We start from the raw sequence: 112,659 nt of genomic DNA, 5'->3' as shown, positions 1-112,659 counted from the left end.
TGCCATAAACTTCCATGTCCGTGGCCGGGATGATGGTGGTGTTGACCTGCAGATTGATTTGCTTGACCGTTGCCCAGTTTGCATCGGTCATCTTGACGGGCATGAGATCCGAATTGGGGCCGCATTCGCTGCGATAGCGCTGGCAGAAATCATAATGGCCGATCGGCTGCGAGGTGGTGCCACCGACTACCATCGAAGGCCCACTCTGGGACGCCGGCATTGCCGATGTCGACATGGCAAATATCGCCACTAAGGCTAGAAAGATGCCCTTGAAATCCACGCCAGCAACCTCGTACCGTCCCTAATTCTTAACAAATTGTTAATGGACGCGAGGCCGCATGGTCAATCGTTACTTAAACGTTAACAGGGTGAACCGTGCAACATGGTTAAAATGCAACAGAAGTCGGCGGCGGCTCAAGGGCGGCCGATGAGCATCTAGAGCGTTGCGAACGCCGCGATCACCTCCAGCATCCTTTCAAGATCCTGCGGGCGGGAGAGGCGATGGTCGCCATCGCGGATGAGCGTCAGCACCACGTCGTCGGCAGGCAGGTGCTCCACCAGTTTCATCGCGTGGGCGTGGGGTACGTCCTGGTCCTGCATACCCTGCAAGATATGGACCGGGCAGCCAGTCTCGATCATGCCTGACAGCACCTGGTTCGCCCGGCCGTCCTCGATCAGCTTCCGCGTATAGATATTGGGGATAGGGCTGTAGGCAGACGGCTCCTCGAAAAACCCTTTCTCCGCCAGAGCCTGGCGCTCGACATCTTTCAGGTTTGGTTCGATCAGGTCGATCGTAAAGTCCGGTGCCGGGGCGATCAGCACCAGGCCCTTTATATCTGGCCCGCTCTTCCGGGCGCGCAACTCCTGGATCAGCCTTAGCGCGATCCAGCCGCCCATAGACGAGCCGACGATCACGAGGCGTTGCGGATTGGCGTGATCGACAACCGCCAGCGTTTCCTCCAGCCAACGCGAGATCGTGCCATCGCGAAATTCGCCGCCCGAGACGCCGTGACCGGAATAGTCGAACCGGATGCATCCAAGACCCAGCCGCTCGGCCAGCGCATCGACCTCGACTGCCTTGGAGCCCGCCATGTCGGAGCGATAGCCGGACAGCCAGAGAACTGTCGCCTGCTTTTCGGGGTTCGAGGTCTCGCGAAGTCGCATGGCAATCGGACGGGCACCATCGCCGCTGCCGACAGTGATGGTCTCGAGCGGAAGGGCATTTGCGGTTTCGGACATAGGCTGAGCTCCTGTTTGGCCGCTTTTAAAACAGATTCGCTTCCGGGCTGACAGGAGGTGATTTCTGCCATACACTGTGCTATTGACATCGCTGCCGCTTTGAGCACATTGCCGCCAACTGCGCCGACGGGAGCTTGGGGCCGCAAACACTTTAAACAATTCGTGGAGAATACGACCATTCGCAGACCTTTTAAAACCGACGCTCCCGTTAAGGACGGGCCGCGTTCAAACCGGGAAATTCGCATCCCGAAAGTCCAGCTCATCGGAGCGGACGGCGCAAACCTGGGCATTGTCCCGACAGACGAAGCAATGAAGATGGCGGAAGACTCAGGTCTCGACCTGGTGGAAATTTCCCCTAACGCAGAGCCGCCCGTCTGCAAGATTCTCGATCTCGGCAAGCTGAAATACGCCAACCAGAAGAAGGCGGCCGAAGCCCGCAAGAAGCAGAAGATCGTCGAAATCAAAGAAATCAAGATGCGTCCGAACATCGACACCCATGACTACGAGGTGAAGATGAAGGCCATGAGCCGCTTTTTCGATGAAGGCGACAAGGTCAAGGTTACCCTGAAGTTCCGCGGCCGCGAAATGGCCCACCAGGAACTCGGCATGAAGCTGCTGCAGCAGGTCAAGGTCGACACGATCGAGTTTGCCAAGGTCGAAGCCGAACCGAAGCTCGAAGGTCGCCAGATGATGATGGTGCTCGCGCCGAAGTAAGGTGCGGACCGTCACACTGGAAGTCGAAGCCGTCCGTCCGGGCGGCTTTTTCTTTTGTCAGGGCTGCGTTTGAAAGATTCAGCTGCGGCCCCGTTGCACTTTGGCGGGACTGCGGTTATAGGACCCCGTCCGAACTGACCGGCAGGGCATGCCGTGGCAGTTCAGAATGCTTGCAGAACGGTTCGTCACCGCACCTGCAGTTCAACAACCAAGCCACCCGCACTTTGTGCAAGCCCGGCATGCCGGACCTGCGAGAGGCGCCTTTTTCAAAAAGAGCGCGACCGGGGGCATAGAAGGAGTAGCAAAATGCCCAAGATGAAGACGAAGTCCTCTGCCAAGAAGCGGTTCAAGATCACCGCAACCGGCAAGGTAAAGGCCGCCGCTGCTGGCAAGCGCCACGGCATGATCAAGCGTAGCAACAAGTTCATTCGCGATGCACGCGGCACCATGGTTCTTTCCGAGCCAGATGGTCGCAAGGTCATCAAGAATTACTTGCCGAACGGTCGCTAAGACCCTTCGCCCGCTATTATTAAGGAGATCATGACATGGCACGTGTCAAAAGAGGCGTCACCTCGCACGCCAAGCATAAGAAGGTTCTGAAGCAGGCCAAGGGTTTCTACGGCCGCCGCAAGAACACAATCCGCGCCGCCAAGGCAGCGGTCGATCGCTCCAAGCAGTACGCTTACCGCGACCGCAAGGTAAACAAGCGCAATTTCCGCGCCCTCTGGATCCAGCGTATCAACGCTGCCGTCCGCGAGCACGGCCTGACCTACGGCCGCTTCATCGATGGCCTCACCAAGGCTGGCATCGAAGTCGACCGCAAGGTTCTGTCTGACATGGCGATCCATGAAGTCGAAGCATTCGGCGCCCTGGTTGCTGCCTCGAAGAAGGCGCTGGACTATCTGAAGGATGCCGGCACGAAGAACGAATTCGAAGCGGTCGTTAAATAACGGCGCGACGAACCCTTTGTGTTCCAGGTTGGAAACCCGCGCCGGCAAGCTGGCGCGGGTTTCGCGTTTTCGTCACCCCGTTTTTTCATCAACCCAGTCTCTGAGCGGCGCGCCAGGCCCGCAAGACAGGATCGCAAAGTGGAAGACCAGCAAGATTACCTGCGTTCTCTACCGGATCTGACCGCCAGCGACATCGAGACGCTGCTTGCGGTGCTGGTTTCTGGCAAGAAGCGCGTTCAGCGGGTCGTCCTGTCGAAGCGGACTGTCTGGATCAAGCGCTACGGCACGGAGAAGCCGACATGGTGGCGTCACCTGCAGGCTTTTGTCTCACGATTGATCCCCGTCGATTACCTCAGGCCCTCACCCTATCTGACACCACGAGAGATGGCAGAGCGCGAACAGCGGCGCATCCGGTTGTTTGCCGCAAGCGGCATCGCCGCTCCCCAGATCCTCTATGCCTCCAGGAGCGCCATCGTGCTGACCCATGTCGGCGAGACGGTGCAAGCGCGCCTGCGCAAGTCGGATGACGATGCGGTCCGCGACGGGCTGCTGGTTGCCTGCGCCGAGGAACTCGGGCGTCTCCATGCCGCCGGTCTCTGCCATGGAAGGCCTTACCCGCGCGACATGTTCTTTGCCGGCGACAGGCTCGGTTTCATGGATTTCGAGGAGGAGCCGCAAAGCGTAATGCCGCTTCCGGTTGCCCAGGCGCGCGACATATGGCTGCTGTTCCTGCAGATCGCTAGCACGGCCCGGCGCGGTACCGACACCTTCGACGCTGCCTACAACGCGTGGTCGGCGCGGGCGCCAGCGGCAGCGATTGCCGAATTGCGACGCATGACCGGCTTCCTCGGGCATTTTTTGTCCTTTGCCCGGTTGATTGGCCGCGTCCGCATGGGTAGTGATCTGCGGCGCTTCATTGTCGCCACGAGCTATCTGGCGACGGTGCCGTCCGATAGTCGCTCCAGCACGACCCACGAAGAACGCCCGCAAGGCAGGACACCATGACCGAACTCGATACATTGCAACAGCAGCTGCTTTCCGACGTCCATGCCGCATCCGACGAGGCGGCGATCGAAGCCGTCCGGCTTTCAGCGCTCGGCAAGAAGGGCTCGGTCTCGGAACTGCTGAAGACGCTGGGCGGAATGTCGCCGGAGGAACGCCAGACGCGCGGTGCCGCCATCAATGCGTTGAAAACCGTCGTGACCGAGGCCATCGTCAGCCGCAAGGCGGAGCTGAAGGACGCCGCGATCACGGAGAAGCTCAAGGCGGAGACCGTCGATGTCAGCCTGCCGGTGCGCTCCTCGCCGGCCGAGCGCGGTCGAATCCATCCGATCAGCCAGATCGTCGACGAGATCACGGCCATCTTCGGCGATATGGGCTTCTCGATTGCCGAAGGTCCCGACGTAGAGACCGATCATTACAATTTCACGGCGCTGAATTTCCCGGAAGGCCACCCGGCCCGCGAAATGCATGACACGTTCTTCTTCCAGCCGGACGAGAACGGCGAGCGGAAGGTGCTGCGCACTCACACCTCGCCGGTGCAGATCCGCACCATGGAAGCCCAGAAGCCGCCGATCCGCATCATCATTCCTGGCAAGACCTACCGCCAGGACTCGGATGCCACCCATTCGCCGATGTTCCATCAGGTCGAAGGCCTGGTGGTCGACAAAAAGGCGAATGTCGGCAACATGCGCTGGGTTCTCGAAGAGTTCTGCAAGGCCTTCTTCGAGGTCGACAGCGTCACCATGCGCTTCCGCCCGTCGTTCTTCCCGTTCACCGAGCCGTCCTTCGAAGTCGACATCCAGTGCGACCGCTCCGGCCCGAGCGTCAAGTTCGGCGAAGGCACCGACTGGATGGAGATTTTGGGCTGCGGCATGGTGCACCCGAACGTGCTGCGCCACGGCGGGCTCGATCCGGACGAATATCAGGGCTTTGCCTGGGGTATGGGCCTCGACCGCATCGCCATGCTGAAATACGGCATGCCGGACCTGCGTGACTTCTTCAACGCCGACGTCCGCTGGATCTCCCACTACGGTTTCCGCCCCCTCGACATGCCGACGCTGTTTGGGGGCTTGAGCGTTTAAGGCGATGCCGACGGTCCTCCGGAAATATGGCTTTCGTTTCCATTTCTACTCGGGCGACAGGCATGAGCCACCTCATATCCACGTGGACGGAAACGGCGGCGAAGCCAAGGTCTGGCTGACCGAGGTCAGATTGGCCGAGGCCGGGGGCTTTAGCCAAAGAGACCTTGCGCGTATATTGGAAGTCGTCGAGGAACACAGGCAGCAGATGCTGGAGGCGTGGCATGACTATTTCGCATGATGCATATCCGGAAGCCGACCGCCCAGTCGAAGCATGGTGCGACCTGCATGACGTTCATGTCCGCCTTGCCGATGGGCGGCATGTTTCGACACCATTGTGGTGGTACCCGCGCCTCCTGAACGCGACGCCGTCACAGCGCAACAATGTTCATCTCATGCTGGCGGGGGTTCATTGGCCGGATGTCGACGAGGACTTGTCGGTTCGGGGCATGCTTGCTGGATGGAAGGCGCCAGGTGCTGCGGCGCCGGAGAAGGCAGCGTAGATTATGGAGATTTGGCCAGCTATCGTAGCTCTAGTTTTTAGCGGAATGGCACTTTTTGTCTCCGCAATAACGGCTTGGCTGACATTCTTTCGTCGTGGGCGTCTAAAAATGACGAGACCTACGACGATTTACCTTGGTCCAGATGGCGAGCCGCATACAAACAGACCCAAGATCTACATGCCAAGCTTGCTGTACTCGACATCAAAAAAGGGGCAGCTAGTTGAAAATCTTTATGCTCGGCTCTCGCGAGGAGAGATGGCTCGCAACTTTTATGTCTGGGTGCATGGAGAAGGCAGGCCACTCAAAAGGGGAAGTGGGCTTTTTGTCGGGCCGGATGGAGTGGTGGCAAACCACCATTTTCTCCTCGCTCCCGATGAGATCGATTTTTCATTTAAAATGGGAACCTATCGGCTCGAAATCTTCGCAAACCTGATCGGCAGCGGCAATGCGACGAGGCTTTTTGAAACAGAGTTGGTTGTTGCCGCCTCAGACGAGTTATCTATGGATCAAGAAAAAATTGGTTTGTATTTCGACTGGGGCCCCGAAACGCGCACGTATTATACTTACATCGACAAAAGGCCTGAACGAACGTCTACAAAAGAATTGCCGCCAATGAATGCCCGCCCGGAAGCGGCAAGTACTGTTGAGGACCATAAATAATGAAATTCACGCTCTCCTGGCTGAAAGATCACCTCGACACCGAGGCGACGCTTGATGAGATCTGTACGCGCCTGACCGAGATCGGGCTTGAGGTCGATGCTGTCGACGACAAGGCGGCGTTCAAGCCCTTCGTCATCGCCAAGGTGCTGTCGGCTGAAAAGCATCCGCAGGCCGACCGGTTGAAGGTGCTGATGGTCGATACCGGCGCGGACAAGCCCGTGCAGGTCGTCTGTGGCGCGCCGAATGCTCGGGCCGGGATGATCGGCGCCTTCGCCCCCGCAGGCACCTATGTGCCCGGCATCGATGTGACGCTGACGGTCGGCAACATCCGCGGCGTCGAAAGCCATGGTATGATGTGCTCCGAGAAGGAGCTGCAGATTTCCGACAGCCATGACGGCATCATCGACTTGGCAGAAGATGCACCGGTCGGTTCGAGCTATGCCACTTACGCCGGCCTCGACGATGCCATGATCGACGTCAACCTGACGCCGAACCGGCCGGATTGCACCTCGATCTACGGCATTGCACGCGATCTCGCCGCTTCCGGTCTCGGTACGCTGAGGACCCGCCCGGCGCCTGTGTTCCCCATTGAGGGCGAAACGCCGGTGAAGGTGACGCTCGATCTCGATGACCCCAGGCTCTGCCCCGGCTTCGCGCTCCGCCTGGTGCGTGGCGTGAAGAACGGCCCGAGCCCGGCCTGGATGCAGCAGCGGCTGATGGCGATCGGCCTCAGGCCGATCAGCGCGCTGGTCGACATCACCAATTACATGACCTTCGACCAAGGCCGTCCGATGCACGTTTTCGACGCTGCCAAGGTCAAGGGCGACCTGACCGTGCGCCGTGCCCGCGACGGAGAATCCGTCCTCGCGCTGGATACCCGAGAATACAAGCTTTCCGGCAACAACGTCGTCATCGCTGACGACACCGGTATCGAGTCCATCGGTGGCATCATGGGCGGCGAGCACTCGGGCTGCGACGAGAACACCACCGACGTGCTGATCGAATCCGCACTGTGGGATGCCATGAACATCGCCAAGTCCGGCCGCAGCCTCGGCATCATCACCGATGCCCGCTATCGTTTCGAGCGCGGCGTCGATCCCGAATACATGCTGCCCGGTCTCGAGCGCACCACGGAACTGGTGCTGGATATCTGCGGCGGCACTGCTGCCAAGGCCAATGTCGTCGGCTACACGCCCTACGAGCCCAAGATCGTCGATTTCCCCTTCGCCGAAATCAAGCGGCTGACCGGCCTCGAGGTCTCCACCACCGAGAGCACCGAAATCCTGAAGCGCCTCGGCTTCAATGTCTCGGGCTCCGGCGAGCGCGTCTCGGTTGCCGTCCCCTCCTGGCGCCCGGATGTCGATGGCAAGGCTGATCTCGTCGAGGAGGTCATGCGTATCCACGGCGTCGATAATATCAAGCCAGCGCCTCTCGAAAGCCATGCCGCCGTCAACGGCAAGATCCTGACGACGCTGCAGATCCGCACCCGCACCGCCAAGCGTGCGCTAGCCTCGCGCGGCATGCTGGAAGCGGTCATGTGGTCGTTCATCTCGACGGACCAGGCGAAGCTTTTCGGTGGCGGTTCCGATACCCTGAGGCTCGCTAATCCTATTGCCGCCGATATGTCCGACATGCGCCCGTCGCTGTTGCCGGGCCTGCTGAGTGCTGCTCAGAGAAATGCCGACAAGGGCTACGGCGACGTTGCGCTGTTCGAAGTCTCCGGCACCTACGAGAACGACCGGCCGGAAGGCCAGCGGCGGGTCGCCGGCGGCATCCGTCGCGGCACGGCGACGCTTTCTGGCGCCGGTCGCCTTTGGTCCAACGCTACCAAGGGCGGTGGCAAGGCGGTCGATGTGTTCGATGCCAAGGCCGATGCCCTGGCAGTCATCGAGGCTTGCGGGCTGCCGATGGGCAATATCCAGATCGAGCATGGCGGGCCGGAGTGGTATCACCCTGGTCGCTCCGGTACGATCAAGATGGGCCCTAAGGTCGTGCTCGGTTATTTCGGCGAGTTCCATCCGAAGACGCTGGAGGCACTCGATGTCTCGGGAGCGCTCTGTGGCTTCGAGGTGTTCCTCAACGTCATGCCCGAGCCGAAGCGCAAGCCGACGCGGACCAAGCCGGCACTTGAGCTTTCGCCCTTGCAGGTGGTCAAGCGTGACTTCGCCTTTGTCGTTGACAAGACGGTGGAAGCTGGAGCGATCATCCGGGCGGCATCCGGCGCAGATCGCAAGCTGGTAACGTCGGTCAACGTCTTCGACGTGTTCGAAGGGGCTTCGCTCGGCGATGGCAAGAAATCCGTTGCCATCGAAGTGCAGATTCAGCCGGCTGAGCGCACGTTGACCGATCAGGATTTCGACGCGCTGACCCAGAAGATCGTCGCCAACGTCACCAAGACGACCGGTGGCGTCTTGCGCGGCTGATACAGTCAACCCGCAAGCGCCTCACCCGCCAGCACGTTCTGACGGCGGGTGAGGGCGCGTTTGGTGCATTGCATCATATTTTTGCGATGCACCAAACCTCGACCCCTTGTCCATGAGCGCATTTGCGCATAGCGAGGAATGGTGCTGGCCATCACGGCCGCTCGAGGGCAGCGAAGTGTCGAAGCGCAGTTTTTCCTTCCCCAGTGCCGAGATTCGCGCAAAGGCGATCGGTGAGATCCATTCGAGGCCCTATACGCTGCTCGCACTTCCGCGCGTTGTCTTCCAGATTGCCTTCCTGACGGAAGCAAATTTTACCGCAGACCATGCCATTCTCACGGACCTGTCGCTGGGGCAGGGTGTTCCGGCTCCGGCTGCCGATTCCAGCCATCATACGATGACCTGGGGTGGCGGCACGTTGCGCTGGGAGCGTCATACGGAATTCTCGACCTATTTCTGGGACACCCCGGCTCCCGCGAAATTCGGCGGCGATATCCCGATCAATCCCTTTGGATCCCGCTTTGTCGCGCCGGGTCCGTTCATCTCCGGTGTCCGCATCGAGATCCGGCCTGCCACAGAAGTATCGGTTGATGTGATCGAGAATTTCGACCTGACCAGTCTCTGCCAGAGCACCGTGGCGGACGGCAAGGCGACGATAGTGACCGACTTCCGCCAGGATGGTGATGGCCTCACCAAGTTCCTGATCCTCGACCGCGGCATGACGGATGCCGCCCGTGGCATGCTCACCCAGCGTATCCTCGATATCGAGACCTATCGCACGCTGGCGATGATGGGTTTGCCGCTTGCGCAGACGCTTTCCCCCGAGATCCGCCAGATCGAGAACAGCTTCACCGCCATCACCCAGGGCATGAAGCAGCACGCGCGTGACGAAGCCGATGCGATGCTCGCCGAGATCACCCGCCTTGCTGCCGAACTGGAGGCAAATGCGGCGCTGAGCCTCTATCGATTCGGCGCCAGCCGCGCCTATTACGACATCGTCCTTGATCGTGTCGCCATGCTGGCGGAAAAGGGATTGCCCGGCAACGAGACGCTCGGCGCTTTCCTGCAGCGGCGCCTGGCGCCGGCCATGCGAACATGCCAGTCCGTTGAAGTGCGGCAGGCCAACCTCTCGAGCAAACTGGCGCGCGCTAGCGGCCTGCTGCGCAGCTGGATCGACGTCGACCTGCAGAAGTTCAACACCGAAATTCTGGCATCGATGGACAAGCGGGCGCATCTGCAGCTGCGCTTGCAGCAAACTGTGGAGGGACTGTCGGTAGCTGCCATTTCCTATTATGTCATCGGCCTGGTCGGCTATCTCGCCAAGGTCATCCACGCCATCGGTCTCGACATTTCGTCCGATACGCTGACGGGTGCCTCGGTGCCGTTCGTGATTGTCGGTGTCTGGCTTACGGTCCGGCGCATCCGGAGCCGGCATAGCGATGACCCGGTGCGTGCATCAAACAAACCCCGCTCCATCAACTGAAGACACTCATTCTGGCGTTACTGCAGGAGCTGAATTTTCGATGCCGATGACCGGATCCGCAATGGAAAAGGCGGCGTCTGCTCTCGCTGACGTCGCCTCGTTGTATCGCGCTTTTCCATTGTATGCAGCGAACTGCTTCAGTGTTGTTTTTGCATCCGGCTCTTGATCTCGTCGATACGCTTGGACGCCTCCGCCTTGGAAAGGTTCTCGGAAAAAGCATCCGGCTCGTGCGCCTGCTCCGTCAACGTTTTCAAATAGGATTTCTGCGCTCCGGTCATCGGTTCGTCACCGGTCACCCAGTCGTCCGGATCCTTCTCCGTGTTGGAGGAAGGGTCCGGATCGGTCTTTGGATTGTGCTCGTCTATCATTGCTAGCCTCCTTGTTTGTTCTCTTAACGTTCTTGTAGAGGCCAGGTTCCGTCAGCGCTTTGCATTCCAGGCCGCAGGTTTGCCATAGCGCGCCCCGGCGATCTTGTCGGGCGAGAGCATGTCGTCCAGTCTCGTCACGTCGTCCGCCGTCAGAACGAGATCGGCGGCAGCCGCGTTCTGCTCGAGATGGGTGATCTTGCGGGCGCCGGGAATGGGCACGATGAAATCGCCCTTGGCCAGAACCCAGGCGAGCGCCAGCTGCGCGGCAGTGGCTCCCTTTTCAGCCGCCATCTCCTCCACGAGCTTCACGAGCGCCAGGTTGGCAGCCATGTTCTCGGCTTCGAAGCGCGGCAGGTTCTTGCGGAAGTCGCCTTCCCCGAACTCGGAGGTGTTTTGGATCTTGCCTGTCAGGAAGCCGCGTCCAAGCGGGCTGAACGGTACGAAACCGATGTTGAGTTCGCGGCACGTATCGAGGATCTCCCCTTCCGGATCGCGGGTCCAGAGCGAATACTCGCTCTGCAGCGCTGCGACCGGCTGCACGGCATGGGCGCGGCGAATATGCTCGGCGCTCGCTTCCGAAAGGCCGAAGGCGCGCACCTTGCCGGCCTTGATGAGATCGGCCACGGCACCGGCGGTGTCCTCGATCGGCACTTCCGGGTCGGGGCGGTGCTGGTAGAACAGATCGATCACTTCGACGCCGAGGCGCTTCAACGAAGCCTCCGCCACCTCGCGCACATGCTCCGGCCGGCTGTCGAGTCCGGACATGGCCTGCGAATCTGTCTTCGCCGGATCGATCCTGAAGCCGAATTTGGTGGCGATGGTCACCTTGTCGCGGAAGCTCTTCAGGCCTTTGCCAACGAGGATTTCGTTGGCAAAGGGGCCATAGACCTCGGCCGTGTCGAAAAAGGTGACGCCGATGTCGACGGCGCGATGCAGGGTGCGGATGGCATCTTGCTCGTCCTGACCACCATAGGCGTGGCTCATGCCCATGCAGCCGAGGCCGATGGCCGAGACGGTGAGTTCGGTTCCGAGTTTGCGGGTCTTCATGAAATCTCTCCTTGGGAACGGTCAGCCCTGCAGGCGACACGATGCAACCTGCAAAATAGGGCAACCCAGCGCTTTTGAATATGGGTGCAAAAGGTAATGTGCTGTTCTATCATTTAGACCAATGAACAGGACTCAGCTTTCGCAATTGGCAGTTCTTGCTGCCGTCGCCGCGCACCGCAGCTTCCGGGCTGCGGCCAAGGAGCTGGCGATCGCGCCATCGGCTGTCAGCCATGCCATATCGAGCCTGGAGGCGAGCCTCGGCGTCCGCCTGCTGGCCCGCACCACCCGCAGCGTCGCGCCGACGGAGGAGGGGCAACGCCTGCTGGAACGTCTGCGGCCGGCGCTCGACGAGATCGGCATTGCGCTGGAGGCGGCCATCGACGCGCGCGACCGGCCCGCCGGCAACCTGCGCATCACCGCGCCCCGGTTCGCCTCGGACATCCTGCTTGGACCCCGCATCGGCGATTTCCTCAATGCCTATCCCGATATCACGCTGGAAATCGCCAACGAGGACGGCTTCATCGACATCGTCGACCAGGGCTATGACGCGGGCATCCGGATGGAGGAAAGCCTCGATGCCGACATGATCGCTGTGCGCATCTCGCCTGAGATGCGCACAGTCATCGCCGCCTCGCCCGGTTATTTCGCAAAGCATCCGATCCCCGTCCATCCCCGCGACCTCGTCGCACACCGCTGCATCAAGCGCCGCTTTTCGAACGGCTCGATCTATCGCTGGGAGTTCGACAAGGACGGCGAGTCTCTCGTGGTCTCGGTCGACGGGCCGCTCATCGTCGGCGAGGACAGGCTGGCGCTGCTGGCAGCTCTGAACGGTGCCGGTCTGGCCTATCTCTTCAATATCCGCGTCGAGGACGAGGTGGCCGGCGGGCGGCTGGTCAGAGTGCTGGAGGACTGGTGCCAGCCCTATCCCGGTCCCTTCCTTTATTACCCGAGCCGCCGGCAGCTGCGTCCGGCGTTGCGCGCCTTCATCGATTTCTTCAAGGTCGGCGGCTGAGATGCAGCATTTCGGGTGGCCGGCATGAAAATGCTGCTTACCCTGGCGGGGAGGAGAGCGGCATGAAGAAACCGGCATCGATGCGCGGATTGGAAGATCTCGGCCGGGTGCGGCTGTCCGAAAACTTCTTCCTTCGCGACTTCCTGTATTCCGAAATAGGCAGCCTTTACGGCATCCCCAATATCCCTGATGACCCCGCCCTTGCCATCGCGGCCGGCAGTCGGCTTTGCGCCGACCTGCTGGAGCCCCTGCAGGCGACCTTCGGAAGGCTACATCTTCGCTCCGGCTACCGCTCGCAGGCGCTTAACCGGTTCGGAAACGACAACAATCTGAATTGCGCTCGCAATGACGCCGCCGGCCATGTCTGGGACCTCAGGGATGCCGATGGCTATATGGGCGCGACGGCCTGCGTCGTCGTCCCCTGGGTGTGGGATCGCTATCAGGCACCGGGCGACTGGCAAAAGCTGGCATGGTGGATCCACGACCATCTGCCATACGCCTCCTTGCAATTTTTCCCGAAGCTCTGGGCCGTCAACATTTCCTGGCATGAGCGCCCGAAGCGATCGATCAGCAGCTATGCCGAGCCGCGCGGCATCCTGACCCGAGAGGGTATGGCCAACTGGGCGGACGATCATTCGCGGTCGTATGAAGGCTTTCCGCGGCTCAGAGTGTGATGCGATAGCGTATGTGGCCGTCGCTCTGGACGAAGCGGTCGTATAGCTTGCGCGCAGTGCTGTTGGTCTCGTCCGTGTGCCAATAGAGCCTCGTCCAGCCGCTGGCTTTGGAAAGTGCCACGAGGTCGTCGAGCAGTGCCTGACCTAAGCCCCTGCCACGCACTTCCGCGTCGACGAACAGGTCTTCGAGGTAGCAATCGAGACCTGAGGTCCACGTACCTTCGTGGGTCAGGCAAAGGGCGAAGCCCATCACCACGTCATCGACAACGGCCACTCGCATGAAGATCGCCGACGCCGGGTCGAAAACCCGGCGCCAAGTGAGATCGGTGATGTCGTCCGAGATGCCAACGCCATAGAAAGCGAGGTAGTCGGCCCAGAGTGCGCGCCAGCGGGCCTCGTCGTCACGTCTGGCTTCTCGGATCGTCACCGTCATTTCGTCGTCCTCGTTATGCGCCTGCCTTGTCGAGGAGGGCCATCGCCTCAGGCGACAATGTCAGCTGCGCAGACTTCACCAAAGCCTCCAGCTGCGCAAGGCTGGTCGCTGAAGCAATCGGCGCCGTCACGGCCTTTTTCTGCTGCAGCCAGGCGAGCGAAATCTCGGCGGGAGCTGCCCCTGTCTCCTTGGCGACGGTATCGAGTGCCGACAGGATTCGAAGTCCCTTGTCGTCCAGATACTTCGCCACCCTGTCCTGGCGTGCCTTGCCCTCGGTGTCGGCCTTGCTGCGGTATTTGCCGGAGAGGAAGCCCGACGCCAGGCTGAAATAGGTGATGACGCCAATGTCTTCACGCATGCAGAGGTCGGCAAGCGGGCCTTCGAAACTCCCGCGATCATAGAGATTGTATTCCGGCTGCAGCACGTCGTAGCGCTGGACGCCGGCCTTTTCTGCGGCATCCAGCGAGGCCTGCAATTGCGCCGCGTCGAGATTGGAGCAGCCGACCGCGCCGATCTTGCCCTGCTGGCGCAGCTTGGCATAGGCACCCAGAGTTTCCTCGTACGGCGTCTCCGGGTCGGCCCAATGGGATAGATAGAGATCGATGTAGTCGGTCTGCAGCCGCCTCAGCGAATCTTCCACCGCCTTCAGGATGTAGCTTTCCTTCAGGCCCTTTTTGCCGGGGCCCATTTCTGAGCCCACCTTGGTGATGATGATCGCCTTGTCGCGCGCCACATGCCCCTGTTTGAGCCACTTGCCGATGATCTCTTCAGAATCGCCACCTTTGTTGGTGGGCACCCAGCGCGAATAGACGTCGGCCGTATCGATGGTGTTGAAGCCGGCGCCGAAGAAGGCGTCGAGAATATCGAAGGACGTCTTCTCATCGGCAGTCCAGCCGAAGACATTGCCGCCGAAGACGATTGGCGAAATTGAAAGTCCTGTTTTACCGAGTGGGCGCATCTGCATGCCGCTCTCCTGAATGAAGTGGGACGCTGAAAAATTGGCGCAGCGCTAAGCCGCCCTGTCTATGTAGGGCCCGGACCTCGTTAAGGAAACCGGACGTCGGTGAATTGCCCCGCCGGCGTTGCGCGCTACCTCAACGCTGCCTATGATCAGGCAAAAGAGGATGAGGAGATATCGATGTTGCGTTTTGGAATTCTGTCGACGGCCAAGATCGGTCGCGAACTCGTGGTGCCGGCCATTCAGGATGCGGAGAACTGCGTGGTCACCGCTGTTGCCAGCCGCGAACTCGCCCGCGCGCGCGAAATGGCGGACCGCTTCTCCATTCCGCACGCCTTCGGCTCCTACGAGGAGATGCTCGCCTCCGACAAGATTGACGCCGTCTACATTCCGCTTCCGACATCGCAGCATGTCGAGTGGTCGATCAAGGCCGCCGATGCCGGCAAGCACGTGCTCTGCGAAAAGCCGATCGCCCTGAAGGCCGCCGAGATCGACAGCCTGATAGCCGCCCGCGATCGCAACAAGGTGCTGGTCAGCGAAGCTTACATGGTCGTCTACACGCCGGTCTGGAAGAAGGTGCGGGAACTGCTTGCCGAGGGCGCTATCGGCCGCCTGCGGCATGTGCAGGGCGCTTTCACCTATTTCAACCGCGATGCCGGCAACATGCGCAACATTCCAGCACTCGGCGGCGGCGGCCTCCCTGATATCGGCGTCTACCCGTCTATCACCACCCGCTTTGCCACGGGCAAGGAGCCACAGCGCATCCAGGCGGTCACCGAGCGCGATCCCGAGTTCGGCACTGACATGTACTCCAGCGTCAAGGCCGATTTCGGCGACTTCGAGATGAGCTTCTACATCTCGACGCAGATGGCCAGCCGGCAGATCATGGTCTTCCACGGCACGGACGGGTTCATCGAGGTGAAATCGCCGTTCAATGCTGACCGCTACGGCGCTGAAGAGGTCGAGCTTGCCAATCGCAGCCACGGTCAGTCGCAGATCTTCCGCTTTCCCGACAGCCGCCAGTACAAGCTGGAGGCAGAGGCCTTTGCCGACGCTGCTACCGGTGGGGCTTCAGAGGTGGTGACGCTGGAAAGCTCGAAGAAGAACCAGGCGATGATCGACGCGATCTACCGCGCCAGCGAAAGAGACGGGTGGGAAACAGTCTGATCCATCGGTAGCTCAGCGGCGGAAGACGAAGCGGGAATAGCCGAAAAAGCTGAACGCCGTCGCCGCCGCCGAGGCCATTACCAGGGCAAATGTCGGACGCAGTATCGGGATCGTGATCAGCAGCCCGGAATAGATGCCGTAATTGATCAGCGCCGAAACAACTCCTACCGAGCCGTACCTAAACCCCTCGACGGCCAGCGACTGGCTGGATTTTTCGAAGGTAAAGCTGTGGTTGAAGAACCAGGTCGCCAGCATCGCCGACGGAATGCTGATGGCACGGGCGCCAAAAGGCCCAATCGGGGTGAAATGCAGGAGCAGCATCAGCAGGCCACCATCGACGACGAAGCCGATACTGCCGGCGATGGCAAACCAAAACAGTTTTTTCATGCTGCACCGCTGCAGCTGAAATCGGGTGCCGGGCGAGGGTTGGTGATATCGGTGGTCAACGGCTGGAGCATCGGCTTGGTCGCTCATTCATAACGTCGTTGGTGCGGTGGCCGATACAAAGCGTCTCGGCAACCAGTGTCTCCCCTGACCATCCCACCAATTTGTCAATATTTCCTGACGGATGATGGCCGGCAACTTTACGCTTTCTTGAGGCTGGAACGGTAGTTTCGTCTCTGCAGCAAGTAAGGGTACGGGATCACGACATGACTGGTGTGACGGATATGCGGCCGATCGAAGGCATCGACGGAAAAACAGCAACCGCGTCGCTCTGGTCGAGCGCCTGGTTCGTGACGCTGGCCTACAGTCTGGTGGTTATTCTCGTCCTGCTGTTCCTCAACCGCAATGCCGTCGATTATATCGGTGCCGACAACGACGATGCCATGCGCCTCGTCGAAGTCCGCGACCTGCTTGGCGGCCAGGGCTGGTTCGACATGATGCAATACCGGCTAGGCCTCGACGGTGGGACGCTGATGCACTGGTCCCGCTTCATAGACTTGCCGATTGCGAGCCTGATCGTTTTATTCCGTCTGTTTGTATCCCCGGAGCGGGCAGAGGTGCTCGCCGTCACTGTCTGGCCGTTGTTCCTTGTGTTGCCGTTCATGGGCAGCATGGCGCTTCTCGGGCGTCGGCTGGGCGGACTGCCAGGCCTGCACGTCACGCTCGTCCAGACCGCATTTTTGATCATCACCTCCGTTCGCTACCTGCCGGGGTCGATCGATCACGACAACGTCCAACTTGGCCTTGTCGCACTGATCGTCGCCATGCTGGTCGACGAGCGGTTTCGAGCCTCGAGCTTCGCCATTGCTGCCCTGGCCTCAGCCCTCGCCATCGGCATAGGCGCCGAAACGACGCCTTTCGTTGCCGTCGCCTGCATCGTGGTCGCAACGCTCTGGGCCTGGGAGGGAAAGGTTTTCGCACCGGCCGCCGCAGCCTTTGCGCTGACCCTGACCGTCGCCATCAGCGCTGCGTTCTTTGCAACGGTGCCACCGCATTTCTATTCCATGGTCACCTGCGACAATCTTTCGCTCGGCTTTTACGGCATTACTGCTGTCGGCGGGGTGGGTCTGCTGCTCTCAGCGCTCTTTGCCAGCCACCTGCCACGCCGGGCACGGTTTGCAGTTTTGGTTGCGAACGGTGTTGCCGTCGCGGTCGCCGCAGTGCTGCTTGCCCCGCAGTGCCTGGGCAACCCGCTGGGTGGCCTCGATCCGATGCTGGTTGAACTCTGGCTCAACAGCGTCAGCGAGGCACAGTCCATCGTGTCGCTCAGCGTCACGGAACCGACAGCGCTTGGCGCGTTCTATGCCGTTGGACTGCTCGCAATCGCGGTCTGCGTCCTGCGAATTGTCCGCCATGAGAGGCCGCAACTGCACGCTGTTTTGCTGGCGCTGCTCGCGGTCAACTGGATCATTGCGCTGGTGCAGGTGCGCGGCGCAGTCTTTGCCAATCTGCTCGCCATTCCGCCGCTGACGCTTTTCGTCCTCGACCTCAGGCGCGTCTCCAATGCCGATTCCGAGGACATTCGCGCAGCATTCTTTTACGTAGTCGGAGTGTTGATCTCCGTACCTGCGGTCTGGGCGGTCGGCGGTGGCCTTGCCGATAGCAATGTCGGCAACATCTTCTCGAAGACGCCGGCCATTGCCGATGTCGAAGCCGACCAGAGCAAGTGCTCCTCGAAGGACGCCCTCGCTCCGCTCGCAGCGCTCGATCCGGGCGTGGTCGTCGCGGCCTCCAACCTGGGCTCACCGATCCTGCGCTTTACGCGGCATCGTACCCTGTCGGGTCCCTACCATCGGGACGCCGATGGGATGCTGGCGGAAATGAAGATCGGCCTTGCCACGCCGAAGGATGCGCAGGCCCTGTTGCAGCAGGCCGGTGTGACGCTGCTTGCCTATTGCGCAATTGATCCGCAAGTCGAAAAGCTGTCGCAGCGGAGCCCGGACGGCCTCTATGCGCAACTCGCAAAGGGTAACGTGCCCGCCTATCTGGAGCCAATCTCGGTAAAACAGGGTCCGGACATAAAGTTCTTTCGCGTCAGGCAGCCCTGAAGTCCGGTTTTCCGATGGCGTCTTCCCGGCCTAGGCGACGCGGGGCTTCTGCAGCAGAAGAAGCAGGGCAACCTGCCCTGCAAAGGCTGAATTGAAGCCTGCAATCGCCAGCAACAGTGAAACAACGGAAGCTCCCGCCGGAGACAGCAATGCCGCGGCAGCGAAGGCGAAGCCGATGAGGGCGGCCGAAAGCACTATGCTTGCAACGGACCGCGTCAGGGACACGGCAACGCCGATTGCCAAGGCAACCACGAAGATCATCTGGGAAACTCCTGTAGAAGATAGTCCCGGATATACCCGGATCTCACTAAGAAACGCTGAAACAGCTCGTTCAAAGTGTTTGCAACGGCTGAAAACTGCGTCGTTCTATAACAGGACAAACTCAATCTTCTGATCTTGTTAATGGCTTGCCGGATGGCTGAAAACTGCGGGTGAAGGCGGTCGGATGGCTGATCTTGGCGCACAGTTGCGCTAAAAGAATGCATGAGCAGCTTATTCGAAAATGATTCGCCATCGAACCTCGCGGAATATTCGGTCTCCGAATTGTCCGGCTCGATCAAGCGCACGGTCGAAAATGCCTTCGACCAGGTGCGGGTTCGCGGCGAGATCTCCGGCTATCGCGGTCCACATTCTTCCGGACACGCCTATTTTTCGCTGAAGGACGACCGTTCACGCATAGACGCGGTCATCTGGAAGGGAAGCTTCTCCAAACTCAAGTTCCGCCCGGAAGAGGGTATGGAAGTCATTGCCACCGGCAAGGTCACCACCTTCCCAGGATCCTCGAAATACCAGATCGTCATCGAGACCCTGGAGCCGGCCGGCGCCGGCGCCCTGATGGCGCTGATCGAGGAACGCAAGCGCAAGCTCGGCGCCGAAGGCCTCTTCGACGCCGATCGCAAGAAGCCGGTACCTTTCATGCCGAAGGTGATCGGCGTTGTCACCTCGCCGACCGGCGCTGTCATCCGCGATATTCTGCACCGCATCGCCGATCGCTTTCCGGTGCGTGTGCTCGTCTGGCCTGTAAAGGTCCAGGGCGAGGGATCCGGGTCTGAAGTCGCCAACGCCATCCGTGGGTTCAATGCGTTTGAGCGCGGCGGCGACATGCCGCGTCCGGATGTGTTGATCGTTGCGCGGGGCGGAGGCAGCCTCGAGGATCTCTGGAGTTTCAACGACGAGATGGTCGTGCGCGCCGCAGCTGAAAGCATCATCCCGCTAATCTCCGCTGTCGGCCACGAGACCGACTGGACGTTGATCGACTATGCGGCCGATGTGCGGGCGCCGACCCCGACAGGCGCTGCCGAGATGGCTGTTCCGGTGAAAGCCGACCTCGAGGCGCAGGCAGCAGGCCTTTCCGCCCGCCTGCAGACCGGCATCCGTCGCCATATGGATCATCACGGCCAGGCGGTGCGGGCGCTGGTGCGCGCGTTGCCGTCGCTCGATCAGCTGCTGGCATTGCCGCGCCGCCGCTTCGACGAGACGGCCGCAGGCCTTGGACGCGGTCTCGAACTGAATACCCTCAACAAACGCCGTAGTTTCGAGCGCGCCGCCGCGCACCTGCGCCCCGAGGTTTTGTCGACCCGGATTGCCGAGAAGCGCCAGAAGCTCAACGAGCGGATGGTGCGCGCCGAGCGTCGCGTCGAGCGCCTTCTCCTCGACGGCCACAAGCGTATTTCCAACGCCGACGTTGCGATGCGCGGCGTGCCGGCGCGGTTGACCGCCCAGAGCCGCAGCTTTCGCGACCGTCTGTCCAATCTCGGCCGGCACTCCGATACAGCGATCTTGCACAGGCTCAGCATGGCCAAGGGTGCCATCGCCGCTCAGGACCGCATGCTGCAGTCGCTGTCCTACAAGAATGTCCTGAAGCGCGGCTATGCTGTCGTGCGCGATGAGGAGGATCGCCCGCTCTCGTCGGCAGCGCTTATCTCGGCCGGCCAGGCGATCTCACTGGAGTTTGCAGACGGCCGTGTGGCTGCCACCGCAGGGGAGGGGATGGATACGATGCCGCCGCACGCCGCGCCTGTTCCTCCGACGAAGAAGCGCGCCGCAAAACCGGCGGCGATACCTGCCGATGGTGAGAAACAGGGTACCTTGTTCTGAGATTTGCGTCGCTACTCCACAGCGGCCCTTTCGAAATGCGCGAGATAGCGAGCAAGAAGTCCGTCCAGCGCTGCAAACTCCTCCGCGCTAAGGCATGCGGTGATCCTCTGCTGGTTCGCCACATGCGCCGTCACGGCATCCTCGATTACCGACAGTCCCTTGTCCGTCAGGCCTATCAGCACGCTTCGGCCGTCCTGCGGGTTGGAAAGGCGAGCGACAAGCCCCTGTTTCTCCAGCTGGTCGATGCGGTTGGTCATGGTTCCTGAGGTCACCATGGTGGCGGCGATCAGGTCTCCCGGAGAAAGACGATAGGGCGCACCGGTTCTCCTGAGCGTTGCCATCACGTCGAAGCTCGCAGGTGTCAGCCCATGTTCGGCAAGGGTCGTCTCGACCTCGCGCATGAGATGGGTGTGAAGGCGACCGAGCCTGCCGAGCAGGCCCATGGGCGCGGTGTCCAGATCCGGCCGCTCTCGGCTCCACTGCTCCAGAATTCTATCGACATGATCCATGCAGCCACTATGGCAAAATTTATCTTGACGTCAAGATTTAGGGATCTATCTTGAAGTCAAGATAAATGGAGATATGCAGTGTCCCGCCTCCGCGATATTGGCCTGACGGCGCTTGCTCCCGCCATCTGGGGCTCGACCTACATCGTCACGACTCAACTGCTGCCGGCAGGCGTGCCGCTAACGGTGGCGACGCTGCGTGCCTTGCCGGCAGGGCTTCTGCTGCTGGTAATGGTGAGGGAATTGCCGCAGGGCGCATGGTGGTGGAAAAACCTCGTGCTCGGTCTGCTCAATTTCTCGCTGTTCTGGGCTTTTCTCTTCGTCTCCGCCTACCGCTTGCCCGGCGGCGTGGCCGCGACCGTGGGAGCGGTGCAGCCATTGATCGTCATTGCCCTCTCGCGCGTCGTCATGGGCACCTCGGTGCGCCCTTTTGCTGTCGTGGCCGGCATGGCGGGACTTTGCGGCGTCGCACTGCTGGTGCTACGCCCGGGTGCGTCGCTCGATCCTATCGGCATTGCTGCGGGACTTGCCGGCGCTCTCTCAATGGCTTTCGGCACGGTCCTCAGTCGCCACTGGAAGCCGCCTGTATCACCGCTGACCTTCACGGCCTGGCAACTCACGGCTGGCGGTCTGATGCTGGCACCTGCAGCACTTCTGCTGGAGCCGGGTTTGCCGCCGCTGACGATCGCAAATCTTGCCGGGTTTCTCTATCTCGGGCTGGTCGGCGCGGCCTTCACTTATATCCTGTGGTTTCGCGGCCTCCGCCTGATCGGCGCGCCGGCGGCATCAGCGCTAGGCTTCCTGAGCCCTCTCGTTGCAGTCCTTCTCGGCTGGAGCCTGCTGGGACAAGCACTCGATGCGGTGCAACTGGCCGGCGTTGCCGTCGTGCTGGCCAGCGTCTGGGCAAGCCAGCGCGCGTCTCTTGCCCAAAGGCCGAATTGACGCGCGCAACGCTCTTAAATCAGGCCCATTCGCCCTTGCGCATCACTGGTACGCGCGTGCCGTCCGGCTTCACCCCGTCGATATCGACCTTGTCCGAGCCGATCATCCAGTCGATGTGGATCAGGCTGGAATTTCCGCCCTGCGCCTTGATCTGTTCCTGCGTCAGCGACGCGCCGTCGAGGAAGCATTTCGAGTAGCACTGGCCAAGCGCGATATGGCAGGACGCGTTCTCGTCGAACAGCGTGTTGTAGAATAGGATGCCGCTGGCAGAAATCGGCGACGAATGCGGCACAAGCGCCACTTCACCCAGCCGTCGCGCGCCGTCGTCGGTGTCGAGCACTTTATTGAGCACTTCCTCGCCGCGACTGGCCTTGGCCTCGATGATCCGGCCCGCTTCGAATTTCACCTGGATATTGTCGATCAGCGTGCCGCCATGCGACAGCGGCTTGGTGCTCGAGACGTAGCCGTCCACTCGCAGGGCATGCGGCGTGGTGAAAACCTCTTCCGTCGGGATGTTCGGGTTGCACGTTACGCCGTTCTTCGCCGTCGAGGCGCCGCCATGCCATTCATGGCCGTCGGCAAGGCCGATGGTGACATCGGTGCCCGGGCCAACGAAATGCAGGCTTGCAAAGCGCTGGTCGTTCAGCCAGCTGGAGCGGACGCGCAAATTGGCGTTGTGCTCCGCCCACGCGGCAATCGGATCCTCGACATCGACGCGCGAGGCGGCAAAGATCGCCCGCGCGAGCTTGGCAACCGCGATCGGCTCGGGATCATTCGGGAACACCAGTCGTGCCCAGGATGGGTTCGGGTAGGACACGATGTTCCAGTTGATGTCAAAATTGGAGATCTTCTCCAGCGCCGGCTTGTACGCCGTCGAATTGGCGCGGTTCGCACGGGCCACCTTGGCCGGGTCTTGGCCGGAAAGCAGCATCGGGTTGTCGCCGGAGACGGCGAGCCGGGCTGCACCGTTGGCGAAGGCATTGGCCATGCCGTCGTAGAGCCAGCCGGCGGCGCGGTCGAAGCTTTCGTCGCTGCCGTTTTCATAGCGGGCAAGTGTTGCTTCCTCGTCGGCATAGAAGGATGTCACCAGACCGGCGCCTTCGATATAGGCGTGCCGCGTGATGCGGCGGACCAGCGGCATAGCGGCGACCGGCGCGGTGATGACCAGATCCTGGCCCTTCTGCAGCTGCAACCCGACCTTGATGGCCACTTCGGCAAGCTTGTCGAGCTTGACGGGATCGATGGTGTGAGTGCTCTGGGAAACGGATGTCATGGGAACCTGCCTGCTGGGTAATGCGAAGGAAGAAGACTTAAACCCCATTGCGGCGAAAATGAAGCTTGCTAGCAGCCAAATCGCCAGCGGTATCGGCGGAACGAAATCAGGCGACTAGCGGCACCGCGACTGCTTTCAAAACCGCGAGAGCGTCTTTCGGATCGAGCCGAACTTGCAGTCCGCGTTGTCCGCCGTTCATGAAAACATAGGCCTCGTCCATGGCACTGACTTCGATGGCCGTCGGCACGACCTTCTTCTGGCCGAAAGGGCTTATCCCGCCGACATGGTAGCCAGTCAGCCGCTCCGCATCGACAGGCTTCATCATATGGGCCGACTTGCCGCCAAAAGCGGCGGCCAGCTTCTTCATGCTGACTTCGTGATCCGAGGGCACGACAACGCAAACCGGCTTGCCATCGACTTCCGCCATCAGCGTCTTCAGAACCCGATGCGGCTCCTCACCCAAGGCCTCTGCCGCCTGCAGTCCGATACGCTCGGCGTTCGGATCGTAGTCGTAAACATGGGTGGTAAAAACGATCTTTGCCTGGCTAAGGATCTGCGTCGCGCGGGTGGTTTTCGACATGCATCAAACTTTGAAAAGGGCTTCGTATTCGGCAGGCTTGAATCCCACCAGCAATTTGCCCTCAGCTTCCAGCACCGGCCGCTTGATCATCGAGGGCTTGGCCAGCATCAGCGCAGTGGCTCTTTCGGCGTCGAGATTAGTCCTGTCGGCCTCGTCGAGCTTGCGAAAGGTGGTACCGGCGCGGTTGAGCACCGTCTCCCAGCCCGCTTGCCCGATCCACCCTTGCAGGTGCTCGCGGTCGATGCCTTCCGCCTTATAGTCGTGAAAACGGTACGGGATGCTGTGGGCGTCCAGCCAACTGCGCGCCTTCTTCATCGTGTCGCAGTTCTTGATGCCGTAGATCGTGACGCTCACGCTCAGTCCTCCAGTGTGCCGGGCTTGCGAACGACGCTGCTCGGAGCGTCGCAGCCGATCTTCATCAGGTCCGCGCCGCGCCGCACCAGGCGGTCGGAGGCGCGGGTGACGATCAGCCCGGCCTGCGGCGCGACGATATCCAGCGTGCTGTCGGGCATGCCGGGTGCAGTGATGATCGTCGCGATAATGTCTCCCTTTTCGACGCGTTCGCCGATATTGCGGTGGAAAAGCACGGTGCCAGCGACAGGGGTTCGGATCATCTCGATATTGTCGAGCGGAACGGCCGGCCCTGTAAACGCGGAAAGACGGAGATCGTCGTCGCGGACTATGCCGCGGGCGGCAAGGAAATTCCACAGGCCATCGGCGTCTTTTCTCGCCATCCCGGGATAGACGTCTCGGGTACCGCGCAGCTCCACGGTCACCGACAGTTTGCCTGGCAGCCGCTGCTTCTTTTCGCCTGGAACCTCGTACTTCCAGGCATAGCTGACAGCCTCCTCGAAGGCGGAGCTCTCCCCGTCGGACAAAAGCACCGCCTCCATCTCGAGCGCTGCGGCAAGGTCTGAAGCCTCCGGCCAGAAGGCGCTGTCGATGTAGGCGTATTGCAGCGATTCATCGTCGCAATGAAGATCGATGACCAGGTGCGCGCCGAGCGCCATGTGGATAAGCTGGCGCTTCAGACGCACCACAGCCGGCAGGCGATCGAGGTTTTCCAGCAACTTGTGCCGGTCCCCAAGTGCGATAAGCGGGAAGTCACGGTTGAAATTGGTGCGCGAGCCGAGCTCGAAGCGCCCTTCCATGCCGCCGAAGAGCGATTGTGCCGCACCGATGGGATTGGCATGCGGGACGACGACGATGTCGCTCTGGATACCGCCACTGGCCTCCGCCGCCCGCAGTTTCTCGCAGAGAAAATGCAACAGCGCGGTTCCTGGCAATTCGCCAGCATGCAGCGCCGCCTGGATGTAGACCTTTGGCGCCGAAGCATCGGAGCCTGCAAAAAGCAGCACAGGCAGCTTCCAGGCGATGCCCGGCGTATCGCCGTCGATGACGATCTCGGTAACGTCCATAGATGCGGCTCCCTCATTGATGACGAGAGGTTCCATAGCAATCAGGCTCCCCCGCCGACAAGCGCTTTCGCTATGAATCGGGCAGGTGGGGTGAGGTAGCGCTGCCGAACTGGAATAAATATGAGCGCGTAACTCTTGTTTTTATCCCGGCGGAATGGTTATACCGCGCAGACAATCTCACATTGCCGCAGGGCCAAGAGCAGGATGTTTTCCGTGACCGTATTCAGATCTTTTCTGACCGCCATTGGCGTTTGCCTCGTGCAGGTTTTCGTGAGCCAAGCTGCACTCGCCGCGGCAACGAAATATCCGCTTACGATCGACAATTGCGGTGCAAAGATCACAATCAGCAAAGCCCCGCAGCGTGCTATCGGGCTCGGGCAGAACAGCGCCGAGATCATGCTGTTGCTCGGCCTGCAGGACAGGATGGCAGCTACCGCGTTCTGGCCGAGCAAGGTCCTTCCCCAGCTTGCCGAGGCCAACGCCAAGGTGAAACTCCTGACGGTGGAGTTCCCGACCTTTGAAACAATCCTCGCCGAAAATCCCGATTTTGTCGCTGCCGCCCTGCCGAGCCTCGTCGGACCGAGCAGCAAGGTTGCCAAGCGCGAGGATTTCGACAAGGTTGGCGTCCCCACATACCTCTCGCCGAGCACCTGCCTCAGCACCGAGAAGATCAAGAACGAATATGGCAGCCGCGACCAACTGTGGAACATGGATCAGCTCTACAAGGAGATCGACGAGCTCTCCCAGATCTTCGATGTCGCAGATCGTGGCCAGGCGCTGATTGCCGATCTAAAGACGCGTGAAGCAGCCCTGCGCGCCAGCGTTTCAAAGGACGGAAAAAAGCTGTCCTATGTCTTCTGGTTCTCCAGCCCCAGCCCGTCGGCAGATGCCTATGTCGGCGGCAAGAACAGCGCATCCGGCTTCATTGCCGATGCGCTGGGCGGCCGAAACGCAATCGAGGCGGAAGCCGAATGGCCAACGCTTGGCTGGGAGAGCATCATCGCTGCCAACCCGGACGTCATCGTCGTTGCCAATCTCGACCGTAATCGCTGGGAACTCGACAAGCCGGAAGCGAAGATCAAGTTCCTCACCACCGACCCTGCCGTCAGCCAGATCGCAGCCGTCAGGAACAAGGCCATCGTTGTCATGGACGGTCAGGCGATGAACCCGACAATCCGCACCATCTATGGTGCCGAACAGGTGGCGACCCAGCTGAAAGCCGTCGGCCTGCTGAAGTGACCGTGACGCGCCGGTCTCTAAGACAACTGGCGACGGTCAGCATGGTGGTGATTGCGTCGCTTGCTGCAATCGGTCTGGTGGTCGGCATCAGCGTCGGCATTGGCGACCTGCCGATCCCGCTCGCGACGACGTTTGCCGCTGTCACCAACCGCCTCGGCCTGACGGCGATCGAACTGAACCGCATCCATGAAACCGTGATCTGGGATTACCGCCTCAGCCGGGCGCTGGTGGCGGCATTCTGCGGTGCGGGGCTGGCTCTGTCAGGGGCCATCATGCAGTCGCTGCTGCGCAATCCGCTGGCAGAACCTTATGTGCTCGGGATTTCGGCCGGCGCCTCCACAGGCGCGGTTGCCATCGTCATTCTCGGCATCGGATCGGGCGCGGTGTCGCTTTCTTCGGGTGCCTTTGCCGGCGCTTTCGCGGCATTCCTGTTCGTGGCGCTTCTATCGAACGGCGCGCGCGGCGGCGCCGACCGGACTATCCTTGCAGGCGTCGCTGCATCGCAGCTTTTCAATGCCACCACCTCCTACATCGTCACCACCTCGGGCAATGCGCAGCAGGCGCGCGACGTGATGTTCTGGTTGCTGGGCAGTTTCGGCGGAGTGCGCTGGCCGGAACTGACGCTGGTCTCGATCGTCATCGGCATCTCGCTAGTTGCCTGCCTTGCCTATGCGCGCGTGCTGGATGCCTTCGCCTTCGGCGACGAGACAGCCTCATCGTTGGGAGTGAACGTCGGTCGCGCCCGGATCGTCCTGTTTGCCCTGACGGCGGTCATGACGGCAACGATCGTCAGCATGGTCGGCTCGATCGGTTTCGTCGGCCTCGTGGTGCCCCACGCTGCGCGCTTCATAGTCGGGCCGCTGCATATCCGGCTGCTGCCAGCCTGCGCCATCTTCGGTGCGATTTTCATGGTGCTGGCGGATATCGCTTCGCGTGTGCTGATCCCCCATCAGGTGCTACCGATCGGCGTCGTCACCGCGCTCGTCGGCGTGCCCGTATTTTCCTTCATTCTCTACCGGTTCCAGCGGGCATCATGAGCATTGCAGCTGAAAATCTCATCTGGAGCATTGGCAGGAAGACGATCCTGGACGGGATCTCTTTCAGTGCCCGATCAGGCAAGATGCTCGGCCTGCTCGGCCCCAACGGCTCCGGCAAGACATCCCTCCTGCGCCTGCTGGCGGGCCTCAAGAAACCGGATACGGGGCAAGTCACACTCGGCGGGCAGGACATCGGCACGGTCAGCCGTCGCAACATCGCCCAGCGCGTCGCCTTCGTGGAGCAGCATGCCACCACCAATGCCGGTCTTCGGGTCATCGATGTGGTCAAGCTCGGCCGCTTTCCCCACCGGTCGATGTTTTCGGGCTGGTCGATCGCAGACGAGGAGGCGGTCGAAGCGGCCCTAGCGCGCACAGGCATGGGGGAGAAGCGCCAGGACCGTTGGCATAGCCTCTCCGGCGGTGAACGGCAGCGCACCCAGATCGCCAGGGCGCTGGCACAATCGCCGAAAGAACTCATCCTCGACGAGCCGACGAACCACCTGGATATCCAGCACCAGATCGGCCTGCTCAGGCTCGTCTCCAGCCTGCCGATGACCAGCATCATCGCACTCCACGACTTGAACCACGCCGCCATGTTCTGCGACGAACTGATCGTCTTGGAGCGCGGAAAGGTCGTGGCCTCAGGCACTCCCGAGGAGGTGCTGACGGAGACGCTGCTGCGCGACGTATTCTCCGTCGATGCCAGGGTGGAACTGTCGTCGCACACCCAGAGGCCGCACATCCACTATCTCGGGTAGAGATCTCTCGATGGTGGCCATCCAACGACTTTTGCAAATTCGCCCGAAGGATCTTGTTGGTAATGTATATTTGCATTACAATAAGGCTGATACGATAATAGAGAATGTAGTGATGGCATCGGTGTCGCAGGCGGTCACGATAAAAGGTCAGGTCACCCTGAAACGGGACTTGCTGAACCATCTCGGCATTAAGCCGGGTGAGCGGGTCGATTTCGAAAAATTGCCAGGCGGCGAACTGCGGGTGCGGGCTGCGCGCCCGTCTGGCACGATCGACGACTTCCTTCATTCGCTCGACGGCAAACTAAAGCTGAAGAAGCCGATTTCGATTGAGGAAATGAATGAGATTGCGGCGGCGGGTTGGGCCGGCCAACTAGACAAAAAATGAAGATCACGGCCGATACCAACGTCCTTGCGCGTGCGATCCTGCGCGACGATCCAGCCCAAGCCGATACGGCCCGCAAGCTGCTCAGAGAGGCGACGTTGATCGCGGTTTCGGTGCCGTCGCTGTGCGAACTGGTTTGGATACTGCGGCAGGGAGCCAAATTGCCGAAAGAGGATGTTGCGGCCGCGATCCGGGCGCTAATGGACGCCGATAATGTTGTGCTGAACCGCCCCGCCGTTGAAGCAGGCCTTGCGCTGCTTCAGGCCGGCGGCGACTTCGCCGATGGAATCATGGCGCACGAAGGCAAATGGCTTGGCGGTGAAACCTTCGTGTCGTTCGACAAGCAAGCGGTTGCCCTGCTTTCCAAGCAAGGCGACGCCGTACAACTTCTCACTTGAGGGCAGGGCGACTATTTTATGCGCGATCAAGCCGGCATCCGCGTCCAGTCACTGCTCGAGGCATGAACAGGGGTCGAACGAGTTGTAGAAGCGACCGGCGGCGAACAAAATTAGCCAGATAGGCTTGCGCGTATTTGCACCGCTCTGCTTGCCCGATCCCATGATGGGACCGGCATTTTTTCAATTGTACGCCATCCAACTACCATAAAAAGTCCAATTGATGACGCGGGTAAAATAGTTCAAGATTCTTATTTAAATCAATAAAATCAATGGGTATTTGTTGATTTTATTCCCACTCGATGGTCCCGGGTGGCTTGCTGGTCACGTCATAGACGACGCGGTTGATGCCGCGGACTTCGTTGATGATGCGGGTGGCGGCGCGGGCGAGGAATTCCATGTCGTAGTGGTAAAAATCGGCAGTCATGCCGTCGACAGAGGTGACGGCGCGTAGCGCGCAGACAAATTCGTAGGTGCGGCCATCGCCCATGACGCCGACGGTCTGTACCGGCAGCAGCACGGCAAAGGCCTGCCAGATGGCGTCGTAGAGGCCGGCCTTGCGGATCTCGTCGAGGTAGATTGCGTCGGCTTCCCGCAGGATTTCGAGCTTTTCGCGTGTGATGCCACCGGGGCAGCGGATCGCGAGACCGGGGCCGGGGAAGGGGTGACGGCCAATGAAACTGTCGGGAAGGCCGAGCTCCTTGCCGAGCACCCGGACTTCGTCCTTGAACAGTTCGCGCAGCGGTTCGACCAACTGCATGTTCATCCGGGCGGGCAATCCGCCGACATTGTGGTGAGACTTGATGGTGACCGATGGGCCGCCAGAGAAGGAGACGCTCTCGATGACATCAGGATAAAGCGTGCCTTGGGCGAGGAAATCGGCGCCACCGAGCTTCTTTGCCTCGGCCTCGAAGACGTCGATGAACAGCCGGCCAATCGTCTTGCGCTTGGTCTCCGGGTCGCTTTCGCCCTCCAGCGCGTCGATAAACATGTCGGACGCATCCACATGCACCAGGTGCAGGTTATAGTGCTCCTTGAACATGGCGACGACATCGGCCGCCTCGTTCTTGCGCATCAGGCCGTGGTCGACGAGGATGCAGGTCAGCTGGTCGCCGACGGCCTCGTGGATCAGCAGCGCCGCAACCGATGAGTCGACGCCGCCGGAGAGACCGCAGATTACCTTGCTGCTGCCGACCTGGGCGCGGATCGCCTCGACCGCCTTGGCGCGGTAGGCCGACATCGTCCAGTCGCCCTTGAGGCCGGCAATGTTGTGGATGAAGTTGGCGATGAGCTTGGCGCCATCTGGCGTGTGGACCACTTCCGGATGGAACTGCACACCGTAATATTTGCGCTTCTCGTCGGCGATGAAAGCATAAGGCGCGTTCGACGATGTGGCGATGACCTCGAAGCCTTCCGGCAGCGCCGTTACGCGGTCGCCGTGGCTCATCCAGACCTGGTGGCGCGAGCCGGAAGACCAGAGGCCTTCGAACAGCTTGCAATCCTGGTTTACCTCAAGGAAGGCGCGGCCGAATTCGCGGTGATGGCCGCTCTCTACCATGCCGCCGAGCTGCATGCACATCACCTGCTGGCCGTAGCAGATACCGAAGACCGGAAGGCCGCTGTCGAAAATAATCTGCGGTGCCCGAGGCGAGCCTTCGTCGACCGTCGATGCCGGGCTGCCGGACAGGATGACCGCCTTCGGGTTCAGCCGGTGAAAGGCTGCTTCGGCGGACTGGAAAGGGGCGATCTCGCAATAGACGCCGGTTTCGCGGACGCGCCGAGCGATTAGCTGGGTTACCTGGCTGCCGAAATCGACGATGAGAACGGTATCTGGATGAACTGTCTGGGTCATGGCGAGCCTTTAGAGAAAAGCCTTGCTTCATGCAATCGGGCAATGCCGGCAAGCGTTAAAAATATTGTCCCGATTGTCCTTGGCAGCAGGGCTTTCAGAACCAGAAGACACCGTCCTCAAGCGCCGCAAACAGGCTGTCGACGGCATAGGAAAGTTTGCGGTCGACGATGTGCAGGTATTCCGTCCAGCCGCTGATATGCTGCAGCTCGACTATGCCGTCCGATATGCCGCGCAGCCCGATGAGCGGCAGGCTGTAGGTCTGGCAGGCGCGCAGCACCGCGAAGGTCTCCATGTCGACCATATCGGTGCCGATGGCGGCATAGGCTTCCGCCCCGGAAATGACGTTGCCGCCGGTCGAAAGGCTGGCCGTCGGCACTGCCGGGATACGCAGCGGCAGTTCGACTGAGGCAGGCAGATCGAGGAATGGCGTGCGTCCGCGCTCGAAGCCGAGTGGCGAGGCATCCATGTCGCGGTAGGAAACGGAGCTGACCTGGTAGACCTCGGTCTGTTCCAGCGTTGCAGAGCCGGCTGAGCCAAGCGAGACGACGAGATCTGGCAGTTCGTCGCGGGCGTCGAGCTGCGTAAGCGTCCGGGTGAGCGCAATCGCTGCCTCGACCGGACCGACGCCGGTCATCAGCGGCTCGATGCGGGAGCGCAGGAACGGCCCGTATTCCGCTTCTGCCGCCATCACGAACAGGATCGTCTTGCCGGAAACGGATTTCAGTTCGAAGCTCATCCCGAAATTCCTTCCCTGCCACGGATCACCATCATCGTGCCGGTCATCGAGGCGATCAGCTTGGCCGGTCCGTCGCCGATGGCGTAGCCCCGACCGTCAGCGACGATAATCGTCGTGCCCGGCTTGGTGACTTCGCCGCGAAAAAGGAAGCGCTCGCCGCGGCCCGGCGACATCAGGTTGACCTTAAATTCGATGGTCAGGATGGAAGCCTCCGGATCGATGACGCTGTAGGCGGCAAACCCACAGGCCGAATCCAAGGCCGCAGAGATGATGCCGGCGTGCAGTATGCCGTGCTGCTGCGTCAACTTGATGTCGAAGGGTAGCTCGATCTCGACCATGCCGTGCTGGACACGCGTGAGCTCGGCACCGATGGTTTCCATCGCTGCCTGCTTTTCGAAGCTGTCGCGGATTCGCTGCCTGAAATCGCCGCTGCTGCCATCGTTCATGCCATGCCCTCGTTGGTCACGGGAAAGTGGCATGGCTGCCGGTGCCAGACAAGCGGCGACAGGGCAATTTCAGTTGAGATAGGCGATGGAAGCGTTCAGCACCATCGCAAAGGCAACCCAGGCGGCATAGGGGATGAACAGCAGCGCCGCAATCCTGTCGCGCTGCCAGCGGTTGGCGATGAAGGCGAGGATGACGATCAGCATCCCGAGGATGATGATGAGCGCGATCAGCGGCTTCTCCAGACCGAAGAAAAATGGCGACCAGAGAAAGTTGAGCGCCATCTGGACGAACCAGAGCTTCATGCCTTCCGTCTTTGGCCCCATGAGCCATGTGCGTGCACCGGCAATGCCGATGAGGACGTAAAGCGTGGTCCAGGCAGGGCCGAACAACCAGTTCGGCGGATTGAACGGCGGCTTGACCAATGACTGGTACCAGACGCCGGGCAGATTGAATAAACCGATCGCCAGTCCTATCCCAAGGACGGCGACGATGAAGACGATATAGGTCGATGCTTTGTTCATGGTGACCAACATAAGGTAGCGCCGCTTGTCCGCCAAGCGTCATCCCTTGCCAGTATGCATTCCCGGCTGCACGGTTGCGTGTGGCTCCGAAAATTGACCGACGTTAGAATGGAAAGTGTGATGGCTAGCATCTTGCAGTCGACTGAATCCTACGAGACGTGGCTGCGGACGGCGCTGCCGGGAGAAATTGTGGAGGCCGATCTCGCCCTGAAGCACCAGAAGATGAAGAGCGGCAGCTTCGCGTTCCTTCGCGCCACCTACTGGCGCTGGGCTGAAACCATCCTCGACCTCTGCCCCGAACTGGCGTCGGCGCCCGAGGTGCTGGCGATCGGCGATACCCATCTTGAAAACTTCGGAACGTGGCGCGATTGCGAGGGCCGGTTGGTATGGGGAGCCAACGATTTCGATGATGCAGCGACCATGCCCTATGTGCTCGATCTCGTTCGCTTGACGACGAGTGCCATTCTTGCCCGCAAAGCAAGCTCGCCCTCTACCACGGCCATTGCCGCCGCTATCCTTGCCGGCTACCGACGCGGACTGGGTAGGCCGATGCCCGTTATCCTCGAGCGGGACTACAAGTGGCTGCGAAAGGCCGTCATGTTGTCCAATGGCGAGCGTAAGGATTTCTGGGAGAAATTCACAGAATTGCCGGCCTGCACCGCACCGCCGCGGCAAAAGTACCTTGAAGTGCTCCGTGGTTCGCTGCCGGAGCATACGCGTGACTTTGTTATCAAGCCCCGCACTGCCGGCACGGGAAGCCTTGGCCGTCCACGCTTCGTGGCGATGGTGGATTACTGGCGCGGTGGCCCGGTCCTCAGGGAAGTCAAGGCGCTCGCCATGTCCGCCTGGTCGCTGCGCCACGACCCCGCCAACACCGCCATTCATGCCGGAATTATCGCTGACGGCCGGGCCCGTTCTCCCGATCCGCAATACAGGATCACCGGAGACCTCCTTGTTCGCCGCCTTTCGCCGAACAGCCGCAAGATCGAGGTCGATGGCGATCTCGACACGCTGCTTTCGCCGGACATGCTCGACCTCATGGGTTTCGAGATCGCCAATTGCCATTCGAACGACGCGTCCGTTATCCCGGCCATCCTCGCCGATCTCGATGCGCGTGGCGACGCGTGGCTGCGTGCGGCGGCGAAGACGGCGGCAGCCGCAGTTGCTGCAGAGCAGGCCGAGTATGCGGCAGCTGGCTGAGTTTGGGGCAACTCGTTTGCCCGGGGCAACGGCTACACCGGCTGGCCGATCCTCACGATATGCTGGTCCCAGGCAACATCGCTACGGGCAACACCGAAAGTGCCGTCGTAGGAGGAGACTGCAAAGCCATCCGCCCCGGGCGCAATACCGGCGGCGTTGTCGATGCTTTCGACTTTCAATACGGCACCCGTGCGGCCATCGAGTGTGACAGCCGTGCCTTTGACCGGCGAGGTGACGCCGACCAGATGTTCGTGCCGGTTGACGGCAATGGCGCCGACATAGTTGCCGAGTGCCCGCGTCGTGTCGTCGGGCAGCGTCACGAATGTCAGATCCTCGCCCTTTGCGAAGTGACCGACGAGAGGCGGCAGCGAATTGCGCGGGCCCTCGTACTGGCAGGCAAACCAGATCCTGCCACTGGCATCTATATCCACGTGACGCGTCGATACCTGGGCATATTCCGCCGGCAGGCCGTGTTTTTCGACCAATGCTCCGGTGGCCGCGTCAATCAGCGTCAGCGACGGTTCCATGTGGTCGAGATTGAGCTTCGTGCGGCCAAATTCCGGATGGGTCTCGATTCCGCCGTTGGCGACGACGATGAGACGGCCGTCGTCCGACACCGTCATGTCGTGCGGCCCGGTGCCGAAGGTCTGGTATTCGCTAATGCGGGAGAACCGATTGTGGGCGTCGTAGAGGCCGATGACGCCGCGATTGTTGTCGAAGTCGTTCTCGCTGGCATAGAGCAACCGGCCGTCCGGAGAAAATGTCCCATGGCCGTAGAAATGGCGCCCCTGAGCTGCGGCGATGACGATCGGCTCGGTCTTGCCGAAAGGATCGAAAATCATCGCATAGGTGCCGGGGCGGCGGGCGAAGGCAACGGTATGGCCGGTCGCATTCGAAAAGGCCATGCCGTGGGCGCGGGCGGGAAGCGCCACGCGATCGACGATCTCGCCGCGCTCGGTCACGGTCGCCACGGCAAAGGAGCCGTCGGCCGCGCGGATGCCCGATGCATAGACCGCATCGGCCCGCTCCAGTGCCATCAGCGCGCCCGGTCGCAGGCAGGCGAGGAAACCGATTCCGGCAGCCTTGACGAAGTTTCGGCGATCGATGAGCGCGCTGCGCAAGGCCTCAGTCTCCGTCAGCAAACGAAAAGCCGGCCGACAGACCGATGTCCACGCCATAGCCGTCGGAGAGATCGGTCGCCAGCAAGCGGGCTTCGGCAAGCAGAGTATCGATCTTGCCGCGCTCGGAGGGGTCGGCGATGGCGGCTTCGATATCCGGATTGATCGAGCCTGCGGTGGCGATCAACTGGCTCAGTCTCGTGTCTATCTTCGCTGCGATATCGTGTTTGCCCGGCGGCAGGAGATCGGTCATGCCAGCTTTCTGCCACAGAGCCTGCAAGCCTTCGAGGTTGGCCTTCACCGAGGGCCAGGTGTTTCGGGAGCGCCAGTAGATGGCCATGTGCGGTCGGGCCGCCGCAGGGTCGCCCTTGTAGAATGTCTCCAGCCGCTGGTCGCGGACGTTCTCAGCCCCGTGGACAAGGATGCCGAGCAGCGCGGTGATGGCTTCCTTGTTGTCCATGAAATCGTCGCTGGTCTTGCCGGGTGTCTTCCAGGAGGCCTGTACGCCCTTCGGGTCGTCCCATTCGGCTGAAATATCGCCGGAGACCTCCGCGATATTGCCGGCGATGGCCGCGCCATAGCGGCATCGGAAGCCGTTTTTATCGGTGGCAAGCGTCTCGGAGCCATTGCCATACAACACGTATTCCAGCGCCGTCAGGCTCTGCAGCGCAACGCTCTTGGCGGCAACATCGGCAACTGTGGTGTCCTTCTCGTCGGCCTTGGCGATGAGCGCTTGCACCTGCTTCATGCCGATGCCCTTGCGGTCGGGGTAAAACAGGATGTGCTCGAAGCGGTTCTTGTCGAGAACCGGGCCAACCTGGACAATCTCGATCATGGACCAGGCTGTGATGGTGTCGGTGAAGGCAGCTTTGGCGCTCGTCTCCGCCTGCGCCGAGGGATTTTTGCAAAGACCTGTCATCGCGATCGAAAGCGCCTCTGCGGACGCGTGCATCCTGGCATAGCCGGGGCGGATGACATCATCCACCGCCTTCTGCATGACGCCGGGGACAGCCGCGTCGTTCATGGGACCAGGCGCCGGCGTCTCCGCAAGGGCCGGCATAGCAGCGCTTGTCAACAGCAGGGCAGCAGCTAGAAATTTCCAGGGGTGCATCACAGGGACTCCACAAAGGTGATCAGGGCTTGCCTATCGTCTTTCGACAGGGATGCAAATGCGTCGCGCGCTTTTGTCGCCTCGCCGCCATGCCAGAGTATGGCTTCGGTCAGGCTGCGCGCACGGCCGTCGTGCAGGAAGAAGGTATGGCCGCTGACGGTTTTCGTCAGGCCGATGCCCCACAGCGGAGGGGTGCGCCAGTCCTTGCCGCTCGCCACGCCGACCGGTTGGCCGTCGGCGAGACCGTCGCCCATGTCGTGGAGGAGGAAATCGGAATAGGGCCAGATAAGTTGAAAGGACTGCGCCTCGGTGCCGGCATCGCTGCGGGTGACGAATTTCGGCGTGTGGCAGGCAATGCAGCCGGACTCGTAGAACATCTCCTTGCCGTGCAGCACGGTCGGATCGCTGGGCTTGCGGCGCGCCGGCACGGCGAGGTTCTCGGAATAGAACGTCATGAGATCGAGCACTGCCTCCGGGGCTTCCGTCGGGCCGAGGCGCTTCTGCACGCCATCAGGCATGGCCAGACATTGCGGCTCCCGGGCGGTACAATCGCCATAGGCGTTCGGCCTGTCGGGGTTGGAGATGCCGATATCGCCTTCGAGGGCAGCCGAGGACTGGTCGCGCACCGTGGCATTCTGCGCCTTCCAGCCGAAGCGTCCGAGCGCAAGCTTGCCGGTCCTGTTGTCGCGCACGATCGCAGCCTTGCCAGCAATGCCATCATGGTCGCGGTCGTCGGGGTCGGCATGCTCTAGGATATCGGCATCCGGAATGGCCTCGATCAGCCCAAGCCCGAGCATGGCCGGGGCGACGCGCGCCGAAAGCGTTGTGTCCGGCCCGAGCGGGCCATAGGCGAGATCGGTGGCGGAATAGCGCGGCTGGCGGAGCGATACCGTCTCGCCACCTGCAAGGGTGACGGCATGTTCGGTGTAGTCGACAGCGACCTGACCCTCGCCTGCAAGCCCCGGCACTGCCGTGTCCTGAAGCTGGGTGCCATAGGTTGCGTCCGGAAAATTGACGACACGGGCGTCCGCCAAGGCCTGGCGCTCCTCGGCTGTTCTTGCCGGCCGCGCCAGCCGGAGGAACATGGTGGCAGCTCTGCCCGAAGTCTCCGGCGGGTGGCCGCGGCCGTCATTGATGTGACAGCTTTGGCAGGAGCGGGCATTGAACAGCGGCCCGAGGCCATCGGTCGCCTGCGTCGATGACGGCGAGGAGACCCAGAGCTGGCGGAACAGCGCGTTGCCGAGATGAAAGTCGAGCGCGCGTGCCGGATCGAGATTGGTCGGAGGCTGGGAGAAGGCCTGATCGTTGACGGCAGCAGTCGACGTCCCGGCGCCGCTTTCCATCGTCTCATAGGTCTCCGCCCGGGAGAAGTCCGTCGTCGGGCGGGTCACGGCCTGCACGCGCTTCAATTGCGCCGGCGTCAGGTCGGTGCGGACCGCAGGTGCATCGATCCCGTCGGCAGCCACCGGCAATCCGCTGCAGCCAAGCGCAGCAGCCAGCAGTGCGAGGGTGAAAATGCGACGGCCAGGATGGTCTGTCATATTGGACGAAAGGGCGGCGGCATCGTGCCACCGCCCTTCTTCATCACTTCTTGAAGACGGAGCCGGGGTTGTCGAGGCTGTCAGAACCTTCAAGCTTGACCGTTCCGACGTCGAGCGCAGCGATAACCCGCTGGATGCTTTTGGTCTGGTCCAGCAACCCGTCGATGACGCTCTGGACAACGGCGTTGCCCTTGGAGTTGCCTTCGCCGATCATCTGGTCGTACTTCTCGACGGTCTCGCCACGCTTGACCATGGCATCGGCCGCCTTCTGGGTGAGGGCGAACTTGGCCATCATTTCCTTATCGACGGCCTTGTCCTTCTCGGCCACCAGCTCGTGTAGCGAGGGACCCTTCATCTTGGTGCCGTCGATGCGCGTGTAGTTGCCGGTGTAGGCCGACTGGATGCCGACGATGTCGTTGTTATAGGTGTTGTAGGTATTGTCCGAGAAGCAATCATGCTCCTGCTCCGGATCGTGTAGCAGCAGGCCGAGCTTCATGCGTTCGCCAGCCAGCTCGCCATAGGAGAGCGAGCCCATGCCGGTCAGGATGGCAACGATACCGGCTTTCGGGTCCTTCTCGTCTTCCTTGGTGGCAGCACCATCGGGCGCCCAGTCGTCGGTCATGGTCTGGAGATCGGCAACCAGCTTGGTCGATGCCGACTTCAGATACTCGGCGCGGCGATCGCAATTGCCGCCGGTGCAGTTCTTCACGTCGTAGTCCGTGGCTGGACGTTCGCCGGCACCCGGGCCGGTGCCGTGCAGGTCCTGGCCCCACAGCAGAAATTCGATGGCGTGGTAGCCGGTGCCGACATTCGCGTCGACCTTGCCTGCGCTGTTCAGCGAGGTGATGAACTCAGGCGTCAGATGCGACGCGTCGACGTCCTTGCCATCGATCTTGATCGTCTTGTTGGCGATGACGTTGGCGACATAAAGGGCATTTTCGTCGCTTTCCGTGCCGTAGGACTTGTCGACATAGTCGATCAGACCTTCGTCCAGCGGCCAGGAGTTCACGTCGCCTTCCCAGTCGTCAACGATCTTGTTGCCGAAGCGGTAGACTTCCGACTGCGAATACGGAACGCGGGCCTTGATCCATGCGGCGCGGGCAGCGTCGAGCGTCTTCTTGCTCGGCGTCGCGATCAGCGCATCGATGGCCTTGTCGAGCGCCTTTGCGAGCGTCAGCGAATCCTCGTACTTCGCATGGGCGACGTCTGCATAATGCTTGACGATGGCAGCCTCATCGACGGCAGCGCGGGCCGGAAGAGCGTAGGCGGTCATGGAGGTAGCGGCGAGCGCCAAGGCGGCGTAAAATCTGATTTTCAATATCGTAATCCTCTACAGCGACTGTCTGCGCCATCGGAAACTGGGGCGATGGCTTCATGGCCGAAAAATAAAGTGGTGTCAAACACTCTAGTTTGGAATGAATTTAAGCGCGGCCTGTCCCTGGGATGCCCAAAATGCGAAACGCCTTTGCTTGCAAAGCAGGGCGTTGCGGCGCAAAACGCTGTTCAAACCGAAACTTTAGAAGTTCGCCATGATCCATCGCCATTTAAGACACTTCATTCACCGCCACGAGCCCAGGGGCCACTGGCACGGGCAGTTAAAGGCCGGTATCGGCGCCTGCGTCGGCATGCTTGCCGTCGGGGCGTTGGCGATCATGACGGGAATTCCGCTGCTGATCGCACCGTTCGGCGCCACGGCCGTGCTGATATTCGGACAGCCGAAGAGCCCGCTGGCACAGCCTGCCAATGTGTTCGGCGGCTATCTCATTGCCGCCGCCATCGGCAGCCTCGCCATGGCCGTTGCGCCCGGCCTCTGGTGGACGGCGGCCATCGCTGTGGGCGTAGCGATCGGAGCCATGCAATTGCTGCGCGTTACCCATCCGCCGGCCGGCGCGGTGCCGTTGGTGACCTTCGCCTCCCACCTTTCGGCGGGTCTGTTATTCACCGTCGTCGTGGTCGGCGCGCTGGCATTGATCGCCATTGCCGTTCTGCATCATGCCATCCCGCCGAAACATCAATATCCGCTGCGGGTGGATTGAATTACGGATTGCGACGCATCCGGCAGAAGAAGAAGCCGTCTGTATCGGTGGAGGCGGGCGTCAGCGTGATCGTCTTGCCATCCGACGAGCGCGGCTGCTGTGCGTCCGCACCGAACAGCGCTGTCCACGAACTCAGCGACTCGATGATCTCAAATTGCGGGTTGTCGGTGGTAAAACGCTGAACTTGAGCCTCGTTTTCTTCCGGAAGTACGGAGCAGGTCACATAAATAAGAATACCGCCCGGCCTGACATATTCGGATGCCTGCAGTAGGGCGTCGTGCTGCTGGCCGATCCGCTCATCGAGGTTCTTTTGCGTCAACCGCCATTTGGTGTCCGGCCGCCGCCGCCAGGTGCCGGTTCCGGTGCAGGGAGCATCGACCAATACCTTGTCGAAGCGACCGACGAGCGCGGCTAGGCTGGTCTTGTCGTCGTGGACCTGAACGTTGCGGGTGCCTGCGCGCTTGAGACGCTCGATGATGGGCGCCAGTCGCTTCCGATCGGAATCGTAGGCATGCACCTGGCCCTTGTTGTTCATCGCCGCAGCCATTGCGAGCGTCTTGCCGCCTCCGCCGGCGCAATAGTCGAGAACTTGATCGCCTTCCGCCGGCATGACCAGATCTGCAACGATTTGCGAGCCTTCGTCCTGGACTTCGAACCAACCTTTTTGGAACGAAAGCTCAGCCGTGACGTTAGGGAGACGGGAAGCACCTTCGCCTGCGGCAATTCGGATGCCGTATCGGGCGATCTTCGCGGGGTGAGCGCCCACCCGTTCAAGCGCCTTGGCAGCCTTTTCCCGGGAAGACTTGAGTGCATTGGCGCGAAGATCGAGCGTGGGACGCTCGGCCAGCGATTTTGCCTCGGCCAGCCAGTCGGAACCAAATGCCGTTTCGAAAGACGCCTGCGTCCATTCCGGGATGTCGCCCTGGATATAGCCTTCGGCATCGGCGAGTGAGCGGCTTGCAAATGCGGCAACCGAGGCATCGCTCAGCGGTTCGGGCGCAAAGCGGTCGCCCTCCGTATCTGACGCCAGGCTTTCGGGCGTAACGCCCCATTGGCGAAACAAAACGGCATGGGCAAGAGCGGCAGGGCCGTCATCGTCCATGAGGTAGGCATGGGATAGACGCATGCGAAGTGCGTCGTAGACGATATTTCCGATTGCAGCCCGATCGCCCGATCCGGCGAAACGGTGACCCAATCCCCAGTCCTTTAGCGCGTCGGCGACAGGTCGCTTGCGGGCCTCGATATCGGCAAGGATCTCAATGGCCCCTTGAAGCCTGCCGCCCAGACGCATGTACTCTTCTCCCGGATATCTTTAGGTCCCCGTGACGTACTCGACCAACGTCGGGTTGCCAGCAAGGGGCTGTCTCAAGCGGCTAGGTAGCCGCGATTGACGCGGAGAGCAAGCTTTGGAGCAGACATGTGGCTCAGGTGACGACCGAATAGCAGATGCTGGCGGTGCCTGAAGCAACCATGCCGATGTCCTGTGCGGCAGCGCGGGAGAGGTCGAGAACGCGTCCGCGGATGAATGGACCGCGATCGTTGACGCGGACGACAACCGTCTTGCCGTTGTTCTTGTTGGTAACGCGGATACGGGTCCCGAAGGCCAGCGAGCGATGGGCAGCGGTCAGCGTCGAAGCATTCATGCGTTCGCCGGAAGCGGTCTTGGAATGTGCTGCATACCAGGATGCGCCTCCACAGCCCGTTGCTGCCGATGCTGTAATAGGATTGATAACAACGCAAGCTGATATAGTTGCGGTGATCGCTAGAATGCGGGAGATAATATTCAAAACAGATTTACCCTCGACGTTGTTGAGCGCCGTGCTTGAACGACGAGGGGCTTAAATCCGGCGAAAAATGGCGAAAAAGTGCTGCACTCGATCACGGAATATTACAGTCAGTAATATTCGTTGTGAAGCCGACAAAAGAAGATGTGAATCAAATTGTCTGTTTTTTGGAAAAAAATGAATGGAATCAGCGAGAAATCAGATGATTATTCTGCCGGCTCAGGCGCGGGCCGGGAGTTCACGATATTTCTGAAATTTCTTTTGCGCGAGCGTCATATTCATTGCCTTAGTTGCGCAAATTTAGAGGCCGTTAACCTTTGCTGTCAGCACTTTTCATCCAGAAAAGCTTCTAAGTAGGAAAATTCAACCCTTTGATCGCATGCGATCCATGGCTTTTCCAGCGATGTCGAGTGCGGTGCGCTTGGGAGAAAATGCGGGTCTCGTCAATCATGACGCGAAAAAATGCATTCGCTCACCCATGGACGAACACGATTTCAGCCGCGCCAGCGACCGGATGACCAGAGTTCGGCAAGCGATGCGCGGTACTCGGGATGGCTGAAATGGAAGCCCAGCGCCTTCAGCCGGCTATTCGATACACGCTTGTTCTCCCCATAGAAGGATCTCGCCATCGGGGATAGTTCGGCCGTCTCGAACGGTGTTTCCGGCGGCGGGGCAATGCCCATGAGCTTTGCCGCTTCCGCCACGATGTCCTGCGGTGGGGCGGGTTCGTCGTCGGTGACATTGAAGATGCCGCCAATGGCGCGATCTGCGAGGAAACGGCTGGCGGCGCCGATGTCTTCAACGCGAATGCGATTGAATACCTGGCCCGGTTTCACGAGCCTGCGTGCCGTACCCTTTTCGAGATTACAGAAGGCGTTGCGGCGCGGACCATAGATACCGGAGAGCCGCAGCACGGCTGTCGGCACCCCGAGTTTGTCGCCGATGGACATCCATCCGTCCTCTGCGGCCACCCGCTCGACGGATCGGTCGGAAACGGGCCTTATCGATGTATCCTCGTCGATCCATGCACCCTTGTGGTCACCATAGACGCCGACGGTCGAAAGGTAGCCGATCCATTGCAACTCGGGCATCAGCGTCGCGATGCGCTCGCCCGCCAGCCGGATCAGTGGATCCCCCGCCTGCCCGGGAGCAATCGACTGCACGAGGTGGGTTGTCTTCCGCATTTCGTCGAGAAGGCGCGGATCCAGCGTTTCGCCGTCGAACAACAGTCCCAAAACTCCTTGCCGTTCAAGCGCCAAACGCTTTTCCTCGGCGCGGGTCGTACCCACGACGGTGTTTTGCGGGCCCGAAAAACTTTTGGCGATGGCTGTGCCGGAATAGCCGCAGCCGAAAATCATTGTGTGCATGACATCATCCTTGCAGCGCGCCACTCCTCGCGCACCTCTTCGTCGAGATCGTCCGGCCTTTCTGCAGCAAATAGCGCAAACTCGCCAGCCGTCATCAGTCGACCCAGGGCCCAGGCCGCCATGCCGCGCACGATGGGCGCGCTGTCGTCGGCAAGCCGCCGGCATGGCTCGATCAATGTCCCGTCGCGCGAATTGCCGGCAGCGATCAGGACGTTACGCGTAAACCTGTCGCGGCCGATACGCTTGATGGGCGAGCCGCTGAAAAAGCTGCGGAAGCTTGCGTCGTCAAGGCCGAGCAGGAGGGCGATCGACGGCTCCCGCAGATCCTCCCGTGCCACCAGCTTCATCTCGGAGGCGCTTGCTGCAAACTTGTTCCAGGGGCAGGCGGCGAGGCAATCGTCGCAGCCGTAGATGCGGTTGCCGATGAGTGGCCGCAGTTGTCGGTCGATCGGCCCCTTGTGCTCGATCGTCAGGTAGGAAATGCAGCGGCGCGCATCGAGTTGGTAGGGAGCTGGAAAGGCATCGGTGGGGCAAGCCGTAAGACAGGCGGTACAGGAACCGCAATGGTCGCTCTCCGGCTCGTCGCTGCCAAGGTCTGCCGTGGTGAACATTGACCCTAGAAACAGCCAGGAGCCATGCGTGCGACTGACGAGGTTGGTGTGTTTTCCCTGCCAGCCCAGCCCGGCTGCGGCCGCCAGCGGCTTTTCCATGACCGGTGCGGTGTCGACGAAGACCTTGACGTCTTCCTTCGAGCGCGCCGCGAAACGGGTGGCAATCTCCTTCAGCCGCCCCTTGATGACATCGTGATAATCGCGGTTGCGGGCATAGACCGAAATCGCAGCCTTGTCCGGCTTGCCAAGGATGCCGCGTGGATCTTCGTCCGGCCCGTAGTTCAGCCCGAATACGACGACCGAGCGCACGTCTGACCAGAGGGCAACCGGACTGGCGCGACGCTCCCGTGTCTCCGCCATCCAGTCCATCGTTCCGTGGAAACCCTCGTCGAGGTAAATACCGAGCCGCGGGCCGGCCTCCTGAATGGAGTCCGGACCGGTAATCCGACAGAGATCGAAGCCCAGTCGCAGGGCTTCCTGCTGGAGGAATGTCTTCAGGCTCCGGCTTCGGGCCGCCGCCTTGTCGGGCCTTGTCGTTGGATCTTCGGTCGCCTCAGGCATGGCGCGCCCCGTTAGAAATCCAGGTCGGTATAATGGGAGACCGGCGACAGGCCACGGACGCGCTCGGTGAGCAGAGGCCGGAAGGAAGGCCGCGATTTCAGGCGTTGATACCAGTCCTTGACGATCGGCACCTCGGCCCAGGCGATCTCGCCCATGTAATCGAGCACGGAGATCGAAGACGCCGCCGCAAGGTCGGCGTAGCTCATCCGCTCGCCGGCCAGCCACTGGCGCGAACCGGCAAGCCAGGTCACGTATTTCAGATGCTGGCGAATATTGGCGCGGGCTGTGCGCATCATCTTCGAATCGGGAGCGCCGCCGCCCTGGGCAGCCGTCATCTGCAGTTTGTAGACCCGTTCGCGCGCGAGAGGCCGTGTTACGTCCTGCTCCATCTTCAGGAGGAACCATTCAGTCAGCCGGCGGATCTCGGCGCGCTGGAAAGGATCTTCGGCAAGCAGGCGCCGATCGCGTTTCAGCACACCATGCGTCTCGTCGAGATATTCCGAAATGACAGTAGCGCCGCACAATGCCCGCATGCTGTCGTCGACATAGACCGGCAGTGTCCCGGCCGGGTTGAGCGCCAGGAAATCATGACGCTTTTCCCAGGTCTGTTCTTCGATCAGATCGGCGTGGAACCCGTATTCCGACAGGATCAGTCGTACGAAGCGAGACGCGGATGACATGGAATGATGATAGAGAGTCGGCATGTAAACTCTGAACTATGGGATTGATGAAGGGCTTGGGCGTGGCTTGTCGTGTGGCTGCCCTAGTCATGACCTGTTTGTTGCAGCTATAGAAGTTTGGTCCCGGCAACACAAGCCAATCGGACCACCCGCCCTTTGACATAGGACACAAGATGGCTGAAGAAACTATCAAGGGCCGATAGGCGGCCCTATCGACAGCGCATCATATCGATAAAAACGGATCCCGTTTTTGCCCCCGCCCACCCCTCCAATCGAGCGAATCCCAACTGGAGACTATTCATGGACTACATCAATGCTGCGCTTCTTGGCATTATAGAGGGTATCACCGAGTTTCTGCCGATCTCGAGCACCGGCCACCTGATCATCGCCGAGCAATGGCTCGGCGCCCGGTCGGAACTTTTCAATATCGTCATCCAGGCTGGCGCCATTCTCGCCGTGACCTTCATCTACTGGCGCCGGTTGATGGATCTGGTGCTCGGTTGGCGGGATCCACGCAACCGATCCTATGCCGCCAAGCTGATCGTCGCCTTCCTGATCACTGCGGTGCTCGGGCTGATCGTCAAGAAGCTGGGCTTCGAATTGCCTGAAACAGTTACGCCAATCGCCTGGGCGCTGATCGTCGGCGGCATCTGGATGATCTTTGCCGAGTGGGCTGCAGCCCGTCGGCCACAATACAAGAGCATCACCTGGTATGTGGCGATCCTCGTCGGCATCGCCCAGATCGTCGCTGGCATCTTTCCCGGCACGTCGCGCTCGGGTGCAACGATCTTCGTTGCCATGCTGGCCGGTACCGGCAATCGTGCCGCCGCGACCGAATTCGCCTTCCTGGTCGGTATTCCGACGATGTATGCGGCCAGTGGCTATGAGTTGCTGAAGACATTCAAGGACGGCGGAGCGGCAGGCGAGGACTGGGGCGCTCTGGCGATTGCCTTCATCGTCTCGACGGTCGTTGCCTTTGTCGCCGTCAAGTGGTTGCTCTCCTATATCCAGAGCAACCGGTTCACGGTGTTTGCCGTGTATCGCATCATTCTCGGCGCGATCCTGCTCGGTCTGGTGGCAGGTGGCATCGTTCGCTGATCAAAGACTTCCAGCATTCGCGCCTGATGGCGCGGATGCGATAGGGCGATTGCTTTGATTTAGCTATTTCCGGGGGGTAGAAGTCAGGAAGCCGGTGGTCATGCGCCGGCTTCTTTTCGTTATCAGTGGGCGATCGATGCGGAATCGATGGAGCCGGTGCTGCATGGATCGACGCCATAAGCAGGCGAGCACTCCCCCTTGAGTGCGGCAACACTGTTCGGTGCCATGAATGAACCGGCAACGATAACCAGAGCCGCACAGACGAAGAGAAGTGCGATTGACTTGCCCATCTAAAAATACCTTTCCGCAATGAATAGCGCGCGTTGAGACCCTTGGGGACGTCGTCCGTCGCGCGGTTTTGTTAATCAGTGGAATGGAAATTAGCAATAAAGGTTCCTGCTGAATTTCCCGTTAATTCGAGTATTCCGGCGCTGCGTCTTTTGGGCAACGCTGCGCGGTGGACAACCGCTCGAAAAGCCCGAAAGAGGCCGTTTTCCGGCCACAAACTAAAGGCGCCGTCTGCGAAATCGCAAACGGCGTCGAGGGCATTTAAAATTTATTTTATGAACCTCAGGCGGCTTTGCCTGTTCCGGAGAACTGCCCGTGAGGACGAAAGCGCACCAGATAGGAGGGGAGCACCGAGGTCAGCATGGTCGGGCGGATGCCCATTGCAGCCAATGTCCGGCCTTCAGCCTCTGCCTCCGGCGACACGATATTGTCGACCTTCAGCAGCGTCACCTGGTCCGGTGTGATCGGTGGCGTGATCAACGGTATCATCGAGGCGACGCTGCCGATCATCGAGGCGACGCCGAACGGGATCGACACCAGCGGCCGCTTGCGGTTTACGACCTTGAGGATGGTCTCGAGACATTCGCGGAAGCTCAGCACTTCGGGACCGCCCAGTTCGTAGATCGTACCCGGTGTCAGCTTGCCATCGACCGCGCGGCCGACGGCCTCGGCAACATCCTCGACATAGACCGGCTGGAACTTCGTCTTGCCGCCGCCAATAAGGGGCAGGGCAGGAGCCAGGCGCGACATATCGGCAAACTTGTTGAAGAAGCCGTCTTCCGGTCCGAAGACGATCGACGGCCGAAGGATGATCGCATCCGGCACGATCGACAGCACTGCGGCTTCCGCCTTGCCCTTGGTACGACCATAGGAGGAGGCCGAGCCACCGTTGGCTCCGATCGCCGAGATATGGGTGAGCTTGGCACCGACTGCGCGGGTGGCCTCGGCAATCGCCCGGCCGCCGAATTCCTGCACGGCGTCGAAGGTGTTGCGACCGCTCTCCGACAGGATGCCAACGCAGTTGACGACGAACTGCGCGCCTTCGACGGCGCGGTCGACAGAGTCGCGATAGCGCAGGTTGGCCTGTACGGCAGAAATCTGTCCGACATTGCCGGCAGTCAGCAGGAAGCCTGCAAGATCCGGCCGCCTGACGGCGACGCGGATGCGATAACCGCGTTTCGCCAACACCCGCACGACATGCCGTCCGACGAAACCGGACCCTCCGAACACGGTGACAAGCGGCGGCAGGTTGGACAGTGTCATGGCAAATTCCTCGAAAGGCTATGGTGCTGATCGCAAAGGTCTTAGCCGAATCGCCACGCGAGGTGAAGGGCCTGCCGTGCCATCAGCGCTGCTGTTTTCTACCCGATGTCGACGGCAAGGCCCTCAACAAGGCTTGGTGACTCACGGGTGAGGCACGAGAGGCTTCAGGTCGCCGTGAGCGCCAGCCATTCAGCGCCCGCATGTGGCCTCCACCGATACCGATCTTTGCCTAACCCGGCGACCCGACCGCGCTTATGCCAAAAGGCGGCAACTCTACGTTTCCGGTACCCGCTTCGACCGTCTGGACGTACGGCGTGAGGTTTGCAATCCATAACAGCCTCTTGCCATCTGGGGCACTGACGTCAAGCCCTAGGACCTTGTCCGGTGCGCTTGAAATGCATTGGATCCAGCGGCTGCCAAAGAGCGCCGCCAGGCCCTGTACGACCCTGTGCAGCGGTCGCATGCCGCCCTCGGCAACAGGTTCGCCCCGGCCGGCGATCAGCCCGAATGGACCTGTCAGCGCCGAAAGGGTCAGGCACTCGAGCCCGGCTTCCACCACCCGCGCCGCATATCCAAGCGCAAAAGCCGCAGCGAAATCGGCATTGTGGCGCGGGTCGCTGTTGGCCATCGCCATCCGGGCGCCAGATGGATTATCCATCGTCCGGCTTCCATAGGGGTTCTGGCGCATGGGAATGGTCGACGGGCCGATACGGTATGGTTTGTCCCCATAGATCGCCCGAACCGATTGGGTGATGAAGGGCAGCGCTTCGAGCGTCTGCATGACGCTGAGATCGTCTGCGGCATGAACGATCGGATTGGTGCAATGCGTGATGAAGTCGAGTTGTTCGGCCGGTACACGCTTGCGGTTGAGTTCTGTGAAATAGCTGAGCATGCCTCCGCCAAGACGGACTCCGGGAAACTCGGCGCGGGCGGCGCTGTAAACCGCCTCCAGCGGCGGGCAAGCCGGCCAAGGGCTTCCCGGAGGCGTCGACTGCCGGTCGATGGAGGGCGAGACGACGACGGCGTCCGGCGAAAAGCCGGCATCGCGCATCCATCCCGCAATCTCTGACAGCTCGTCTGACACGGCCGCACGGCAAGGAGCCGCGATCTCCAGCGTAGTCCGGCCGTGGTGCAGGTTTGTAATGTCGGCAAAATCTGCAAACGCGCCTCTGCCGTGACCTGCGAGCGGATCGAAGTGGAACAGCAACTCCTGCGCTCCGACAGCATTGAGTTGTACGCCCGCCCCGAGCGTCGCAGCCGCTTCCTCGGGCGTCACGACCAGTCCGACGGCAGGCATTTTGCCGAACGCAGGACCGGAAATCAGTCGGATGACGGCAGCCGGTGATACGCTTTTGACCGGAGCCGCTTTTCTGAGATCCGTGACCGTCAGCACGACGCGCTGATGCACCGGGTCGCCGGCCTCGATCCGGTACGGCCATGGCAGCGCAAGCGGCCGCACATAGGTCTTATACGAGGCGTCCGACCAGTTGCGCTGGTCTTCCATCTCGAATGTGTCGCCTTCCATCCGGCATTCAGCGGTCACATCTGGCATAACCTCATGAGTGATGGCGCGCATTTCCAGGAAGGGTTGCCAGGGCTCGATGAGGTCGGGAAAGGTCGACGTCTCCATGCTGCCGTCGACATGGGTGACAGTCACCGGTCGACCGGCAAGGCCGACAATGGGATGGAGGATGCAGAAGCCGCAGCGGCAGGTCTCGAAGCCGCTCTTCGAGACAGCCTCGGCATCAAATCGTAGCTGTCCGCCGGCATTGGCTGAGATGGTCACGAGAATGCGGAGGTCGGTATCATCAGGACCGTCGCATGTGGCTAAATAGCTGACTGAAAAACCGTCGGTTTGCTGATCGATGACGAGGTTGTCGATACGGGGATCGTAGGTCCCCCAGTCGCGGTCGCGCACCAGGAAGGCGACACCCCTGAGCACTTCTACGCCGTCGTAGCGGACTGCGCGAAGATTGCCGCTGGCCAGATCCACCGTCAGACGCCCGGCCAATAGGCGAACGGGCGGAGCCTCACTCCGGTCGGTGCCGTAGAGGGCAAAGGCATCGTCCTGCCTCCTGTCGCCGGTCATTTCAGCATCGCTCCGACATCGACGGTCCTGCCGCTGGCGGCGCTTTCATAGGCAGCTTCGACGAGCGCGAAAGTCTTCAGATTGTCGGCTCCCGAGGTAGATGTCTCCTCGCCTGTCGCCAGTTGCGCGACCCAGTGCTGTTGGAGAGCCAGCACGCTTTCCTGGATATTGTGCCAGGGCCGCGATGCCCAGGAGAGCAGGTTCGGCGAGACATCGCTGACCTCTGTGCCATCGGCGCCGGTGACTTCGAGCCGGTAGCCCTGCAAAAGCCTCAGAGAACCCGCGCTGCCGTCTATCTCGACCAGCGTTTCCGGGAACGGCTCGACTGACTGCTTCGTCGCATAGCTGACGTCGACGATCGAGGTGACGCCGCTTTCGTGGTCGAGCAGCATGGTGGCGACATCCTCCCCCCTGATCGCGGGATTGACGCGCTGCGTGCGCGCCGTCATCGCCTTGACGTCGCCCAGCAGGAAGCGGGCAATATCGAGCGTGTGGATGCCGAGATCCTCGATAATGAAACGCTCGCCTTCTGCCAGGTAGGGCTGCCCGGAAAAGACGTCATAGCCGGATCGAAACGAAAGTCGTCCCCAGAACGGCGTGCCGATCACGCCCGTATCGAGCACCTTGCGCACCGCCTGGATAGGTGTCTGCCAGCGAAAGTTCTCGTGCACCATTAGCGGGACGCCGGCCCGTCCGCAGGCTGCGACCATAGCCTTGGCATCGTCGAGTGTTTTAGCAAACGGCTTCTGGCAGATCACCGGCACCCTGTGGCTTGCCGCCATTTCCACCAGCGCCCGGTGGCTGGACACGGTAGTGGCGATATCGACGAAATCGAAACCGCCATCGGCAAACAATGCAGCCGCATCGCTATAGCGCCGCGAAATGCCAAACTGGTCACCGACAACTCGGAGCCGCTCCGGATCGCGGTCGCAGATGGTTACGATACGGGCACCGGCCACATCACCCCAGGCATGCATCTGGTTCACCGCGAAGAAGCCGCAACCGATCAGGGCACCGCGCAATTCCGTCATCTCTCAGCCCGCCTTTGCCATCTGCATCAGGGTCACCCGCTGCTGCAATTTCCGCTGCGCCTGGTCGACGACCACGGCGATGATGATGACCAGCCCCTTGATGACCATCTGCCAGAAGGACGAAACGCCCATCATCACCAGGCCGTCAGAAAGGATACCGATGACAAAGGCACCAACAATGGTGCCGCCGATCGTGCCCCGTCCGCCCGACATCGACGTCCCGCCCAGAACCGCCGCTGCAATGGCATTCAACTCGAAGCTCTCGCCGGTCGCCGGATGCGCCGCCATCAGCTCCGACGATATGACGATACCGACGATAGCGGCGCAGAGGCCGGAAAACATGTAAACGAAGATCTTGACGAGATCGACCCGCACACCGGACATCCGAGCGGCGCGCTCGTTGCCGCCGACTGCGAAGATGTGGCGTCCGATGGGCGTCGAGCGCGAGACGTAGGCAGCTGCCAGTGCCAGCACGATCAGGATCCAGATCGAGACAGGCAGGCCGAGAATACGACCGGCGCCGAAAAAGTCGAAGCCGGTGGTGGCGTATTCAGGTCGACCAGTGAGGTTCGGAAATGTCTGGCCATCAGACGAGAGCAGCGCCAGTCCGCGGGCAACATAGAGTGTGCCAAGCGTGGCGATGAACGGCGCGACATTCAGCTTGGTGATCAGCAATCCGTTAATCAGGCCGATGCCGATGCCGACGGCAAGCGTGATCAGCACGATCTCGAACAGGTTGAAATAGACGGTGTAGCCCATCGGCAGGTCGACGCCATTGAGGATCAGCGCACCTGCCACCATCCCGCAGAGCCCGACGATGGAACCAACCGACAGGTCGATGCCGCCCGTGATGATGACGAAGGTCATCCCCATCGCCAGGAAGGCGTTGAGGGCCACATGCTTCGACATCAGGATCATGTTGGCGGTGGATGTGAAATTCGGGGCCGCGAAGGCGAAGAAGATCAACACTGCAAACAGCGCGATGAAGGTGCGCAGTTTCATGATTGTCAGCAGAGCCGAGCCGCTCGAGCGCTTGACAGCCGGTGTAGAAGAGGAGGTGTCCGCTGTCATGATGCGAGTTCCCTTGTATGTCCGTGTCCCTTGGCCGAAGCGGCGATGATGGCCTCTTCCGTTGCGTCGTCACGATTGAAGATTGCAACCAGCTTGCCGTTGCTGAGCACTGCAATGCGGTCGGAAAGCGCCATGACCTCTTCGAGGTCGGAGGTCGAAAACAGGATGGCCAGCCCTTCGCCAGCCAGCCGCCGCATGGTGCGGAAGACGTCCGCCTTGGCGCCGACATCGATGCCGCGGCTCGGCTCGTCCATCAGCAGCACTTTCGGGTTGGTCATCAGCGCCTTGCCGATCACCACCTTCTGCTGGTTCCCGCCTGACATCGAGGTCACCTCGAAATCCGGATTGGGTGCCTTTATCGAAAGCTCCCGGATGCTTTCGCGGATCGCCCGCTTCTCTGCACTGGCATTGATATGGAAGAATTTTGAGAAACGCCCGAGGCTTGCCAGTGTCAGGTTGCTGGCTATCGACAGTATCTGGACCAGGCCCTCGCGCTGCCGGTCCTCCGGGATCAGCGCCAGTCCGCGCCGGATACGTCGCGTGGTGTCGCGCTCGCGCACTTCGTTGCCATCAATATGGATCCTGCCGGTCGATTGCGGGTGGCGCCCCATGATGCATTCGAAGAACTCGCTGCGGCCGGCCCCCATCAGCCCGTAGATGCCCAGAATTTCGCCGGCCTGGACGCTGAGCGAAACATTGTCGACGGCAAGTCCACCGGTGGCGCGTGGCATGGTGATGCCGTCGGCGCGAAACATCTCCTTGCCCATCGCGTGGCCATCGGCCTTGGCAAAGTCCTTTGCGTCCGAACCGATCATCGACCGGACGATCCATTTGGTGTCGATGTCCTTCACCATCGCCTGGCCGGTAATCTGGCCGTCGCGCAGCACGGTGATGTAATCGCCGATGCGCATCAGTTCTTCCAGCCGATGGGAGATATAGACGATGGCCACGCCCTCTGCCTTCAGTTCGGCGATGACCTTGAACAGGATATCGACTTCAGCCGCAGACAGCGCCGAGGTTGGCTCATCCATGATCAGGATGCGGGCATTGAGCGAGATCGCCTTGGCGATTTCCACCAGCTGCTGCTGGCCGATCGGCAAGTCCTCGACCATCGTTTCCGCATCGATCCCGGCGTCCAGCTTCTTCAGGTACTGGTTGGCCTTGGCGACCTGCGCCTTGTGGTCGATGCCGAAGATGCCGCGGGTGATCTCGCGCGTGGCAAAGATGTTTTCGGCGACCGTGAGGTTGGCAAAAAGATTGAGTTCCTGGAAGATCATCCCGATGCCGTTCGCCTGGGCATCGGCCGGACTGTCGAAATGGATCGCCTTGCCGTCCAGGATGATGCGGCCGATGGTCGGCTTCTCGACGCCGGCGATGATCTTCATCAGCGTCGATTTGCCGGCGCCGTTCTCTCCAACCAGCACATTAACGGCGCCGCGCCTGAGTTCCAGGTTGGCGCGCTTGACGGCAACGATGCCGGAATAGACCTTCGTCACATCGTCAAGCCGCAGGATGATATCGTCCGGGGTGAGCGCTTCCATGCTATTGGCCGATAGCAAGTGTTGCGGGTGTCACCAGCGGCAGCTGGCCCGACGTCGGCAGCGGGAAGGCGCCGGTGACCTTCACGGTCTTGCCGGGTAGAGCATCGCGCGGCAGCGCCGAGAGAACGGTAGCATTGACCTTTTCATTGAACGACTTGCCGAACTGCGCCCATTCGATCTGGTTCTTGAACTCGTTGAAATTAACGATGTCGAGACTGTCGCGCAGCGCGGTGCCGCGGATGGCCGGGCCGATCTGTACCTTGAGATCCGCCTTGCCGTCGCCATCGATGTCGACATCGATCGTGGCTGCCCGAGATGTGGTTTCGGCCGCGCTGATCTTGCCTTCGAACTTGACCACGTAGGTCCAGGGCGCATTGCCTTCCTTCTCGCGGTGACCGAACTTGACACCGGCGTCGTCCGGGTTGGCGGCCATAAGTGTCATCACCTGCTTGAAGTCGCCGGCCCGCTTCTCGATGGAGGGCAGGGCCTTGCTCTGCCAGATCGCCTCGACCCTGTCGCCAGGATTGAAGTCGGTCTTCGCAGCTTCGGCAGCTTTTTCAGCGGCTGTCTGCGTCTTGACGATCTTGCAGCCCGGCAAGGCTGCCGCAGCCAGCATCGCCATCAGCAACGCGCCCTTGATCCTCACCATTGGCATGCACTCCACCCGCATCGAATACTGTCTATCAAGGTGACGGAGAGCGGCGCTTGTCGCTCTCCGTCGATGTCAGTCCTGTGAGATCAGTTTTCCAGCGCGAAGGTTTCGAGCTTGTCGGCATTTGCAGCGTTGATCAGCACGCAGTCCATCAACTGCTTTTCTTCTTTTGGCGCCGTCTTGTCCTTGATGTAGGCTGCGGCCTGATCGACGGCCATCTGGGCCTGCGCGTAAGCCGGCTGCATGACGGTTGCCTTGATGCCGCCTGCCTTGATGGAGTCGCGCACGTCATTAGAGCCGTCAAAGCCGACGACGATGACGTCCTTGCGGCCGGCAGCCTGCAGCGCTGCGATCGCGCCCATGGCCATCGTATCGTTGCCGGCGATGACGCCCTGGATTTTCGGATTGGCCTGCAGGATGGTTTCCATCTTGGAATAGCCTTCCGTCTGGCTCCAGTTGGCCGACTGCTGGGCGACCATCTTCATGTCCGGATAATCGTCGATGACATCGTGGTAGCCTTTGGAGCGGATGCCGGCGTTGAGATCGGCTTCACGGCCGAGCAGTTCGACATAGCTGCCCTTTTCGCCCATCAGCTTGACGAACTCTTCGGCACCGAGCTGCGCGCCCTGATAGTTGTTGGAGACGATCTGCGACACGGCAATGCCCGTGGCGTTGATTTCGCGGTCGATCAGGAAGGAGGGAATACCGGCGTCCTTGGCCTTCTTGACGGCAGCGATCGAGGCTTCGGAGCCGGCATTGTCGAGGATGATCGCCTTGGCGCCGCGGCCGATGGCGGTATCGATCAGCTGCGACTGCTTGTTGGCGTCGTCGTCGTGGCTGAGGACCAGCGTGTCGAAGCCGAGCTCCTTGGCGCGGGCTTCTGCACCGACGGATTCTGCCTTGAAGAACGGGTTGTCGAAGGCCGGCGTGATGATGGCGATGAGGTCTGCCGAAAACGCGGGTAAGGCTGTGCCGAGTGCCAGAGCGCCGGCAAAGCCCGCGATGATGAGCTTACGTGTCAGTTTCATGATTATCCTCCCAGATGTGAAAATCAGCCCCGTTTCCCGGACAGGGCTGTCGAAGAAGGGAGAGCGGGTGCTCTCCCTGGTATCAGGTGATGCGCTGAATGCTGTCAGCGATCTCCTTGGGTTCGAAAACCTTCTTCCAGTCGTCGCGCATCAGCGCCGGAATGCCAAACTCGATGGCCTTGTTGCAGGCATCGGAGAACACGCCCTGCACTTCGCCGAAGATCACAGCGCCGAGCACGTTGAGGTGGCCAAGCAGGAAGTCGCGGGCCGCTTCTTCCGGAACGCCGCGCTTGACGCATTCGTCCATCGCCTGCTTCATGACGACGAGCAGCGAAGCTGCCACCGTTTCCGACAGGCCCGGCTCCAGCATTGCCATCTGGTCGACGGTGACGCGGTGCGAGCGCATGACGGGCGCCCAGATCGTCTTGGCGATTTCCTCGCCGAGGCCATAGGCTTCGTCCGGACCCTGCATCAGGGCGGAGACAATGTGCTGCTTTGCGAAAAGGCCGCCGAAGTGATCTTTCTTTGCCTGCATCTCAGTCTCGTCGTTGAAGATCGGCGGATGGCAGGGGTGGGTGACGAAATAGGTGAGATCCGGCCGCTCGGGGAAGTGACCGGCGAAAGGCGCTGCAGCGTCGAGCGCAACCACCATCGTACCAGGCTTCAGCTTGTCTGCGATGCCGGCGGCAACCTTGCCGATATGCGTGTCCGGAACCGCCAGGATGACGACATCTGCGCCATCGAGGGCGGCGTCGACATCAAGGCAGGTGAGGCCGAGATCATCCTTCAGCCGCGCCTTGCCGGCGTCGCTGATCTCGACGTGACGCACGTCGAACCGCGAACCTTTGAGATTTTTGGCCAGCCGGTAACCCATTTTGCCGCCGGCGCCGAAGAGTGCAATCGAAGTCATGTTTTTCACCCAATCTGTTTGGTGAGGCGACTATATCCAACTGGTATAATGAGTCAATGAGTATATCAGTGGGTGAGCGATATGGCGGCAGATCAGGCCGCGAGCCCATCGCGGATCTGGGCGAAGTAACCGTCAGAACCAACCTGGCCACCCTTAAGCGCGATCTGCAGGCCGTTTGTCGCCGTGTCGTTGCCATGCGCCACACAAAGTGGAGAACCCGGGGTCTGCGGCAGAGGAAGCAGCGTCGTCAGCGCGTCCACATGTAGCTCCTTCAGCGCGTGGCTCGACGTGTCGCCTCCGGCGATTACGGCCCGACCGAGTTTTTCCTCGGTGACCAGCCGATGCAGGATGCCGCCGAGGATGCGTCCGAGCCGATGGCGGCTTCCGGCAATCCGGTCGATATCGCCGCCACGATCGGCCGATGGTCCGAGGGCGGTGTTGAGAATGACACTGTGGCCGCTCTTCAGGCTGGCTAGACCGCTCTGTACCGCGCGCTCGATGGCGCCACTGCCACCTTCGCCGAGCAATTCCAGTGGGTCCAGGTCGATCCCGTCAAAACCGTTGGCCGTTGCATGGCGGATTTGCCGCTCCGTCGTCGGAGAAACGCTACCGGAGACGACTGCGAGCCGGTCAGCTGTGCCGGGAAGCGGAAAGACGCTCGTCCCTGTCGTCAGACCCGTCTTTTTCCAGGCGGCGAGCAACGCGTATTCGATGCCCGAGGAACCGGCGACGAACCAGCCTCCGTCCCTTTTGATCCGCCAAAGCTGGTTCCCGGCCTGCGCCTGGCTCTCGGCGCTGTCGACGTCGAACAGCAGCATGCCGCTGCAATCGCTGGCGAGCGTATCGATCCGGCGGTCGGCATCGACCGACGATAGCACTGCAAGATCGGCTAGCGCTGTTGAAAGCTTCGTTTGAGCCTTGAGATGAATCTGGAGATCAGCCTCCCGCATCGGCGTCACCGGATGCCGGCTCATGACAGGATGGCGGTCTATGCGGAACACCTCGCCTTGGTAGGCGGCAAACAGGTTGCCGAACGCGGTAAACCGCTTCAACTGCGGTGCGCCGACGACAAGGGGAACGAAGGGCTGATCGAAGACTGATTTGCCGATTTCGACCGCCCTGCCAATGCTACCGACTTGGGGGCTGGAATCGAAGGTCGAGCAGACCTTGTAGTGGCAAATGGCGGCATCGAGGCTTTTCAGCCACCTGAATGCAGGCGTCAGATGAGCCTCCATCCATTCCGGCGTCTCGCTGCGGCTGGTGCCGGCAAGGCCGATGGCACGGCAATGACTGAATCGGGAAAGCAACGCCTCGTCGGGCTGGTCCATGAACAGCACCGTATCGACACCGTTGGAAGCCAGCGCTTCCATGACGTCGGTCGAGCCTGTCAGGTCGTCGCCATAGTAGGAGAGCAGCAGATCGCTTCGAGCAGGCACGGTCATTCCCCTTCGCCCCCGAATTTCTTCAGCGAGGCGGCAAGTTCCGGATGGCCCGTGGCATAGGTCGCAAGCGGGATATCGCGGACTGCTGCCTGCCATGCCTGCTGAACGGCCCGCACGCCGGCCGCCGGGCCGCCGGGGTGGCTGACGATTCCACCGCCGCAAAGATACATGAGGTCAGTGGTGCGCCCAGTGCGCTGATAGGTTTCAGGCGCCTGGCCACCCCACTGGCCGGAGCCGGCGACGGGAAGCGCGCAATCGACCTCTGAAAACATCGGCGTGGTCACGGCCGCAAAGGATTCGACGAAGCTCTCGTCCGGCTCCCAGTATTTGACCTTGATGCCGTTGATCTGGAACTGGTCGACGCCGAGCAGCCGCCAGAATTTCTGCCACACCTTGAAATCCAGGCCGATGCCCGGGTGGCGGGTCAGCACGTCCCAGCCGTTGCGATGGGCGTGTAGCACGAGGCCGGAGCGCTTGCGCAGGAACAGCATGCCGCCCATGCCGATCGAATTGATGTTGATGACGGCGCAATTGCCCCCGGCTTCAAGAACCATGTCGTGATTGCGCATCATCTCGTCAGGGTCGGTGTGCGAGATGCCAAAGGCGTACATCACTTTCTTGCCGGTCTTCTGCTCGTGATCGAGGATTAGCGGCATGATGGCCGCGACCCGCTCCTTCAGCGGCGAGTAGGCCGGGCTCATCAGCTTCTCGTCATCCTTGATGAAGTCGACGCCGGATTCGATCAGCTCGCCGACCAAGGCTGCGGTCTCCATCGGACGAAGGCCCAGCGCCGGCTTGACGATGGTGCCGATGATCGGCCTGTCGTAAACGCCGGTGAGCCGGCGGCTGCCGGCCACGCCGAACTGCGGGCCGGGATAGGCATCCCGATAGGGCTCCGGCAGATCGACATCGACGACCCGCAGGCCGGTCATCCCGCGTATCGAAAAGATGCCGCCGATGGCAATGGTCATCAGCGCCGAGAGGTCGGTGCCGACAGCGTCCAGCGGAAATGCGATGTCGACATCGGCGCGGCGGATCGGGCCATGTCCGGCAGCCGCTTCCGGCCAGCTAGGAAACGCGGCATCCTCGAGCGGCCGGATGGCCAGCACGCGGGCAGCAACGCGCGCCTTCAGCTCTTCGGTTTCGCCGGGAACAGCAACAAACGTGCCTGTCGATTGGTCGCTGGCGATCTTTTCCGCCATGGCTTCGATGCTGCCCGGCGTTTCGATGCGGTAGGTGACTTTTATCTGCATGAAATCTCGGTTGCTCCTCTCGCCAATCCCGGAAAAGACTGACGTCAACCGCTCAACTGGTATAATGAGTATTCCATTTAGGCAACAGAAACTTTTGTGAGCGGTCGGGATGAACGCCTATGCATTCCGCGATTGACGTTTTCCCAAACGATGGGAAATGTGCATAAGGGAGGGTCTTGATGAGCCGGAAAGAATCCATGGACCAACCGAACGAACCCATCGTCCGCCGCAAGCTGTCCGACGAGGTCTTTGCCCGTCTGGAAAGGATGATCACCAGTGGTGAACTGGCTCCCGGCGACGAAATGCCGTCGGAGCGCGATCTGATGGAGCGCTTTGGCGTCGGCCGGCCGGCTATCCGCGAGGCCATGCAGTCGCTGGCGAGCATGGGACTTGTGGTGATTTCGCACGGCGAACGGGCCCGCGTGCTGCAATTGACGGCAAAGACGATCTTCAAGCAGGTCGATTTGACCGCCAAGATCATGCTGTCGCAATCATCGGCGACGCTCGAATATCTGAAAAGCGCCCGCATCTTCTTCGAGCGCGGAATGGCTCGCCAGGCCGCGACCGAGGCGACGCCGGAGGATATTGCCGATCTTCAGGCCATTATCGATCGCCAGCGCGCCAGCCTCGGCAATGCCGATGCCTTCATCGCGGCCGATATGGAGTTTCATACGCGGATCGCCCGCATCTCGGCCAATCCGATCTTCGTGGCTGTGAGCGAGGCCATGCTCGCATGGCTGAAGGAATATCACACCGACATGCTGATCTGGACCGGCAAGGAGAAATTCACCCTCGTCGAGCACGAGGAAATCCTCCAGTGTCTCGCCGCCAACGATGCCGACGCGGCCGAAACCTCGGTGCTGAAGCATCTGGAGCGGTCGCGTGGCCTTTATCTGAACAACGGCCAGCGCGATGCGCCGGACCATCGGTAACTGCAAGGCATCGAAGTTCTGTGCCGCGCAATCAATTCGTCAGATTGCGAGGGCACGCCTTTTCGCCCAAGCCTTGGCTGGCTAAACGCCTTCGACCACGACCATCTCTGCGGTGGCAATTTCCTGGCGGATCTTGGCTGCGACCTGATACTCCGGTGAGTTGTAGCAATCGACCGCGTGCTGCAGCGATGGAAATTCGATGACCACGTTGCGACCGCGTGCCGTCCCCTCCAATTCGACGAATTTTCCGCCGCGCGCTATGAAATTCGCCTCGTAACGCTCAAACGCCGGCTTTGCGGCCGCAATGTATTCGCCGTAGCGCTCCGGCGTATGGACGTCGACGCGGGCGATCCAATATCCCTTGGCCATGGTTTTCCTCCTCGTTGAAATCTCAGTGGTTGGCGGGCCAGAGCGCCGTCAGCATCTCGTCGAGAATGGCGCGGGCCGCAGCCTTCGGATCGGGCGCCTTGACGATTGGCCGGCCGACGACGAGATGGCTGGAGCCGGCGCGTATTGCATCGGCGGGCGTCATCACCCGCTTCTGGTCGCCGGCGTCGCTGCCTATGGGGCGAATGCCAGGGGTTACCAGCGCCATGTCCGGTCCGATGATGGCGCGAACTGCAGTGGATTCCTCGGCCGAGCAGACAATACCGCCCATGCCAGCATCACGGGCCTGTTCGGCGCGCCGCATCACCAGCGCATGCGGATCGGACGAATAGCCGGCCTCCAGCATGTCGTCGCCATCCATCGAGGTCAGGACGGTAACGCCGAGCAGGCAGAGGCCTGAGCCTTCCGCAGCCTTGACAGCCGCCCGCATTGCCTTCGGATAGGCGTGCAGCGTCAACATCGACATGCCCATTTTGGCGATGTTCTCGACGCCGGATGCAACGGTGTTGTCGATGTCGAGCAGCTTCATGTCGAGAAAAATCTTCTTGCCGCTCTGTGCGAGCTCGCGCGCAAACTCGAGGCCGCCGGCAAATACCAGCTGATAGCCGATCTTGTAGAACAGGATGTCGTCGCCGAGCGTCGAGACCAGCGCCTCGGCCTCTTTCAGGTTCGGTACATCCAGACCGACGATCAGCCGGTCGCGCGCTGTTTCCGTTGTCATCGTCCCACCCATCCCTGCCAGTCTTCCATTGGCGTCCAGTCGCATGCGACAGACCTGTTCGCAAGATCGAAGGCGAAAAGATTACCTCCACCTGCCGGCTGGTCGCCGTCACGGCCGATTGCCCGGCCCATCAGATGGCACTTCAGCAGGGTTCCCACCCCGCCATGGCCGACGAACGCAATCGGCGTGCTGGGATCGTGAGCGTCAAGCACCGCATCGACTGCCCCGACAATCCTTGCCTGCGCATCGGTAGCCCGTTCCCAGCCGCGAAAACTCTCATCCGGATGGGCGAAGAACCAGTCGGCCGCTTCCTCGAAAGCCTTCGGTGGCAGGAAGCCGGTGGCAGACCGGTCGTTCTCGTGCATGCCGCCGACGATCTCGACCGTGAGACTGGCCGCGGTTGCCAGCAGGTCTGCGGTTTCTATGGCCTTGGTTTCATCGCTGGACACCATGCGCCCGAGCGTTGCTGCCCATGGTTGGCCAGCCGCTTGCCCGGTACGCGCACGACCAAGATCCGAAAGTCCCCATTGCGGCACCGGAACATCGGGGTCTATCTGCACCTGCGGATGCGTAATGTAGAGACCAAACATCTGACGCTCCCGGGATCAGCCGCGGCTATAGATCCAGAGCTGCGCCGGCGGAATGTTTCGGACGATGAAATCGAAATGCTTGATGTGGTAGCGGTCGGGCCGGGCTATGATCGGCGAGACGGCACCATAGGAGATTTGTACCACCGGTCGGCCCGGCGGCATCCTGTCGAGCAGGCTCTCCAGTAGCGCAACGCGCGCCTGCATCGGGAAATTCAGCAACGGGATACCGGAAACGACGCAATCGAACGTCTGTCCGTTGAGCACTCCGAGCGTCTTGTCGAGATCGAAGGCGTCGCCGTTGATGAAATGCACGCCGGCGTAGCGCTTGACCAGATGGTTGAAGAAGTCGGTCGAGTATTCGATCGCGATCAGTTTTTCGGGCTCGACGCCGCGCGCCAGAATTGCCTTGGTGATGGCACCGGTGCCAGGTCCCAGTTCGAGAACGGGCAGCCCGGAGTGCGGATTGATGACGCTTGCCATCTTGCGGGCGGTGATCGTCGAGGTCGGGGCGATCGAGCCGACGGTTCGCGGCCCCTGCATCATTCCCTTGAAGAAACGGATTTCCTCGTCGAATTTCTTTCCCAGACGTTCCTTCAGGCGTAGCGCCATAGGTATTCTCCACGAGCATTTAAAAGCGGAGAGGGGCACTCTGCCCGCCTCGATCTCGTAGACCCGTCACGAAAAGGGGGGGCGAAGCATCGCTCGGCCCATCCTCGCGCCGGTGCCTGCTTGCCTAGACCCGCATCGGCATCAGGACATAGATCGCATCGTCACCGGCCGTATCGCGAATAAGGGTAGGCGAGCCTGCATCCGCCAGCAGGAAGATCGCTTCGTCGCCGGAGAGCTGCGCGGTGATGTCGAGCAGGTATTTGGCATTGAAGCCGATTTCCATCGGTTCCGTTTCATAGCCGACGGCAACTTCTTCGGTGGCGCTGCCGGAATCCGGGTTGTTGACGGTGAGCAGCAGCTGCCCCTCCGTCAGCGCCAGCTTCACGGCGCGGCCGCGTTCGGAAGAGATCGTCGAGACGCGGTCTACAGCCTGTGCGAAGGTCTGGCAATCGACGCGCATTTCCTTGTCGTTGTTGGCCGGAATGACGCGCTGGTAATCGGGAAAGGTGCCGTCGATCAGCTTCGACGTCATCACGATGTTGCCGACCGACAGGCGGATCTTGGCGTCGGACACTTCCAGCGTGACGATCACGTCGGGATTGTCCATCAACTTCTGGAGTTCGCCGACCGTCTTTCGGGGAATGATGATGCCGGGCATACCCTCGGAGCCGGAAGGCGCATCGACATCGGCCCTCGCCAGGCGGTGACCGTCGGTCGCAACGGCGCGCAGCTTCAGCCCACCGCCGCTTTCGATGGTGTGGAAGAAGATGCCGTTCAGGTAATAGCGGGTTTCTTCGGTGGAGATTGCAAATTGCGTCCGGTCGATCAGCATCTTGAGTTCTGCCGCCTTCAGCGGAAACTTGTGGCTGAACGTGCCGGCAGTCAGGTCCGGAAAGTCCGATTGCGGCAGGCACTGCAGGGTGAACTTCGAGCGTCCGGAGGCGACCGTCATGGACCCGCCATCGGCATTGGTCGACAACGATACCTCGGAGCCGTCGGAAAGCTTGCGGACGATGTCGTAGAGAAGGTGCGCGGGAACGGTCGTCGCGCCGGGCTGCTCGACATTGGCTGGCGTCGCCTCGGTGATTTCGAGATCGAGGTCGGTCGCCTTCATGTCCAGCGTCGAGCCTTCTGCCTTCAAAAGCACGTTCGACAGGATCGGAATAGTGTTGCGGCGCTCCACCACGCGATGGACGTGGTTCAGCGATTTCAAAAGGTGGGACCGCTCAATAGTAATACGCATGGATGCTACCGCTTTCGACCGTGACTGTCCGGGCGTCGAGACGATGCCCAAAAAATTCTCGCCCGGGTCCGGCCCGGAGGAGTGGACCGGCAAAGTGGCAGAAATCCGCATGTGAAAGCAAGAGGTATAGCGCCGACGCCGGGTTCATTTCCCCCATTTCGTCTTCAAAGCACACAGGATTCCACGCTCCCTTGCCGAAGCCGTGCGCCTCGCCCATAAAGACCCAACTTCAGGAAGGGCATATCAGGGCATGGACGACGAGATTTCGAGCGAAGTCGCCAAGGGGCGTAGTTTCAGGTTGCACAACGTGACCGTGCCGGCCCGCCCGCTCGAGCCAATGCTTTATCTCGTCGCCACGCCGATCGGCAATCTCGGCGATATCACGCTGCGGGCGCTGGAAACGCTGGCCGGAGCCGACGTGCTCGCCTGCGAGGATACCCGCGTCACCCGGGTGCTGCTCGATCGCTACGGTATCCACAATCGCCCCTACGCGTACCATGAATACAATGCCGATGAGGCGGGTCCGAAATTGCTGGCAGCACTGGCCGGCGGTCGGTCCGTGGCGCTGGTGTCGGATGCCGGTACGCCGCTGGTCTCCGATCCCGGCTACCGGCTGGCGCTGCAGGCGATCGATGCCGGCTACCGCGTCGTGCCTATTCCGGGCGCCTCGGCCCCCCTCGCGGCCCTGGTTGGCTCCGGTCTTCCGAACGACGCCTTCTTCTTTGCGGGCTTCCTGCCGGTCAAGGACAAGGCCCGCCGTGACCGGTTGGCAGCACTCTCCTCGGTTCCGGCTACTCTGCTGTTCTTCGAATCTCCCCATCGCATCGCCGCAACCCTGACTGCTGCCGCCGATGTGCTAGGTGTCGACCGCAAAGCCTCTGTCTGCCGCGAACTGACAAAGACCTTCGAGGAATTTCGTCGCGGCACGCTCTCCGAACTGGCAGCGCATTATCATTCCGTTGACAACGTCAAGGGCGAGATCGTCCTGGTGATCGGGCCGCCGCCGGAGATCGCCACGCCGGAGGCCGATGTCGAGGCAATCCTTCTCGATCTCTCCCGTGAGATGCCGACCGCCAAGGCGGCCGCCGAAGCGGCCCGGATCACCGGCCTTCCGCGCCGGGATCTCTACCAGAGGCTGCTCGCCATGAAGGCGAGGGTCGATGGACGATAGCGGCGAGCGCCGGAAACGGCGCAAGGCCTGGCGCCGGGGGCATCTCTCGGAATACCTCGCCGCGCTCTATCTCGCCTGCAAAGGCTACAGCATCGTCGCCATCCGCCACAAGACAGTCCTTGGCGAAATCGATATCGTTGCCCGTAAGGGCGATCTTGCTGTGTTCGTGGAGGTCAAGGCAAGGCACGGCGAACAGGCGGCGATCGACGCCGTCTCATTTTCCTCTCAGCGCCGCATCCGTGCCGCCAGCGACCTGTGGCTTGCCCAGCAGCCGGATTTCGGGCGCCTGTCGCAGCGCTACGATATTGTTGCGATCCTGCCCGGCCGCTGGCCGAGGCATTTCCGCGACGCTTTCTGAACCCGGCCCATCATGCAACTGTCATATATTGCCTCTAAGGCGCGGCGACCCCCACCATGCGCCGAGGACAGCCCGATCATGATCCGCACTACCGTTTCCGCCTTCGAGGTACCGTCCGAAGAGCAGCGTCAGCACTTTCTGACACTGCAGAAGACGCCGGCAGTTTGCGAGGCGACGATCGCATCGCTGCCCTGCATGAACGCTGCGCGCACCGGCGGAAAGAGCCCGGCTGCGCCATTGGCTTTTCCGTTTACGGTCGCGGCATGGAACATGGAGCGCTGCCTCTTCCCGCAGGCCTCCGCCGAGAAACTGAAGGCGCTGGGGGCACCGCTGGTCCTGTTATCGGAGATGGACGATGGCATGGCTCGCACCGCGCAGGCCGATCCGACTGCGCTGATTGCGACCGAACTCGGCATGGCCTATGCCTACGGTCTCGAATTTCTGGAACTCAGTCTCGGTTCCGAGATCGAGCGCTCCTATTGCACCGACAGCACCAACGCGAGAGGCTTTCACGGCAACGCAATCCTGGGTGCCACGCCGCTTCGGGATGTTTTCGTCTTTCGGCTGCCCGGGAAATCGCTCTGGTTTTCCGATGCGAAGGAGCAGCCGCGTATCGGCGAGCGCTGCGCAGTCGGCGCGACGATCGATACGGAGGTCGGGCCCTTCGTCGCCGTTTCGGTTCATCTCGAAAGTGTCGGAGACGGTGCCTATCGCGAACGCCAGGTGGCGGCGCTGATCGATGCCGTCGAGGCCTATGCGCCTGGCCTGCCGATCCTCATCGGCGGCGACCTGAACACCGGCAACCACACTGGCGGTAACTTCGAGACCGACACGCTGTTTGCCATGGCAGCGGCCCGTGGCTTCGAGCGCCATGGCGGCCCGCTCGACCAGGCCAGCACCCGGCCAAGCCTCATCACCCGTTTTCCCGACCGGGCTATGAAACTCGACTGGTTCCTCAGCCGCGGTCTTGCAATATCCGGCAGCCGGCTGGTGACGTCGCTCGATGCTGACGGCAAGCCGCTTTCCGACCACGACATCATCGCCTGTGACATATCAGGTTTTCTCTGGAGCTGCCGATGAGGCGGACGCTGAGACGGATGCGTGGTCCGACGGCTGCCTGATTAGCCGTTGCCTTCGAAAGCCCGCCGACTTACATCTGTCGGGAAATCGAGCAAGGAATAGCGATAGTGACGATCAGGAATGTGGCGGTCCAGATGGACCACGTGTCGGGCATCAACATTGCAGGCGACAGCACCTTCGCCATGAGCCTCGAGGCGCAGGCGCGCGGCTACAAGCTGTTCCACTACACGCCGGAGCGCATGAGCATGCGCGACGGCAAGGTCTACGCAACAGCGGAGCCGATGGTGCTGCGCGACATCAAGGGCGACCATTTCGACCTCGGCGCGCCCGAGCGCATCGATCTCTCGACGATGGACGTGGTGCTGCTGCGCCAGGATCCGCCCTTCGACATGGGTTATATCACCTCCACACACATGCTGGAGCGCATCCATCCGAAGACCCTCGTGGTCAACGATCCCGCCTGGGTCCGCAATTCGCCGGAAAAAATCTTCGTCACCGAATTCGAAGATCTGATGCCGAAGACGCTGATCACCCGCGATGCCGATGAAATCCGGCGCTTCCGCGAAGAAATGGGCGACATTATCTTGAAACCGCTCTACGGAAACGGCGGCGCCGGCGTCTTCCACTCGACCCGCGACGACCGCAACCTGTCTTCGCTGCTGGAAATGTTCGGCCAGTTGTTCCGCGAGCCCTTCATCGCCCAGCAATATCTGCCTGATGTCCGCAAGGGCGACAAGCGCATCATCCTCGTCGACGGTGAGCCGGTGGGCGCCATCAACCGTGTGCCTGCCGAGCACGACAGCCGCTCCAACATGCATGCCGGCGGCCGCGCCGAGGCGACCGATCTGACCAGGCGCGAAGAAGAGATCTGCGCCCGCATCGGCCCGGCCCTGAAAGCCCGCGGCTTCCTGCTCGTCGGCATCGACGTCATCGGCGACTACATGACGGAGATCAACGTCACCTCGCCGACCGGCATTCGTGAGGTCAAGCGTTTCGGCGGTGCCGATATCGCCAGCCTCCTCTGGGACGCCATCGAGCGCAAGCGCGCTTAAAACACGCCCGGCTTTCAATCGCCAGCCGTAATATGTTCTGCCCCCACAACCCGCTGCAACCTGGCTGCAGCGGGAGGCTGTGCTTGTTCATTAATTGTTCTTGTTTCATTCCGTCTTCTATGCCAGATTGCATTTAGCCTGCTGCAATCGCTGCGGGTCTTTACGAAAAGACTGCGGCATAGGGGATTGCGCATGATAGCGCGGGTCAGCACGGTTGCATTTCAGGGCATAGAAGGGGTTCCGGTCGAGGTCCAGGTGATGATCGCGCCGGGCAAGATCGGCATCAACATTGTCGGGCTGCCGGACAAGGCGGTTGCAGAGAGCCGCGAGCGCGTTCAGGCGGCCCTGCATGCCTCGGGCTTGGCGCTGCCGCCGAAAAAGGTGACGGTCAACCTTGCTCCGGCGGATTTGCCAAAAGAGGGGTCGCATTTCGATCTGGCCATCGCGCTCGGTCTGATGGCGGCACTGGGAGCCATTCCCGGCGATGCGCTGGCGGACTTCATGGTGATCGGCGAGCTCAATCTCGACGGCACGATTGCGGCGGTATCCGGGGCATTGCCGGCGGCTATCAGCGCCAATGCCATGGGCAAGGGGCTGATCTGCCCTGCCGACAGCGGCCCGGAGGCGGCGTGGGCGGGCGCCGACATCGAACTGCTGGCGCCCCGCAGCCTCATTGCCCTCGCCAATCATTTTCGCGGTACGCAGATCCTGTCGCGCCCCGAACCTGCCATCCGCGCCGCCCCGGCCAATCTCGGCGACCTTGCCGAGATCAAGGGGCAGGAGAGCGCCAAGCGTGCTCTCGAGGTGGTGGCTGCCGGCGGCCATAACTTGTTGATGGTCGGCCCTCCAGGGTCGGGAAAATCGATGCTGGCTGCCCGTTTGCCATCGATCCTGCCGCCGCTGTCGGCTGCCGAATTGCTGGAAGTCTCGATGATCCATTCCATTGCCGGGCAACTGTCGGGTGGCAAGCTCTCCGACCGCCGGCCATTCCGGACCCCGCATCACTCGGCCACCATGGCGGCGATGGTCGGTGGCGGGATACGCGCCCGGCCCGGGGAGGCTTCGCTCGCCCACCACGGCATCCTCTTCCTTGACGAGTTTCCGGAGTTTTCGCCGCAGGCACTCGATGCGCTGCGCCAGCCGCTGGAAACCGGAGAATGCATCATAGCTCGCGCCAATCACCGCGTCTGCTACCCGGCTGTGATCCAGCTGATAGCCGCGATGAACCCTTGCCGCTGCGGCATGGCCGGCGAACCCGGCCACAGCTGCGCCCGGGGACCGCGGTGCATGACAGACTATCAGAACAGAATTTCCGGACCGCTGATGGATCGCATCGACATCCGTATCGATGTGCCGGCCGTATCCGCCGCCGACCTTATCCGGCCGATGCCGGCCGAGAAGAGTGCCGATATCGCCAGACGTGTCGCAAGGGCGCGGGAATGGCAGCAGGAGCGGTTCTCGCAAGCCGGCATGCGCGGCGTGTCGACCAATGCGCGCTGCTCGACATCGATGATCGAGGTTCTGGCCGAGCCCGATGCCGGTGGCCTTCAATTGCTGCGCGACGCCGCCGAGAAGCTGAAGTTCTCCGCCCGAGGCTACCATCGCGTCCTGAAAGTGGCGCGCACGCTCGCCGATCTCGACGGTAAGCAGACTGTCGGCCGGATCCATCTGGCCGAAGCGATTTCCTACCGCATAGCCGGCACCCGCCTGTCAGCCGTCGCCTGAGCCGCAGATACTGAGAAGGGCGCCTCCGCCCTTCTGTTCTTTGAAAAGTGAAGAAAGTTAGCCGCCGAGGCCTTCGAACAGCGCTGTCGACAGGTAGCGCTCGGCAAAGGACGGAATGATCACGACGATCGTCTTGCCGGCATTCTCTTCGCGTTTACCGATCTCGATGGCCGCAAACAGCGCAGCACCGGAGGAGATGCCGACCGGCACGCCTTCGAGGCGGGCGACGTGCCGGGCGGTCTCGAGGGCTTCCGCGCTGGCGACGGTGATGATCTCGTCATAGATTTCGGTGTCGAGAATGGCTGGCGCGAAGCCGGCGCCGATCCCCTGGATCTTGTGCGGGCCGGGAGCGCCGCCGGACAGCACCGGCGATTCCGCCGGCTCGACGGCGATAACCTTGAGGCTGGACTTCTTGGATTTCAGCACTTGGCCGACACCGGTGATCGTACCGCCTGTGCCGATGCCTGCGACCAGGATATCGATGCTGCCCTCGGTGTCGTTCCAGATCTCCTCTGCCGTCGTCTTGCGGTGGATCTCGGGGTTTGCCGGGTTTTCGAACTGCTGCGGAATGACCGCGTTCTCGATGCTTTCTGCCAGTTCCGTCGCCTTGGCGATGGCGCCCTTCATGCCCTTGGCGCCTTCGGTCAGCACCAGTTCGGCGCCCAGCAGCGCCAGCATCTTGCGGCGTTCCACCGACATCGTCTCCGGCATGGTGAGGATCAGCTTGTAGCCCTTGGCGGCGGCGGCAAAGGCCAGCGCGATGCCGGTGTTGCCGGAGGTCGGCTCGATCAGCGTCGTCTTGCCGGGCGTGATCTTCCCCTGGGCCTCGAGGCTCTCGATCATCGCCACGCCGATACGGTCCTTGACCGAGGCAATCGGGTTGAAGAACTCCAGCTTGGCGAGCAGGTGGGCCTTTACGCCGTTCTCCCTGGCCAGCTTGTCGAGGCGAACGATGGGCGTGTCGCCAATGGTGTCGGTGATCGACGCATAGATGCGACCGCGGCCTGGCTTACGGGTGTCGGACATAGAACTCTCCCTTGGTATTTATTGGCGGGAGAATAGGATCAAACATGGCACTAGGCCAGAGTGCGTTTGTCCAACCAAGGCCACGAAGTTGGCATAAAAATCTCCGCCAAAGGCTTTTGGTAAAACGCAGCACAGTACCATTGGCAGGATGCCTGTCGCTGCAGCACGGAAAAACACTCATGGATGCAAAAATGCTATCGTTCTGTCGACCAGTGCCGCAACTGCGGGCACTCGTTCCGTTGCTCCTGATGATAACTATGACCCCAGCCGGTCCCGTCAGCGCTGCCTCTCCGCCGGGAGAGGAGACGATCGTCTTCCTGCGCCACGGTGAAAAACCTGTAGCAGGGCTCGGCCAATTGAGCTGCAAGGGCCTCAACAGGTCGCTGGCGTTACCCGCCGTGCTTTCCCGTCAATTCGGCAGGCCGGACGCCGTCTTTGCGCCCGATCCGTCGAAGCAGAAGGTCGATGACGGCATTCTCTATAGCTATGTCAGGCCGCTTGCGACGATCGAGCCAACGGCGATCGCCGCTGGACTGCCTGTCGATACCACGTTCGGCTACGACGAGATTACCAAGCTGCAGGCAGCACTGACGGCGCCGAAATATCGCTCGGCACTGGTCTTTGTCGCTTGGGAGCACAACGAGATTCAGGATCTCGTTGCCGCATTGCTGAAAGACAATGGCGGCGATCCGGCGGCTATGCCGAAGAAGTGGAAGGGCAAGGATTTCGACAGCCTCTACGTCGTCCGGATCAGGACCAGCGGGGCCGGGCCATCTGCGACATTCGAGGCAAAGGCTGAAGGCCTCGATCATGTCGCCGACGGTTGCCCGGTCAAATAGCGATCAACAGACGGGCATCGTGGTATCAGACACCGGTGGAGCCGAAGCCGCCGGCGCCCCGCGTGGTTTCACCGACATCCGTTGTTTCGACGATTAGAACCTGCGTGACCGGCGCGATCACCATTTGCGCGATGCGCATGCCGCGCGTCACGACGAAATCCTCGTTGCCATGGTTGATCAGCAGAACCTTCACTTCGCCGCGGTAGTCGCTGTCGATGGTTCCCGGCGTATTCAGGCAGGTGACGCCGTTCTTGAACGCCAGGCCGGAGCGCGGTCGGATCTGCGCCTCATAGCCATCAGGCACAGCAAACACGAAGCCCGTCGGCACCAGCGCGCGCATGCCCGGCGACAGCACCAGCGGCTCGCCTTCGCCGACCGCAGCCCTCAGGTCCATGCCGGCGGCACCGGATGTTTCGTAGGACGGAAGCGCGAGGCCATGGCCGTTGGCAAGGCGAACGATGGATAAGCTCGGACGGTTGTCTGTGTGAATATTCATGCCCTTATTAGCAATTCGGCGACGGTTCGGGTCAATCCGATTTGCAAGTTATCCACGGAGTCGCTAGATACGCGGCAATTCACAGGATCCGACATCATGGCCGAAAGTCTCGCCGAGGCGGTCTCCCGCCGCCGCACATTTGCTATTATCTCCCACCCGGACGCCGGCAAGACGACGCTGACCGAAAAGCTGCTGCTGTTCGGCGGCGCCATCCAGCTGGCCGGCGAGGTCAAGGCGAAGAAGGATCGCATCCAGACGCGCTCCGACTGGATGAAGATCGAGCGCGAACGCGGGATCTCGGTCGTCACCTCGGTGATGACCTTCGAATATGACGATGTCGTCTTCAACCTGCTGGACACGCCGGGCCACGAAGACTTCGCCGACGACACCTATCGCACGCTGACTGCCGTCGATGCCGCCGTCATGGTCATCGATGCTGCCAAGGGTATCGAGCCCAGAACCCTGAAGCTGTTCGAGGTCTGCCGTCTTCGCGACATCCCCATCATCACCTTCGTCAACAAGATGGACCGCGAAAGCCGCGATATCTTCGAGATTCTCGACGAGATCGAGGTGAAGCTGGCGCTCGATACCGCTCCAATCACCTGGCCCATCGGCCGCGCCAAGAGCTTCTGCGGCTCCTATCACCTTGCCAAGAACGAGGTTCGCGGCAACGACAAGGAGGCCGATACCACGCCCGTCAACGGCCCGCAGGCGGTGGCCGAGCGGCTGCCGGAAAACGAGCGCCAGGCATTCATCGACGAACTGGATCTCGCGCGTGATGCCTGTCGGCCGTTCGAGCGCGAGGCCTTTCTCGAAGGTCACCTGACACCGGTATTCTTCGGCTCGGCGCTGCGCAATTACGGTGTGCGAGACCTGATCAATGCCTTGGCCGAGATGGCGCCGCCGCCGCGCGACCAGGTCGCCGATATCAAGACGGTGCATGCCACCGATCCGAAGATGACCGCCTTTGTCTTCAAGATCCAGGCGAACATGGACCCGAACCATCGCGACCGTATTGCCTTCGTGCGCGTCTGCTCGGGTACGCTTGCGCGTGGCATGAAGGCGCGCCTGTCGCGCACCGGAAAGCAGATGAGCCTGTCCGCGCCGCAGTTCTTCTTCGCCTCGCAGCGCCACATCGCCGACACCGCCTTTGCTGGCGACGTCGTCGGCATTCCGAACCACGGCACCCTGCGCATTGGCGATACGCTGACAGAAGGCGAGGATCTGGTGTTCCAGGGCGTGCCGAATTTCGCCCCGGAAATCCTGCGACGCGTCCGTCTCGAGGATGCGATGAAGGCCAAGAAGCTGAAGGAAGCGCTGCAGCAGATGGCCGAAGAAGGCGTTGTGCAGCTGTTTTCCCCGGAAGATGGTTCGCCGGCTATCGTCGGCGTCGTCGGCGCGCTGCAGCTCGACGTCCTGAAGGAGCGGCTGCAGGGGGAATATGGCCTGCCGGTCTCCTTCGAAATGTCGCGCTTTTCAGTATGTCGCTGGGTGTCTGCCGATGCACCCGCCGACATGGACAAGTTCGTCACCGCCAAGCGTGGCGACATCGCCCGCGATCTCGACGGCGACCCCGTCTTCCTCGCACAGGACGGTTTCTCGTTGCGATACGAATCCGAACGCTATCCGGCCATCAAGATGGTCGCCATCAAGGAATATCACGCCATCAAGGCGGCGTGATTTTTCGATCGCCAGAGCGTCGGGCTGGTTCCTGTGATGCGCAGGAATTCGCGGTTGAAGTTCGATTTGCTGAGAAATCCGGCATCGAACATGATGGATGTCACCGGCGCGTCGGTTTCTGACAGCAACCGGCACGCCTCAGCGATGCGGAAGTTGTTGACATATTGCGACACGCTGGCGCCGTGCACGCGGTTGATCGCTATCGAGACGCTGCGGGCAGGGCAATTCAGCTTCCGCGCCAGCCGCCCGAGATTGAGTTCCGTATCCCTGTAGAGCGCCTTCGTCCGCATCAGGGCGTCGACAGCGGCAGCGGTTGCCGCAACGTCTTCCGGCGCTGACCCGGCTATGGCGGCCGTCGGTTCGGTTTCGCCGCGGTCGTGCACTGTGGCGCCGGAGCTTGCAACCGATGCTGCGGCGCCGAGCGCCAGCAATGCAAGCACATTTCCCACCGCCACCACTTCGCCGGCATGGCTGCCATCGCTCCAGGAGAAATCAAGGCTGATGGCGATGTCGGCAACCGCGGACATGAGCACGGCTGCTGCGGTGAGCTGCAGGGAGCGATAGGACCTGAGCGCGCCGTCTAGGCGGGAGGAGACGAGACCGTCCGGCCCCGTCAGGCACAGCCATGTCAGCGCAGCGCCATAGCCGAGAAAAACGAGGATAATGACGAGGCCCACCGGCTCCGGCCATACGATCCGCAGCAGGACAACTGTGGCTGTCGGCAGGCAATGTCGCCACGTCGTCCATGTTCGAAAGATCGATCCTTCGCTCGCCAGATCGTAGAAACTCAAGAAAGCCAGGGTCGCGATCACGGTGGCCAGCACGGCCTGGAACGGCAGCACCGCGGAAATCCCGTATCCCCAGCGCAGGCCGATCAGCACCGATTGCATTGCGTAGGCTCCGATCAGCAATGCAAACAGGGGCTGGTCGCGCAGGCCGTCGTCGCTCCGCCTATGCATCTGCAGCAGCAGTGTGAGGAGAAAGAGCGTCTCGACAAAGGGCAACGGGATAAAAATCATGGTGCGTTGTTCTGGCTGCTGAAACTGGATCAAAACGTCAGAATGCCCCGGATGGCGATCGAGGTCGACCCGCATCGCGTTCGAGGTCGCGACGGACAGTGATTTTCGCGAATTTGCGCTCAGCCCGATGACGGGACAGGAGCACATCATGAAACGAATTCTTTTGACAGGCATCGCGCTTTTCGCAGCGGCGACCGTCTGCAATGCGAGCCAGCCGCAGGGTCTGCCGTTGGATATTTCCGGTATCACGGCCGTGGCCATTGGCGGCGAGGCCAGTTCCATCGACATCACCACCGCGCCGGATCGACCCTATCAGGCAACTCTCATGCGCCATCGCTCGGGCTGGTTTGCGCGATGGAATTCGATCTGGTCCTACGATGACTGCAGTTCTTCCAGCCGAATGTGGATCGAGGGAACGCTGTTGCACATCGATGTAGGCCCATCCACCTGGTTCGGAGTGTCCGATTGCAGCTACGACATTAATCTGAATGTCAAAAAGGATGCGGCAGTCGCGATCCATCAGCAGGCATTGCGAGTCCGACTTACCGGGCAGTTCTCGGAGGTGACGATAGAATCGAAGGCCGCAGACGTCGCCCTGTCCGGCCACGTAGAAACGATTTCCGTGAACAGCGATGCGTTACGACTGGGGATCGTCCTTCATTCGCCCGGCAGGGCGGAAGCTGTTACCGTCAATGCCCGCATGCTAGAGGCCGATCTCGACTTCTCAGCGGTACCGCAGCTTGCCTACGCCGTAACGGCAAAGGCATCCTTCGTCGACACGTCAAGACTATCCACGCCGGGAGCGCCGGTCTCGCTGACGATTGCCGGCGAGTTGGTGCACGCGACGATCCGATGATGCATGCCTCTGCCCGCCGGCGCTCTCGCGCTGCCGAACTCAGGCGGCTTCGTCTTGCTCGGTAAGATCCTTCAGGAAATCGTCGCACCAGCGCACGACGTCGTGCTCGAGCAGATGCGTCATCATGCCTTTCCAGCGCTGGCGACGTTCCTCGAGCGGCATCTCCAGGGCCCTCGCTATGGCATTGGCTGTCGCCTCGACGTCGTAGGGGTTGACGATGATTGCACCGTAGAGTTCCCGCGCGGCTCCGGCAAAGCGGGACAACACCAGAACACCGGGATTTTCAGGGTCCTGCGCGGCGACGTATTCCTTGGCAACGAGGTTCATCCCGTCGCGCAGCGGCGTCACGAGGCCGATCTTTGCAAGCCGATAGAGGCCGGCTAGCACTGTGCGCGGGATCGAACGGTTGATGTAGCGGATCGGCACCCAGTCCACCGTGCTGATGGCACCGTTTACCCGGCCAGCCTGCTCGGCGACCATGCGCTGCATCTGCTCGTATTCAGGCACTTCCGAGCGCGATTTCGGGGTGATCTGCAGATAGGTGACCTTGCCCTGATGAGCGGCGTCGGCGGTGATGAAGCGTTCGAATGCGTCGATACGCTGGGTAATGCCCTTCGAGTAGTCCAGCCGGTCAACGCCGATGATGAGGTCGCGGCCCTCGACGCTTTGCCGCGCCTTGCGAACCATGACGTTGGTTGCCGCCTTGGTCGCGAATTCGGCAAAGGCCGCAGTCTCGATGCCGATCGAGTAATATCCGCCCTTGAATGTCCGTCCGTGTGCGCTGAACAGGCCTTTGCCGAGTTCGTCGCCAATGCCTTCCCGACGCAGGCAGCCGGCGAAGTTCTCGAGGTCATGGTCGGTCTGGAAGCCGACAAGATCGTAGTGAGAGAGCCCGCGCATGATTTCCTCATGCACCGGCATGGTGAAAATCACATCGGCCGGCGGCCATGGGATGTGCAGGAAGAAGCCGATCTTATTCTTGAACCCCATCTGGCGCAGCTCTGCAGCCAGCGGGATAAGATGGTAATCGTGGACCCAGATGATGTCGTCCGGCTGGATCAGCGGCGCCAGCCGATGCGCAAAGAAGCGGTTGACGCGGAAATACCCGGCCATCTCCTTGCGTCCGTATTCGGCCAGATCGAGCCGATAATGGCAGATCGGCCAAAGAACACGATTGGCAAAGCCGTGATAATATTCCTCGACGTCGGTATCAGTGAGATCTGTAAGCGCGTAGGTGATTTTGCCCTGCTCGTTCATGGTCAGAGGGCCTGGCTCGGCATCGCCGCTGGAATTGCCGGACCAGCCCATCCAAACGCCACCCTGTGCTTCGAGCGCAATCTTCAGGGCAACCGCGAGGCCGCCTGCCGGTGCGGCGCCGCCCTTTTCGGGCACGGGAACACGGTTGGAGACAATGATAAGACGGCCCATGGGAAAATCCCTTCAGAAGTTCGGTCGGGTATTGTGTGGTCAGGACGCAAGCTGTGCCAGAATCTGGCGAAGAATGGCCGGAGAGGCGACGCGGTTGCGTGCCTGGGTCTCGACGCTGTCGAGGCCGATGAACAGCGATTGCCCGCCGATGCGATTGACGGTGCGAAACATTGCCTCGTCGGTAAAATCGTCGCCGGCCGCAAAGGCGCGCCTTCCCTTGAAAGGCGCCTCGCTCAGGAACGCGGTGACGGCATCGCCCTTGCCGGCGCGCGCCGGGCGGATTTCAACGACCATCTTGCCGCGCTGCAGCGACCACTCAGGCCCGGCTTCCCGGAAGTAGCGCTCCATCATGGCTTCAACCAGATGCTGGCATTCCGGCGCAAGCCGGTAGTGTGCAGCCACCGCAGCACCCTTGTCCTCGACGAGGACGCCGGGCCACTGGCTTGCCTCTTCGGTCATGCAGCGCTTCATTTCGGTAAAGGCCGGGGTGACGGTGACCCGCTGGACATTGCCGGCAGCGTCGCGCCGCTCCGCTCCGTGGAGGCCGGCAACGGGGAACTGGAATGGATAGAACAGCGGATCGACGAACGACAGCGATCTGCCGGTTACCAGTGCCAGCGCGCCGCCAAGTTTTTTCGACAGCGCATCGAGATCGTAAGGGAGGGAGGAGGGGACGGTGATCGAGCTCGGCGTCTCCGCCAGATCGACAAGCGTGCCGTCGATATCGAGAAAAAGCGCCCATTCGGAGGGATGGGCTGCCAAAGCCGAAAGGGCTGTGCTTTCCATCACCGCCGCAACGGTCGCTTCGGTTGCGGGTTGTATTTGCTCAGACATGGCTACCTATTTATGGCGCGTTCGCCTCAAGGCAAGGCCGAATTGTGGTGAACGACCATTCTTTTGTTGCGCTGCAGCATCGTGTTGATGGCTCGTACAGCATAGCACTTAACCGCCGGAGCGCCACAGTGTCCATCGATGAGCGCGCGCTCCGGGATCTGAAAGGTGACTATCACGTAGCCAGCGGCACGCTCTTCGATCGCACATATTTCGACCTGCCGGCACCCCAGCCGTTGACGGCCGCGATGAGCCCGATAGCCACGAACAGGATAGCGCAGGGGCCGAAACTTCCGGTCCAGCTGCGGATCAGGCCGACGATCAGAGGCCCGATAGCGGCGAGCAGATAGCCGACGCATTGCGCCATGCCGGAGAGATGGGCGGCGATGTGGGCATCCGGCGATCGAAGAACGATAACCGTCATGGCAACCGCAATCAGTCCGCCCTGACCGATACCCTGCAGCACAGCCCAGAGCCAGACGGTCGACAGCGGCGCGAACAAGAGCCCGAGCAATCCGCCGACCGCAAAAAGGCAAAGTGCAACGTTGATGATCCGCTGGTCTTTGCCGCGTACAGCCAGATGCGGCATGAAAAGGCATGAAGCAGCTTGCACCATGACCGATGCCGAAACGATACCCCCGGCAGTGATGCCATCCAGGCCGCGTTCCCGCAGGATGGGGGCCAGCCAGCCGAATACGCTGTAGGCCAGCGCCGACTGCAGACCCATGAACAACGTCACCTGCCACGCTAGCGGATCGCGCCAGAGCCCCTCGACGCGAAACGCCGTCTTGCGCGCCCGGCTCTTCGTCGAGATCGCCTGCGGCAACCACAGCAGAGCGGTCGCCAGCGCCGGCACGGCCCAGACGGCAAGAGCAGCGCCTGTGGATCCGCCGAAAAGGCGTTCGGCCGGTAGGCTGAGGCCTGCGCCACAGGCTGCACTGGCGCAGAGCGCCATGGTATAAAGGCCGGTCATCAGCGCCGCCTTGTCCGCGAAGTCGCGCTTGACAAGGCCCGGCAGGAGAACGTTGCCAACGGCGATGCAGGCACCGGCCAGCCCCGTGCCGATAAACATGAGCGGGATCGAGCCCAGTCCGCGAAGGGCAATGCCGAGCGTCAGCAGGAAAAGGATAGCGAGCAGCGCCCGTTCGGCGCCCATGCGTTGCGCCAGTCTCGGCGCCAACGGGGAAAACAGGCCGAGGCAGAGGACCGGCACGGTGGTCAGCAGGCTGGCGCCTGTTGCCGACAGGTCGAATGTACTGCGGATCTCCGGCAGCAGCGCCGACGCGCTCGAAAACAGCCCGCGCAGATTGAAGGCGATCAGTACCAGGCTGATGCCAAGCACCAGACGCGAGCCCTTGGCGCTTGCGGCCGGCTGCGGAGCATCGTCGATTTCGGCGTCAACCAGCATTGCAGTTTCGGCGGCCAGCGTGTCACGTGAGAGGGAGACGGTCACGCGAACAGGCTCCGATCGAGAGCGGCAATGACGGGTGCCATGAAACTCCGCACCGCCGCATCGGCCTTGTCGGGGTCGCCTGTCTCGATGGCGTCGACAATCGCTGCATGGGCCAGATGATCGGGTTCCGGCACGTCGTCGCCTATGCTGGCCTCGATGGTCTGCTGGATCGAGGCCGAGAAGAAGGCATAGATGTCGATCATCGCATCATTGCCGGAGGCGGCGATGACAGCCTGGTGAAAGGCGAGGTCACGGGCGATAAATCCGGTATCGCCTCTTCCCTGATGGGTGCCGCGCAAAGCCAGCAATTCGCGCAGCTTGGCAATGACTGCCGGCGTATGCCGGAGTGCTGCCAGCCGCGCACCTTCGACATCCAGCGCGCATCGCGCCTCGAACCGGTCGCGCAGGCTCGCGCGCCGTGCCATGTCGAGACTATCGGTCCTGTCGACGGCCGAGCGCAGGTAAGTGCCGGATCCCTGCCGCGTTTCGAGGTATCCCTGGGAGACCAGAACGCGCACCGCCTCGCGGATCGTACCGCGGCTGACCGACAGCATCGCCGAAAGCGCGGCCTCGTTTGGCAGCTTTTCGCCCACAGACCAACGATTGGCCCGGATTTCACCGCGTATGATGTTGGCCGCGGTCTCGGCGAGGTTGCTTCGGGGGAGAGGTTGCATGATCGCACCAGTCATAAAGTCATCGGATGACTTTATGACTAATATGCGTACGGCCGGCCGTCAAGCCTGTAGGTCGTTTCAGTGCGCGGCCTTGATGAACGTGCCGTTTTGCAGTTCCTTCATCGCCTGCATGATTTCCTCACGGCTGTTCATGACGATCGGCCCATGCCAGGCGACGGGTTCCTGTATTGGTTTGCCGGAAACCAGCAGGAAGCGGATGCCCTCGTCACCTGCCTGCACGGTAACTTCATCGCCGCTGTCGAACACCACCAGCGTTCTATTGCCGGACATGTCGCGAATGTTCAGTTCTTCGCCGTCGACTTCCTTTTCAATGCGGACGCCAAACGGCCTGGAGGCATCCCTGAAGGTGCCCGAACCGGCAAAAATATAGGCAAATGCGTTGCGATAGGTGTCCACCGGCAGACGTTTCCTGACGCCGGGCGGGACGGAGACATCAAGATAGATCGGCTCGGCTGCAACGCCATCGACCGGTCCGGCCTTGCCCCAGAAGTTTCCGCAGATGATCCGGACAGCCGTGCCGTCATTGTCGATCACGAGGGGAATGTCCGTCGATTTGACGTCCTGATAACGCGGCGCGGTCATTTTCAACACCGACGGCAGGTTCGCCCAGAGCTGGAAACCGTGCATGCGCCCGGCAAAGTCGCCCTTCGGCATTTCCTGATGCATGATGCCGCTACCGGCCGTCATCCACTGGATGTCGCCGGCATTGAGGTCGCCGCGATTTCCGAGGCTGTCACCGTGCTCCACCGTGCCCGCCAGCACGTAGGTGATCGTCTCGATGCCGCGATGCGGATGCCAGGGAAAGCCCCTGATGTAATCGCTCGGCACATCGTTGCGGAAGTCGTCCATCATCAGGAACGGGTCGGTGAGCGAAGGATCTCCGAAGCCGAAGACGCGGTGCAGCTTGACACCCGCGCCTTCCATGGTCGGCGTGGCCACGCTTTCATACTTGACGGGACGGATGGACATCGCAGGCTCCTCATTTGGTTGACCATGCTGTCATACAACCAACCCACCGATGCCGCGAGCTTGGGCTCAAGAACGCACCGTTCACAAAAAGAAATTGCTGCGTTGCAAAATCGTGATCTGACTTGCGTCAAAAATATGTCATGCTCAACGGCAAGCTGCGGAATCATTAAGGTTTTGTTATCCATTCCGCTCAACAATCGTCCTTGATTTCGACATTCTTCCGCCGGAGTAAATACAGGCGAGAATCGGAGCAAAAAGCATGTGTCGCTGGGCAGCCTATTGTGGAGACCCCCTCTATCTGGAGGAGCTCGTCTCGTCACCGGCCCACTCTCTAATCGAGCAATCGCACTGCGCTACCCGCGCCAAGACAGCGACAAATGGCGATGGTTTTGGCATAGCCTGGTATGGCGACAGGCCTGAACCCGGCCGATATCGCGACATTCTTCCAGCCTGGTCCGACTGCAATCTGAAGAGCATGGCGCGGCAGATCCGCTCTCCATTGTTTCTGGCCCATGTTCGCGCCTCAACCGGCGGCGGCACGCGGCGCGACAACTGTCATCCGTTCGTGTGGGACAACTGGTCCTTCATGCACAACGGCCAGATCAACGACTTCGAGCGTTTGCGTCGTCCGATGGAAGCCATGCTCGACGACGAGCTTTTCAATGCCCGCTCCGGTACGACGGATTCCGAGCTGATGTTTCTGCTGGCGCTGCAGTTCGGCCTTTGCCAGACACCGATGTCGGCTATGGCCGATACGATCAGCTTCGTCGAAGGCCTCGCCGAGCACATCACCGGTACGGCTCTTGTTCGCTTCACCGCCGCCTTTTCCGATGGCAAGTCGCTCCATGCCATCCGCTATGCCACGGATCGCAAGGCGCCGACGCTCTATGCCGCTCCGCTCGGCGCCGGCAAGGGCTATTGCCTTGTGTCTGAGCCGCTGAACGACGACATCGACAGCTGGGCCGAGATCCCGAACGGCAGCGCTGTGACGATCACACCTGCCGGTGTCGATGTTGCTGTTTTCCAGCCCGAACGGCGCGAAGTGGCACAATCGGTCGCGTTGGCTATTCCGGCCTAAACCGCTCGGCGATCAGTGCCGCCAGCCTTGCCGCCACTTCGTCCTTGCTCATCTCCGGCCACGCTTCCGTGCCTTCAGCGCGGATCAGCGTCACGCTGTTGCGATCTCCGCCCATGATGCCGGTGCCCGGCGAGACATCGTTCGCCACGATCAGGTCGGCACCTTTGCGGGCAAGCTTGGCCTTGCCATTGGCCAGTACATCTTGCGTCTCAGCCGCAAAACCCATGACGAACGTGGGGCGCATAGGGTGATGGCCGATCGTCTTGAGGATGTCGGGGTTTTCGACCAGCGACAGGCTCGGCAGCGGTTGGCCCGCCACCTTCTTGAGTTTCTGGCCAGAGGCATTTTCAACGCGCCAATCTGCCACAGCGGCGACCATGACAGCAATATCGGCCGGCAATGTCTTCACCACAGCCGCAAGCATGTCCTCTGCGCGCTCGACATGGACCGTCTGCACGCCCGATGGATCGGGGATCGATACCGGGCCGGACACCAGCGTCACGTCGGCGCCGAGATCAGCCAGAGCTGCGGCGATGGCGTGTCCCTGGCGGCCTGAGGAGCGGTTGGCAATATAGCGCACGGGATCGATGGGCTCATGCGTCGGGCCGGACGTGACGATTGCGGTGCGGCCTGCAAGCGGCAGTGGCCGGTCCTGGAACAATGCTTCGACGGCGGCGACGATCTGCAGCGGTTCCGCCATGCGGCCGGTGCCGGCCTCACGGCTTTCAGCCATTTCTCCCGCCATCGGTCCGATGAAGCGAATTCCGTCGCCCTGAAGGGTAGCCACATTGCGCGTCGTTGCCGCGTGCGACCACATCTTCGGGTTCATCGCCGGCGCCACGAGCACAGGCCTGTCTGTGGCGAGCAAGATTGTGGAGGCGAGGTCGTCGGCAAGGCCGTGAGCCATCTTGGCCATCAGGTCGGCGGTGGCCGGCGCCACGAGCACGAGGTCGCATTCGCGCGCCAGACGTATGTGGCCGACATCCTGTTCGTCCTGGCGGGAAAACAGGTCGGTGTAGACGTGGTCTGCGGCAAGCGCTCCGACGGCAAGCGGCGTGATGAACTGCTGCGCTCCCGCCGTCATCACCGGGCGCACGGACGCGCCGCGTTCACGCAAGCGACGGATAAGGTCGAGGCTTTTATAGGCCGCGATACCACCGGAAATGATGAGAAGGATGCGTTTGCCCGAAAGAACCATCGCCTGAACCTGTCGCCTGGGTTATTCAGAACACCTAGGGCTTCGACAGGCAACATGCAATCTCCGCCACGGATGGAGAAAAGACCGGTAGCGTCAAAGCTCCCGGGGTCGTATCAGCAGAAACCGTTCAGCTTCAGGATCTTGTGGGCCTCGATAGCGGCCTGCAGGTATGTCTCCGAGCCGCGATCGCCCTCGTTGGCGTCGGGGTGGTGGAGCTTCAGTTGTTCCTTGTACTTGGCCTTGATCTCTGCAGCCGTTGCCGTCTGCGGCAGGCCGAGCGTCTCGAATGCCTTGGCCTCGAGCGTCTTCAGCTTGCGACCGCGCACCTGCGGCTCGTATCGGTCGGCACTGTTGCGCTTTGCTGCGGGGCGTTTGAACTTGTAGGCCTGTGCCGCGCCCGATTTCACCTCGGACTGCGCCGGCGCGTCCTGCGCACCCTTGTTGACGCCCATGCTCCATGTCGGCCGCCCGCCGGTCGCGGCTTCCCGCTGATACCGGGCTATCTCCGCGTCGGAGAGGCCGGACATGAAGTTGTAGCCCTTGTTGTATTCCTTGACGTGCTCGAGACAGAACAGAAAGAATTCTCCTTCTGCCTCGCGGCCGACCGGTGCGCGATGAGTGCCCTTTTTGTCGCAACCGTCCCAATGGCATTTCGGCCCGGAATCGTCCGGTTGCGAGGCAGGCCGCTTGCGTTTTGTCCGGATGCTGTCGAATATTTTTGAATCAAGTCCCATGCCTCCTTATGCAGGCAAGAGCCGTTTCCGGCAAGAACCGCAGAAAAAAATCGTCTGAAATCCGGAGATCAATTCTTATCGGTCAGACATTGCCGCCTCCGATAGGCGTGGCTGCCAGATGACGTCGAGGGTTCGCTCAGGCCAAGGGCTGGCAGAATACGGCTCGTCTACAGAGCCGGCAGCAGGCTCATCAGATTGTCGGTCACGGGCGATCGCTGGCTCTTCAGCATGGCCAGGCCCAGTCGTGCCACCAGAGGCGGGCCGTCGATTTCGCGGTAGACGACGCCGTCGAGCTTGATCTGGGCGATAGAGGCCGGAACGATCGAGACGCCGAGATCGGCCGCCACCAGGTTGACCACCGACGGGATTTGCGGTGCCTCCTGGCTGACCACGAGTTCGAACCCCGCTTCGCGGCAGGCAGCGGCGATGTCGTCGTAAAGGCTGAGGCCCGCGACGCGTGGAAAGAGAATGAACTGTTCCTCGGCAAGCGCCGAAAGCGGCAGACGCGGGGCGGCGGCCAGTCGATGCCCGGTCGGCAATGCGATGACCATGCTCTCGACGGCAAGCATCCGGAGACGCACCTCACGCGGGTTTTCGAGGCCGGGCCGGATGAACGCGGCATCGATCTCGCCGCGCATCAGCCGCTCCATCAGCCCCTTGCTGTTCATCTCCGTCAGCGACAGGCGCACCTCGGGCCAGCGTTTGCGAAACTGGCGTATTGCGCCGCTGACATGGGTATTGAAGGCGGAGGACGCGGTGAAACCGAGCGCCAGGCGGCCGGTTTCACCTCGGTTTGCGCGCTGCGCCGAGAGCTTTGCCCTCTCGGCCGCATCGATCGCCGCCTGCGCCTCCGGCAGGAAGGCCTCCCCGGCGGCGGTCAATTCTGCGCCGTGCGGCACACGGTGAAACAATTGCACGCCGATTTCGGTTTCCAGATCGCGGATCTGCTGGCTGAGCGGTGGCTGGCCGATGCCGAGTTTCCCAGCTGCACGTGTGAAGTTGCCTTCATCCGCCAATGCCAGAAAGTAGCGCAGGTGACGCAACTCCATCGCTATCTCCAAAACAGATTGAAAACGTCTCTTTCATATATTGGACACATGAAGGCGGTTTGACTAGATCAGGGACAAGAAAAGGTTGGTGCTCATGTCCCTTGCCACTCCCCTAAAACCTCTCGCTGCCACACGCCCCGCACTGAAGATCGTTGCAACTTCCGAGGCGCCGCAGTTTCTCATTCGTGGTACGCCCAAATACAAGCGCGCCAGCCTTGCGCTTTTCCTGTCGGGCTTCTCGACCTTCTCGTTGCTTTATTGCGTGCAGCCGCTGATGCCCGTTTTCGCCAACGATTTCGGCGTTACTCCTGCTGCAAGCTCTCTGTCGCTGTCGCTGTCGACAGGCTTTCTCGCCTTCGCCATCTTCATCGCTGCGGCCATCTCCGAAGGCGTCGGCCGCCGCAGCCTGATGTTTGCCTCGCTGCTCGGTGCAGCGCTCTGCACACTCGGCTGTGCGCTCGCGCCCAATTGGCAGACCCTGCTGGTGATCCGTGCCCTGGAAGGTTTTTTGTTGGGCGGTGTTCCGGCCGTCGCCATGGCATACCTGGCGGAAGAGATCGATCCGCGCGGTCTTGGCGCTTCCATGGGCCTCTACATTGCCGGCAATGCGTTCGGCGGCATGGCAGGTCGCGTGGTGACGGGGATGATTGCCGAAAACTTCTCCTGGCGCCCGGCACTGGCAACGGTCGGCATGCTGGGCCTTGCTGCTGCGGTCGGATTTCTCCTGCTGTTACCAGCCTCGCGTAATTTTACGCCCCGTAAGGGCTTCAATGCGGCGTTCCATATGAGCGCCTGGCTCGGCCATCTCCGCAACCCGGCGCTTCCTTGCCTGTTTGCCATCGGCTTCCTGATCATGGGATCCTTCGTCACGGTCTACAACTACGCCGGCTTCCGCCTAGTCGCCGCTCCATTCAATCTCAACCAGACGGAGCTTGGCCTGATCTTCACGGCCTACTTGTTCGGCATAGCCGCCTCCTGGGCAGCTGGATTGCTGGGCGACCGATTCGGGCACTTCCGCGTCATGCCGGTCGGCATCCTGATTGCCGCAATCGGTGGCCTCGTGACGTTGTCATCATCGCTTCCGCTGATCATCTTCGGAATCGTAATGGTGACCATCGGCTTCTTCGGAGCCCATTCGGTCGCCAGTGCGCTCGTCGGACGGCTGGCACGCGACACCAAGGGCCACGCCTCGTCGCTCTACCTGCTGTCCTACTATTTGGGTTCCAGCATTGCCGGTTCGCTTGGCGGTTATTTCTGGCTGGCAGACGGCTGGTCGGGCGTAATCAGTTTCAACCTGCTGCTGCTCGTCGCCTGCATGACGGCGGCGCTCGCGGCGGCGAGGTTTGCCCGCCGCTAGTCCGATACCTGTTGCAGATACAACATCAAAACGGCTGGCCGGCCCGGGCAACGGCTGCCTTGCGCGCTGCCGAGTTTCGAAGGCCGCTCCACAGATACCATGCCACTGCCACCAGTATCAGGCTGGCGCCTGCAATCGTCGAATTGCCTGGCCATTCGGAAAAGGCAAGCCATACCCAGAGCGGGCCGAGAACGACGTCCATCAATCCGATCAAACCGGCTTCGCCCGACGGAATATAGCGGCCGCCGGTCATGTAAAGCAGGTAGGCGATCCCTGAGGTCGTCGATCCAAACAGGGCGAGGATCGCGAGATCCGACGGGCTCGGTAATGCATGCGACATCAGCGGCAGGCAGAGCAGCACGCAGAGGCCGGAGCCTAGGGCGTTGACCGGTGCCATCCGCAACGAGGGGTGTTTGCGCGCCATGACCAGGAGGATGCTGAAGGTGACCGTCATCAGCAGGGCGAGTGCGTTGCCTGCGAGATCTGTCAGTCGCGCCGCAAAGCCCGCGACCACGAGAACGCCGAGGAAAGCGACGCAACTGGCACTCAGAACGCGCCGCTCCACTTTTTCGCCGATCAGCAGATAGGCAAGCCCTGCTGCGATGAAAGGCACCGTGGCGTAGATCGACAGGACATTGGCAACGGTCGTCAGTTTCAGCGATGCCACGTAACCAAACATCGACAGCGCCGAAAACAGCCCGAGCAGGGCGTATATTCCATAAGGCGTGGCTGCGGTCGGCGGCGCGGCGCGCCGTCCGAACAAGGAAATTATGACCAGCGTCAGCCCGCCGAAGAAGGAACGCCAGCCCAGCGTTGTCCAGACATCCATATCGAGCATGCGGACAAAAAGTCCGGCGCTGCTCCACATCACCGTCGCAACGGTGACGAGCACGAGTCCGTAGGTACGGGGTTTCATTGATTCTCCGCATGTCTGGAGCTTAATGATCTGAAAAATATGTAGAAATATATCGTGTCTGTACCGGTCGCGCGCCTGGGCCAACCACCTTGCAGATAGCCTAGCAGATGTCGGCCCGAACGCAGGATATTGCTGGCGACAATCGATTTCGCAATTGGGACCGTTGCGACATGATGGCGTCGCTCATAAACAGGGCGGGAGCCGACGCACCAGGCAGGTCGGCGGCAGGAGCATGTCTTGAGACATCTGTATCTGATCGGGATCGGCACCGGTAATCCGGAGCATATGACCGTTCAGGGCATCAACGCCCTGAACGCCGCAGACGTCGTGTTCATAGCCGAAAAGGGAGACGCCAAGAGCGGGCTCGCCGATGCTCGCCGTGAAATCTGTGCCCGCTACCTGACACGTCCGGAAACACCCGTGATCGCCTACGATGTGCCCGTGCGCCAGACGAAAGACCGATCCTACCGCGAGGGCGTCGATGCCTGGCACGCCGACATCGCCCTGGTCTATGAGAAAATGCTGTCGGAGGCGATGACAGAGGATGGCTGCGCTGCACTTCTAGTCTGGGGAGACCCGGGCCTCTACGACAGTACCATCCGCATCCTGCAGCGCGTGATGGCCCGGGGCAATGTCGCCCTCGACTACAGCGTCGTTCCCGGCATTACGAGCATTCAGGCCTTGACGGCCAGGCACCGTATCCCCCTCAATCTGGTCGGCAAGCCGGTCGAGATCACCACCGGGCGACGACTGGCAGCGCGCTTTCCGGAACTGGAAGGCACAGCGGTCGTCATGCTTGACGGCGAGCAGGCCTTTGCCAGGCTCGACGACCCCGATGCCTATATCTATTGGGGTGCCTATCTCGGGAGCAAGGACGAGATCGTCCTTTCCGGTCGTCTTCACGAAGTGGCGCAGACGATTGTCGAGACCCGCGCTGCGGCCCGTGCCCGGCACGGCTGGATCATGGATATCTACCTGCTCCGCAAGGGGCAGGATTTCGACGACTGAGCAGGCCCAGCCGTGCCTGCCAAATTGTTTGCCTCAAGGACGGGATGATGTAAGGAGACAACAGGAAAGGGTGTGGATATGGCGATAGATGGGCAAACGATGGCCGAAACGGGTCTCGCTGTGCCGCGCGTCGGTCTTGGCCATGACGTGTCGTTGCCGTCCCGCCTCGTCCGCGGTGCCTGCCCCTCGCTGGCCACCCCCATGCAGACCGGCGACGGCCTGCTCGTCCGGCTCCGGCCGTCGACTGCGGGCCTGACTGTCTCCCAGTTTCGCCAGCTCGCCAGCGCCGCCGCAAGACATGGAAACGGCCTGATCGAGGTCACCGCCCGTGGAAACCTGCAATTGCGTGGCCTCGCCTGGGAGACGGTGCCGCGCCTCGAAGCCGACATAGCCGCTGCCGGCATCGTGCCCGTTACCGGCCTGACAATCGAAACGCCACCGCTGTCCGGCCTCGATCCCGATGAAATCGCCGATGCGCGCAGCATGGCCGCACGCCTCGGCGAGGCCGTTGCGAGTCTTCCCGCGCAACTGGTGCTAGCCCCAAAATTGTCGATCATCGTCGATGGCGGCGGCCAATTGGTTCTCGATCATGTCACCGCCGATATCCGCCTCTCGGCAATACCGAGCGTCGATGCAACGCCGCTCTGGCAGGTGGCCGTGGGAGGAACGCGTGCCACGGCGCTCCCGGTGTTGCTCGGTTCAGACGAGCAGGCCCTGTCGGCGGTCCTCGATCTGCTGAAGAGCCTAGATGCACGTGGCCCCCGCGCGCGCGGCCGTGACTTGGCCGAAAGCTATCGTGGCGAAAAGGAGAGGCTCGCCAATGCCTCTTTGGATATTCAATCTTCAAAGTCCTGTGTCGGCATCCATCCGCTGGGTCCGACGTCGGTCGCACTTGGCCTGCAACTGGCTTTCGGTCAGATCCACGCCGTCGAGCTGACTGCCTTTCTCGATGTCGCAAAGGCGAAGGGCATTACTGAAATCCGGACGGCACCCGACCACGCGCTTCTGCTCTTGGGCGCGTCGGCCGATGTCATGGCCGAGATACAAGCACAGGCTGCGGACTTCGGCTTCTGGACCGACGCCAATACTCCGGCCGGCTCCATTGCCACCTGCGCCGGCGCCGGCGGGTGCGCTTCGGGCACATACCGTACCAAACATCTGGCGGCCAAGGTGGTAGGCTGGGTCCCCGAATTGCTGGATGGCTCAGTCGTGCTCCACCTTTCTGGCTGTCCAAAAGGCTGCGCCCACCCCGCCGCGAGTGCCCTTGCGGTCGTCGGCATGCATTCCGGTTTCGGCATCGGCGTCAATGAGAAAGCCTCGGGCGTCCCAGCCGTTTTCGTCGACGAATACGGACTGCAAACCGCCCTGGAGAGTCTGGCACGAATGGTCGCAGCTACGAAAGCGGCTGGCGAATCGGTCGGGGACTGCCTTACACGGCTTGGCAGCGACGCGACCGTCGCCGCGTTGAGACAGGAATAGGCATGGTTGACTACGATTATATCCATCAGGGCGACGCGATCTACGAAAAATCCTTCGCGATTATCCGGAGCGAGGCGGACCTGTCACGCTTCTCGGAAGACGAAGCCGATGTCGCCGTTCGGATGATCCATGCCTGTGGCCTCGTCGAAGCGGCCGCCCATTTCCAGTTTTCTCCCGATTTCGTGACCTCGGCCCGTGCAGCGCTTGCTGCCGGCGCTCCGATCTTCTGCGACGCCGAGATGGTGGCGCAGGGCGTCACCCGCGCCCGGCTGCCCGCCAAGAACGATGTCATCTGCACGCTTCGCGATCCGCGCACGCCTGGCCTCGCGAAGGATAGCGGCAACACCCGTTCGGCTGCCGCCATGCATCTCTGGGGCGAACGCTTGGGCGGCTCCGTGGTGGCCATTGGCAACGCGCCGACGGCTCTTTTCCATCTGCTCGAAATGCTGCGCGACGGCGCCCCGAGGCCGGCGGCGATCATCGGCATGCCGGTCGGCTTTGTCGGCGCTGCGGAATCGAAGGATGCGCTGGCGGAATATTCCTATGGCGTTCCCTATGGCATTGTCCGTGGTCGGCTTGGCGGCAGCGCCATGACTGCGGCAGCCGTCAACGCCCTGGCGCGAGGCGGCCTATGACCCTTGTTTCGACCGGTTGCCTGATCGGCGTCGGCACCGGTCCCGGCGATCCCGACCTACTGACCGTCAAGGCCGTCAAGGCTCTGGAGCGGGCAGATGTCGTCGCCTATTTTGCCAAGGCCGGTCGCCATGGCAACGGACGCACGGTTGTCGATGATCTCCTGCGGGCGGACGTTACGATGCTGCCGCTCTACTATCCCGTCACCACAGAGATCGACCGACACCACGAGGATTACAAGCGGCAGATTACCGCGTTCTACGATCTCTCGGCCGAGGCGGTCGCCGCACATCTCGACGCCGGACGCACCGTTGCCGTCCTCAGCGAAGGCGACCCGATGTTCTATGGCTCCTACATGCACCTGCATGTCAGGCTTGCGCACCGTTACCCGACAGAGGTTATCCCCGGCATCACGGCGATGTCCGGCTGCTGGTCGCTGGCCGGCATGCCCATCGTCCAGGGCGACGATGTGATGTCCGTGCTGCCTGGCACTATGGAGGAGGCCGAGCTGGCCCGCCGTCTGGTGGACACGGAGGCCGCAGTTATCATGAAAGTCGGCCGCAACCTGCCCAAGATCCGCCGTGCGCTTGCCGCCTCCGGTCGGCTTCACCATGCCGTTTACGTCGAGCGCGGTACGATGAGAAATCAGTCGGTGACGCAGATGATCGAGCGCGACGACAGCGAGGCGCCGTATTTTTCGCTGATTTTGGTGCCCGGCTGGGAACGCGGTTCATGACCGGCCGCCTTTATGTAATCGGCACGGGGCCGGGCAATCCCGAGCAGATGACGCCGGAGGCCATGGCAGCCGTCGAGGCCTCGACCGAGTTCTTCGGCTACGGCCCTTATCTTGACCGGCTCTCGCTGAGGCCGGACCAGTTGCGGATCGCGTCTGACAACCGCGAGGAAATCGATCGCGCCAAGGCATCGCTGGAGCGGGCTGCGGCAGGTTCGACAGTCTGTGTCGTCTCCGGCGGCGATCCCGGCGTATTCGCCATGGCCGCCGCCGTCTGCGAGGCGATCGACAATGGGCCGGAACACTGGCGCAATATCGACCTTGTCATCGTTCCAGGCATCACTGCGATGCTGGCGGTGGCAGCGCGTCTTGGAGCGCCGCTCGGCCATGATTTCTGTGCTATGTCGCTGTCCGACAACCTCAAGCCATGGGATCTGATCGAGCGGCGGCTGATGCTTGCAGCGCAGGCCGGTTTCGTCATCGCGCTCTACAATCCGATCAGCAAGGCACGTCCCTGGCAGCTGGGTCGCGCTTTCGAGATTTTGCGCCTGGCCCTGCCGCCGACGACACCCGTGATTTTCGGCCGTGCGGCAGGACGCCCGGACGAGAGGCTGGCCATTGTCCCGCTGTCGGATGCCGATGCGTCGGTCGCAGACATGGCGACCTGCGTCATCATCGGATCGCCGGAAACGAAGATCGTCAGACGGCCGGTCCTGCCGGACCTGGTTTACACGCCGCGTTTTGCTTCGCCGGAGACAAAATGATCGATCCGTGCCAGCGCAGTCTCGAGCGAAAAGACCGATGCCACGTTGGTGGCCGCGCTGCGGGCAATCATCAGCACGGGAATGCCGAGCAGCCTTGCCGCCTCGATCTTGGCATAGGTGGCGCTTCCACCGCTGTTCTTGGCAATGACGCAATCGATCAGGTGCAGCTTCATGAGGCGCAGTTCGGCGTGAAGGTCAAAGGGCCCGCGTTCCAGGATGCTGACGACATCGGGTGCGAGCAGAGGCGGATCGACGGGATCGACGCTGCGCACAAGATAGAAGTGCTGCGGGAAGAGATCAGCCCTATGCGCCTCCTGCCGGCCGACGGCCAGAAATACGCGGCGTGGTATGGGTCCGAGCGCGGAAAGGGCGGCCGTCACATCCGCTACCTCGTGCCAATGGTCGCCGGCAACGCGCTGCCAGGCTTCGCGGCTGAGGGCAAAGATCGGAGTGCCCGATATCGTCGCGGCGGTAGCGGCGTTTGCGGATATCTGGGTGGCAAAGGGGTGTGTGGCATCGACCACGAGATCGATGGCTTCAGCCTTCAGAAACGCGGCCAGGCCTTCGCTGCCGCCAAACCCGCCGGTGCGAACCGGAGCGTTCTGGGGGAGGGGATCCTTCGTCCGTCCGGCCAGCGACAGCAGCACGTCGATGCCATCGCGTTTCGCCAGCGTCTCCGCCAGCAGCCGCGCCTCCGTCGTGCCACCCAGAATAAGGATGCGAGTCCTGCCCATGTCTGAGACGCTTTCTTCGTTGCCAACGCAATGGCTCACCCTTATCGGCCTCGGCGAGGACGGTCCAGCCGGCTTGACCGAGGAAACCAGGCAACGGATTGCCTCTGCACCGATCGTCTACGGTGGGGCCCGCCACCTGGAGCTGGTGGCGCCACTGATCGGCGGCGACACCCACAGCTGGCTCAGCCCGTTCGAGCGCTCGATAGATCACCTGCTTGCCCGGCGTGGACGGCCTACCGTCGTCCTGGCATCGGGCGACCCCTTCTGGTTCGGGATCGGCGCCACCCTCTCGCGCTTCATTCCGCCCGAAGAAATGTACGTCATCCCGGCGCCGTCGGCTTTCAGCCTGGCAGCAGCAAGGCTGGGCTGGCCGATGCAATCGGCGACGCTCCTGTCTCTGCATGGCCGTCCCATCGATCTTCTCCGGCCCCATCTCCATCCCGGCCGAAAGATCATCGCGCTGACCTCTGATGCCACCAGTCCGGAAGCGATAGCCGCACTTCTGACAAGGCTCGGCTTCGGTCGCTCGACGCTGACGCTGCTGGAGGCGATGGGCGGACCCCGCGAGCGGGTAACCCTGCACCAGGCATCAAGCTTTTTACTCGAGGATATCGACGCCTTGAATGTGATGGCGGTCGAGGTCGTCGCCGACCGGGATGCACGGCTGTTGCCGCTGGCGCAAGGCCTGGACGACGCCCTGTTCAGCCATGATGGCCAGATCACCAAGCGGGAGGTCCGGGCGATGACGCTGTCGGCGCTGGCCCCCCGTCACGGCGATCTACTCTGGGATATAGGCGCCGGCTCTGGCTCGGTCTCCATCGAATGGTTGCTGGCCGATCCGAGCCTGCGGGCAATCGCCATCGAGGCGGTGCGGGAACGCGCCGCGCGTATCCGCCGGAATGCCGACGATTTCGGCGTGCCGATGCTGCAGCTGGTCGAAGGCATGGCGCCTGAAGCCTTGACCGGGTTGGCCCAGCCAGATGCGATCTTCATCGGCGGCGGCGGCAGTGAGCCCGGGGTGATGGAGGCTGCAAAGGCAGCCTTGAAACCGGGAGGCCGGCTCGTTGCCAATGGGGTAACCACCGAAATGGAAGCCGTGCTGCTTGCTGAATATGCCCGTCACGGCGGATCGCTGACAAGGATCGACATCTCACGTGTCACAGCCATCGGCACGATGCATGGATGGCGTCCGGCGATGCCGGTGACGCAATGGTGCTGGACCAAGCCTGAAACCACAGAGATTGCCCAATGACAGTCCATTTCATCGGCGCCGGACCTGGCGCCGCCGACCTCATCACCGTGCGCGGCCGCGACCTCATCGCAAAGTGCCCGGTCTGCCTCTATGCCGGCTCGCTGGTGTCGAAGGACCTGCTTGCCTACTGCCCGCCGGACGTGCGCATTATCGATACGGCGCCGCTATCGCTCGATGAAATCGAGACGGAATTCCGGCGCGCCAATGAGGCAGGCGAGGATGTTGCGCGCCTGCATTCCGGCGATCTGTCGGTCTGGAGCGCGGTCGCCGAGCAGATCCGCCGGCTGAACGCATGCGGTATCGACTACACGATGACCCCCGGCGTTCCGGCATTTGCTGCGGCAGCCTCGGCGCTCGGTCGCGAGCTGACCATACCGGCCGTGGCGCAGAGCTTGGTGCTGACCCGCGTCTCCGGCCGTGCCTCACCGATGCCATCGGGCGAGACATTGCAGGCTTTTGCCGTGACGGGGTCGACGCTTGCCATTCACCTGGCCATCCATGCCTTGCCTAAGGTGGTCGAGGAACTGATGCCGCACTACGGCGCCGATTGCCCCGTTGCCATCGTCGTCAAGGCGTCCTGGCCCGACGAGCGCATCCTGTGCGGCCGGCTGGATAATATCGAAGCAAAAGTTGCGGCCGAGCCGATAGAGCGCACCGCGCTGATTTTTGTCGGGCGGTCGCTTGCATCCGACGACTTTCGCGAAAGCGCGCTGTACGACCCTGCCTACCAGAGACGGTTTCGCGACCGGGAGTAGCGCAATCCCCTATCTCCCGACTGGCGCAAATAACTATGAACCAGAACGGATCTCGCTTAAACTCCAGCGTGGAAATCGGTTCTGTAGCGGCCGATTTTCTCCCCACTGCTATTTCCAATGTTTGCCGCGAGTAATCATGAACGTCACCAAGAGCGGCTATATCTTCACGATCGTCGCTATCACGCTTTTTTCCATCCAGGACGGCATATCGAAGCATCTGGCCGGCGCCTATCCTCCCTTTCTGGTGGCAATGATCCGCTACTGGACATTCGCCCTGTTCGCCATCGCCCTTGCCGCCCGTTCACGCGGCGGTCTCGCGGTGACGGTGCGCACCAAGCGCCCGTGGCTGCAGATCCTCCGCGGCCTGCTTCTTGCGGCGCAGATCGTCATCGTCATCCAGTCCTTTGCGATGGTGGGGCTTGCCCGTTCCCAGGCGATTTTCTCGTCCGGCCCGTTGATCGTTGCGCTGCTATCGGTGCCGATCCTCGGAGAAAAAGTGGGCTGGAGGCGCTGGACGGCGATTTTCGTCGGTTTTCTCGGCGTATTGCTGATCCTCAAGCCGGAAAGCGGATTTTTCGACGTCCGGTTTCTGGTTCCGTTGTCCTCGGCCCTTCTGTTCTCGTTCTACGTCATCGTTACCCGCCTGGTCAGCCGGCAGGACACGTCGATGACCAGTTTCTTCTACACCGGAGTGGTTGGCGCAATCGCCATGAGCTGCATCGGGCCGTTCTTCTGGATGCCGCTGACGCCCCATGACTGGATCTGGATGGGGCTGCTCTGCCTGACGGGCATGTCAAGCCATTACTGCCTGATCCGCGCCTATGACCTGCTGGATGCCGTCGTTATCCAACCGCTGACCTATCTGCAGCTGGTCTACGCCGCCATCATCGGGGTCGTCGTGTTCGGGGAGGTCTTGACGGCAAACATGGTGGTTGGCGCCGCAATCGTGGTCGGTGCCGGGATGTTTACCGTGTGGCGGGAGAATGTCCTCGCCAAACGAAGGGCCGGGCACTGAGGCCCGGCCGCGCAAGGATCAGTTTTCGTGGTAGTATGATGTGTAGCGCGAGTAGTAATATTCGCTCGAGCCGTGGGCACGATAGAGCTTCATCTTCTCCGTATCGACCTTGTTGAGGATAACGCCTGCGCACTTGCTGGCGATTGCCGGTTCCGAGGTGAACATGCTGCGGACAACCTTGCGCGATGTCTTGCCCCACTCGACGACGAACAGGAAGGCATCGATGTTGGGGCTGATTGCCCGCGCATCGACGACGGGTCCGAGCGGCGGAAGGTCGATGACGATATAGTCGAAGTTCGCCCTCGCCATGTCGAGCAGCGCGTTCATCGCCGGTGACGACAGCAGTTCTGACGAGTGTGGCACCCGCCGCTTGACGATGGCAGGCAGGAAGGCGAGCTTGGTCTTTTGGTCGATCAGCAGCAGATCCTGGATCGGTCGGCGTTCCAGAAGTGCTTCCAGCAGGCCGGCCTCCGCATGCCGGCCGATGCTCCGGGTGGCACCAGGATTGCGCAAGTCGGCGTCGATCAGCAGTGTTCGCGCACCTTGCATCGCAAGCAATTGCGCAAAGTTCATAGAGATCGTCGATTTCCCTTCGCCCGGCAGGCTGGACACGATGCCAACGACCTTGGCCATCCGCTCGCCGCTTTCGACATCGATGGCGATCTTGGCGCTGCGCATCGTCTCGGCGAAAGCTGAAAGCGGATGCTCGGCAACATAGTTCGAAACGCCGTTCACCTGCCTTATACTGCGCGGATGATCCTGTACGATCTCGGCGGCCGTTACCGGTTTGACGATCGGCGCGATACCGAGATACTCCTGATGCAGGCTGTCGCGTACCTGGTCGCCGGTGCGGAAGAAGCGGTCGCGGAATTCCCTGAACACCCCGATGCCGCCACCGACGATACCGCCAAGGATGATCGACAGTGCAAGCACGATGATCTTCTTCGGCTTGCTGGCGCCGATCGGGAAAGTCGCCTTGGTGATCACGCGGGCTTCGGTGATCGGAAACGACTCCTGCTGGGAAGCCTGCTGGTAGCGGGTGAGGAAGCTCTGATAGAGATCGCGGTAGGTATCGCGCGTCCGCTCCAGTTCGCGCAATTGCACCTGCGCATCGCTGGCCGTCGCCGAAACCGTCGTCGCCGAGGCAACGCTGTCGGCCAACGACTTCTCGCGCGCCTTGGCGACATCGAGGTCGTTGCGATAGCTCTGGGCAATACGACCGAGCTCCTCGAACATCAGGCGCTGGTATTCCTGCATTTCACCACGCAGACGCACCGCCTGCTCGTGATCAGGCCCGAGCCGGCGGGCAATGTCCGCCTGCATCTTCGAGGCGTCGAGATACTTCTTGCGCAAGTCGTTGATCGTCGTGCTTCCCAGCACATCGGAAACCACGGCATCCATGTTCTTGGACTGGATGATGGATTCGACGCGGTCATATTTTGCCTGCGCCGCTGCCGTGTCTCCCTGGGCCGTTGTCAACGCAGTATTCAGCTGTGACAGCTGCTGGTCGCTGACAAGCTGGCCACTGGTCTCCACCAGTCCGTTGTCGGACCGGAATTTCTGGACGGCCAGGTCGGATGCGAGCGACTTCTTGCGCAGTTCCTCGATGCGGTCCTGCAGCCAGTCGCTGGCACGCCGGGTCGCGTCGTATTTCGAATTCAGCTTGTCGACTAGGTAGGCATCCGCGATGCCGTCCGCGATCTGCTGGGCGAGCTTGGGCGAGGGGGATGTGTAGCTGATCGAGAGCACGAAGGAGCGGTTGACGCGCTCGACAAGCATGTTCCGCTCGATCTGGGCTGCAGCATTCTCAAGTTTTACTTCGGCTTCGTCGACAGGAACTGGAGGCGTTCCAAGCCCAAGCCAGGATTTGATCTTGATAGACCCGATGAGCTTGCTGATCCAGGAGGGGCCCTTGCCGACGAAATCGGGATTGTTCAAGAGGTCGAGCTTCTGGATAACGGCAACCGCAATCGTGTCCGATCGAAGCACTTCGACCTGGGTGAGGATGTTGCCTTCTTCGTCCACGGACCCCGGTGGCACGGTCGTGTCCGTCATCTGGTTGACGATGGTGGACGTGCCATGGTCGATCAGCACGCTGGTGTTTGCCGTATACTGCGGCGTGGCCAGCAGCAGGTAGACGATACCCAGCACGATAAAGGCGCCGATGGCAGCGGCAACGACCTTCCATTGCCGCCGGGCGGCAGCAAGGATGCGGTCGAGATCGATGATCTCGGAAATCTCGTCGTGGTCGAAGCCGGCCCAGCTGTCGGTGTTGGACTTTTTGGGTGATAGCAAAGAGCGATCTCCTACTCTCGGTGGCTGAGCGTTTCATCCTCCGGCCACGCCGGAGGAGCACATAAAAGAGGCAAAAGCCCTGGGTCTGGCCGGTCTTGCCGAACCGCGTTTCAGGCGGTCCGGCAAATTTGTCGGTCTATAGTTCGCGTATCGATTTGCGCGTCGTAACGGCATCGCTTGTCGTTCCCGCCGCCGTCGATGTGACGGAGTTGGCGATGTCGAGGAACTTCAACAGTTCGACGGAGTCGGAGTTGGAGATGTAGATGACATCCTTGTCCTCCATCGCGAACTTCTGAGCAGCAAAGAAGCCGGCTGGATCACGCAAGTTGGCACGGAAAACGACAGGCACCAGTTCGTCGCGGAAGTGCGTGGTGTCGACTCCCATTTGACGCAGCAACGTCTTGTCGACCAGGCGGTACAGCAGCACCTGCGCCGGATTTGCCTGCGTATCGAGCGCGCCTCCGGCCTTGCCCAGACCATCCGCCAGGGTCAGGTTTTCATCGTCGAAGGTGTAGCGTCCGTTGGCGCCGGTCGCACCGAAGGCGACGTAGCTACGCGGATGATGATCGGCAATGACGGTGTCCATCGGCGACACGAAGATGTTTTCCGACGGGTTCTTCAGCAGTGTCTCGTAAGGAACGGTGACGGTCTTGCCCCGGCGCTGCAGGGTGATGTTTGTTTCCATCGCCGCAGTCGACAGGCCACCGGCCTGAGAAATGGCATCAAGGACGCGTTCACCGGCCGGGCTGAGTTCTACCTTTGCCGGTGCGTTTACGTCACCGAGAACGGAGACCTGGCTTGAGTTGCTGGTGACCGTCGTGATCACCACCTGAGGCTCGATTGCCCGGCTGGAGAGCTTCTTGACGATATCCGCCTCGACCTGCTCCTTGCGCTTGCCGGCAGCGACGATGCGTCCGGCATAAGGAACGCTGATCGTTCCGCCACGGTCGATCGTCTGACTTGGAATGGTCACAAAATTGCCGGCGCGGCTGCCGGCATCTGCAGGAATGAACAGGCCGCCTGCCTGGGATTCAAAGATCGTCACCTGCACCACGTCGCCATAGCCAAGCGGGATGTCAGGAGCAGAGGAACGCGAAGTGCCGAAGGTTGCCTTCAGCGATGCACTCGCCTTCCCGTCGAAGTATTTCAATGTGTTCTGGTTGAGGTCGACCAGCGCGTAGTCGATGCCAACCTTGCGGTCTTTCGACGAAACCTTGACGAGCGCCTGGGTGTCGATCAGGCCGGCATCCGGTCCCGAGCGAGGGAGCGAGGTGCAGCTGGACAGCATGACCATCAGCGCAACAACGGAGCCTCGACGTATACGGATAGTGGTCTTCATGCCCAATCCCATCTTCATCCCCCCGTAAGCAGCCCCCTGGGCAGATCGATAGCAGGCTTTATTTATAAATTCGATGAGCAACCGGCCGCGCCACTTCAGGTTTTTGCCAGTGGCACCATGGAAGACGATCGGCGGAGTGGGATTTGGCGTGGAGAATGACAATCCTGCTTTCGACTGGATGGTGGAAGACGTCCAGTCCTTCATCGCAGGTACGCTGTCGGTTACAAACAAAGCATTCATAGATCGCGGTACTCTTTATTCGCCTGCATCAGGCTCGGGATAACGAAAACACATGGCAGCTCGATGTCAGTTGGCATCAGACGAACCTCCTCAGGATAGTCTTGCGGAACGGGATCTCGATAAATCGGCAGGTGAGCCAGCCCAGGATCACGGCAGCGACGATCGCCGCCAGGAAGCATAGCCAGCTTGCAACGGGCTTTGTCGGATCGATGCCCAGGACGAGCGGTGCCAGTTTCATCCACAAGCTGATCCCCACGACGCTGACCAGGGCGTGCGTCATATACAGGCTGTAGGAAATCTTGCCCAGAAACAGGGCAGGTCGGTTTGTGAACACAAGCGCGGACCCCGGAGATTGCAGGACGGCGAGGACGAGAACCGGCGCCAGCAGCACTGAAAACGAGGCGATGGACGGAGCGCTCAAGATGACAAGAAGCGCGGCGATGACTGCCCAGACGGTCCATCGGGCGGACAAAAAGTGACTATAGGAGAGATTGAGGCGAAACAGCGCCATCCCGGCAACAAATAGCGGCAGCACGCGCAGCAGGACCACGGGCGAGTTGGTCGGATACTGATCGGTGTGCATGTCGATGTTGTAGAGCGCGAACGCGCCGAGGCAGCAGAGCGTCAAGATCACCACGGAAAAACGCGCGCTCCACCGGCTGGCAAGAACTGCCACGAACGGAAAGATCACATAGGCATGCCATTCGGCACTGATCGACCAGGATGGGAAATTCCATGTCCGATGATCGATCCACGGACCATGCAGCATGAAAAATGCCGCGAGCGCAGAATTCCATGAGTAGCGCCCGTCGATCGAGGTGAAATCCGGTTTGGCGTGAATGAACGGCAGCAGCGCCAGTATCAGGATGCCCATGGCAAACAGGTGCACGGGATAGAGGCGCGCGATGCGGGCCGCAAAGAAGTCGCGAAAGTCTGCCCAGCGCACTTTATCTGAGAATGCCGTTCCATAGACGTACATCATCACAAAGCCGCTCATGATGAAGAACACGTCTACCGAAAACCAGGCCTGCGACAGGATCGGCAGATAGGCCGTCAGGGTGCCTGCGACCTGCGCGAACGGATCCTGCAGGTGATACACCACGACGAAAAGTGCTAGGATGCCGCGAAGGCCATCCAGTTGCTCCAGTCGTGCACGGCGCTGCTTCGGCGCGTTTCCCCCGCGAACGTCGGTCGCTGGTGCCGCGTCTGCATTGGCTACGGCTATCGCTGCTGCTTGCGAGGTCATGCAGAAAATCCTCCTGTCAGAGGATCAGTAAAGCAAGCGGCGTGCCGTGTGCGGATAAGGGAGACGTTATCGCTCAAGCGGCGTTCTCCTCGGCTGTCGCGGCGAACTCGGGCGTCGCCTTGTCCTCGACCAGGAAGGCTGCCAGCCACATCGCTCCCGCAAGGCAGGCGTGACTTGCAAGGAACGCCATCACCAGGCCGGGAACGCCGGCAATGTTCACCCCGAGTGCCATCAACAGTCCGAAACCGAAAGTGGCGCAGAGCGAGATGAAGGCGCGAATGCCCTGCTTTCCCGCACCGGTGAGCGCGTCGGCCGGCGGATATTGCAAGGCGATCAGCGGTAGGGCAAGCCCGAGCATAGCAGAGATATTCGCCATGCTGGCAAAGTCCTTGCCGAGCGCAAAGGGCGCAAGGTAGCCGGCGGCAGCGACTGCGATACTGGAGGCAATGCCCACTCCGAAGAGCATGGGCGTAATCTTCAGCGCATAGCTGCGGCTCGCAGCAAGTCCGCTTTTGCCGTGAACGAAGAAATTGGGATAGGTGATGCGGGTGACCACCTGGAGGGGGAACAGCCCGAGCGCCAGCACGCGCGAGGCGGCGCCGTAGATCCCGACGCTGGCCGCATCGGCGAACCGGCCGAGAATGATGCGGTCGAAGTTTCCCTGCGATGCACGGGCCGCCTGGTTGACGCAGAATGCGCCGCCGGCCTTCCACTCCTGTCGCTTCAGCATGAAATCCGGCCGCCCGTAGAGCTTCACCACGAGCGCGATGTAGACAAGCGAAGTCACTGCGCATTGTGCAAACGCGACTTCTATCCAGCCGCCGAGATCGGTCAGCCCCAGAAGGCCGAAATAAACGAGTGCAAGCAGCATCCGCACGGAGGCTGTGGTCAGCCGTATCCAGCCCGCCCTTACGGTATGGCGATGCGCAACCATGATCAGCTCGACGGACGCGGCAATTCTGTTGAGCGCCACTTCGCCGACAATGATTGCCAGCACATGCCAAATCTCGATCTGCGTCTGCATGAAACTGACCGCAACGACCACACCCGCGGCAACGACGACAGGGAACGTGGCTGCAGCAAGAATCAGGAGGTTGCCGAAATAGGAAGAGAATTTCTGAGGCTCGCGCGACACCGCCCGCACCAGCAGGTCGGCGCCACCGAAGCCGACCAGTTCGACGCTGACGACCGTGACGGCAAGGATCGCAGTGTATGAGCCGAAAGCCTCGACGCCCAGGCCGCGTGCCGTTACCGCAAAGGCCACAAGCTGTACGGCAAGCGCTGACACCGTCGGCATCAGGGCGCCAACGAAGGTCATCAGTTTGAAGCGGCTCTCGAGATGACGGACAAACGTCATCAGTCGTTTCAGCATGCCTTCCCGGCTCCTTGCTTGGTCCTAAAACAGGCGGGCGTGGCAGCCCGTCCTCGCTGCATCAGCGGCAAACCCTGCCGCTGTCTTCCGGTTTCTGGGTGTCGGACGGCTTGGCTTCGTCGGGCTTCGGCCTGGCATATTCTACAAAGACATCACCGAAATGTGCATTGTAGCGACCGCGAACCTTGTCGTATTCCAGCATCCAGCCGAGCATTCGAGATTCAGGCTCGCGCTGCAGGAGAGGATAGAGAACCAGCCGCGCTGTCAGCCCGAGTGTCTTCGCCAGGCTCTTGCGCCCGCCGCCACCGAGGCTCTCCCAGCGAACGGCATGGTTGCCGACGCGAAAACGTCGCTGCCGCATCCAGGCGATGGAAGCGCGAGATTGCGGCACTTCCTCATAGACGAAGGCTTCTTCCGACCAGGCCATCTTCATGCCGGCAAAGAACAGGCCACGGAAGAACACCGTGTCGCCGCCGCCCGAAAGTCCGAATTCCTCATCGAAAAGCGGCCTCGGGATGGCCGCAACAGCTTGCAGGTCGATCAGGAAGTTGCAGGTGCAGAACACGAACGGCTTGCCGTTCAGGAACTGCTTATCCACTGACCAGTAGCGGGAATATTTGCGCAGATGGGCTGCGTTGTCCGGGAATACCGGGCGCACCGGACCGCCGACCACGGCAGCGCCCTCGGACGCTTGTGCCTTCAGCATTTCGCTGAGCCACTCCGGCGACGGCCATTCGTCGTCGTCGATCATAGCGACGAACCGCAGGTTCAGCTTTTCGGCTTCGTCAAAAACGGCGTTTCGGGCTGCCGAGATGCCCGGATGTGTCTCGATCCGGTAGTGGACCTTCAGTCCCGATTGCTCGGAAAAAGCGGCAACGCTCGCAGCAACAGCGGGATCCTGCCCGTCGTTGTCGGCGATGATGATCTGCGGCGGCGACGACAGTGCCTTGGCGCTAATGGCAATGTGATCGAGAAGCCTCATCAGCGATGGCAGGCGCTTATAGGTGCACAGGCCAACCGCCAGACCCTCGCGGGGCCCCTTCGTACTCACATGTGTGTCAGGTGTCGTCACGGTCTCTCCTTGACGTTAAGTGTATCGCGCGGTGCTTCCGCCGAGCAGGCCGACGGCCCGTCCTGCGTAATGCGCCGTTGAAAGCATTCCCTGTGCGACCGCGTTCCGGTCGCGGCGAAACCCGGCGCCGATCGTTCGCAGCAACGAAGAGGCAAAGCCCTTGAACGCTGTGGTGTATGTCTTGCGCGGCCCGTCGTAGAAGCGATCGATCTGCGACATGTAGATCCCGGTCGTATAATATCGCGAGAGCACGCTGCCATGCGACAGCCTGTTTTCAGGCGTCGGCTCGAAGACCACAGCCTCGTCGCACCAGGCGATCCTGCCACCGCTCTGCCTTACCCTGCGGAACAGATCGTAGTCCTCGCCCCCGGACGCACTGTATTCGTTGCGAAACAGCGGTGCCGGGGCAAGCGCCAACAGTTTTCGCGAGATCAGCAGGTTTTGTGTTGTGTTCAGTGAATCAACCAGGCCGGTCTTCCAGCGCCGGCGCCGGGCAAAAATGCTGTTGCGGGCGAGAATATTTGCGCCCTCGGGCAGCACCCCCTCGACCGGTCCGCCGGTGAGATGGGCATCATAGGTTTCGCCGCACGCGACGATACGAGCCAGCCAGCCTTCGGACACGTAGCCGTCATCGTCGAGCATCGCCAGCCAGCGCCAATCCGGCACAAGATCGGTCACCGCGCTCACCAGCCCGTTACGCACTGGAGCCAGCCCGCGTTCCGGAATTGGGACATAAAAACAACGCGGAAAATTCGCCGCAAAGGCAGTGACAACTGCCTTCGTATCGTCGGAACATCCATTGTCCGCTACAACCAGCCATACGCTCTGGTTAATTTCGTTAACCAAACTCGACAGAAGTTTTTGCAGCAGTTCCGGCCGCTTAAAAGTGGGAATGCCGATCACAATATCAGCCATCTAGTGCAATCTCGTTTGTCAAGGTTGTCGTCCTAGCCTGGGTCCAGTCTATAGTGCAATGCAGCATTAGGCTATGGCAAATCGGTAAATTTTCCTCTACAGTCCGCTTCTAAGTGCGGGTCTTTGGCCGGTTATTCAATGAATACGCTATTATTATCAATGGCATATATCTCGGTGTAGGCCTGTCGAAGATGTCGATGCGTAAGCCCTCGGAACACCACCTGAGAAACCAAGCGGGATGGGAATTTAGATGGTTCGAAGTGTTTTGGTTGCTATTCCGACGCTGAACGAAGCTGCTCATATAGAGGCTGTCCTGGATCAGCTTTACGTCGATCTTCCCGACTGCAATATACAATTTGTAATTGCAGATGGCGGAAGCACCGATGGCACCGTGGATGTCGTTCGGCGCCTCGAAAAGCAGCGTGATCACCTTTCGCTCGTTCACAATCCGCAGCGTCTCCAGAGTGCCGGTGTAAACCTCGTCGTGCGCCAGTTTGGGCAGGATAAGGACGTGTTGGTTCGTTGCGATGCACATGCGTCTTACCCGAGGGGCTTTCTCCGCTCACTGGTCAATAGCCTGCACGGGGTCGAAGCAGACTCCGTCGTCGTGCCGATGGATTCGGTCGGAAACGGCTGCCTGCAGCGCGCTGTCGCCTGGGTTTCGGACTCACCGATAGGCTCCGGCGGATCTGCGCACCGGGGCGGTCGCCAGAGCCGTTTCGTCGATCACGGCCATCATGCCGCTATGCTGATGGAAAGTTTTCGCCGCGCAGGCGGATATGAAGAGACGTTCACCCACAACGAGGACGCGGAATTCGATTGCAGGCTGCGCGCGCTCGGCGGCAAGATCTATCTCGATACCGATATCCGCATCGAGTACCAGCCGCGCGCAACATTCGCCAAACTTGCCAGGCAGTATTTCAATTACGGCAAGGGTCGCTCCCGCACTGTTCGCCGTCACCCGACATCGTTCAAGATCCGCCAGTTCGCCGTTCCGGCTTTCATGAGTGCCTGTGCTGCGGCAATCGTTCTGAGCCCGCTGTTTCCCCTGCTGCTGATGGTGCCGGCCTTCTATGTCTTCGTACTGGCGGTGACCTCGGTTGCCATCGCCTTCAACAAGCGATCTGCCTGCGGCCTGCTGGCCGGGCCTGCCGCTTTTACAATGCATGCCTCATGGGCGCTTGGCTTCATCACCGGGATCCTGACGCTGCGGGAAGCCCAGTGGCAGCCGGACAAATCCTATAGTGGCCTGGGAGAAGCTGTTTGAATTCCGTAACGGAAAAAACGCCCATGCGGGCCTTGCTGATCGACCCCTCGCTGTTCACTCCGGCCTACGACGCCGGATTGACGCGTGGGCTGCGCGCCGTCGGTGTGGCGCCCTATTGGGCAGCGCGGCCGTTGCGCAAGGGGGAGCAATCCGAGATCACGGTCGCCGATATCGGCATCACCTTCTATCGCGGCGTCGAAGCTATCCCCGCGAAATGGAACAAGCTGCGCGGTCTGGCCAAAGGCCTGTCGCACATCGTCGATCTGGTTCGCTTGGTAGCCCATGTCCACCGTCGCCGCCCGGCGGTCATGCACGTGCAATGGGCCGTCCTGCCTTTGTTCGATGCCTTGGCGATGCGCCTTGTGCGCCGTGTTTGCCCGGTCATCATGACCGTCCACGACACGGTACCATTCAATGGCGAGAAGATCTCCTTTCTGCAGAACTCTGGCTTCGACATGCCGATTGCTGCTGCAGACCACGTCATCGTCCACACTCGCGGCGCTCGCCAGAACCTGATTGCGCGCGGCATCGCCGAAAGCAAGGTCTCCATCGTCCCGCATGGTCCGCTGACGCTCAATGTCGAGCCTGCCCCTCTCGCGCCCGGTGCGATCCGCGATCCGCGCTGGACGTTCGTCATGTTCGGCCAGATCAAGCCGTACAAGGGACTTGATGTGTTGATCGAGGCGCTCGGCCAAGTGCCGCAGGCACTCCGCCAGCGTGCCCGCGTCGTCATTGCCGGTGCAGCCCACATGGACATGGCGCCGATCAAGGAGCGCATTGCAGCCCTCGGTCTGGAGGATGTCGTCGAATTGCGCCTTGGCCGGCTGGACGAAACCCAGATGGCATCGCTTTTCGAGGAAGCCGACAGCTTCCTCTTTCCCTACCGGCAGATCGACGCCAGCGGCGTCTACTTCCTCTTGAAACCGACCGGCAAATGGATGATTGCATCCGACGTCGGTATCTTTGCCGAAGACATGCAGGAGGCCAACGGCGCGCTGGTGCCACCGGCGGATGCCAATGCGCTGGCAGCAGCCCTTGCCGATGCCATCGAGCGTCGTCCGGAGATCAGGATCACCGCCGGCGGCGATTGGACCAGCATTGGCGAGCGCACCTTGGAAATTTATCACGAGGCGATGCGCCAGCGCGGCGCCGTCGTGGCTGGCCTGCCGTCGCCGGCCCGTTCCTCCGTTCTCTAGTCCCAGAAGGGTTCTTCCCACTTGCAGCAGCCCCAGAAGAAGCAAATCCAGGAAATTCAGGTGCTTCGCCTCGTGGCGTCGATGATGGTGCTGATCAGCCATCTCCAGCACGAAGTGATGGATCAGTCATTTGTCGATACGGCAAACTTCAAGCCATTCGATCCGGTCTTCTGGGCCGGGGGTGTCGACCTGTTCTTCATCATCAGCGGCTTCATCATGTACCACCTGTCGCGCAACAGCTTTGGAAAGCCGGGCGCGCCGCTTCAGTTCATCCTGCGCCGCATCGTCCGCGTCGCGCCGCCCTACTGGTTCTTCACCATCGCCATGCTATGCGCCATGGTGGTGTTTGCAAGCTCGATCCGCTACGGCAGCCCGTCACTCGAGCAGATCGTCGGCTCTTTCCTATTCATTCCGCTGCCTGATCCATATGGCCATTTCTATCCGGTCCTCATCCTGGGCTGGACGCTGAATTTCGAGATGTTGTTCTACGTCGTCTTCGCGATCGGCCTTTTCTTCAGCAAGGGCTGGGGCATGACCTGGGTCATCGCGGCGCTCCTGGTACTCGGCGGCTTGCCGTATTTTCACGTTGTCCAGACGCCACCGTTTGCCTTCTGGGCCAATCCTATCGTCTTCGAGTTCTTGTTCGGCATCGCGCTGGCGCATCTGCGCGACCGCGGCGTCCGCCTCGGCGCGTTGGCCGGCTGGTCGCTGTTCGTCGCCGGCATGCTGCTGATGGTGGTCTTCAAGTCGACAGGCCTGACGGAACTCGGCGGTCTCTGGCGGCCGCTCTGGATGGGGCTTCCCGCCTTCGTCGCCTGCGCCGGACCTGCCTTGCTCGATGAAAAGCTCGACAACGCCCTGAAGCCGTTGATGCGCGTTCTGGTGTTTGGTGGCAATGCGTCCTTCGCGCTCTATCTGTCGCATCCATTCTCGATCAACCTGGTGGCGCTTGTCGCCCCGCGCATCGGCATCCACAGCCCCTGGCTTTACATCTTCGTCGCCGGTGGCTTTGCCATGTTCGTGGCAGCCTTCGTCTACCTGTTGCTCGAACGGCCAATGACCGGCTGGCTGCACCGGCGCTTCTGGGGGCCGAAGGTTCCCAAGAGTTTCGACGTTCCGGCGGTGGGTCCAAGATGACGTGCGCTCGCTATCTTCATACGGCCACGACCCACACGCTATCGGGAGCCATCCATGACTAACGCCAAGGTCGCCATCATCACGCCGTCCTATCGCAACGATTTCGAGAACGCCGTCGACCTCTGCCGCAGCATCGATACTTTCTGCCAGTTCGACTTCGAGCATCTGGTCATCGTGCCCCAAAGCGACATGAAGCTGTTCGCCTCGCTGCAAGGGCCGCGTCGCCGGGTCATGGCGCGCGAAAGCATCCTGCGGCCACACGGGTTTATTAGGCTTCCCGTGCCGACTATCATCAAGCTGCCGTTCGGCAAGACGCTGCGCCTCCGCGAGCAGTATTATCTGCCCGGCGTCGGGCGGATCAGCGGTTGGCTGGTGCAGCAGATCGTCAAGCTCTGCGCGGGCGATCTTACCAAGGCCGACATCTTCATCTTTGCCGACAGCGATGTCTTCCTGGTCCGCCCATTCTCGCTCGAAGCGCTGCAAAGCGGTGGCCAGCTCATCCTGCAGCAGCATGTCAGGGGTCGCGATCTCGATACGCACCGGCTCTGGAGAAAGACGGCGCACGAGCTTCTCGGCGTCGGCAAGCCCTGGGAGACCGAGCATTTCAACTATATCGGCCAGCTGATCCCTTGGGATCGCGCTACCCTCGATGGGCTCATTAGACGCATCCAGTCGGTGAAGGGCCCGGACTGGCAGCGCGCCATAGCCAAGGCCAAGACCGTCTCGGAATACATTCTCTACGGCGAATACGTCGTCGAGATCGCCGCCGTCGCCGAACCGCGCCCGATCAAGGACATGAAGCTCGCAAACTCCGTCTGGTCGCCGGATGCCGTGATCGACGTCGAGGCGATCATTGCGGCCATGGAGCCGGAAAATATCGCCGTCCACATCCAGTCGACGAACCCGCTGCCCATCGCGGAAAGACGTGCAGCCATCGCGACAATCAGCGGCCGGGTCCTGGATCCGCAAGTTGCCTAGTTTCAAGGAAACAGCATGAACCGATCCCGCAAGATTCTCGCCATGCTCATCTCGCGCTTGCCTCACAAGGCTTTGCGCGCGGGAGCATACCGTATGCTGATGGGTTACAGCCTGGGCCGGGGGGCAAGCATCGGCTTCGGCGTGATCATCGCTGTCGACCGCTTTTCTTGCGGACCCGATGTCATCATTCGCCGCGGCACAAGCTTCATGGGCCCCATTTCGGTGACGCTTGGCGAAGGCACGTTTATCGGCCGGTGGAACCGCTTCGAATGCGGTGACGCCGCTGCCGATCCGCGCCAGGCGCATATGGGCTATGCCCGCAGCTTCGAGACCGGGCGCGATTGCCTGATCAACGAAAGCCACCTGTTCGATATTCTCGGCAGCATCTCCATCGGCGACGGCACCTGGGTCGCAGGCTTTGCCTCGCAATTCCTGACGCACGGCGCGGGCACGATGAACCGTGACATCGTCATCGGCGAAAAGAGCTTCCTCGGCACCGCCGTACGCTTCGCCCCAGGCAGCGGTGTGGCCGACCGGGTGATCGTCGGCATGGGTGCGGTGGTCACGAAAAGACTTCCGGAGAGCGACGTCATTGTCGGCGGCTTGCCGGCCAAGGTGCTGCGCGTACGCAGCGAAGCCGATGTCTATTCATTCGAGCGGACGTGGTGAAGGTAAGCGCGCGATCGTGAGATCGGGCCCTGGGCAACGTCAAGGAACGAGTGCGGAATGAGCAATGTGAAATATCGCGGCGATATCGATGGCCTGCGTGCCGTCGCTGTCTTGTCGGTGATCCTCTACCATTTTCAGTCAGGGATTTTTCGCGGCGGCTTCGTCGGGGTCGATGTATTCTTCGTCATCTCCGGCTATCTGATCACCAGCATCATCAGCCGCGAGATGCTGGCCGGCCAGTTCTCCTTCATCAAATTCTATGAGCGGCGCGTGCGGCGCATCTTTCCAGCACTTGCCTTCATGCTGGTGGCGTCGGCCATCGCCGCCTTCGTGCTGCTTTACCCGTCGGAACTGATCGACTACTCGAAAAGCATCATTTCGACGCTGACCTTCACCTCCAACTTCTACTTCTACGGTTTTCGCGGCTATTTCCTCAGCGATGTCGAGACCAAGCCGCTGCTGCACACCTGGTCGCTGGCGGTCGAAGAACAATATTACATTTTCTTTCCGCTGCTGCTGCTCGGCCTCTATCGCTTTTTGCCGCGCTTCGTCACTGCAGCTATCGCCGTCCTGGCCGTCCTTTCCTTCGGCCTCGCGCTCTGGCTGATGCACACGCAGCAGCCAGCGGCATTCTATTTCTCTCCGCCGCGATTTTGGGAGATGCTGGCCGGCTCGCTGCTGGCGCTGGCAAAGATCCCCGTCTTTCCGCAGCGCATCCTGCGCGAGGGTGCCGGCGCGGCGGGTCTGTTTCTAATCCTTGCCGCCGGTCTCCTCTACAAGCCGACGACGGCCTTTCCGGGCATGACCGCTCTTGCTCCGGTGCTCGGGGCGACGCTGGTCATCTATTCCGGCTCCGGTCCCGCAACCCTTGTCAGCCGGCTCCTGTCGCTCCGGCCCATCGTCTTCATCGGCCTGCTCTCCTATTCGCTCTATCTCTGGCACTGGCCGGTTGCCGTCTTCTATCATCTGTTTGTCGAGCGGCCGCTCGAGCCGAAGGACATCGTCATCGTCGCGCCGATTACGGCGGTTCTTTCCTATGTGTCCTGGCGTTTCGTCGAGCAGCCTGCCCGTGATCGTGTTGCCGTGCCGCCAAGGCGGCTGTGGATCGCGAATTTCGCGATCTCGGCGCTCGGTATCGTCTTCGGCCTCTGGTGCATCGTGGCGTCCGGCCTGCCGCTGCGCTTTTCGCCCGAGGTCGCCCGGCTGGCGACCTACCTGCAATACGATGATCGTGCTGCCTACCGCCGTGGTACCTGTTTCCTCGATGGCGAATTGCAGACGCCGGCCGATTACGACACGCAGTCCTGCCTTCGCTTTTCGGACACAAAGCCGAATTACGTTCTGATCGGTGACAGCCACGGTGCCCACTGGTGGAGCGGTCTCAGCAAGACGATGACCGACGTCAATCTGATGCAGGCGACGTCGTCGGGCTGCAAGCCGCTGATCTCGGGCAACGGGCTTAAAAATTGTCGCGCCTTTATGGAAGGTATCTATGACACGCTCGGCAAACAGCATCCTCAGGCCGTGATCATCTCGGCACGCTGGGTGGCAACCGACCTGCCGGACCTGCTTGCGACCATAGATCGGCTCAAGTCTTTCGGCAGCCGGGTCTACGTTCTCGGGCCGATCCCGGAATACAAGATCGGACTGGCGCGCCTTCTGGCCACGCAGGCGCTCTGGGGATCGGCAGACCTTGCCCAGGAGAGGCGGGTGCCCGCCATGAAGACTATCGACGAACAGTTCGCCGCCGCTCTGAAGACAACAGGTGCGACCTACGTTTCGATTTATGACCTGCTCTGCCCGCCCGGCACAGCCACATGTCAGACGACCACCGACTCCGGCGTGCCGATGCAGTGGGACTATGGCCATCTGACTGCGTCGGGATCCGTTGTCCTTGCCCGCCGTGTTGCACCGGAATTGATGCCTCACTGAAGTCGAAAATCACCGAGGATTACCCCATGAGCCACAGCCCTCTGAAAGCTTTCGCCACCGGTTTGCTCTTCGTCTCTTTTGGCGCCCAGGCATGGGCCGCGGAGGAGACGATAACCTTGCCCCTTTCCTCCAAGCCGGCGACCGCGACATGCCAGCCGGCGACCGCCACCGGCGACGTGCCGGACGTTCACCTCACCCGCACGTTCTTCGACAATTTCGACAAGCTGGACCTTTCCGACAAGAAATGGACGCCGCACTACGATGGCGACTACAGCTGGATGACAAAGCGCACGTTGCAGGGCAACAAGGAGCAGGAAATCTACGTCGATCCGGGCTACAAGGGGCAGGGACAGACGCCGGTCGGTATCAATCCTTTCAAGATCAAGGACGGCGTGCTCTCGATCATAGGCGACCGTACCCCCGATCAGTTCAAGCAGGCGCTCTACAATTACCAGTTCACGTCGGGTGTGCTGACGACCCGCCAGTCGTTCTCCCAGACCTACGGCTATTTCGAGATGCGCGCCAAGATCCCGGCTGGTAAGGGGCTCTGGCCGGCCTTCTGGCTGCTGCCGACCGACAAGAACAAATGGCCGCCTGAGCTGGATATTCTCGAGGTTGTCGGCCAGCAGTCCGACAAGATGGTGATGACCGCCCACTGGAAGGCCGGCGGTACCGGCGCCTATCAGCATTCCGGCTGCCGTGTGCCTTTTGCGCAGGCGACCACGGGTTTCCATACCTTCGGTGTGCTCTGGCAGCCGGATCGCCTCACCTGGTATATCGATCGCAAGCCCGTGCAGGTCCTGACAACACCACCCGGCTATGACATACCGATGTACATGATCGTCAACCTGGCAATCGGCGGCAAGATGGTCGGCGTGGCAGATGCAGAAACGCCGCTGCCTGCCGCCTTCCAGATCGACAAGATTGCTGCCTACCAGATCGACGGGTTGCCACACCCGGGAGCGAATAAATGACGCAGGCCTACATGGCTGAGGACGTCTACACACCGGTCTCGATGAAAGAGCGCGACTTGCCCGTGCTGGTAAGGCTCGGGCTGGTCGTGCTGCTCGTTCTCTGCCTGATCCAGTTCTCCGGTGCCTGGTACTGGGGCGGGGTGGATCTGACGCAGGAAGACCTGGAGGGCGTTCAGCCCTTCGGCGTGCCCTTCCGCTATGGCGTATGGTTGTCGATCAGCATCGCCATCTTCTATTATTTCACTTCCCATTCCTACAAAGCCGTCGGCACGGCACTGATGCCGTTCCTGCCTTTTGTCGGTATGGGCTTCATATCCGGCGTGCATGGCTACTCGTTCATCAACTCGTTTCGCATCGAGATCTTCTGGCTGTTGATGGCGCTCAGCGGCACCATTATCGGCCTGCTTTTGCCTGCCAACCTCATGGCCCGGGTGATGTCACGCTATCTGACCGTGATCCTCATCCTGTCGATCGTGCTGGTCATCGCTATCCCGAAAGCCGGCACGGAGGTCTACGGCGGCGCCAGCGTCTGGAAGGGAGCGTTCCAGCAGAAGAACTATCTCGGCGCCCTTGCCATGTGGGCGGCCGTCTTCGCCTTTTTCTTCTCGAAGGCCGTCGGCCGCTGGAAAAGCCTGCTGTTGTTTCTGGTTGCCGCCATATGCCTGGTCGGCTCGGACTCGAAGGGGTCGCTTGCCGTCGCCTTTGCCGCCATCGGCTACTATGTGCTGCTGATGTCCATGTCGAGGTCGCGGCTGTCGCCCTTTATCGGATCGGCGGCACTGATCGGCACGGTCCTGCTCCTGGCGGTGGGCGTCTATTTCCTTTGGGTCCCGATTACCGGCGCATTCGGTCGCGATGCCACGCTGACGGGAAGAACGGATATCTGGATGGCCTATCTCGCCCGCGTGGTGGACCACTGGTTCCTGGGGCAAGGTCCGGGGGCCTTTACCTCCGTGTCTCCGGTGACGGAAGACCTGTTCTACCAACTGGCCGCGCTTGGCTCCATTCGCCAGCCGCATAACATTTTCATCGCGGTAGTTGGCGACGGCGGCGTGGTCGGGCTGTTTCTATTCGTGTCCGCGCTCTTTTACGTGGCTTTCGTCCTGCCGTTCCAGAAGAGGACGTTCGAAGCGCGGCTCTGCGCAATCGGCGCCTTCCTCATCATCGTCGGCGGTATGGTGGAGGGCCGGGTCGGATACAATGCCAGCCTCGACAGCTTCTTCCTCTCGTTGCTGCTTGCCGCCAGGGTCCGGGCAGAGCGTGCAGTGTTGCGGCGCCAGCGGCAATCCCAGGTCGCGACCGACGAGGATGCCCTGCTGGCGCCCTAAGTCTCAGGACGGCCCGGGAATTAACCCCGACGCCGGCGCAGCTGGTCGAAATAGACGATCAGGATGATCAGGAAACCGGTGATGACGCGCTGCCAGAAGGAATTCAGGTTGAGCAGGTTGGCACCGTTGTTGATGGTGGCAAGGATGAAGGCGCCGATAAGCGGACCGTAGGCTGTACCCACGGCTCCAAACAGGCTGGTGCCGCCGATAACGCTCGAGGCAATGGCCTGCAGTTCCCAACCGTCGGCCTGGGTGGCATTGCCGATAGCGATACGCGAGGCAAGCAGAATGCCCACGAAGGCCGCAAAAGTGCCTGAGAGGATGTAGGCAAGGTAGATCATGCCCCTGACATTGACGCCTGAAAGGCGTGCCGCCTCCGGATTGGAGCCGACGGCAAAGAGATAGCGGCCCCAGCGGCTGAGATGCAGGAAGACAAAGGCCGGCACGGCCATGATGATGACCATCCAGAACAGGCTGGGCACGCCCAGGAAATCGGCGCGGGCAAAGTTGCTGAAGGCTTCGTTGGTGATGTTGATCGAAGAGCCGTTGGTGATGAGCAGGCCGATGCCGCGCAACGAAGTGAGCGTCGCCAGCGTGATAATGAACGGCGGCAAGCCCATGCGGACGATCCCGAAGCCGTGGAAGGCGCCGATCGCCGTGCCGAACAGCAGCGTGATGATGATCGACACCCAGACCGGAAAACCAGCCTGCAACAGCCAGGCGATGATGACGCCGGCGAAGCCGACGATGGCGCCGACCGAGAGATCGATGCCGG

At 61.3% G+C, this 112,659-nt stretch carries 113 protein-coding genes (2 of these 113 running past the window's edge); 51 read left to right on the top strand and 62 right to left on the bottom strand.

Translation table 11 applies throughout. From position 1 onward, the window contains the following. Window positions 1–280, bottom strand: the 5' portion of a protein-coding gene (locus J5278_RS18290; protein WP_209182490.1) for a transglutaminase-like cysteine peptidase. Its footprint begins 320 nt before the window's first position; 280 of the gene's 600 nt are visible here — the first part of the coding sequence; it begins with the start codon at window positions 278–280; the stop codon falls past the left edge of the window. Between the two features lie 155 nt (window positions 281–435). Continuing rightward, window positions 436–1,239 carry a carboxylesterase gene (locus tag J5278_RS18285; protein WP_209182491.1) on the bottom strand — a complete coding sequence of 268 codons (804 nt, stop codon included), beginning with the start codon at window positions 1,237–1,239 and terminating at the stop codon, window positions 436–438. A 177-nt stretch (window positions 1,240–1,416) separates the two neighbouring features. On the opposite strand from J5278_RS18285, the gene infC reads away from it, so the two are divergent. The 10 genes from infC to J5278_RS18235 all read left to right on the top strand — a co-directional run bounded on the left by infC (window position 1,417) and on the right by J5278_RS18235 (window position 10,050). Beyond that, window positions 1,417–1,953 (top strand): translation initiation factor IF-3, encoded by a 537-nt coding sequence (gene infC / locus J5278_RS18280; RefSeq protein WP_202617140.1) that lies wholly within the window; start codon window positions 1,417–1,419, stop codon window positions 1,951–1,953. A 306-nt stretch (window positions 1,954–2,259) separates the two neighbouring features. Next, the gene (rpmI, locus tag J5278_RS18275) at window positions 2,260–2,463 is read left to right on the top strand and encodes a 50S ribosomal protein L35 (protein WP_111216101.1); all 204 of its coding nucleotides are present in this window, start codon (window positions 2,260–2,262) and stop codon (window positions 2,461–2,463) included. 35 nt (window positions 2,464–2,498) lie between these two features. Beyond that, window positions 2,499–2,903 carry a 50S ribosomal protein L20 gene (gene rplT, locus J5278_RS18270; RefSeq protein ID WP_111216103.1) on the top strand — a complete coding sequence of 135 codons (405 nt, stop codon included), beginning with the start codon at window positions 2,499–2,501 and terminating at the stop codon, window positions 2,901–2,903. Window positions 2,904–3,041: 138 nt separating this feature from the next. Continuing rightward, window positions 3,042–3,908 carry a serine/threonine protein phosphatase gene (locus tag J5278_RS18265; protein WP_209182492.1) on the top strand — a complete coding sequence of 289 codons (867 nt, stop codon included), beginning with the start codon at window positions 3,042–3,044 and terminating at the stop codon, window positions 3,906–3,908. Then, the gene (gene pheS, locus J5278_RS18260) at window positions 3,905–4,987 is read left to right on the top strand and encodes a phenylalanine--tRNA ligase subunit alpha (RefSeq protein WP_142823638.1); all 1,083 of its coding nucleotides are present in this window, start codon (window positions 3,905–3,907) and stop codon (window positions 4,985–4,987) included. The genes J5278_RS18265 and pheS overlap by 4 nt, the downstream gene beginning before the upstream one ends. 4 nt (window positions 4,988–4,991) lie before the next feature. Further along, window positions 4,992–5,225: a DUF4160 domain-containing protein gene (locus J5278_RS18255; RefSeq protein ID WP_209182493.1), complete on the top strand. Its 234-nt coding sequence runs from the start codon at window positions 4,992–4,994 to the stop codon at window positions 5,223–5,225. Next, window positions 5,209–5,487, top strand: coding sequence for a DUF2442 domain-containing protein (locus J5278_RS18250; RefSeq protein ID WP_209182494.1), 279 nt, complete (start codon window positions 5,209–5,211; stop codon window positions 5,485–5,487). The genes J5278_RS18255 and J5278_RS18250 overlap by 17 nt, the downstream gene beginning before the upstream one ends. 108 nt (window positions 5,488–5,595) lie before the next feature. Then, window positions 5,596–6,147, top strand: coding sequence for a hypothetical protein (locus tag J5278_RS18245; RefSeq protein WP_209182495.1), 552 nt, complete (start codon window positions 5,596–5,598; stop codon window positions 6,145–6,147). After that, window positions 6,147–8,570 carry a phenylalanine--tRNA ligase subunit beta gene (pheT, locus tag J5278_RS18240; protein ID WP_219258292.1) on the top strand — a complete coding sequence of 808 codons (2,424 nt, stop codon included), beginning with the start codon at window positions 6,147–6,149 and terminating at the stop codon, window positions 8,568–8,570. The genes J5278_RS18245 and pheT overlap by 1 nt, the downstream gene beginning before the upstream one ends. A 175-nt stretch (window positions 8,571–8,745) precedes the next feature. Further along, complete coding sequence (locus tag J5278_RS18235) at window positions 8,746–10,050, top strand: DUF3422 family protein (RefSeq protein WP_209182831.1); 1,305 nt, start codon at window positions 8,746–8,748, stop codon at window positions 10,048–10,050. A gap of 137 nt (window positions 10,051–10,187) precedes the next feature. Here the strand turns inward: J5278_RS18235 and J5278_RS18230 are convergent, their stop codons facing one another. After that, the gene (locus tag J5278_RS18230) at window positions 10,188–10,418 is read right to left on the bottom strand and encodes a DUF3072 domain-containing protein (RefSeq protein ID WP_209187299.1); all 231 of its coding nucleotides are present in this window, start codon (window positions 10,416–10,418) and stop codon (window positions 10,188–10,190) included. Between the two features lie 51 nt (window positions 10,419–10,469). After that, on the bottom strand, window positions 10,470–11,465 hold the full coding sequence (locus J5278_RS18225) for an aldo/keto reductase (protein ID WP_209182498.1): 996 nt from the start codon (window positions 11,463–11,465) through the stop codon (window positions 10,470–10,472). 121 nt (window positions 11,466–11,586) lie between these two features. Between J5278_RS18225 and J5278_RS18220 the strand changes: the two genes are divergently transcribed. After that, entirely contained in the window at window positions 11,587–12,477 is an 891-nt protein-coding gene (locus tag J5278_RS18220) for a LysR family transcriptional regulator (RefSeq protein ID WP_209182499.1), read from the top strand. 62 nt (window positions 12,478–12,539) lie between these two features. Further along, on the top strand, window positions 12,540–13,151 hold the full coding sequence (locus tag J5278_RS18215) for a hypothetical protein (RefSeq protein ID WP_209182500.1): 612 nt from the start codon (window positions 12,540–12,542) through the stop codon (window positions 13,149–13,151). On the opposite strand, the gene J5278_RS18210 is transcribed toward J5278_RS18215, so the two are convergent. Beyond that, the gene (locus J5278_RS18210; protein WP_209182501.1) at window positions 13,141–13,584 is read right to left on the bottom strand and encodes a GNAT family N-acetyltransferase; all 444 of its coding nucleotides are present in this window, start codon (window positions 13,582–13,584) and stop codon (window positions 13,141–13,143) included. The genes J5278_RS18215 and J5278_RS18210 overlap by 11 nt on opposite strands. 13 nt (window positions 13,585–13,597) lie before the next feature. Continuing rightward, complete coding sequence (locus J5278_RS18205; protein WP_209182502.1) at window positions 13,598–14,548, bottom strand: aldo/keto reductase; 951 nt, start codon at window positions 14,546–14,548, stop codon at window positions 13,598–13,600. A 174-nt stretch (window positions 14,549–14,722) separates the two neighbouring features. Here J5278_RS18205 and J5278_RS18200 point away from each other — a divergent pair, with 174 nt between their 5' ends. Then, a complete protein-coding gene (locus J5278_RS18200) occupies window positions 14,723–15,709 on the top strand; it encodes a Gfo/Idh/MocA family protein (RefSeq protein WP_209182503.1) in 987 nt (328 codons plus the stop codon). Window positions 15,710–15,721: 12 nt separating this feature from the next. Here J5278_RS18200 and J5278_RS18195 read toward each other — a convergent pair whose 3' ends face one another. Then, window positions 15,722–16,096, bottom strand: coding sequence for a GtrA family protein (locus J5278_RS18195; protein WP_142823649.1), 375 nt, complete (start codon window positions 16,094–16,096; stop codon window positions 15,722–15,724). 263 nt (window positions 16,097–16,359) lie between these two features. Here J5278_RS18195 and J5278_RS18190 point away from each other — a divergent pair, with 263 nt between their 5' ends. Beyond that, the gene (locus J5278_RS18190) at window positions 16,360–18,201 is read left to right on the top strand and encodes a hypothetical protein (RefSeq protein WP_209187300.1); all 1,842 of its coding nucleotides are present in this window, start codon (window positions 16,360–16,362) and stop codon (window positions 18,199–18,201) included. Between the two features lie 30 nt (window positions 18,202–18,231). Here J5278_RS18190 and J5278_RS18185 read toward each other — a convergent pair whose 3' ends face one another. Beyond that, on the bottom strand, window positions 18,232–18,462 hold the full coding sequence (locus J5278_RS18185) for a hypothetical protein (protein ID WP_209182505.1): 231 nt from the start codon (window positions 18,460–18,462) through the stop codon (window positions 18,232–18,234). Window positions 18,463–18,684: 222 nt separating this feature from the next. On the opposite strand from J5278_RS18185, the gene xseA reads away from it, so the two are divergent. Continuing rightward, window positions 18,685–20,298, top strand: a complete 1,614-nt coding sequence (gene xseA / locus J5278_RS18180) for an exodeoxyribonuclease VII large subunit (protein ID WP_209182506.1) — start codon at window positions 18,685–18,687, stop codon at window positions 20,296–20,298. Window positions 20,299–20,309: 11 nt separating this feature from the next. On the opposite strand, the gene J5278_RS18175 is transcribed toward xseA, so the two are convergent. After that, a complete protein-coding gene (locus J5278_RS18175) occupies window positions 20,310–20,807 on the bottom strand; it encodes a MarR family winged helix-turn-helix transcriptional regulator (protein ID WP_209182507.1) in 498 nt (165 codons plus the stop codon). A 78-nt stretch (window positions 20,808–20,885) separates the two neighbouring features. Between J5278_RS18175 and J5278_RS18170 the strand changes: the two genes are divergently transcribed. Then, window positions 20,886–21,746, top strand: a complete 861-nt coding sequence (locus J5278_RS18170) for an EamA family transporter (RefSeq protein WP_209182508.1) — start codon at window positions 20,886–20,888, stop codon at window positions 21,744–21,746. Window positions 21,747–21,765: 19 nt separating this feature from the next. Here J5278_RS18170 and J5278_RS18165 read toward each other — a convergent pair whose 3' ends face one another. The 4 genes from J5278_RS18165 to J5278_RS18150 all read right to left on the bottom strand — a co-directional run bounded on the left by J5278_RS18165 (window position 21,766) and on the right by J5278_RS18150 (window position 25,017). Further along, a complete protein-coding gene (locus tag J5278_RS18165) occupies window positions 21,766–23,019 on the bottom strand; it encodes an aminopeptidase (RefSeq protein ID WP_209182509.1) in 1,254 nt (417 codons plus the stop codon). Between the two features lie 106 nt (window positions 23,020–23,125). Beyond that, complete coding sequence (gene ybaK, locus J5278_RS18160) at window positions 23,126–23,599, bottom strand: Cys-tRNA(Pro) deacylase (RefSeq protein ID WP_209182510.1); 474 nt, start codon at window positions 23,597–23,599, stop codon at window positions 23,126–23,128. A 3-nt stretch (window positions 23,600–23,602) separates the two neighbouring features. After that, entirely contained in the window at window positions 23,603–23,953 is a 351-nt protein-coding gene (locus J5278_RS18155) for an ArsC family reductase (protein WP_209182511.1), read from the bottom strand. Between the two features lie 2 nt (window positions 23,954–23,955). Beyond that, a complete protein-coding gene (locus tag J5278_RS18150; RefSeq protein ID WP_209182832.1) occupies window positions 23,956–25,017 on the bottom strand; it encodes a succinylglutamate desuccinylase/aspartoacylase family protein in 1,062 nt (353 codons plus the stop codon). A 234-nt stretch (window positions 25,018–25,251) separates the two neighbouring features. Between J5278_RS18150 and J5278_RS18145 the strand changes: the two genes are divergently transcribed. The 5 genes from J5278_RS18145 (at window position 25,252) to J5278_RS18125 (ending at window position 28,831) form a co-directional block, all read left to right on the top strand. Beyond that, window positions 25,252–26,256, top strand: a complete 1,005-nt coding sequence (locus J5278_RS18145; RefSeq protein ID WP_374108286.1) for an ABC transporter substrate-binding protein — start codon at window positions 25,252–25,254, stop codon at window positions 26,254–26,256. Window positions 26,257–26,297: 41 nt separating this feature from the next. Continuing rightward, a complete protein-coding gene (locus tag J5278_RS18140; RefSeq protein ID WP_209182833.1) occupies window positions 26,298–27,293 on the top strand; it encodes an iron ABC transporter permease in 996 nt (331 codons plus the stop codon). After that, on the top strand, window positions 27,290–28,051 hold the full coding sequence (locus J5278_RS18135; protein ID WP_209182513.1) for an ABC transporter ATP-binding protein: 762 nt from the start codon (window positions 27,290–27,292) through the stop codon (window positions 28,049–28,051). Before J5278_RS18140 ends, J5278_RS18135 begins: the two co-directional genes overlap by 4 nt. 112 nt (window positions 28,052–28,163) lie before the next feature. Further along, the gene (locus J5278_RS18130; protein WP_209182834.1) at window positions 28,164–28,436 is read left to right on the top strand and encodes an AbrB/MazE/SpoVT family DNA-binding domain-containing protein; all 273 of its coding nucleotides are present in this window, start codon (window positions 28,164–28,166) and stop codon (window positions 28,434–28,436) included. Continuing rightward, window positions 28,433–28,831, top strand: coding sequence for a type II toxin-antitoxin system VapC family toxin (locus J5278_RS18125; protein WP_209182514.1), 399 nt, complete (start codon window positions 28,433–28,435; stop codon window positions 28,829–28,831). The genes J5278_RS18130 and J5278_RS18125 overlap by 4 nt, the downstream gene beginning before the upstream one ends. Window positions 28,832–29,117: 286 nt before the next feature. Here J5278_RS18125 and guaA read toward each other — a convergent pair whose 3' ends face one another. The 4 genes from guaA to J5278_RS18105 all read right to left on the bottom strand — a co-directional run bounded on the left by guaA (window position 29,118) and on the right by J5278_RS18105 (window position 32,384). After that, window positions 29,118–30,680, bottom strand: a complete 1,563-nt coding sequence (gene guaA / locus J5278_RS18120) for a glutamine-hydrolyzing GMP synthase (protein ID WP_209182515.1) — start codon at window positions 30,678–30,680, stop codon at window positions 29,118–29,120. Window positions 30,681–30,774: 94 nt separating this feature from the next. Beyond that, a complete protein-coding gene (locus tag J5278_RS18115; RefSeq protein WP_209182516.1) occupies window positions 30,775–31,416 on the bottom strand; it encodes a 5'-methylthioadenosine/S-adenosylhomocysteine nucleosidase in 642 nt (213 codons plus the stop codon). Then, on the bottom strand, window positions 31,413–31,862 hold the full coding sequence (locus J5278_RS18110; protein ID WP_111216155.1) for a PaaI family thioesterase: 450 nt from the start codon (window positions 31,860–31,862) through the stop codon (window positions 31,413–31,415). Before J5278_RS18110 ends, J5278_RS18115 begins: the two co-directional genes overlap by 4 nt. A 69-nt stretch (window positions 31,863–31,931) precedes the next feature. Beyond that, entirely contained in the window at window positions 31,932–32,384 is a 453-nt protein-coding gene (locus tag J5278_RS18105) for a TspO/MBR family protein (protein WP_209182517.1), read from the bottom strand. Window positions 32,385–32,504: 120 nt separating this feature from the next. Here J5278_RS18105 and J5278_RS18100 point away from each other — a divergent pair, with 120 nt between their 5' ends. Beyond that, on the top strand, window positions 32,505–33,584 hold the full coding sequence (locus tag J5278_RS18100; RefSeq protein ID WP_209182518.1) for a DUF2252 family protein: 1,080 nt from the start codon (window positions 32,505–32,507) through the stop codon (window positions 33,582–33,584). A gap of 32 nt (window positions 33,585–33,616) precedes the next feature. Here J5278_RS18100 and J5278_RS18095 read toward each other — a convergent pair whose 3' ends face one another. Genes J5278_RS18095 through J5278_RS18080 form a run of 4 tightly spaced genes read right to left on the bottom strand, consistent with a single transcriptional unit; the run spans window position 33,617 to window position 38,627 of the window. Next, window positions 33,617–34,762, bottom strand: a complete 1,146-nt coding sequence (locus J5278_RS18095; protein ID WP_209187302.1) for a DUF1513 domain-containing protein — start codon at window positions 34,760–34,762, stop codon at window positions 33,617–33,619. Continuing rightward, window positions 34,710–35,813 (bottom strand): imelysin family protein, encoded by a 1,104-nt coding sequence (locus tag J5278_RS18090; RefSeq protein WP_209182520.1) that lies wholly within the window; start codon window positions 35,811–35,813, stop codon window positions 34,710–34,712. The genes J5278_RS18095 and J5278_RS18090 overlap by 53 nt, the downstream gene beginning before the upstream one ends. After that, window positions 35,813–37,354, bottom strand: a complete 1,542-nt coding sequence (locus J5278_RS18085) for a di-heme oxidoredictase family protein (protein WP_209182835.1) — start codon at window positions 37,352–37,354, stop codon at window positions 35,813–35,815. Before J5278_RS18085 ends, J5278_RS18090 begins: the two co-directional genes overlap by 1 nt. Window positions 37,355–37,397: 43 nt before the next feature. Further along, window positions 37,398–38,627 carry an imelysin family protein gene (locus J5278_RS18080; RefSeq protein ID WP_209182836.1) on the bottom strand — a complete coding sequence of 410 codons (1,230 nt, stop codon included), beginning with the start codon at window positions 38,625–38,627 and terminating at the stop codon, window positions 37,398–37,400. Between the two features lie 259 nt (window positions 38,628–38,886). Here J5278_RS18080 and J5278_RS18075 point away from each other — a divergent pair, with 259 nt between their 5' ends. Continuing rightward, window positions 38,887–39,390: an HPP family protein gene (locus J5278_RS18075; RefSeq protein WP_209182837.1), complete on the top strand. Its 504-nt coding sequence runs from the start codon at window positions 38,887–38,889 to the stop codon at window positions 39,388–39,390. A 1-nt stretch (window position 39,391) separates the two neighbouring features. Here the strand turns inward: J5278_RS18075 and J5278_RS18070 are convergent, their stop codons facing one another. From J5278_RS18070 to J5278_RS18050, 5 genes are all read right to left on the bottom strand, one after another. Then, a complete protein-coding gene (locus J5278_RS18070) occupies window positions 39,392–40,681 on the bottom strand; it encodes an RsmB/NOP family class I SAM-dependent RNA methyltransferase (RefSeq protein WP_209182521.1) in 1,290 nt (429 codons plus the stop codon). Between the two features lie 133 nt (window positions 40,682–40,814). Further along, on the bottom strand, window positions 40,815–41,177 hold the full coding sequence (locus J5278_RS18065) for a septal ring lytic transglycosylase RlpA family protein (protein WP_142823718.1): 363 nt from the start codon (window positions 41,175–41,177) through the stop codon (window positions 40,815–40,817). 491 nt (window positions 41,178–41,668) lie between these two features. Then, complete coding sequence (locus tag J5278_RS18060) at window positions 41,669–42,541, bottom strand: SDR family oxidoreductase (RefSeq protein WP_209182522.1); 873 nt, start codon at window positions 42,539–42,541, stop codon at window positions 41,669–41,671. Further along, on the bottom strand, window positions 42,529–43,713 hold the full coding sequence (gene queG, locus J5278_RS18055; protein WP_209182523.1) for a tRNA epoxyqueuosine(34) reductase QueG: 1,185 nt from the start codon (window positions 43,711–43,713) through the stop codon (window positions 42,529–42,531). The genes J5278_RS18060 and queG overlap by 13 nt, the downstream gene beginning before the upstream one ends. Window positions 43,714–43,724: 11 nt before the next feature. Continuing rightward, entirely contained in the window at window positions 43,725–44,417 is a 693-nt protein-coding gene (locus tag J5278_RS18050) for a glutathione S-transferase family protein (RefSeq protein ID WP_111216170.1), read from the bottom strand. 276 nt (window positions 44,418–44,693) lie between these two features. On the opposite strand from J5278_RS18050, the gene J5278_RS18045 reads away from it, so the two are divergent. Continuing rightward, on the top strand, window positions 44,694–45,491 hold the full coding sequence (locus J5278_RS18045; protein ID WP_111216172.1) for an undecaprenyl-diphosphate phosphatase: 798 nt from the start codon (window positions 44,694–44,696) through the stop codon (window positions 45,489–45,491). Window positions 45,492–45,613: 122 nt separating this feature from the next. On the opposite strand, the gene J5278_RS18040 is transcribed toward J5278_RS18045, so the two are convergent. From J5278_RS18040 to oiaX, 11 genes are all read right to left on the bottom strand, one after another. Beyond that, window positions 45,614–45,781 carry a hypothetical protein gene (locus J5278_RS18040; protein WP_162854759.1) on the bottom strand — a complete coding sequence of 56 codons (168 nt, stop codon included), beginning with the start codon at window positions 45,779–45,781 and terminating at the stop codon, window positions 45,614–45,616. A 280-nt stretch (window positions 45,782–46,061) separates the two neighbouring features. Further along, window positions 46,062–47,042, bottom strand: coding sequence for a complex I NDUFA9 subunit family protein (locus tag J5278_RS18035; protein WP_209182524.1), 981 nt, complete (start codon window positions 47,040–47,042; stop codon window positions 46,062–46,064). A 229-nt stretch (window positions 47,043–47,271) separates the two neighbouring features. After that, on the bottom strand, window positions 47,272–49,131 hold the full coding sequence (locus tag J5278_RS18030) for a hypothetical protein (RefSeq protein ID WP_209182525.1): 1,860 nt from the start codon (window positions 49,129–49,131) through the stop codon (window positions 47,272–47,274). Beyond that, window positions 49,128–50,162, bottom strand: coding sequence for a Gfo/Idh/MocA family protein (locus J5278_RS18025; protein ID WP_209182526.1), 1,035 nt, complete (start codon window positions 50,160–50,162; stop codon window positions 49,128–49,130). Before J5278_RS18025 ends, J5278_RS18030 begins: the two co-directional genes overlap by 4 nt. Window positions 50,163–50,165: 3 nt before the next feature. Continuing rightward, window positions 50,166–51,233, bottom strand: coding sequence for an ABC transporter permease (locus J5278_RS18020; RefSeq protein WP_209182527.1), 1,068 nt, complete (start codon window positions 51,231–51,233; stop codon window positions 50,166–50,168). Beyond that, window positions 51,230–52,774, bottom strand: a complete 1,545-nt coding sequence (locus J5278_RS18015) for a sugar ABC transporter ATP-binding protein (protein ID WP_209182528.1) — start codon at window positions 52,772–52,774, stop codon at window positions 51,230–51,232. The genes J5278_RS18020 and J5278_RS18015 overlap by 4 nt, the downstream gene beginning before the upstream one ends. 1 nt (window position 52,775) lies before the next feature. Then, window positions 52,776–53,423: a DUF2291 family protein gene (locus tag J5278_RS18010; RefSeq protein ID WP_209182529.1), complete on the bottom strand. Its 648-nt coding sequence runs from the start codon at window positions 53,421–53,423 to the stop codon at window positions 52,776–52,778. Window positions 53,424–53,512: 89 nt separating this feature from the next. Next, window positions 53,513–54,454, bottom strand: a complete 942-nt coding sequence (locus J5278_RS18005; protein ID WP_209182530.1) for a D-ribose ABC transporter substrate-binding protein — start codon at window positions 54,452–54,454, stop codon at window positions 53,513–53,515. 82 nt (window positions 54,455–54,536) lie between these two features. Then, window positions 54,537–55,364, bottom strand: a complete 828-nt coding sequence (locus J5278_RS18000; protein WP_209182531.1) for a phosphogluconate dehydrogenase C-terminal domain-containing protein — start codon at window positions 55,362–55,364, stop codon at window positions 54,537–54,539. 92 nt (window positions 55,365–55,456) lie between these two features. Continuing rightward, window positions 55,457–56,734, bottom strand: a complete 1,278-nt coding sequence (locus J5278_RS17995; RefSeq protein WP_247748975.1) for a four-carbon acid sugar kinase family protein — start codon at window positions 56,732–56,734, stop codon at window positions 55,457–55,459. A gap of 68 nt (window positions 56,735–56,802) precedes the next feature. Next, window positions 56,803–58,059 carry a 3-oxo-isoapionate-4-phosphate decarboxylase OiaX gene (gene oiaX / locus J5278_RS17990; RefSeq protein ID WP_209182533.1) on the bottom strand — a complete coding sequence of 419 codons (1,257 nt, stop codon included), beginning with the start codon at window positions 58,057–58,059 and terminating at the stop codon, window positions 56,803–56,805. A 197-nt stretch (window positions 58,060–58,256) separates the two neighbouring features. Here oiaX and J5278_RS17985 point away from each other — a divergent pair, with 197 nt between their 5' ends. Further along, entirely contained in the window at window positions 58,257–58,991 is a 735-nt protein-coding gene (locus J5278_RS17985) for a transcriptional regulator NanR (RefSeq protein WP_142824431.1), read from the top strand. Window positions 58,992–59,072: 81 nt separating this feature from the next. On the opposite strand, the gene J5278_RS17980 is transcribed toward J5278_RS17985, so the two are convergent. The 5 genes from J5278_RS17980 to dnaN form a co-directional block, all read right to left on the bottom strand. Beyond that, on the bottom strand, window positions 59,073–59,360 hold the full coding sequence (locus J5278_RS17980; RefSeq protein ID WP_142823732.1) for a DUF1330 domain-containing protein: 288 nt from the start codon (window positions 59,358–59,360) through the stop codon (window positions 59,073–59,075). 22 nt (window positions 59,361–59,382) lie between these two features. Continuing rightward, on the bottom strand, window positions 59,383–60,099 hold the full coding sequence (gene pyrF / locus J5278_RS17975; protein ID WP_209182534.1) for an orotidine-5'-phosphate decarboxylase: 717 nt from the start codon (window positions 60,097–60,099) through the stop codon (window positions 59,383–59,385). After that, window positions 60,096–60,689 carry a histidine phosphatase family protein gene (locus tag J5278_RS17970; protein ID WP_209182535.1) on the bottom strand — a complete coding sequence of 198 codons (594 nt, stop codon included), beginning with the start codon at window positions 60,687–60,689 and terminating at the stop codon, window positions 60,096–60,098. Before J5278_RS17970 ends, pyrF begins: the two co-directional genes overlap by 4 nt. 15 nt (window positions 60,690–60,704) lie before the next feature. Next, window positions 60,705–61,298, bottom strand: coding sequence for a phospholipid N-methyltransferase PmtA (gene pmtA / locus J5278_RS17965; RefSeq protein WP_209182536.1), 594 nt, complete (start codon window positions 61,296–61,298; stop codon window positions 60,705–60,707). Between the two features lie 124 nt (window positions 61,299–61,422). Continuing rightward, entirely contained in the window at window positions 61,423–62,652 is a 1,230-nt protein-coding gene (gene dnaN / locus J5278_RS17960; protein ID WP_374108245.1) for a DNA polymerase III subunit beta, read from the bottom strand. Between the two features lie 139 nt (window positions 62,653–62,791). On the opposite strand from dnaN, the gene rsmI reads away from it, so the two are divergent. From rsmI to J5278_RS17935, 5 genes are all read left to right on the top strand, one after another. Beyond that, window positions 62,792–63,712: a 16S rRNA (cytidine(1402)-2'-O)-methyltransferase gene (rsmI, locus tag J5278_RS17955; RefSeq protein ID WP_142823735.1), complete on the top strand. Its 921-nt coding sequence runs from the start codon at window positions 62,792–62,794 to the stop codon at window positions 63,710–63,712. Continuing rightward, window positions 63,702–64,070, top strand: coding sequence for a YraN family protein (locus tag J5278_RS17950; protein ID WP_142823736.1), 369 nt, complete (start codon window positions 63,702–63,704; stop codon window positions 64,068–64,070). The genes rsmI and J5278_RS17950 overlap by 11 nt, the downstream gene beginning before the upstream one ends. 78 nt (window positions 64,071–64,148) lie before the next feature. After that, a complete protein-coding gene (locus J5278_RS17945) occupies window positions 64,149–65,150 on the top strand; it encodes an endonuclease (RefSeq protein WP_209182537.1) in 1,002 nt (333 codons plus the stop codon). Window positions 65,151–65,254: 104 nt separating this feature from the next. Beyond that, window positions 65,255–66,202, top strand: a complete 948-nt coding sequence (gshB, locus tag J5278_RS17940; protein ID WP_209182838.1) for a glutathione synthase — start codon at window positions 65,255–65,257, stop codon at window positions 66,200–66,202. 192 nt (window positions 66,203–66,394) lie between these two features. Next, a complete protein-coding gene (locus tag J5278_RS17935) occupies window positions 66,395–67,927 on the top strand; it encodes a YifB family Mg chelatase-like AAA ATPase (protein WP_209182538.1) in 1,533 nt (510 codons plus the stop codon). Between the two features lie 57 nt (window positions 67,928–67,984). Here the strand turns inward: J5278_RS17935 and cysK are convergent, their stop codons facing one another. Continuing rightward, a complete protein-coding gene (cysK, locus tag J5278_RS17930) occupies window positions 67,985–68,953 on the bottom strand; it encodes a cysteine synthase A (RefSeq protein WP_209182539.1) in 969 nt (322 codons plus the stop codon). A 179-nt stretch (window positions 68,954–69,132) separates the two neighbouring features. Between cysK and J5278_RS17925 the strand changes: the two genes are divergently transcribed. Continuing rightward, window positions 69,133–69,792 carry a hypothetical protein gene (locus tag J5278_RS17925; protein ID WP_247748959.1) on the top strand — a complete coding sequence of 220 codons (660 nt, stop codon included), beginning with the start codon at window positions 69,133–69,135 and terminating at the stop codon, window positions 69,790–69,792. Window positions 69,793–69,817: 25 nt separating this feature from the next. On the opposite strand, the gene dut is transcribed toward J5278_RS17925, so the two are convergent. Next, the gene (dut, locus tag J5278_RS17920; protein WP_209182540.1) at window positions 69,818–70,288 is read right to left on the bottom strand and encodes a dUTP diphosphatase; all 471 of its coding nucleotides are present in this window, start codon (window positions 70,286–70,288) and stop codon (window positions 69,818–69,820) included. A gap of 96 nt (window positions 70,289–70,384) precedes the next feature. Here dut and J5278_RS17915 point away from each other — a divergent pair, with 96 nt between their 5' ends. Next, on the top strand, window positions 70,385–71,968 hold the full coding sequence (locus tag J5278_RS17915) for a peptide chain release factor 3 (RefSeq protein WP_111216208.1): 1,584 nt from the start codon (window positions 70,385–70,387) through the stop codon (window positions 71,966–71,968). Here J5278_RS17915 and J5278_RS17910 read toward each other — a convergent pair. Further along, a complete protein-coding gene (locus J5278_RS17910) occupies window positions 71,947–72,987 on the bottom strand; it encodes an AraC family transcriptional regulator (RefSeq protein ID WP_209182541.1) in 1,041 nt (346 codons plus the stop codon). The genes J5278_RS17915 and J5278_RS17910 overlap by 22 nt on opposite strands. A gap of 148 nt (window positions 72,988–73,135) precedes the next feature. Between J5278_RS17910 and J5278_RS17905 the strand changes: the two genes are divergently transcribed. Then, complete coding sequence (locus J5278_RS17905; protein WP_209182542.1) at window positions 73,136–73,843, top strand: hypothetical protein; 708 nt, start codon at window positions 73,136–73,138, stop codon at window positions 73,841–73,843. A 39-nt stretch (window positions 73,844–73,882) separates the two neighbouring features. Here the strand turns inward: J5278_RS17905 and otsA are convergent, their stop codons facing one another. The 5 genes from otsA to J5278_RS17880 all read right to left on the bottom strand — a co-directional run bounded on the left by otsA (window position 73,883) and on the right by J5278_RS17880 (window position 79,219). Then, window positions 73,883–75,271 carry an alpha,alpha-trehalose-phosphate synthase (UDP-forming) gene (gene otsA, locus J5278_RS17900; RefSeq protein WP_209182543.1) on the bottom strand — a complete coding sequence of 463 codons (1,389 nt, stop codon included), beginning with the start codon at window positions 75,269–75,271 and terminating at the stop codon, window positions 73,883–73,885. Between the two features lie 39 nt (window positions 75,272–75,310). Further along, a complete protein-coding gene (gene otsB, locus J5278_RS17895) occupies window positions 75,311–76,105 on the bottom strand; it encodes a trehalose-phosphatase (protein WP_142823746.1) in 795 nt (264 codons plus the stop codon). A gap of 172 nt (window positions 76,106–76,277) precedes the next feature. Then, window positions 76,278–77,510 (bottom strand): MFS transporter, encoded by a 1,233-nt coding sequence (locus J5278_RS17890; protein WP_209182840.1) that lies wholly within the window; start codon window positions 77,508–77,510, stop codon window positions 76,278–76,280. A 41-nt stretch (window positions 77,511–77,551) separates the two neighbouring features. After that, window positions 77,552–78,229, bottom strand: a complete 678-nt coding sequence (locus J5278_RS17885; protein WP_209182544.1) for a FadR/GntR family transcriptional regulator — start codon at window positions 78,227–78,229, stop codon at window positions 77,552–77,554. 78 nt (window positions 78,230–78,307) lie between these two features. Next, entirely contained in the window at window positions 78,308–79,219 is a 912-nt protein-coding gene (locus tag J5278_RS17880; protein WP_209182545.1) for a pirin family protein, read from the bottom strand. A gap of 259 nt (window positions 79,220–79,478) precedes the next feature. Between J5278_RS17880 and J5278_RS17875 the strand changes: the two genes are divergently transcribed. Continuing rightward, window positions 79,479–80,297: a class II glutamine amidotransferase gene (locus J5278_RS17875; protein WP_209182546.1), complete on the top strand. Its 819-nt coding sequence runs from the start codon at window positions 79,479–79,481 to the stop codon at window positions 80,295–80,297. On the opposite strand, the gene coaBC is transcribed toward J5278_RS17875, so the two are convergent. From coaBC to J5278_RS17860, 3 genes are all read right to left on the bottom strand, one after another. Continuing rightward, window positions 80,284–81,495 (bottom strand): bifunctional phosphopantothenoylcysteine decarboxylase/phosphopantothenate--cysteine ligase CoaBC, encoded by a 1,212-nt coding sequence (gene coaBC / locus J5278_RS17870; RefSeq protein WP_209182547.1) that lies wholly within the window; start codon window positions 81,493–81,495, stop codon window positions 80,284–80,286. The two genes, J5278_RS17875 and coaBC, sit on opposite strands and share 14 nt — an antisense overlap. Before the next feature lie 113 nt (window positions 81,496–81,608). Next, window positions 81,609–82,229 (bottom strand): J domain-containing protein, encoded by a 621-nt coding sequence (locus J5278_RS17865; RefSeq protein ID WP_142823751.1) that lies wholly within the window; start codon window positions 82,227–82,229, stop codon window positions 81,609–81,611. 167 nt (window positions 82,230–82,396) lie between these two features. Beyond that, window positions 82,397–83,278 (bottom strand): LysR family transcriptional regulator, encoded by an 882-nt coding sequence (locus J5278_RS17860; RefSeq protein WP_209182548.1) that lies wholly within the window; start codon window positions 83,276–83,278, stop codon window positions 82,397–82,399. Between the two features lie 94 nt (window positions 83,279–83,372). Between J5278_RS17860 and J5278_RS17855 the strand changes: the two genes are divergently transcribed. After that, on the top strand, window positions 83,373–84,635 hold the full coding sequence (locus J5278_RS17855; protein WP_209182549.1) for an MFS transporter: 1,263 nt from the start codon (window positions 83,373–83,375) through the stop codon (window positions 84,633–84,635). A 25-nt stretch (window positions 84,636–84,660) separates the two neighbouring features. Here J5278_RS17855 and J5278_RS17850 read toward each other — a convergent pair whose 3' ends face one another. After that, complete coding sequence (locus J5278_RS17850; RefSeq protein WP_209182550.1) at window positions 84,661–85,551, bottom strand: DMT family transporter; 891 nt, start codon at window positions 85,549–85,551, stop codon at window positions 84,661–84,663. Window positions 85,552–85,788: 237 nt separating this feature from the next. On the opposite strand from J5278_RS17850, the gene cobF reads away from it, so the two are divergent. From cobF to J5278_RS17825, 5 genes are all read left to right on the top strand, one after another. After that, window positions 85,789–86,559 (top strand): precorrin-6A synthase (deacetylating), encoded by a 771-nt coding sequence (cobF, locus tag J5278_RS17845; protein WP_209182551.1) that lies wholly within the window; start codon window positions 85,789–85,791, stop codon window positions 86,557–86,559. A 78-nt stretch (window positions 86,560–86,637) separates the two neighbouring features. Then, window positions 86,638–88,038, top strand: coding sequence for a precorrin-3B synthase (cobG, locus tag J5278_RS17840; protein WP_247748977.1), 1,401 nt, complete (start codon window positions 86,638–86,640; stop codon window positions 88,036–88,038). A gap of 2 nt (window positions 88,039–88,040) precedes the next feature. Beyond that, window positions 88,041–88,673 (top strand): precorrin-8X methylmutase, encoded by a 633-nt coding sequence (locus J5278_RS17835; RefSeq protein ID WP_209182552.1) that lies wholly within the window; start codon window positions 88,041–88,043, stop codon window positions 88,671–88,673. Further along, window positions 88,670–89,407, top strand: coding sequence for a precorrin-2 C(20)-methyltransferase (locus J5278_RS17830; RefSeq protein WP_209182553.1), 738 nt, complete (start codon window positions 88,670–88,672; stop codon window positions 89,405–89,407). The genes J5278_RS17835 and J5278_RS17830 overlap by 4 nt, the downstream gene beginning before the upstream one ends. Next, complete coding sequence (locus J5278_RS17825) at window positions 89,404–90,168, top strand: precorrin-3B C(17)-methyltransferase (RefSeq protein WP_209182554.1); 765 nt, start codon at window positions 89,404–89,406, stop codon at window positions 90,166–90,168. The genes J5278_RS17830 and J5278_RS17825 overlap by 4 nt, the downstream gene beginning before the upstream one ends. Here J5278_RS17825 and J5278_RS17820 read toward each other — a convergent pair. Then, on the bottom strand, window positions 90,132–90,902 hold the full coding sequence (locus J5278_RS17820) for a cobalt-precorrin-6A reductase (protein WP_209182555.1): 771 nt from the start codon (window positions 90,900–90,902) through the stop codon (window positions 90,132–90,134). The genes J5278_RS17825 and J5278_RS17820 overlap by 37 nt on opposite strands. Between J5278_RS17820 and cbiE the strand changes: the two genes are divergently transcribed. The 3 genes from cbiE to J5278_RS17805 all read left to right on the top strand — a co-directional run bounded on the left by cbiE (window position 90,901) and on the right by J5278_RS17805 (window position 93,924). Further along, window positions 90,901–92,154: a precorrin-6y C5,15-methyltransferase (decarboxylating) subunit CbiE gene (cbiE, locus tag J5278_RS17815; protein WP_209182556.1), complete on the top strand. Its 1,254-nt coding sequence runs from the start codon at window positions 90,901–90,903 to the stop codon at window positions 92,152–92,154. The genes J5278_RS17820 and cbiE overlap by 2 nt on opposite strands. Further along, a complete protein-coding gene (gene cobM, locus J5278_RS17810) occupies window positions 92,151–92,909 on the top strand; it encodes a precorrin-4 C(11)-methyltransferase (RefSeq protein ID WP_209182557.1) in 759 nt (252 codons plus the stop codon). Before cbiE ends, cobM begins: the two co-directional genes overlap by 4 nt. Window positions 92,910–93,045: 136 nt before the next feature. Further along, complete coding sequence (locus J5278_RS17805; RefSeq protein WP_209182558.1) at window positions 93,046–93,924, top strand: DMT family transporter; 879 nt, start codon at window positions 93,046–93,048, stop codon at window positions 93,922–93,924. A gap of 18 nt (window positions 93,925–93,942) precedes the next feature. On the opposite strand, the gene J5278_RS17800 is transcribed toward J5278_RS17805, so the two are convergent. The 6 genes from J5278_RS17800 to J5278_RS17775 form a co-directional block, all read right to left on the bottom strand. Next, window positions 93,943–96,219, bottom strand: coding sequence for a polysaccharide biosynthesis tyrosine autokinase (locus J5278_RS17800; RefSeq protein WP_209182559.1), 2,277 nt, complete (start codon window positions 96,217–96,219; stop codon window positions 93,943–93,945). Window positions 96,220–96,355: 136 nt separating this feature from the next. Then, a complete protein-coding gene (locus tag J5278_RS17795; RefSeq protein ID WP_209182560.1) occupies window positions 96,356–97,558 on the bottom strand; it encodes a polysaccharide biosynthesis/export family protein in 1,203 nt (400 codons plus the stop codon). A 316-nt stretch (window positions 97,559–97,874) separates the two neighbouring features. Beyond that, window positions 97,875–99,044 (bottom strand): acyltransferase, encoded by a 1,170-nt coding sequence (locus tag J5278_RS17790; RefSeq protein ID WP_209182561.1) that lies wholly within the window; start codon window positions 99,042–99,044, stop codon window positions 97,875–97,877. 73 nt (window positions 99,045–99,117) lie between these two features. Continuing rightward, window positions 99,118–100,416 (bottom strand): lipopolysaccharide biosynthesis protein, encoded by a 1,299-nt coding sequence (locus tag J5278_RS17785; protein WP_209182562.1) that lies wholly within the window; start codon window positions 100,414–100,416, stop codon window positions 99,118–99,120. Window positions 100,417–100,477: 61 nt separating this feature from the next. Next, window positions 100,478–101,488 carry a glycosyltransferase family 2 protein gene (locus tag J5278_RS17780; RefSeq protein ID WP_209182563.1) on the bottom strand — a complete coding sequence of 337 codons (1,011 nt, stop codon included), beginning with the start codon at window positions 101,486–101,488 and terminating at the stop codon, window positions 100,478–100,480. 15 nt (window positions 101,489–101,503) lie between these two features. Further along, on the bottom strand, window positions 101,504–102,403 hold the full coding sequence (locus J5278_RS17775; protein WP_209182564.1) for a glycosyltransferase family 2 protein: 900 nt from the start codon (window positions 102,401–102,403) through the stop codon (window positions 101,504–101,506). A gap of 250 nt (window positions 102,404–102,653) precedes the next feature. Here J5278_RS17775 and J5278_RS17770 point away from each other — a divergent pair, with 250 nt between their 5' ends. From J5278_RS17770 to J5278_RS17735, 8 genes are read left to right on the top strand one after another with little or no spacing between them, the layout of a single operon-like run. After that, window positions 102,654–103,670: a glycosyltransferase family 2 protein gene (locus tag J5278_RS17770; RefSeq protein ID WP_209182565.1), complete on the top strand. Its 1,017-nt coding sequence runs from the start codon at window positions 102,654–102,656 to the stop codon at window positions 103,668–103,670. Then, on the top strand, window positions 103,667–104,866 hold the full coding sequence (locus tag J5278_RS17765) for a glycosyltransferase (RefSeq protein WP_209182566.1): 1,200 nt from the start codon (window positions 103,667–103,669) through the stop codon (window positions 104,864–104,866). The genes J5278_RS17770 and J5278_RS17765 overlap by 4 nt, the downstream gene beginning before the upstream one ends. A 60-nt stretch (window positions 104,867–104,926) precedes the next feature. After that, the gene (locus J5278_RS17760; RefSeq protein ID WP_111216253.1) at window positions 104,927–106,003 is read left to right on the top strand and encodes an acyltransferase; all 1,077 of its coding nucleotides are present in this window, start codon (window positions 104,927–104,929) and stop codon (window positions 106,001–106,003) included. Between the two features lie 54 nt (window positions 106,004–106,057). Continuing rightward, window positions 106,058–106,981, top strand: a complete 924-nt coding sequence (locus J5278_RS17755; RefSeq protein WP_209182567.1) for a DUF6492 family protein — start codon at window positions 106,058–106,060, stop codon at window positions 106,979–106,981. Between the two features lie 15 nt (window positions 106,982–106,996). Further along, entirely contained in the window at window positions 106,997–107,650 is a 654-nt protein-coding gene (locus tag J5278_RS17750) for a hypothetical protein (RefSeq protein WP_209182568.1), read from the top strand. Window positions 107,651–107,707: 57 nt separating this feature from the next. Beyond that, a complete protein-coding gene (locus J5278_RS17745; protein WP_209182569.1) occupies window positions 107,708–109,582 on the top strand; it encodes an acyltransferase family protein in 1,875 nt (624 codons plus the stop codon). Between the two features lie 26 nt (window positions 109,583–109,608). After that, window positions 109,609–110,556, top strand: a complete 948-nt coding sequence (locus tag J5278_RS17740; protein WP_209182570.1) for a glycoside hydrolase family 16 protein — start codon at window positions 109,609–109,611, stop codon at window positions 110,554–110,556. Then, window positions 110,553–111,884: an O-antigen ligase gene (locus tag J5278_RS17735; RefSeq protein WP_209182571.1), complete on the top strand. Its 1,332-nt coding sequence runs from the start codon at window positions 110,553–110,555 to the stop codon at window positions 111,882–111,884. Before J5278_RS17740 ends, J5278_RS17735 begins: the two co-directional genes overlap by 4 nt. A 20-nt stretch (window positions 111,885–111,904) precedes the next feature. Here the strand turns inward: J5278_RS17735 and J5278_RS17730 are convergent, their stop codons facing one another. After that, a protein-coding gene (locus J5278_RS17730) for an ABC transporter permease (protein ID WP_142823777.1) crosses the window boundary here: on the bottom strand, window positions 111,905–112,659 show its 3' portion. It continues 217 nt past the right edge of the window; 755 of the gene's 972 nt are visible here — the last part of the coding sequence; its start codon lies off the right edge, out of view; the stop codon is at window positions 111,905–111,907.

The sequence above is a fragment of the Rhizobium sp. B21/90 genome, assembly GCF_019355815.1.
GTDB classification, from domain to species: Bacteria; Pseudomonadota; Alphaproteobacteria; order Rhizobiales; family Rhizobiaceae; genus Rhizobium; species Rhizobium rhododendri.
Note: the sequence above shows the minus strand (reverse complement) of the source record. Positions and strands in the feature narration are given on the sequence as shown.

Bases quoted from the DNA above. Each gene is read 5' to 3' on its own strand.
- J5278_RS18285 (WP_209182491.1), bottom strand. From the start codon at position 1,239: ATGTCCGAAACCGCAAATGCCCTTCCGCTCGAGACCATCACTGTCGGC.
- rpmI (WP_111216101.1), top strand. From the start codon at position 2,260: ATGCCCAAGATGAAGACGAAGTCCTCTGCCAAGAAGCGGTTCAAGATC.
- rplT (WP_111216103.1), top strand. From the start codon at position 2,499: ATGGCACGTGTCAAAAGAGGCGTCACCTCGCACGCCAAGCATAAGAAG.
- pheS (WP_142823638.1), top strand. From the start codon at position 3,905: ATGACCGAACTCGATACATTGCAACAGCAGCTGCTTTCCGACGTCCAT.
- J5278_RS18255 (WP_209182493.1), top strand. From the start codon at position 4,992: ATGCCGACGGTCCTCCGGAAATATGGCTTTCGTTTCCATTTCTACTCG.
- J5278_RS18250 (WP_209182494.1), top strand. From the start codon at position 5,209: ATGACTATTTCGCATGATGCATATCCGGAAGCCGACCGCCCAGTCGAA.
- J5278_RS18245 (WP_209182495.1), top strand. From the start codon at position 5,596: ATGACGAGACCTACGACGATTTACCTTGGTCCAGATGGCGAGCCGCAT.
- pheT (WP_219258292.1), top strand. From the start codon at position 6,147: ATGAAATTCACGCTCTCCTGGCTGAAAGATCACCTCGACACCGAGGCG.
- J5278_RS18230 (WP_209187299.1), bottom strand. From the start codon at position 10,418: ATGATAGACGAGCACAATCCAAAGACCGATCCGGACCCTTCCTCCAAC.
- J5278_RS18225 (WP_209182498.1), bottom strand. From the start codon at position 11,465: ATGAAGACCCGCAAACTCGGAACCGAACTCACCGTCTCGGCCATCGGC.
- J5278_RS18220 (WP_209182499.1), top strand. From the start codon at position 11,587: ATGAACAGGACTCAGCTTTCGCAATTGGCAGTTCTTGCTGCCGTCGCC.
- J5278_RS18215 (WP_209182500.1), top strand. From the start codon at position 12,540: ATGAAGAAACCGGCATCGATGCGCGGATTGGAAGATCTCGGCCGGGTG.
- J5278_RS18210 (WP_209182501.1), bottom strand. From the start codon at position 13,584: ATGACGGTGACGATCCGAGAAGCCAGACGTGACGACGAGGCCCGCTGG.
- J5278_RS18205 (WP_209182502.1), bottom strand. From the start codon at position 14,548: ATGCAGATGCGCCCACTCGGTAAAACAGGACTTTCAATTTCGCCAATC.
- J5278_RS18200 (WP_209182503.1), top strand. From the start codon at position 14,723: ATGTTGCGTTTTGGAATTCTGTCGACGGCCAAGATCGGTCGCGAACTC.
- J5278_RS18195 (WP_142823649.1), bottom strand. From the start codon at position 16,096: ATGAAAAAACTGTTTTGGTTTGCCATCGCCGGCAGTATCGGCTTCGTC.
- J5278_RS18190 (WP_209187300.1), top strand. From the start codon at position 16,360: ATGACTGGTGTGACGGATATGCGGCCGATCGAAGGCATCGACGGAAAA.
- J5278_RS18185 (WP_209182505.1), bottom strand. From the start codon at position 18,462: ATGATCTTCGTGGTTGCCTTGGCAATCGGCGTTGCCGTGTCCCTGACG.
- xseA (WP_209182506.1), top strand. From the start codon at position 18,685: ATGAGCAGCTTATTCGAAAATGATTCGCCATCGAACCTCGCGGAATAT.
- J5278_RS18175 (WP_209182507.1), bottom strand. From the start codon at position 20,807: ATGGATCATGTCGATAGAATTCTGGAGCAGTGGAGCCGAGAGCGGCCG.
- J5278_RS18165 (WP_209182509.1), bottom strand. From the start codon at position 23,019: ATGACATCCGTTTCCCAGAGCACTCACACCATCGATCCCGTCAAGCTC.
- ybaK (WP_209182510.1), bottom strand. From the start codon at position 23,599: ATGTCGAAAACCACCCGCGCGACGCAGATCCTTAGCCAGGCAAAGATC.
- J5278_RS18150 (WP_209182832.1), bottom strand. From the start codon at position 25,017: ATGGACGTTACCGAGATCGTCATCGACGGCGATACGCCGGGCATCGCC.
- J5278_RS18140 (WP_209182833.1), top strand. From the start codon at position 26,298: ATGGTGGTGATTGCGTCGCTTGCTGCAATCGGTCTGGTGGTCGGCATC.
- J5278_RS18135 (WP_209182513.1), top strand. From the start codon at position 27,290: ATGAGCATTGCAGCTGAAAATCTCATCTGGAGCATTGGCAGGAAGACG.
- J5278_RS18130 (WP_209182834.1), top strand. From the start codon at position 28,164: ATGGCATCGGTGTCGCAGGCGGTCACGATAAAAGGTCAGGTCACCCTG.
- J5278_RS18125 (WP_209182514.1), top strand. From the start codon at position 28,433: ATGAAGATCACGGCCGATACCAACGTCCTTGCGCGTGCGATCCTGCGC.
- guaA (WP_209182515.1), bottom strand. From the start codon at position 30,680: ATGACCCAGACAGTTCATCCAGATACCGTTCTCATCGTCGATTTCGGC.
- J5278_RS18115 (WP_209182516.1), bottom strand. From the start codon at position 31,416: ATGAGCTTCGAACTGAAATCCGTTTCCGGCAAGACGATCCTGTTCGTG.
- J5278_RS18110 (WP_111216155.1), bottom strand. From the start codon at position 31,862: ATGAACGATGGCAGCAGCGGCGATTTCAGGCAGCGAATCCGCGACAGC.
- J5278_RS18105 (WP_209182517.1), bottom strand. From the start codon at position 32,384: ATGAACAAAGCATCGACCTATATCGTCTTCATCGTCGCCGTCCTTGGG.
- J5278_RS18100 (WP_209182518.1), top strand. From the start codon at position 32,505: ATGGCTAGCATCTTGCAGTCGACTGAATCCTACGAGACGTGGCTGCGG.
- J5278_RS18095 (WP_209187302.1), bottom strand. From the start codon at position 34,762: ATGGCGTGGACATCGGTCTGTCGGCCGGCTTTTCGTTTGCTGACGGAG.
- J5278_RS18090 (WP_209182520.1), bottom strand. From the start codon at position 35,813: ATGCACCCCTGGAAATTTCTAGCTGCTGCCCTGCTGTTGACAAGCGCT.
- J5278_RS18085 (WP_209182835.1), bottom strand. From the start codon at position 37,354: ATGACAGACCATCCTGGCCGTCGCATTTTCACCCTCGCACTGCTGGCT.
- J5278_RS18080 (WP_209182836.1), bottom strand. From the start codon at position 38,627: ATGACCGCCTACGCTCTTCCGGCCCGCGCTGCCGTCGATGAGGCTGCC.
- J5278_RS18070 (WP_209182521.1), bottom strand. From the start codon at position 40,681: ATGCGTCTGGGCGGCAGGCTTCAAGGGGCCATTGAGATCCTTGCCGAT.
- J5278_RS18060 (WP_209182522.1), bottom strand. From the start codon at position 42,541: ATGCACACAATGATTTTCGGCTGCGGCTATTCCGGCACAGCCATCGCC.
- queG (WP_209182523.1), bottom strand. From the start codon at position 43,713: ATGCCTGAGGCGACCGAAGATCCAACGACAAGGCCCGACAAGGCGGCG.
- J5278_RS18050 (WP_111216170.1), bottom strand. From the start codon at position 44,417: ATGCCGACTCTCTATCATCATTCCATGTCATCCGCGTCTCGCTTCGTA.
- J5278_RS18045 (WP_111216172.1), top strand. From the start codon at position 44,694: ATGGACTACATCAATGCTGCGCTTCTTGGCATTATAGAGGGTATCACC.
- J5278_RS18040 (WP_162854759.1), bottom strand. From the start codon at position 45,781: ATGGGCAAGTCAATCGCACTTCTCTTCGTCTGTGCGGCTCTGGTTATC.
- J5278_RS18035 (WP_209182524.1), bottom strand. From the start codon at position 47,042: ATGACACTGTCCAACCTGCCGCCGCTTGTCACCGTGTTCGGAGGGTCC.
- J5278_RS18030 (WP_209182525.1), bottom strand. From the start codon at position 49,131: ATGACCGGCGACAGGAGGCAGGACGATGCCTTTGCCCTCTACGGCACC.
- J5278_RS18025 (WP_209182526.1), bottom strand. From the start codon at position 50,162: ATGACGGAATTGCGCGGTGCCCTGATCGGTTGCGGCTTCTTCGCGGTG.
- J5278_RS18020 (WP_209182527.1), bottom strand. From the start codon at position 51,233: ATGACAGCGGACACCTCCTCTTCTACACCGGCTGTCAAGCGCTCGAGC.
- J5278_RS18015 (WP_209182528.1), bottom strand. From the start codon at position 52,774: ATGGAAGCGCTCACCCCGGACGATATCATCCTGCGGCTTGACGATGTG.
- J5278_RS18010 (WP_209182529.1), bottom strand. From the start codon at position 53,423: ATGGTGAGGATCAAGGGCGCGTTGCTGATGGCGATGCTGGCTGCGGCA.
- J5278_RS18005 (WP_209182530.1), bottom strand. From the start codon at position 54,454: ATGAAACTGACACGTAAGCTCATCATCGCGGGCTTTGCCGGCGCTCTG.
- J5278_RS18000 (WP_209182531.1), bottom strand. From the start codon at position 55,364: ATGACTTCGATTGCACTCTTCGGCGCCGGCGGCAAAATGGGTTACCGG.
- J5278_RS17995 (WP_247748975.1), bottom strand. From the start codon at position 56,734: ATGGAAGCGCTGGCTTCCAACGGTGTCGATACGGTGCTGTTCATGGAC.
- oiaX (WP_209182533.1), bottom strand. From the start codon at position 58,059: ATGCAGATAAAAGTCACCTACCGCATCGAAACGCCGGGCAGCATCGAA.
- J5278_RS17985 (WP_142824431.1), top strand. From the start codon at position 58,257: ATGGACCAACCGAACGAACCCATCGTCCGCCGCAAGCTGTCCGACGAG.
- J5278_RS17980 (WP_142823732.1), bottom strand. From the start codon at position 59,360: ATGGCCAAGGGATATTGGATCGCCCGCGTCGACGTCCATACGCCGGAG.
- pyrF (WP_209182534.1), bottom strand. From the start codon at position 60,099: ATGACAACGGAAACAGCGCGCGACCGGCTGATCGTCGGTCTGGATGTA.
- J5278_RS17970 (WP_209182535.1), bottom strand. From the start codon at position 60,689: ATGTTTGGTCTCTACATTACGCATCCGCAGGTGCAGATAGACCCCGAT.
- pmtA (WP_209182536.1), bottom strand. From the start codon at position 61,298: ATGGCGCTACGCCTGAAGGAACGTCTGGGAAAGAAATTCGACGAGGAA.
- dnaN (WP_374108245.1), bottom strand. From the start codon at position 62,652: ATGCGGATTTCTGCCACTTTGCCGGTCCACTCCTCCGGGCCGGACCCG.
- rsmI (WP_142823735.1), top strand. From the start codon at position 62,792: ATGGACGACGAGATTTCGAGCGAAGTCGCCAAGGGGCGTAGTTTCAGG.
- J5278_RS17950 (WP_142823736.1), top strand. From the start codon at position 63,702: ATGGACGATAGCGGCGAGCGCCGGAAACGGCGCAAGGCCTGGCGCCGG.
- J5278_RS17945 (WP_209182537.1), top strand. From the start codon at position 64,149: ATGATCCGCACTACCGTTTCCGCCTTCGAGGTACCGTCCGAAGAGCAG.
- J5278_RS17935 (WP_209182538.1), top strand. From the start codon at position 66,395: ATGATAGCGCGGGTCAGCACGGTTGCATTTCAGGGCATAGAAGGGGTT.
- cysK (WP_209182539.1), bottom strand. From the start codon at position 68,953: ATGTCCGACACCCGTAAGCCAGGCCGCGGTCGCATCTATGCGTCGATC.
- J5278_RS17925 (WP_247748959.1), top strand. From the start codon at position 69,133: ATGGATGCAAAAATGCTATCGTTCTGTCGACCAGTGCCGCAACTGCGG.
- dut (WP_209182540.1), bottom strand. From the start codon at position 70,288: ATGAATATTCACACAGACAACCGTCCGAGCTTATCCATCGTTCGCCTT.
- J5278_RS17915 (WP_111216208.1), top strand. From the start codon at position 70,385: ATGGCCGAAAGTCTCGCCGAGGCGGTCTCCCGCCGCCGCACATTTGCT.
- J5278_RS17910 (WP_209182541.1), bottom strand. From the start codon at position 72,987: ATGATTTTTATCCCGTTGCCCTTTGTCGAGACGCTCTTTCTCCTCACA.
- J5278_RS17905 (WP_209182542.1), top strand. From the start codon at position 73,136: ATGAAACGAATTCTTTTGACAGGCATCGCGCTTTTCGCAGCGGCGACC.
- otsA (WP_209182543.1), bottom strand. From the start codon at position 75,271: ATGGGCCGTCTTATCATTGTCTCCAACCGTGTTCCCGTGCCCGAAAAG.
- otsB (WP_142823746.1), bottom strand. From the start codon at position 76,105: ATGTCTGAGCAAATACAACCCGCAACCGAAGCGACCGTTGCGGCGGTG.
- J5278_RS17890 (WP_209182840.1), bottom strand. From the start codon at position 77,510: ATGCTGGTTGACGCCGAAATCGACGATGCTCCGCAGCCGGCCGCAAGC.
- J5278_RS17885 (WP_209182544.1), bottom strand. From the start codon at position 78,229: ATGCAACCTCTCCCCCGAAGCAACCTCGCCGAGACCGCGGCCAACATC.
- J5278_RS17880 (WP_209182545.1), bottom strand. From the start codon at position 79,219: ATGTCCATCCGTCCCGTCAAGTATGAAAGCGTGGCCACGCCGACCATG.
- J5278_RS17875 (WP_209182546.1), top strand. From the start codon at position 79,479: ATGTGTCGCTGGGCAGCCTATTGTGGAGACCCCCTCTATCTGGAGGAG.
- coaBC (WP_209182547.1), bottom strand. From the start codon at position 81,495: ATGGTTCTTTCGGGCAAACGCATCCTTCTCATCATTTCCGGTGGTATC.
- J5278_RS17865 (WP_142823751.1), bottom strand. From the start codon at position 82,229: ATGGGACTTGATTCAAAAATATTCGACAGCATCCGGACAAAACGCAAG.
- J5278_RS17860 (WP_209182548.1), bottom strand. From the start codon at position 83,278: ATGGAGTTGCGTCACCTGCGCTACTTTCTGGCATTGGCGGATGAAGGC.
- J5278_RS17855 (WP_209182549.1), top strand. From the start codon at position 83,373: ATGTCCCTTGCCACTCCCCTAAAACCTCTCGCTGCCACACGCCCCGCA.
- J5278_RS17850 (WP_209182550.1), bottom strand. From the start codon at position 85,551: ATGAAACCCCGTACCTACGGACTCGTGCTCGTCACCGTTGCGACGGTG.
- cobG (WP_247748977.1), top strand. From the start codon at position 86,638: ATGGCGATAGATGGGCAAACGATGGCCGAAACGGGTCTCGCTGTGCCG.
- J5278_RS17835 (WP_209182552.1), top strand. From the start codon at position 88,041: ATGGTTGACTACGATTATATCCATCAGGGCGACGCGATCTACGAAAAA.
- J5278_RS17830 (WP_209182553.1), top strand. From the start codon at position 88,670: ATGACCCTTGTTTCGACCGGTTGCCTGATCGGCGTCGGCACCGGTCCC.
- J5278_RS17825 (WP_209182554.1), top strand. From the start codon at position 89,404: ATGACCGGCCGCCTTTATGTAATCGGCACGGGGCCGGGCAATCCCGAG.
- cbiE (WP_209182556.1), top strand. From the start codon at position 90,901: ATGTCTGAGACGCTTTCTTCGTTGCCAACGCAATGGCTCACCCTTATC.
- J5278_RS17820 (WP_209182555.1), bottom strand. From the start codon at position 90,902: ATGGGCAGGACTCGCATCCTTATTCTGGGTGGCACGACGGAGGCGCGG.
- cobM (WP_209182557.1), top strand. From the start codon at position 92,151: ATGACAGTCCATTTCATCGGCGCCGGACCTGGCGCCGCCGACCTCATC.
- J5278_RS17805 (WP_209182558.1), top strand. From the start codon at position 93,046: ATGAACGTCACCAAGAGCGGCTATATCTTCACGATCGTCGCTATCACG.
- J5278_RS17795 (WP_209182560.1), bottom strand. From the start codon at position 97,558: ATGAAGACCACTATCCGTATACGTCGAGGCTCCGTTGTTGCGCTGATG.
- J5278_RS17790 (WP_209182561.1), bottom strand. From the start codon at position 99,044: ATGACCTCGCAAGCAGCAGCGATAGCCGTAGCCAATGCAGACGCGGCA.
- J5278_RS17785 (WP_209182562.1), bottom strand. From the start codon at position 100,416: ATGCTGAAACGACTGATGACGTTTGTCCGTCATCTCGAGAGCCGCTTC.
- J5278_RS17775 (WP_209182564.1), bottom strand. From the start codon at position 102,403: ATGGCTGATATTGTGATCGGCATTCCCACTTTTAAGCGGCCGGAACTG.
- J5278_RS17770 (WP_209182565.1), top strand. From the start codon at position 102,654: ATGGTTCGAAGTGTTTTGGTTGCTATTCCGACGCTGAACGAAGCTGCT.
- J5278_RS17755 (WP_209182567.1), top strand. From the start codon at position 106,058: ATGACTAACGCCAAGGTCGCCATCATCACGCCGTCCTATCGCAACGAT.
- J5278_RS17750 (WP_209182568.1), top strand. From the start codon at position 106,997: ATGAACCGATCCCGCAAGATTCTCGCCATGCTCATCTCGCGCTTGCCT.
- J5278_RS17745 (WP_209182569.1), top strand. From the start codon at position 107,708: ATGAGCAATGTGAAATATCGCGGCGATATCGATGGCCTGCGTGCCGTC.
- J5278_RS17740 (WP_209182570.1), top strand. From the start codon at position 109,609: ATGAGCCACAGCCCTCTGAAAGCTTTCGCCACCGGTTTGCTCTTCGTC.
- J5278_RS17735 (WP_209182571.1), top strand. From the start codon at position 110,553: ATGACGCAGGCCTACATGGCTGAGGACGTCTACACACCGGTCTCGATG.